This is a genomic window from Ruegeria sp. BA2 (genome assembly GCF_056539605.1).
Map to the genome: position 1 here is coordinate 1 of NZ_JBQFVE010000007.1, position 113,690 is coordinate 113,690.

At 57.1% G+C, this 113,690-nt stretch carries 110 protein-coding genes, 1 other RNA gene, 1 pseudogene and 1 riboswitch (1 of these 113 running past the window's edge); of the genes and pseudogenes, 39 read left to right on the forward strand and 73 right to left on the reverse strand.

Going from position 1 to position 113,690, the window contains the following annotated elements; translation table 11 throughout:
- The 5 genes from ACR0NN_RS15345 to rpsL form a co-directional block, all read right to left on the reverse strand.
- Positions 1-91: GTP-binding protein (locus tag ACR0NN_RS15345; RefSeq protein WP_215675807.1), on the reverse strand; the 91-nt coding region annotated here is incomplete at its 3' end.
- 33 nt (positions 92-124) lie between these two features.
- On the reverse strand, positions 125-790 hold the full coding sequence (locus ACR0NN_RS15350; protein ID WP_170725107.1) for a sulfotransferase family 2 domain-containing protein: 666 nt from the start codon (positions 788-790) through the stop codon (positions 125-127).
- Positions 791-879: 89 nt separating this feature from the next.
- The gene (gene fusA, locus ACR0NN_RS15355; protein WP_170687059.1) at positions 880-2,997 is read right to left on the reverse strand and encodes an elongation factor G; all 2,118 of its coding nucleotides are present in this window, start codon (positions 2,995-2,997) and stop codon (positions 880-882) included.
- 18 nt (positions 2,998-3,015) lie between these two features.
- Complete coding sequence (rpsG, locus tag ACR0NN_RS15360) at positions 3,016-3,486, reverse strand: 30S ribosomal protein S7 (protein ID WP_010441203.1); 471 nt, start codon at positions 3,484-3,486, stop codon at positions 3,016-3,018.
- Between the two features lie 15 nt (positions 3,487-3,501).
- Positions 3,502-3,873, reverse strand: a complete 372-nt coding sequence (gene rpsL, locus ACR0NN_RS15365) for a 30S ribosomal protein S12 (RefSeq protein ID WP_005621086.1) — start codon at positions 3,871-3,873, stop codon at positions 3,502-3,504.
- Positions 3,874-4,270: 397 nt separating this feature from the next.
- On the opposite strand from rpsL, the gene ACR0NN_RS15370 reads away from it, so the two are divergent.
- Positions 4,271-5,086, forward strand: a complete 816-nt coding sequence (locus ACR0NN_RS15370) for a putative rhamnosyl transferase (RefSeq protein WP_170725106.1) — start codon at positions 4,271-4,273, stop codon at positions 5,084-5,086.
- On the opposite strand, the gene ACR0NN_RS15375 is transcribed toward ACR0NN_RS15370, so the two are convergent.
- The 6 genes from ACR0NN_RS15375 to rplJ all read right to left on the reverse strand — a co-directional run bounded on the left by ACR0NN_RS15375 (position 5,065) and on the right by rplJ (position 16,848).
- On the reverse strand, positions 5,065-5,940 hold the full coding sequence (locus ACR0NN_RS15375) for a DMT family transporter (protein WP_170725105.1): 876 nt from the start codon (positions 5,938-5,940) through the stop codon (positions 5,065-5,067). The two genes, ACR0NN_RS15370 and ACR0NN_RS15375, sit on opposite strands and share 22 nt — an antisense overlap.
- Positions 5,941-6,171: 231 nt before the next feature.
- Positions 6,172-6,909: a hypothetical protein gene (locus tag ACR0NN_RS15380; RefSeq protein ID WP_170725104.1), complete on the reverse strand. Its 738-nt coding sequence runs from the start codon at positions 6,907-6,909 to the stop codon at positions 6,172-6,174.
- A gap of 255 nt (positions 6,910-7,164) precedes the next feature.
- A complete protein-coding gene (rpoC, locus tag ACR0NN_RS15385; protein WP_170725103.1) occupies positions 7,165-11,406 on the reverse strand; it encodes a DNA-directed RNA polymerase subunit beta' in 4,242 nt (1,413 codons plus the stop codon).
- Positions 11,407-11,487: 81 nt separating this feature from the next.
- On the reverse strand, positions 11,488-15,624 hold the full coding sequence (rpoB, locus tag ACR0NN_RS15390; protein ID WP_170725102.1) for a DNA-directed RNA polymerase subunit beta: 4,137 nt from the start codon (positions 15,622-15,624) through the stop codon (positions 11,488-11,490).
- Positions 15,625-15,874: 250 nt separating this feature from the next.
- Positions 15,875-16,249 carry a 50S ribosomal protein L7/L12 gene (rplL, locus tag ACR0NN_RS15395; RefSeq protein WP_170417028.1) on the reverse strand — a complete coding sequence of 125 codons (375 nt, stop codon included), beginning with the start codon at positions 16,247-16,249 and terminating at the stop codon, positions 15,875-15,877.
- An 80-nt stretch (positions 16,250-16,329) separates the two neighbouring features.
- Positions 16,330-16,848 carry a 50S ribosomal protein L10 gene (rplJ, locus tag ACR0NN_RS15400; protein WP_170725101.1) on the reverse strand — a complete coding sequence of 173 codons (519 nt, stop codon included), beginning with the start codon at positions 16,846-16,848 and terminating at the stop codon, positions 16,330-16,332.
- 692 nt (positions 16,849-17,540) lie between these two features.
- Here rplJ and ACR0NN_RS15405 point away from each other — a divergent pair.
- A pseudogene (locus ACR0NN_RS15405) lies at positions 17,541-18,488 on the forward strand (IS110 family RNA-guided transposase); the annotation flags it as partial.
- A gap of 4 nt (positions 18,489-18,492) precedes the next feature.
- Here the strand turns inward: ACR0NN_RS15405 and ACR0NN_RS15410 are convergent.
- From ACR0NN_RS15410 to rplK, 3 genes are all read right to left on the reverse strand, one after another.
- Positions 18,493-19,002: a hypothetical protein gene (locus ACR0NN_RS15410; RefSeq protein WP_480685014.1), complete on the reverse strand. Its 510-nt coding sequence runs from the start codon at positions 19,000-19,002 to the stop codon at positions 18,493-18,495.
- A gap of 742 nt (positions 19,003-19,744) precedes the next feature.
- On the reverse strand, positions 19,745-20,443 hold the full coding sequence (rplA, locus tag ACR0NN_RS15415; RefSeq protein WP_170687051.1) for a 50S ribosomal protein L1: 699 nt from the start codon (positions 20,441-20,443) through the stop codon (positions 19,745-19,747).
- Between the two features lies 1 nt (position 20,444).
- On the reverse strand, positions 20,445-20,894 hold the full coding sequence (gene rplK, locus ACR0NN_RS15420) for a 50S ribosomal protein L11 (RefSeq protein WP_010440985.1): 450 nt from the start codon (positions 20,892-20,894) through the stop codon (positions 20,445-20,447).
- 380 nt (positions 20,895-21,274) lie between these two features.
- Between rplK and ACR0NN_RS15425 the strand changes: the two genes are divergently transcribed.
- Together ACR0NN_RS15425 and ACR0NN_RS15430 are read left to right on the forward strand one after the other, a co-directional pair.
- Positions 21,275-22,537, forward strand: a complete 1,263-nt coding sequence (locus ACR0NN_RS15425) for a peptidoglycan-binding domain-containing protein (protein WP_170687050.1) — start codon at positions 21,275-21,277, stop codon at positions 22,535-22,537.
- Between the two features lie 96 nt (positions 22,538-22,633).
- Positions 22,634-23,821, forward strand: a complete 1,188-nt coding sequence (locus ACR0NN_RS15430) for an adenylate/guanylate cyclase domain-containing protein (RefSeq protein ID WP_170725100.1) — start codon at positions 22,634-22,636, stop codon at positions 23,819-23,821.
- Between the two features lie 46 nt (positions 23,822-23,867).
- Here ACR0NN_RS15430 and nusG read toward each other — a convergent pair whose 3' ends face one another.
- The 7 genes from nusG to ACR0NN_RS15465 all read right to left on the reverse strand — a co-directional run bounded on the left by nusG (position 23,868) and on the right by ACR0NN_RS15465 (position 30,084).
- Positions 23,868-24,401 (reverse strand): transcription termination/antitermination protein NusG, encoded by a 534-nt coding sequence (nusG, locus tag ACR0NN_RS15435; protein ID WP_170533167.1) that lies wholly within the window; start codon positions 24,399-24,401, stop codon positions 23,868-23,870.
- Between the two features lie 192 nt (positions 24,402-24,593).
- On the reverse strand, positions 24,594-24,791 hold the full coding sequence (gene secE, locus ACR0NN_RS15440; protein ID WP_170596845.1) for a preprotein translocase subunit SecE: 198 nt from the start codon (positions 24,789-24,791) through the stop codon (positions 24,594-24,596).
- An 80-nt stretch (positions 24,792-24,871) separates the two neighbouring features.
- A complete protein-coding gene (gene ccoS / locus ACR0NN_RS15445; RefSeq protein ID WP_170596844.1) occupies positions 24,872-25,030 on the reverse strand; it encodes a cbb3-type cytochrome oxidase assembly protein CcoS in 159 nt (52 codons plus the stop codon).
- Positions 25,031-25,035: 5 nt separating this feature from the next.
- Entirely contained in the window at positions 25,036-27,213 is a 2,178-nt protein-coding gene (locus tag ACR0NN_RS15450; RefSeq protein ID WP_170725099.1) for a heavy metal translocating P-type ATPase, read from the reverse strand.
- Positions 27,214-27,217: 4 nt separating this feature from the next.
- On the reverse strand, positions 27,218-27,676 hold the full coding sequence (locus tag ACR0NN_RS15455) for a FixH family protein (protein ID WP_170687047.1): 459 nt from the start codon (positions 27,674-27,676) through the stop codon (positions 27,218-27,220).
- A 2-nt stretch (positions 27,677-27,678) separates the two neighbouring features.
- Entirely contained in the window at positions 27,679-29,106 is a 1,428-nt protein-coding gene (gene ccoG / locus ACR0NN_RS15460; protein ID WP_170725098.1) for a cytochrome c oxidase accessory protein CcoG, read from the reverse strand.
- Positions 29,107-29,208: 102 nt separating this feature from the next.
- Positions 29,209-30,084, reverse strand: coding sequence for a LysR family transcriptional regulator (locus ACR0NN_RS15465; RefSeq protein WP_170725097.1), 876 nt, complete (start codon positions 30,082-30,084; stop codon positions 29,209-29,211).
- Between the two features lie 101 nt (positions 30,085-30,185).
- Here ACR0NN_RS15465 and ACR0NN_RS15470 point away from each other — a divergent pair, with 101 nt between their 5' ends.
- Entirely contained in the window at positions 30,186-30,344 is a 159-nt protein-coding gene (locus ACR0NN_RS15470) for a hypothetical protein (RefSeq protein ID WP_170725096.1), read from the forward strand.
- Between the two features lie 148 nt (positions 30,345-30,492).
- On the opposite strand, the gene ccoP is transcribed toward ACR0NN_RS15470, so the two are convergent.
- Genes ccoP through ccoN form a run of 4 tightly spaced genes read right to left on the reverse strand, consistent with a single transcriptional unit; the run spans position 30,493 to position 33,900 of the window.
- Positions 30,493-31,356 (reverse strand): cytochrome-c oxidase, cbb3-type subunit III, encoded by an 864-nt coding sequence (gene ccoP / locus ACR0NN_RS15475; RefSeq protein WP_170725095.1) that lies wholly within the window; start codon positions 31,354-31,356, stop codon positions 30,493-30,495.
- Complete coding sequence (locus tag ACR0NN_RS15480) at positions 31,353-31,538, reverse strand: cbb3-type cytochrome c oxidase subunit 3 (RefSeq protein WP_170687042.1); 186 nt, start codon at positions 31,536-31,538, stop codon at positions 31,353-31,355. The genes ccoP and ACR0NN_RS15480 overlap by 4 nt, the downstream gene beginning before the upstream one ends.
- Before the next feature lie 11 nt (positions 31,539-31,549).
- A complete protein-coding gene (gene ccoO, locus ACR0NN_RS15485) occupies positions 31,550-32,278 on the reverse strand; it encodes a cytochrome-c oxidase, cbb3-type subunit II (protein WP_170725094.1) in 729 nt (242 codons plus the stop codon).
- Positions 32,279-32,292: 14 nt separating this feature from the next.
- Positions 32,293-33,900 (reverse strand): cytochrome-c oxidase, cbb3-type subunit I, encoded by a 1,608-nt coding sequence (ccoN, locus tag ACR0NN_RS15490; RefSeq protein WP_170687040.1) that lies wholly within the window; start codon positions 33,898-33,900, stop codon positions 32,293-32,295.
- Positions 33,901-34,092: 192 nt separating this feature from the next.
- Here ccoN and ACR0NN_RS15495 point away from each other — a divergent pair, with 192 nt between their 5' ends.
- Positions 34,093-34,932, forward strand: a complete 840-nt coding sequence (locus tag ACR0NN_RS15495) for a universal stress protein (protein ID WP_170725093.1) — start codon at positions 34,093-34,095, stop codon at positions 34,930-34,932.
- 37 nt (positions 34,933-34,969) lie between these two features.
- On the opposite strand, the gene ACR0NN_RS15500 is transcribed toward ACR0NN_RS15495, so the two are convergent.
- Positions 34,970-35,224 (reverse strand): GlsB/YeaQ/YmgE family stress response membrane protein, encoded by a 255-nt coding sequence (locus ACR0NN_RS15500; RefSeq protein WP_170687038.1) that lies wholly within the window; start codon positions 35,222-35,224, stop codon positions 34,970-34,972.
- Positions 35,225-35,269: 45 nt separating this feature from the next.
- Complete coding sequence (gene fnrL, locus ACR0NN_RS15505; RefSeq protein WP_170725092.1) at positions 35,270-36,013, reverse strand: transcriptional regulator FnrL; 744 nt, start codon at positions 36,011-36,013, stop codon at positions 35,270-35,272.
- 62 nt (positions 36,014-36,075) lie between these two features.
- On the opposite strand from fnrL, the gene hemN reads away from it, so the two are divergent.
- On the forward strand, positions 36,076-37,431 hold the full coding sequence (gene hemN / locus ACR0NN_RS15510; RefSeq protein ID WP_170725091.1) for an oxygen-independent coproporphyrinogen III oxidase: 1,356 nt from the start codon (positions 36,076-36,078) through the stop codon (positions 37,429-37,431).
- Positions 37,432-37,643: 212 nt separating this feature from the next.
- Positions 37,644-39,569 carry an elongation factor G gene (locus ACR0NN_RS15515; RefSeq protein WP_170725090.1) on the forward strand — a complete coding sequence of 642 codons (1,926 nt, stop codon included), beginning with the start codon at positions 37,644-37,646 and terminating at the stop codon, positions 39,567-39,569.
- A 22-nt stretch (positions 39,570-39,591) separates the two neighbouring features.
- On the opposite strand, the gene ACR0NN_RS15520 is transcribed toward ACR0NN_RS15515, so the two are convergent.
- The 5 genes from ACR0NN_RS15520 to ACR0NN_RS15540 form a co-directional block, all read right to left on the reverse strand.
- A complete protein-coding gene (locus ACR0NN_RS15520; protein ID WP_170725089.1) occupies positions 39,592-41,169 on the reverse strand; it encodes an ABC transporter ATP-binding protein in 1,578 nt (525 codons plus the stop codon).
- Positions 41,166-42,272, reverse strand: coding sequence for an ABC transporter permease (locus ACR0NN_RS15525; RefSeq protein WP_170725088.1), 1,107 nt, complete (start codon positions 42,270-42,272; stop codon positions 41,166-41,168). Before ACR0NN_RS15525 ends, ACR0NN_RS15520 begins: the two co-directional genes overlap by 4 nt.
- Positions 42,273-43,358, reverse strand: coding sequence for a microcin C ABC transporter permease YejB (locus ACR0NN_RS15530; protein WP_170725087.1), 1,086 nt, complete (start codon positions 43,356-43,358; stop codon positions 42,273-42,275).
- Positions 43,359-43,364: 6 nt separating this feature from the next.
- Positions 43,365-45,308, reverse strand: a complete 1,944-nt coding sequence (locus ACR0NN_RS15535; protein WP_170725086.1) for an extracellular solute-binding protein — start codon at positions 45,306-45,308, stop codon at positions 43,365-43,367.
- A 176-nt stretch (positions 45,309-45,484) separates the two neighbouring features.
- Entirely contained in the window at positions 45,485-45,994 is a 510-nt protein-coding gene (locus ACR0NN_RS15540) for a c-type cytochrome (protein ID WP_170687030.1), read from the reverse strand.
- A 121-nt stretch (positions 45,995-46,115) separates the two neighbouring features.
- On the opposite strand from ACR0NN_RS15540, the gene ACR0NN_RS15545 reads away from it, so the two are divergent.
- Entirely contained in the window at positions 46,116-46,949 is an 834-nt protein-coding gene (locus ACR0NN_RS15545; protein ID WP_170725085.1) for a prephenate dehydratase, read from the forward strand.
- Positions 46,950-47,076: 127 nt separating this feature from the next.
- On the opposite strand, the gene ACR0NN_RS15550 is transcribed toward ACR0NN_RS15545, so the two are convergent.
- Genes ACR0NN_RS15550 through nudC form a run of 3 tightly spaced genes read right to left on the reverse strand, consistent with a single transcriptional unit; the run spans position 47,077 to position 49,067 of the window.
- On the reverse strand, positions 47,077-47,562 hold the full coding sequence (locus tag ACR0NN_RS15550) for a GNAT family N-acetyltransferase (protein WP_170725084.1): 486 nt from the start codon (positions 47,560-47,562) through the stop codon (positions 47,077-47,079).
- Between the two features lie 14 nt (positions 47,563-47,576).
- Complete coding sequence (locus tag ACR0NN_RS15555; protein ID WP_170725083.1) at positions 47,577-48,044, reverse strand: SRPBCC family protein; 468 nt, start codon at positions 48,042-48,044, stop codon at positions 47,577-47,579.
- 39 nt (positions 48,045-48,083) lie between these two features.
- Entirely contained in the window at positions 48,084-49,067 is a 984-nt protein-coding gene (gene nudC, locus ACR0NN_RS15560) for an NAD(+) diphosphatase (RefSeq protein WP_480685025.1), read from the reverse strand.
- A 196-nt stretch (positions 49,068-49,263) separates the two neighbouring features.
- Between nudC and ACR0NN_RS15565 the strand changes: the two genes are divergently transcribed.
- From ACR0NN_RS15565 to rsgA, 3 genes are all read left to right on the forward strand, one after another.
- Complete coding sequence (locus tag ACR0NN_RS15565) at positions 49,264-51,126, forward strand: bifunctional 2',3'-cyclic-nucleotide 2'-phosphodiesterase/3'-nucleotidase (RefSeq protein ID WP_480685027.1); 1,863 nt, start codon at positions 49,264-49,266, stop codon at positions 51,124-51,126.
- Positions 51,127-51,164: 38 nt separating this feature from the next.
- Positions 51,165-51,263: signal recognition particle sRNA small type (gene ffs, locus ACR0NN_RS15570), an RNA gene on the forward strand.
- Between the two features lie 159 nt (positions 51,264-51,422).
- On the forward strand, positions 51,423-52,451 hold the full coding sequence (rsgA, locus tag ACR0NN_RS15575; protein ID WP_170725080.1) for a ribosome small subunit-dependent GTPase A: 1,029 nt from the start codon (positions 51,423-51,425) through the stop codon (positions 52,449-52,451).
- Between the two features lie 34 nt (positions 52,452-52,485).
- Here rsgA and ACR0NN_RS15580 read toward each other — a convergent pair whose 3' ends face one another.
- A complete protein-coding gene (locus ACR0NN_RS15580) occupies positions 52,486-53,343 on the reverse strand; it encodes a serine aminopeptidase domain-containing protein (protein WP_170725079.1) in 858 nt (285 codons plus the stop codon).
- A gap of 121 nt (positions 53,344-53,464) precedes the next feature.
- Positions 53,465-53,684: riboswitch (cobalamin riboswitch) on the forward strand.
- Here ACR0NN_RS15580 and ACR0NN_RS15585 point away from each other — a divergent pair.
- A complete protein-coding gene (locus tag ACR0NN_RS15585; RefSeq protein ID WP_480685029.1) occupies positions 53,673-54,176 on the forward strand; it encodes a hypothetical protein in 504 nt (167 codons plus the stop codon). (Overlaps the previous riboswitch by 12 nt.)
- Positions 54,177-54,179: 3 nt before the next feature.
- Here ACR0NN_RS15585 and ACR0NN_RS15590 read toward each other — a convergent pair whose 3' ends face one another.
- Positions 54,180-54,683, reverse strand: coding sequence for a phosphatase domain-containing protein (locus tag ACR0NN_RS15590; RefSeq protein ID WP_170687022.1), 504 nt, complete (start codon positions 54,681-54,683; stop codon positions 54,180-54,182).
- Between the two features lie 170 nt (positions 54,684-54,853).
- Between ACR0NN_RS15590 and ACR0NN_RS15595 the strand changes: the two genes are divergently transcribed.
- The 4 genes from ACR0NN_RS15595 to recR all read left to right on the forward strand — a co-directional run bounded on the left by ACR0NN_RS15595 (position 54,854) and on the right by recR (position 57,998).
- Positions 54,854-56,611 carry a DNA polymerase III subunit gamma/tau gene (locus tag ACR0NN_RS15595; RefSeq protein ID WP_170725077.1) on the forward strand — a complete coding sequence of 586 codons (1,758 nt, stop codon included), beginning with the start codon at positions 54,854-54,856 and terminating at the stop codon, positions 56,609-56,611.
- Positions 56,612-56,697: 86 nt separating this feature from the next.
- Complete coding sequence (locus ACR0NN_RS15600; RefSeq protein ID WP_480685031.1) at positions 56,698-56,985, forward strand: hypothetical protein; 288 nt, start codon at positions 56,698-56,700, stop codon at positions 56,983-56,985.
- 10 nt (positions 56,986-56,995) lie between these two features.
- Positions 56,996-57,340, forward strand: coding sequence for a YbaB/EbfC family nucleoid-associated protein (locus ACR0NN_RS15605; protein WP_170725076.1), 345 nt, complete (start codon positions 56,996-56,998; stop codon positions 57,338-57,340).
- A gap of 64 nt (positions 57,341-57,404) precedes the next feature.
- Positions 57,405-57,998, forward strand: a complete 594-nt coding sequence (gene recR, locus ACR0NN_RS15610) for a recombination mediator RecR (protein WP_170725075.1) — start codon at positions 57,405-57,407, stop codon at positions 57,996-57,998.
- Positions 57,999-58,020: 22 nt separating this feature from the next.
- Here the strand turns inward: recR and ACR0NN_RS15615 are convergent, their stop codons facing one another.
- Both ACR0NN_RS15615 and ACR0NN_RS15620 read right to left on the reverse strand, forming a co-directional pair.
- A complete protein-coding gene (locus ACR0NN_RS15615) occupies positions 58,021-58,503 on the reverse strand; it encodes an SRPBCC family protein (protein WP_170725074.1) in 483 nt (160 codons plus the stop codon).
- Positions 58,496-58,834, reverse strand: a complete 339-nt coding sequence (locus ACR0NN_RS15620) for a metalloregulator ArsR/SmtB family transcription factor (protein ID WP_170725073.1) — start codon at positions 58,832-58,834, stop codon at positions 58,496-58,498. The genes ACR0NN_RS15615 and ACR0NN_RS15620 overlap by 8 nt, the downstream gene beginning before the upstream one ends.
- A gap of 149 nt (positions 58,835-58,983) precedes the next feature.
- Here ACR0NN_RS15620 and ACR0NN_RS15625 point away from each other — a divergent pair, with 149 nt between their 5' ends.
- The gene (locus ACR0NN_RS15625) at positions 58,984-59,472 is read left to right on the forward strand and encodes a hypothetical protein (RefSeq protein ID WP_170725072.1); all 489 of its coding nucleotides are present in this window, start codon (positions 58,984-58,986) and stop codon (positions 59,470-59,472) included.
- Here ACR0NN_RS15625 and ACR0NN_RS15630 read toward each other — a convergent pair.
- Positions 59,469-60,098, reverse strand: a complete 630-nt coding sequence (locus ACR0NN_RS15630; RefSeq protein WP_170725071.1) for a ribonuclease T2 — start codon at positions 60,096-60,098, stop codon at positions 59,469-59,471. The two genes, ACR0NN_RS15625 and ACR0NN_RS15630, sit on opposite strands and share 4 nt — an antisense overlap.
- A gap of 130 nt (positions 60,099-60,228) precedes the next feature.
- Here ACR0NN_RS15630 and ACR0NN_RS15635 point away from each other — a divergent pair, with 130 nt between their 5' ends.
- Positions 60,229-60,990 carry a DUF1013 domain-containing protein gene (locus ACR0NN_RS15635; RefSeq protein ID WP_170687016.1) on the forward strand — a complete coding sequence of 254 codons (762 nt, stop codon included), beginning with the start codon at positions 60,229-60,231 and terminating at the stop codon, positions 60,988-60,990.
- 53 nt (positions 60,991-61,043) lie between these two features.
- Positions 61,044-61,433, forward strand: a complete 390-nt coding sequence (locus ACR0NN_RS15640) for a hypothetical protein (RefSeq protein WP_170725070.1) — start codon at positions 61,044-61,046, stop codon at positions 61,431-61,433.
- 42 nt (positions 61,434-61,475) lie between these two features.
- Here ACR0NN_RS15640 and ACR0NN_RS15645 read toward each other — a convergent pair whose 3' ends face one another.
- Both ACR0NN_RS15645 and ACR0NN_RS15650 read right to left on the reverse strand, forming a co-directional pair.
- Complete coding sequence (locus tag ACR0NN_RS15645; protein ID WP_480685035.1) at positions 61,476-62,507, reverse strand: permease; 1,032 nt, start codon at positions 62,505-62,507, stop codon at positions 61,476-61,478.
- Positions 62,500-62,808 carry an ArsR/SmtB family transcription factor gene (locus ACR0NN_RS15650; RefSeq protein ID WP_170725068.1) on the reverse strand — a complete coding sequence of 103 codons (309 nt, stop codon included), beginning with the start codon at positions 62,806-62,808 and terminating at the stop codon, positions 62,500-62,502. The genes ACR0NN_RS15645 and ACR0NN_RS15650 overlap by 8 nt, the downstream gene beginning before the upstream one ends.
- Positions 62,809-62,955: 147 nt before the next feature.
- Here ACR0NN_RS15650 and pdxR point away from each other — a divergent pair, with 147 nt between their 5' ends.
- The 5 genes from pdxR to ACR0NN_RS15675 all read left to right on the forward strand — a co-directional run bounded on the left by pdxR (position 62,956) and on the right by ACR0NN_RS15675 (position 71,034).
- A complete protein-coding gene (pdxR, locus tag ACR0NN_RS15655) occupies positions 62,956-64,416 on the forward strand; it encodes a MocR-like pyridoxine biosynthesis transcription factor PdxR (protein WP_170725067.1) in 1,461 nt (486 codons plus the stop codon).
- 125 nt (positions 64,417-64,541) lie between these two features.
- Positions 64,542-66,317, forward strand: a complete 1,776-nt coding sequence (xsc, locus tag ACR0NN_RS15660; RefSeq protein ID WP_170725066.1) for a sulfoacetaldehyde acetyltransferase — start codon at positions 64,542-64,544, stop codon at positions 66,315-66,317.
- 172 nt (positions 66,318-66,489) lie between these two features.
- Positions 66,490-69,306 carry a molybdopterin oxidoreductase family protein gene (locus ACR0NN_RS15665; protein WP_170725065.1) on the forward strand — a complete coding sequence of 939 codons (2,817 nt, stop codon included), beginning with the start codon at positions 66,490-66,492 and terminating at the stop codon, positions 69,304-69,306.
- A 91-nt stretch (positions 69,307-69,397) separates the two neighbouring features.
- A complete protein-coding gene (locus ACR0NN_RS15670) occupies positions 69,398-70,147 on the forward strand; it encodes a 4Fe-4S dicluster domain-containing protein (protein ID WP_170687009.1) in 750 nt (249 codons plus the stop codon).
- Entirely contained in the window at positions 70,147-71,034 is an 888-nt protein-coding gene (locus tag ACR0NN_RS15675; RefSeq protein ID WP_170725064.1) for a DmsC/YnfH family molybdoenzyme membrane anchor subunit, read from the forward strand. Before ACR0NN_RS15670 ends, ACR0NN_RS15675 begins: the two co-directional genes overlap by 1 nt.
- Before the next feature lie 129 nt (positions 71,035-71,163).
- Here ACR0NN_RS15675 and dapA read toward each other — a convergent pair whose 3' ends face one another.
- Positions 71,164-72,036 carry a 4-hydroxy-tetrahydrodipicolinate synthase gene (dapA, locus tag ACR0NN_RS15680; RefSeq protein WP_170725063.1) on the reverse strand — a complete coding sequence of 291 codons (873 nt, stop codon included), beginning with the start codon at positions 72,034-72,036 and terminating at the stop codon, positions 71,164-71,166.
- A 123-nt stretch (positions 72,037-72,159) separates the two neighbouring features.
- On the opposite strand from dapA, the gene ACR0NN_RS15685 reads away from it, so the two are divergent.
- A complete protein-coding gene (locus ACR0NN_RS15685; protein WP_170725062.1) occupies positions 72,160-74,133 on the forward strand; it encodes a lytic transglycosylase domain-containing protein in 1,974 nt (657 codons plus the stop codon).
- Here the strand turns inward: ACR0NN_RS15685 and ACR0NN_RS15690 are convergent.
- A complete protein-coding gene (locus ACR0NN_RS15690; RefSeq protein ID WP_170725061.1) occupies positions 74,098-74,976 on the reverse strand; it encodes a DMT family transporter in 879 nt (292 codons plus the stop codon). The two genes, ACR0NN_RS15685 and ACR0NN_RS15690, sit on opposite strands and share 36 nt — an antisense overlap.
- Complete coding sequence (gene mnmC2 / locus ACR0NN_RS15695; protein ID WP_170725060.1) at positions 74,973-75,638, reverse strand: tRNA (5-methylaminomethyl-2-thiouridine)(34)-methyltransferase MnmC2; 666 nt, start codon at positions 75,636-75,638, stop codon at positions 74,973-74,975. Before mnmC2 ends, ACR0NN_RS15690 begins: the two co-directional genes overlap by 4 nt.
- Before the next feature lie 55 nt (positions 75,639-75,693).
- Between mnmC2 and ACR0NN_RS15700 the strand changes: the two genes are divergently transcribed.
- Positions 75,694-76,728: an NAD(P)/FAD-dependent oxidoreductase gene (locus tag ACR0NN_RS15700; RefSeq protein ID WP_170725059.1), complete on the forward strand. Its 1,035-nt coding sequence runs from the start codon at positions 75,694-75,696 to the stop codon at positions 76,726-76,728.
- Here the strand turns inward: ACR0NN_RS15700 and ACR0NN_RS15705 are convergent.
- From ACR0NN_RS15705 to ACR0NN_RS15720, 4 genes are all read right to left on the reverse strand, one after another.
- Positions 76,720-77,532, reverse strand: a complete 813-nt coding sequence (locus tag ACR0NN_RS15705) for an HTD2 family dehydratase (protein WP_170725058.1) — start codon at positions 77,530-77,532, stop codon at positions 76,720-76,722. The two genes, ACR0NN_RS15700 and ACR0NN_RS15705, sit on opposite strands and share 9 nt — an antisense overlap.
- Positions 77,533-77,577: 45 nt before the next feature.
- Entirely contained in the window at positions 77,578-78,120 is a 543-nt protein-coding gene (locus tag ACR0NN_RS15710; protein WP_170725057.1) for an NAD(P)H-dependent oxidoreductase, read from the reverse strand.
- A gap of 96 nt (positions 78,121-78,216) precedes the next feature.
- On the reverse strand, positions 78,217-78,888 hold the full coding sequence (locus tag ACR0NN_RS15715) for a YiaD family glycine zipper/OmpA-like lipoprotein (RefSeq protein ID WP_170725056.1): 672 nt from the start codon (positions 78,886-78,888) through the stop codon (positions 78,217-78,219).
- A gap of 118 nt (positions 78,889-79,006) precedes the next feature.
- Complete coding sequence (locus ACR0NN_RS15720) at positions 79,007-79,699, reverse strand: helix-turn-helix transcriptional regulator (RefSeq protein WP_170725055.1); 693 nt, start codon at positions 79,697-79,699, stop codon at positions 79,007-79,009.
- A 104-nt stretch (positions 79,700-79,803) separates the two neighbouring features.
- On the opposite strand from ACR0NN_RS15720, the gene ACR0NN_RS15725 reads away from it, so the two are divergent.
- Complete coding sequence (locus ACR0NN_RS15725) at positions 79,804-79,995, forward strand: hypothetical protein (protein ID WP_170725054.1); 192 nt, start codon at positions 79,804-79,806, stop codon at positions 79,993-79,995.
- 2 nt (positions 79,996-79,997) lie between these two features.
- On the opposite strand, the gene ACR0NN_RS15730 is transcribed toward ACR0NN_RS15725, so the two are convergent.
- Complete coding sequence (locus ACR0NN_RS15730) at positions 79,998-80,645, reverse strand: RluA family pseudouridine synthase (protein WP_170725053.1); 648 nt, start codon at positions 80,643-80,645, stop codon at positions 79,998-80,000.
- Positions 80,646-80,742: 97 nt separating this feature from the next.
- On the opposite strand from ACR0NN_RS15730, the gene ACR0NN_RS15735 reads away from it, so the two are divergent.
- Positions 80,743-81,153 (forward strand): nuclear transport factor 2 family protein, encoded by a 411-nt coding sequence (locus tag ACR0NN_RS15735; protein ID WP_170725116.1) that lies wholly within the window; start codon positions 80,743-80,745, stop codon positions 81,151-81,153.
- A 2-nt stretch (positions 81,154-81,155) separates the two neighbouring features.
- Positions 81,156-81,860: an SGNH/GDSL hydrolase family protein gene (locus tag ACR0NN_RS15740; protein ID WP_170725052.1), complete on the forward strand. Its 705-nt coding sequence runs from the start codon at positions 81,156-81,158 to the stop codon at positions 81,858-81,860.
- Here the strand turns inward: ACR0NN_RS15740 and rarD are convergent.
- From rarD to ACR0NN_RS15785, 9 genes are all read right to left on the reverse strand, one after another.
- Positions 81,857-82,732, reverse strand: coding sequence for an EamA family transporter RarD (gene rarD / locus ACR0NN_RS15745; protein ID WP_170725115.1), 876 nt, complete (start codon positions 82,730-82,732; stop codon positions 81,857-81,859). The genes ACR0NN_RS15740 and rarD overlap by 4 nt on opposite strands.
- Positions 82,733-82,922: 190 nt before the next feature.
- Complete coding sequence (locus tag ACR0NN_RS15750) at positions 82,923-85,376, reverse strand: GcvT family protein (RefSeq protein WP_170725051.1); 2,454 nt, start codon at positions 85,374-85,376, stop codon at positions 82,923-82,925.
- Between the two features lie 89 nt (positions 85,377-85,465).
- Positions 85,466-86,446: a helix-turn-helix domain-containing protein gene (locus ACR0NN_RS15755; RefSeq protein WP_170686994.1), complete on the reverse strand. Its 981-nt coding sequence runs from the start codon at positions 86,444-86,446 to the stop codon at positions 85,466-85,468.
- Between the two features lie 11 nt (positions 86,447-86,457).
- A complete protein-coding gene (locus ACR0NN_RS15760) occupies positions 86,458-87,351 on the reverse strand; it encodes a homocysteine S-methyltransferase family protein (RefSeq protein ID WP_170725050.1) in 894 nt (297 codons plus the stop codon).
- Positions 87,352-87,365: 14 nt separating this feature from the next.
- Positions 87,366-88,418, reverse strand: coding sequence for an alcohol dehydrogenase family protein (locus ACR0NN_RS15765; RefSeq protein ID WP_480685043.1), 1,053 nt, complete (start codon positions 88,416-88,418; stop codon positions 87,366-87,368).
- 3 nt (positions 88,419-88,421) lie between these two features.
- On the reverse strand, positions 88,422-90,869 hold the full coding sequence (locus tag ACR0NN_RS15770) for a GcvT family protein (protein WP_170725049.1): 2,448 nt from the start codon (positions 90,867-90,869) through the stop codon (positions 88,422-88,424).
- A gap of 15 nt (positions 90,870-90,884) precedes the next feature.
- Positions 90,885-91,316 carry a GFA family protein gene (locus tag ACR0NN_RS15775; RefSeq protein ID WP_480685115.1) on the reverse strand — a complete coding sequence of 144 codons (432 nt, stop codon included), beginning with the start codon at positions 91,314-91,316 and terminating at the stop codon, positions 90,885-90,887.
- Complete coding sequence (locus ACR0NN_RS15780) at positions 91,270-91,893, reverse strand: LysE family transporter (RefSeq protein ID WP_170725047.1); 624 nt, start codon at positions 91,891-91,893, stop codon at positions 91,270-91,272. Before ACR0NN_RS15780 ends, ACR0NN_RS15775 begins: the two co-directional genes overlap by 47 nt.
- Positions 91,893-92,462, reverse strand: coding sequence for an XRE family transcriptional regulator (locus ACR0NN_RS15785; protein ID WP_170725046.1), 570 nt, complete (start codon positions 92,460-92,462; stop codon positions 91,893-91,895). Before ACR0NN_RS15785 ends, ACR0NN_RS15780 begins: the two co-directional genes overlap by 1 nt.
- Before the next feature lie 117 nt (positions 92,463-92,579).
- On the opposite strand from ACR0NN_RS15785, the gene ACR0NN_RS15790 reads away from it, so the two are divergent.
- A complete protein-coding gene (locus ACR0NN_RS15790; RefSeq protein WP_170725045.1) occupies positions 92,580-92,864 on the forward strand; it encodes a DUF1294 domain-containing protein in 285 nt (94 codons plus the stop codon).
- 12 nt (positions 92,865-92,876) lie between these two features.
- Here the strand turns inward: ACR0NN_RS15790 and ACR0NN_RS15795 are convergent, their stop codons facing one another.
- Both ACR0NN_RS15795 and ACR0NN_RS15800 read right to left on the reverse strand, forming a co-directional pair.
- The gene (locus ACR0NN_RS15795; RefSeq protein ID WP_170725044.1) at positions 92,877-93,329 is read right to left on the reverse strand and encodes a GAF domain-containing protein; all 453 of its coding nucleotides are present in this window, start codon (positions 93,327-93,329) and stop codon (positions 92,877-92,879) included.
- Between the two features lie 75 nt (positions 93,330-93,404).
- Entirely contained in the window at positions 93,405-94,577 is a 1,173-nt protein-coding gene (locus tag ACR0NN_RS15800; protein ID WP_170725043.1) for an acetyl-CoA C-acyltransferase, read from the reverse strand.
- A gap of 101 nt (positions 94,578-94,678) precedes the next feature.
- Between ACR0NN_RS15800 and ACR0NN_RS15805 the strand changes: the two genes are divergently transcribed.
- The 3 genes from ACR0NN_RS15805 to ggt all read left to right on the forward strand — a co-directional run bounded on the left by ACR0NN_RS15805 (position 94,679) and on the right by ggt (position 97,279).
- Positions 94,679-95,017, forward strand: a complete 339-nt coding sequence (locus ACR0NN_RS15805) for an STAS domain-containing protein (protein ID WP_170686985.1) — start codon at positions 94,679-94,681, stop codon at positions 95,015-95,017.
- Positions 95,018-95,072: 55 nt separating this feature from the next.
- Positions 95,073-95,489, forward strand: coding sequence for an ATP-binding protein (locus ACR0NN_RS15810; protein ID WP_480685047.1), 417 nt, complete (start codon positions 95,073-95,075; stop codon positions 95,487-95,489).
- A 212-nt stretch (positions 95,490-95,701) separates the two neighbouring features.
- Complete coding sequence (ggt, locus tag ACR0NN_RS15815) at positions 95,702-97,279, forward strand: gamma-glutamyltransferase (RefSeq protein WP_170725042.1); 1,578 nt, start codon at positions 95,702-95,704, stop codon at positions 97,277-97,279.
- 25 nt (positions 97,280-97,304) lie between these two features.
- Here the strand turns inward: ggt and hspQ are convergent, their stop codons facing one another.
- Positions 97,305-97,631 (reverse strand): heat shock protein HspQ, encoded by a 327-nt coding sequence (gene hspQ / locus ACR0NN_RS15820; protein WP_170398818.1) that lies wholly within the window; start codon positions 97,629-97,631, stop codon positions 97,305-97,307.
- An 80-nt stretch (positions 97,632-97,711) separates the two neighbouring features.
- On the opposite strand from hspQ, the gene ACR0NN_RS15825 reads away from it, so the two are divergent.
- Complete coding sequence (locus tag ACR0NN_RS15825; protein ID WP_170725041.1) at positions 97,712-98,593, forward strand: AEC family transporter; 882 nt, start codon at positions 97,712-97,714, stop codon at positions 98,591-98,593.
- Positions 98,594-98,653: 60 nt separating this feature from the next.
- Positions 98,654-99,235, forward strand: coding sequence for a transglycosylase SLT domain-containing protein (locus ACR0NN_RS15830; protein WP_170725040.1), 582 nt, complete (start codon positions 98,654-98,656; stop codon positions 99,233-99,235).
- Between the two features lie 12 nt (positions 99,236-99,247).
- Here ACR0NN_RS15830 and ACR0NN_RS15835 read toward each other — a convergent pair whose 3' ends face one another.
- From ACR0NN_RS15835 to ACR0NN_RS15850, 4 genes are all read right to left on the reverse strand, one after another.
- Positions 99,248-99,844: an outer membrane lipoprotein carrier protein LolA gene (locus ACR0NN_RS15835; protein WP_170686980.1), complete on the reverse strand. Its 597-nt coding sequence runs from the start codon at positions 99,842-99,844 to the stop codon at positions 99,248-99,250.
- Between the two features lie 39 nt (positions 99,845-99,883).
- On the reverse strand, positions 99,884-102,766 hold the full coding sequence (locus tag ACR0NN_RS15840; RefSeq protein ID WP_170725039.1) for a DNA translocase FtsK: 2,883 nt from the start codon (positions 102,764-102,766) through the stop codon (positions 99,884-99,886).
- A gap of 14 nt (positions 102,767-102,780) precedes the next feature.
- The gene (locus ACR0NN_RS15845; protein WP_170725038.1) at positions 102,781-103,962 is read right to left on the reverse strand and encodes an aminotransferase class I/II-fold pyridoxal phosphate-dependent enzyme; all 1,182 of its coding nucleotides are present in this window, start codon (positions 103,960-103,962) and stop codon (positions 102,781-102,783) included.
- Positions 103,963-104,070: 108 nt separating this feature from the next.
- The gene (locus ACR0NN_RS15850) at positions 104,071-105,399 is read right to left on the reverse strand and encodes an amidase family protein (RefSeq protein WP_170725037.1); all 1,329 of its coding nucleotides are present in this window, start codon (positions 105,397-105,399) and stop codon (positions 104,071-104,073) included.
- Positions 105,400-105,487: 88 nt separating this feature from the next.
- Between ACR0NN_RS15850 and ACR0NN_RS15855 the strand changes: the two genes are divergently transcribed.
- A complete protein-coding gene (locus tag ACR0NN_RS15855) occupies positions 105,488-106,714 on the forward strand; it encodes an FAD-dependent monooxygenase (RefSeq protein WP_170725036.1) in 1,227 nt (408 codons plus the stop codon).
- On the opposite strand, the gene ACR0NN_RS15860 is transcribed toward ACR0NN_RS15855, so the two are convergent.
- The 5 genes from ACR0NN_RS15860 to ACR0NN_RS15880 all read right to left on the reverse strand — a co-directional run bounded on the left by ACR0NN_RS15860 (position 106,711) and on the right by ACR0NN_RS15880 (position 110,336).
- A complete protein-coding gene (locus ACR0NN_RS15860) occupies positions 106,711-106,896 on the reverse strand; it encodes a Trm112 family protein (protein WP_170686975.1) in 186 nt (61 codons plus the stop codon). The two genes, ACR0NN_RS15855 and ACR0NN_RS15860, sit on opposite strands and share 4 nt — an antisense overlap.
- On the reverse strand, positions 106,893-107,534 hold the full coding sequence (locus ACR0NN_RS15865) for an LON peptidase substrate-binding domain-containing protein (protein ID WP_170725035.1): 642 nt from the start codon (positions 107,532-107,534) through the stop codon (positions 106,893-106,895). Before ACR0NN_RS15865 ends, ACR0NN_RS15860 begins: the two co-directional genes overlap by 4 nt.
- Before the next feature lie 27 nt (positions 107,535-107,561).
- Positions 107,562-108,479 (reverse strand): thioredoxin family protein, encoded by a 918-nt coding sequence (locus tag ACR0NN_RS15870; protein WP_170725034.1) that lies wholly within the window; start codon positions 108,477-108,479, stop codon positions 107,562-107,564.
- An 87-nt stretch (positions 108,480-108,566) separates the two neighbouring features.
- Positions 108,567-109,355 (reverse strand): exodeoxyribonuclease III, encoded by a 789-nt coding sequence (locus ACR0NN_RS15875; protein ID WP_170725033.1) that lies wholly within the window; start codon positions 109,353-109,355, stop codon positions 108,567-108,569.
- A 294-nt stretch (positions 109,356-109,649) separates the two neighbouring features.
- Positions 109,650-110,336, reverse strand: coding sequence for a response regulator transcription factor (locus ACR0NN_RS15880; protein ID WP_170398869.1), 687 nt, complete (start codon positions 110,334-110,336; stop codon positions 109,650-109,652).
- Between the two features lie 161 nt (positions 110,337-110,497).
- On the opposite strand from ACR0NN_RS15880, the gene ribA reads away from it, so the two are divergent.
- Together ribA and ACR0NN_RS15890 are read left to right on the forward strand one after the other, a co-directional pair.
- Positions 110,498-111,592: a GTP cyclohydrolase II gene (gene ribA / locus ACR0NN_RS15885; protein WP_170725032.1), complete on the forward strand. Its 1,095-nt coding sequence runs from the start codon at positions 110,498-110,500 to the stop codon at positions 111,590-111,592.
- Positions 111,589-112,089 carry a L,D-transpeptidase family protein gene (locus tag ACR0NN_RS15890; RefSeq protein ID WP_170725031.1) on the forward strand — a complete coding sequence of 167 codons (501 nt, stop codon included), beginning with the start codon at positions 111,589-111,591 and terminating at the stop codon, positions 112,087-112,089. Before ribA ends, ACR0NN_RS15890 begins: the two co-directional genes overlap by 4 nt.
- Here the strand turns inward: ACR0NN_RS15890 and ACR0NN_RS15895 are convergent.
- Together ACR0NN_RS15895 and ACR0NN_RS15900 are read right to left on the reverse strand one after the other, a co-directional pair.
- Positions 112,073-112,732: a YggS family pyridoxal phosphate-dependent enzyme gene (locus ACR0NN_RS15895; RefSeq protein WP_170725030.1), complete on the reverse strand. Its 660-nt coding sequence runs from the start codon at positions 112,730-112,732 to the stop codon at positions 112,073-112,075. The genes ACR0NN_RS15890 and ACR0NN_RS15895 overlap by 17 nt on opposite strands.
- 102 nt (positions 112,733-112,834) lie before the next feature.
- A protein-coding gene (locus ACR0NN_RS15900; protein WP_170725029.1) for a porin crosses the window boundary here: on the reverse strand, positions 112,835-113,690 show its 3' portion. Its footprint extends 152 nt past the window's final position; 856 of the gene's 1,008 nt are visible here — the last part of the coding sequence; the start codon falls outside the window, past its right edge — the gene reads right to left on this strand; it ends in the stop codon at positions 112,835-112,837.

Sequence of the window (113,690 nt, forward strand, 5' to 3'; positions counted from 1 at the left end):
CTGCGGTCAGCGTGGTCTTGCCGTGGTCAACGTGGCCAATCGTGCCAATGTTGACGTGCGGTTTTGTACGCTCAAACTTTTCCTTTGCCATGATGGCCTCCTTTTCAGTTCAAACAGGACGTCTTTAGGACGCGCCAGTCGTTTCTTTCTGCACGAAGTAGTCTCCGTACAGTTCGTAGTCTTGCGCAAAAAAATTCTGGATTTTGTTGCGTTGCTTCTCGTTCAGTTTCGAAGCCGGAATTTTGGGACCTCCGGTTTGGAGATGTCTCAACTCCGGTGCTCCGCCCGTAAGCTGACGAAAGTCGTCCGCCAGTTGCTTCAATTCCGAGATATCGTAGATCCGATGGAAATAGGACGGATCCCCCCCCAGAAAATAGGCCAACGGGCGGCTGTGATGCGCGATGGACGGAGCCAAAACGCGATACCGACTAAAGTTGCGGATGAAATTTCCCAACGGAGGGTTTCGTGTCAATCCGCGCTCTTTATCCTCATCGGTCAATTCGATTTGATCCAAACCTTTGTGATGCACCACCCGGTTCGAATAGCAGGACAAGACCCGCGCGATGGGATCGCGTACTACCGCGACGCGATGCATCTCGCGCGTGGCGTTCCGCAAGGACTTTGTCAGTTTTACGCTCTCATACCCCAAATCATGAAGGTAGTTTGCCTTGCCATTCGTATGAAATGACTTGAACCGAAACCCGTTCTCGATCTCAAAAAAGAAATGCTTGAGCGAAGTGCACGCGCATTTCGGCACCGAGAAATAGGCATACTTTTCTTTGTGCAGCATAACTACCATCAGTCAGGCCTTCATCCGATCACTACTCAGGACTTCCTCAAAACCGAAACTGGATGCGGGCGTGAACGCCCGCATCCTGATTACGCGTATTTCGCCTGGATCTCGTCCGAGATGTTTTGCGGAACCGGATCGTAGTGGTCGAACTGCATGGTGAACTGGGCACGGCCCGACGACATCGAACGCAGAGTGTTGATGTAGCCGAACATGTTCGCCAGCGGAACGAACGCGTCAATCGCAATGGCATTGCCTCGCGGTTCCTGACCAGACACCTGGCCACGACGCGAGGTCAGGTCGCCGATGATACCGCCGGTATATTCTTCCGGGGTGATCACTTCGACCTTCATGATCGGTTCCAGCAGCTTCGCGCCAGCTTTGCGCATGCCTTCACGCATACACATACGGGCTGCGATTTCGAACGCCAGAACGCTCGAGTCAACGTCGTGGAACTTACCGTCCAGCAGGGCAACCTTGAAGTCGATCACGGGAAAGCCAGCCAGAGGGCCGCTGTCCATGACGGACTGGATGCCCTTTTCAACACCCGGGATGTATTCTTTCGGAACGGCACCACCAACGATGCGGCTTTCGAACGAGTAACCTTCGCCCGGCTCAGTCGGAGTGATCTCAAGCTTGACCTCACCGAACTGACCCGAACCACCCGACTGTTTCTTGTGGGTGTAGGTGTGCTCGACCGGCATCGAGATGGTTTCGCGATAGGCCACCTGCGGCGCACCAATGTTCGCTTCAACCTTGAACTCGCGCTTCAGACGGTCAACCAGGATGTCCAGGTGAAGTTCGCCCATGCCCTTCATGATGGTCTGACCGGATTCCAGGTCAGTTTCCACACGGAAGGACGGGTCTTCGGCGGCCAGACGGGCCAAGCCTTGCGACATCTTTTCCTGGTCGCCCTTGGTTTTGGGCTCAACCGCGATCTCGATCACCGGATCAGGGAAGGTCATGGTTTCCAGAACCACCGGATCCTTCGCGTCACACAGGGTGTCACCTGTGGTGGTGTCTTTCAGACCCGCCAGCGCGATGATGTCACCTGCAAACGCTTCTTCGATCTCTTCCCGGTTGTTCGAGTGCATCATCATCATACGACCGATGCGCTCTTTCTTGCCTTTGGTCGAGTTCAGGATCGAGTCACCCTTGTTCATGGTGCCCGAGTAGATGCGGGTGAAGGTCAGCGAGCCAACGAAGGGGTCGTTCATGATTTTGAACGCCAGACCCGAGAAGGCCATGTCGTCGTCTGCACGACGCGCGATGTCACGAACTTCTTCCTCGTCGCCGGGTTTGAAGCCCATGTAATCAACAACGTCCAGCGGGCTGGGCAGATAGTCGATAACAGCGTTGAGCAGAGGCTGAACGCCTTTGTTCTTGAACGCCGAACCACCCAGAACCGGAACGAACGCGATTTCCAGGGTGCCTTTGCGCAGCAGGGCGCGAAGGGTTGGAACGTCGGGCTCATTGCCTTCCAGGTATTCCATCATCGCGTCGTCGTCCATTTCGACGGCCGCTTCGATCATCTTGCCGCGCCATTCGTCAGCCATGTCTTTCAGGCTGTCGCGGATAGGCGCTTTGATCCAGCTTGCGCCCAGATCTTCACCCTGCCACAGCCACTCTTCCATGGTGACTAGGTCGATCAGGCCTTCAAGCTCGGTCTCTGCACCGATCGGAATACCAACCGGAACGGCGCGTGCGCCGGTGCGGTCTTCGATCATGTTGACGCAGTTGAAAAAGTCAGCGCCGATCTTGTCCATCTTGTTGACGAAAACCATACGCGGAACCTTGTAGCGGTCAGCCTGACGCCACACGGTTTCGGTCTGGGGCTCAACACCGGCGTTTGCGTCCAGAACACAGACGGCACCGTCGAGAACCGCCAGCGAGCGTTCAACTTCGATGGTGAAGTCAACGTGGCCGGGGGTGTCGATGATGTTCAGGCGATGCTTGGGGGTATCGGCGGTCTGACCGTCCTCGGTGCGTTCCCAGAAAGTGGTGGTCGCAGCCGAAGTGATGGTGATGCCGCGTTCCTGCTCCTGCTCCATCCAGTCCATGGTGGCTGCACCATCGTGCACCTCACCGATGTTGTGGGATTTGCCAGTGTAATACAGGATACGCTCCGAGCAGGTGGTTTTACCTGCATCGATGTGCGCCATGATACCGAAGTTACGGTATAGTTCGAGCGGATATTCGCGTGCCATTTTTGATAAGCCTCTGGATTACCAACGGTAGTGGCTGAAGGCTTTGTTCGCCTCGGCCATCTTGTGGGTGTCTTCGCGCTTCTTCACGGCAGTACCGCGGGACTGTACAGCGTCCAGCAGTTCGCCGGCGAGGCGTTCTTCCATGGTGTTTTCGTTGCGGCCACGCGCAGCAGTGATCAGCCAGCGGATGGCCAGTGCTTCGCGGCGCTCGGGGCGCACTTCGACCGGAACCTGATAGGTTGCACCACCAACCCGGCGCGAGCGAACCTCGACCGACGGTTTGATGTTGTCGAGCGCTTCGTGGAACACTTCGACAGGAGCGCGCTTTACCTTGTTTTCAACGCGATCAAATGCGTTGTAAACGATGCGCTCTGCGACCGACTTCTTGCCGTCGATCATCAGGTTGTTCATGAATTTGGTCAGAACCTTGTCGCCAAATTTGGCGTCAGGCAGGACTTCGCGTTTTTCGGCGGCGTGACGACGTGACATATCAGCCTCTCCTTCTTACTTGGGACGCTTCGCGCCGTATTTCGAACGGCGTTGCTTACGGTCTTTGACGCCCTGAGTATCCAGAACACCGCGCAGGATGTGGTAACGCACACCGGGAAGGTCTTTCACACGGCCGCCACGGATCAGAACAACCGAGTGTTCCTGCAGGTTGTGGCTTTCACCGGGGATGTACGAGATGACCTCAAACCCGTTGGTCAGGCGCACCTTGGCAACCTTACGCATCGCCGAGTTCGGCTTTTTAGGTGTGGTGGTGTACACGCGGGTACAGACGCCGCGTTTCTGCGGGCACTGCTCCAGGTGCATGGACTTCGAGCGTTTTACTTTGGGCTGCCGCGGTTTGCGGATCAGCTGTTGAATAGTTGGCATTCCGGTTTCTTCCCCGTTTTGCAACACACATGACATGCACGCGGTTGCGTGCGGTTAAATTCGCTGCACTCATGCGTCCACAAGCGCAAAACCCGCGAGCGTTCCCATTCCGAGGTGAACGTCGCGGTTTGTTATCAGAGGGCGCGAACGATAAAAGTGTCCGGGCCTTGACCAGTTCATTACTGAAATCGGTTATGGGGCGGCCCCCGGTACCGAGATGTCGCGCGTATTAAGGGGAGTCGGGCCAAGTGTCAACAGCCCAGCGGGAAAGGCGTGTTGCGCATCAGAATGTCAGGTGTTTATCGGGATTGGTCGGCGGATTCCACCACTCAGTTGCATTGCGACATGTTCAAACCCGGTGCATAGTGCCTTAGCCCCGCAATTCAGTGGATGAGACATGCAAGTCATTGGCCTGTGCCGATTTTCATTCCCCGCCCTTGGTGATTTCCAGATCGAACACGGCACGGTCGCCGAGCGCCGACACCATCTGTATAACCCGACCCGTCTTGAAGAGCGGTTTCGCTTGTTCGAATCCGTGACGCTGCCTAGCTTTCGCGCTCAGACTGATGGAGATTTTCAGTTCCTGATTGTCATCGGTGACTGCCTGCCTAAAGAGGCGCATGACCGGCTCAGGGACGTGACCGCAGATATACCTCAAGTGCAGATTGTCGAACGTTCTGTCGATCCCAATCGAAAGCACAGGCAAGTCATGAAACACATCTTGCAGGAAACACGGCTGTACCCAGACCGGCCTTGTCTTCAGTTTCGCCATGACGACGACGATAGTGTTTCCATTGATTTCATAGAATGCTTACGAGAGGCTGCAGGTGATGGGGCTGGGTTGATCAAAAAAAATCAGGCGATCGGCATTGATTTCAACAACGGATATCAGGCCAGTTTTGGACCCGGAGGTACTCAGGCAGCGCAGGTCTACAAGTCTTTGCTTGGGGTGGGTCTGGGCATGCTGGTCTCGGGCGGCTGCGCCCATACGATCATCAGCTTTACCCACAATAGGATCGGGCGCTTTATGCCGGTGATCAGCTATCCAGATCACCCGATGTGGATCAGGTCATTGAACAGTTCAAACGACTCGCCGCGTGCTAAAAAGCAAAAAGCGCAGCTTGCGCCGATTACATCCGAGATCAGAGAAGAGTTTGAGACACGTTTCGCGATCGCCCCAGAATTCCTGCATCAGGGTTCATCTTCTGCGTGACGCGACCGCTCTCGAAACAGAGTGAACATCCCTGCCCCTACAACCAACGCCGCGCCCAACATGGTGATTGCGTCCGGCCAGTCGCCGAATACCACCCATCCCAGTCCCAATGCCCAAAGCAAACTGGAATAGCGAAATGGCGCGACAAAGCCGACCTCGCCCACGCGCATCACCATGACACTGAACAGATAGCCCATCAGCACAAACACCGCAGCGCTTGCGACCAGCGCGCCAGATACGGTCGACATCGGCACCCATCCCTCAAATGTAGAAGCAATCGCCGCTGCCGAAGTGATGGAGAGGGATGTCGCCAAAGTCACCACCATCGAAGGCACCTCTGCTGACATGCGACGGGTGATCAGATCGCGAACCGTGACTGAGACGACCGCTATCAATGCGTAGATGGCGTAAATGCTGAACCCGTCAGGGCCAGGTCGAACGATCAGCAACATACCAACGAACCCGAGAGCGATTGCTGCGATCCGCCTCCATCCGATCACCTCACCAAAGAACAACGCTGCGCCCAGGGTCACGGTCAGGGGCAGCGCCTGCAAAACAGCCGTGACGTTGGCAAGCGGCATGTGCATCAAGGCCGTCAAAAAGAAGAAAGTCGCCGACAACTCTGCCAGGCAACGGAACGCGATCAGCCACTTGTCATGGCGGGGGAAATTCAGATGGAGCGCGCCTAGATGACGGGCCAGAATGAATACCAGAACGGTCGCCAACGCCCCGCGTGTGGCAACAAGCTGAAACAGAGGCAGATCTTGCCCCACCACCTTCACCAACGCATCATTAAAGGTAAAGGCCGCCATGCTGCCCATCATCAGCAGGGCACCTTTCAGGTTTGAGGTCATGGCGTAAACAGTTCTTCTAGTGTCCGTTTGAAACAGGCCGCATATCTTCTTTCAAAAATGAAACGATCCACTTAGGTTAACGCGTCATCAAAGTTGCCAGGTGTCCAATTGAGAGTATGTTTCTAAAACGTAATTCCAATCTCCCAAACCTAGCCTCATTAAATCGATTAAGTCCCAGGTTCTCATCAAATCTGCAACGGATCACTGTGGGGAACATAGGTTTAGCAAACATTAGCAGACTTTGGCCCTCACATGCTCTGGCAATGGTCTTTTTGCCATACCTCGATCCTTGAGACGTCGAAACCGGCGTTTCCGATTTTCAGAAAGAGTTCCGCGATCGATCGGGAACCCTAGATAAAGATCGCCCTCCCGCTCCATAGGAATTACATGAGGGTCTTCCCCCTCATAATAAAAAAATTCACTGTTTACATGCACGCTCCCGAAAACTGTAGGATACACCCAGCGCGCCAAGAACTGCTGATCCCATCTACGACCATTAAACCCGCGTCTTCGACCGTATCTGCGCATCCAATCACCAATTTTTGGCAGAGCGCCTCCGCGTGCGCCCCAGAGTCCGGCGAGAATCAGTGCCGAGTGTTGCGGATGGTCGCGGATGATATGAAATTGTTTTTCAGAATTTAGCCACTGTTCAACAGCCGCTCTTTCACGAAGAGTCAGCTGCGCATCAATATCGCGGGAGATAAAAGCGTCAACATTCTCATCAGCCGCAGGTAGAAAACGCCAACCCAGACCATCATAGGGAGCCGTTTGCGTCATTACCTGAATTTCTGCGTCCGTCATCTCCAATCTGGCGTGCCAATTGTCGCCAATCTGGTCAGACGCATAGATGCGCATCTTCCAATCGGGATAAACAGATTGCCATGCGTCGATATTCCGTAATGCACCATCAAAATATAGTGCTGAATCCCCGAACAGAGAAAATGAAATCAGTTTGTACTTGGAGCCCATAGTACTTCTTTAAAATGCTAGCTGTATTCCGGCAATAGATAAGCTCTGATTGCATTTGCCCTCAGATTTCAGCCACCCCAGTACAGTTCTTTATCTTTGGTCACGCTCGAATAGATGGCGTGGTTGACTCGCTTAGATCAGATTCAATGCAACTTTTCTCGAAGTGATCAGGCAGTTCAATAGGATGAAGTACGTATCCAAGAAAAAGAAAAGGCTCCACGATACCGCGGAGCCTTAAAGTCTCATAAAGGTCGCTTACTCGCGGCTTTCCGGTGTTTCCACCAGGACGTCCAGCTCATCACCAACCATGTCGTCGTCGAATGTCGGAGCAGCCAGAGCAGCGGCCGCTTCGGCCTCTTCCCGACGGGCTTCGATAACCACGTTGTCACGCGACTGCGCGATATGACGGACGGCCTGAGTCGCTCCACCGGTACCGGCAGGGATCAGGCGACCAACGATGACGTTCTCTTTCAGGCCAACCAGTTTGTCCTTCTTGCCCTGAACCGAAGCCTCGGTCAGAACACGGGTGGTTTCCTGGAACGATGCCGCCGAGATGAACGAACGCGTCTGCAGCGAGGCTTTGGTGATCCCCAAGAGGATCGGCTCGCCCTGAGCCGGACGACCGCCGCGCGAGATGGTCTTCTCGTTGGCCGCGTCGAACTCCTGCTTGTCGACATGCTCGCCTTTCAGCAGGGTGGTGTCGCCTGAATCCAGGATCTCCCACTTCTGCAGCATCTGGCGCACGATGACTTCGATGTGCTTGTCGTTGATCTTCACGCCCTGCAGACGATAGACATCCTGCACCTCGTCGATCATGTAATCCGCCAGCGCTTCGACACCCATGATGGACAGGATGTCATGCGGAGCGGGGTTACCGTCCATCAAGTATTCACCCTTCTGGATGAAGTCCCCTTCGGCGACCGGGATGTGCTTGCCCTTGGGTACCATGTACTCGATGGTCTCCATGGACTCGTCAGCCGGTTCGATGCTGATGCGACGCTTGTTCTTGTAGTCACGGCCAAAGCGCACATAACCATCAGCTTCTGCGATGATCGCGTGATCTTTCGGACGACGCGCTTCGAACAGTTCGGCCACACGCGGCAGACCACCGGTGATATCCTTGGTCTTGGCACCTTCACGCGGGATACGCGCAACAACGTCACCGGCTTCGATGGTCTGACCATCTTCGACCGACAGGATCGCATCCACCGACATCGGATAGTGAACCGGGTTGCCCGCATCGTTGCGGACCGGCTCGCCATCTTCACCGACCAGAATGATCTCGGGCTTGAGGTCGCTGCCTTTGGGGGCCGCGCGCCAGTCGATCACGATCTTCTGGGTCATGCCAGTTGCATCGTCGGTCTCGTCACGGACAGCGAGGCCCGAAACAAGGTCGACATATTTCGCGGTACCGGCTTTCTCGGCAATGATCGGCAGGGTGTAGGGATCCCACTCGAACAACTTGTCGCCACGGGCCACTTTAGTGCCGTCCTTGACGAACAGCTTCGAGCCATAGCCCAGCTTGTGGCTGGCCCGCTCTTCGCCGTGTTCATCCTTGATCACCAGCTTCATGTTCCGGCCCATGACCAGGCTTTCACCTGCGGCATTTACCAAAATCTGCGGGTTCTCGAAGGAAACGACACCTTCCTGGCTGGCTTCCTGGAACGACTGCTGACCACCTTGGGCAACACCACCGATGTGGAAGGTCCGCATCGTCAGCTGCGTACCCGGTTCACCGATGGACTGCGCGGCGATGATGCCGACAGCCTCACCCGTGTTCACCATTGTACCCCGCGCAAGGTCACGACCGTAGCAGGTGGCACAAACGCCTTCCTCGGATTCACAGGTCAGAGGCGAGCGGATGCGCATCGATGCGATACCGGCCTCATCGATTGTGTCGGCCATACGCTCGTCAATCAGCTGACCAGCGGCGACGATCACCTCATCCGTGCCCGGACGCAGAACATCGTCAGCAGCGACACGACCCAGCACACGTTCAGCCAGCGAGGCGACAACCTCACCGTCGTTCACGGCGGCTTCGGCGGTGATCGCACGCTCAGTACCACAGTCGATCTCACGAACGATGCAGTCCTGTGCCACGTCCACCAGACGACGGGTCAGGTAACCCGAGTTCGCCGTCTTCAGAGCGGTATCCGACAGACCCTTACGGGCACCGTGGGTCGAGTTGAAGTACTCGAGAACGGTCAGACCTTCTTTGAAGTTCGAGATAATCGGCGTCTCGATGATGTCACCGTTCGGCTTGGCCATCAGGCCACGCATACCGCCCAGCTGTTTCATCTGAGTGACCGAGCCACGCGCACCGGAGTGGGCCATCATGTAGACCGAGTTCGGCTCTTGATCTGACCCGTCTTCGGCCTTGGCAACGTCCGAGATGGTGCTCATCATCGCTTCGGTGACGCGGTCGTTACACTTCGACCAGGCATCAACAACTTTGTTGTACTTTTCGCCCTGAGTGATCAGGCCGTCCATGTACTGCTGTTCAAAGTCCTTCACCTGACCGCGGGTGTCATCAACGATGCCCCACTTGTCATCCGGGATGACCATGTCGTCCTTACCGAACGAGATGCCCGCCTTGAACGCTTCTTTGAAGCCCATCGACATGATCTGGTCACAGAAGATAACCGACTCTTTCTGACCGCAGTAACGGTAGACGGTGTCGATCACCTGCTGCACTTCTTTCTTCCGCAGCAGGCGGTTGACCAGCTCGAACGGGGCTTTGTTGTTCATCGGCAGCAATGCACCCAGACGCAGACGGCCCGGAGTGGTTTCATAGCGCTTCTGAACTTCGTTGCCTTCGTCGTCGATCTGCGTGATCCGCGCGGTGATTTTCGAGTGCAGATGCACCTCACCGGCGTCCAGCGCGTGCTGAACTTCTTCGATCGAACCGAAGACCTTGCCTTCGCCCGGCATGCCTTCGCGTTCGAGGGTCACATAGTACAGACCCAGGATCATATCCTGCGACGGAACGATGATCGGTGCACCGTTTGCAGGCGACAGAACGTTGTTCGTCGACATCATCAGAACACGCGCTTCCAGCTGCGCCTCAAGGCTTAGCGGGACGTGAACGGCCATCTGGTCCCCGTCGAAGTCGGCGTTAAAGGCCGAGCAGACCAGCGGGTGCAGCTGGATGGCTTTACCTTCGATCAGAACCGGCTCGAACGCCTGAATGCCAAGACGGTGCAGCGTCGGCGCACGGTTCAGCATGACAGGATGTTCGCGGATCACCTCGTCGAGGATATCCCACACTTCGGGACGTTCTTTCTCGACCAGTTTCTTCGCTTGCTTAACAGTCGAAGACAGACCCTTGGCTTCAAGGCGCGAGTAGATGAACGGCTTGAACAGCTCCAACGCCATCTTCTTGGGCAGACCACACTGGTGCAGCTTCAGCTCCGGACCGGTCACGATGACCGAACGGCCCGAGAAGTCGACGCGCTTACCCAGAAGGTTCTGACGGAAGCGGCCCTGCTTGCCTTTCAGCATGTCCGACAGCGATTTCAGCGGACGCTTGTTGGCGCCGGTGATCACGCGGCCACGACGGCCGTTGTCGAACAGAGCGTCCACGGATTCCTGCAGCATCCGCTTTTCGTTGCGGACGATGATGTCAGGCGCGCGCAGCTCGATCAGACGCTTCAGACGGTTGTTCCGGTTGATGACGCGGCGATACAGATCGTTCAGATCCGAGGTCGCGAACCGGCCACCATCCAGCGGTACCAGCGGACGCAGTTCCGGCGGAATGACCGGGATCACGGTCATGACCATCCACTCAGGCCGGTTGCCCGACTCGAGGAAGGATTCGACAACCTTCAGACGCTTGATGATCTTTTTGGGCTTCAACTCGCCGGTTGCTTCGGCCAGATCAGCGCGCAGCTGCTCGGCTTCGGCTTCCAGATCGATCTGGGCCAGCATCTCACGGATGGCTTCGGCACCGATATTCGCGGTGAACGCATCCATGCCATAGGCATCCTGCGCATCCATGTACTCTTCTTCGGTCAGCATCTGGCCGTAGGTCAGGTCGGTCAGACCGGGCTCGATGACGACGTAGTTTTCAAAGTACAGAACGCGTTCCAGATCGCGCAGCGTCATGTCCAGCATCAGACCGATCCGGGACGGCAGCGATTTCAGGAACCAGATGTGCGCAACGGGTGCGGCCAGTTCGATGTGGCCCATACGCTCGCGGCGGACTTTCTGCAGGGTGACTTCCACACCGCATTTCTCGCAGACAACGCCGCGATATTTCATCCGCTTATATTTGCCGCACAGGCATTCGTAATCTTTGATCGGGCCAAAGATACGCGCGCAGAACAGGCCGTCACGTTCGGGCTTGAACGTCCGGTAGTTGATGGTTTCGGGTTTCTTGATCTCGCCATAGGACCAAGACAGGATCCGCTCGGGCGACGCCAACGAGACCTTGATCTCGTCGAAAACCTTCGGGGGCGTCAGTGGGTTGAACGGGTTGTTGGTGATTTCCTGGTTCATTTGTTACCTCAAATCTTGCGGAAGGGGGGAGAGGGGAGCGGAAACTTCAAAAGTTTCCGCCCAAGAATTTTTTCAAAATTCTTATTCCTCAACCTCCGCATCCAGGAGTTCCATATTCAGGCCGAGGCCACGGACTTCTTTCACCAGAACGTTGAACGATTCCGGTACGCCCGCTTCAAAGTTATCCTCGCCCTTGACGATCGACTCATAGACCTTGGTCCGACCGGCGACGTCATCCGATTTCACCGTCAGCATCTCCTGCAGGGTGTAGGCGGCGCCATAAGCTTCCAGAGCCCAGACCTCCATCTCACCAAAGCGCTGACCACCGAACTGCGCCTTACCACCCAGCGGCTGCTGGGTCACCAGGCTGTACGGCCCGGTCGAACGCGCGTGGATCTTGTCATCCACCAGGTGGTGCAGTTTCAGCAGGTACTTGATGCCTACGGTGACCGGACGTGCAAATTGCTCACCGGTACGACCGTCGAACAGAACCGACTGGCCGCTTTCCGAGAAGCCCGCACGCACCAGCGCGTCGTTGACGTCAGCCTCTTTGGCGCCGTCGAAGACCGGGGTTGCGATCGGAACACCGCGGGTCACGTTGCCCGCAGCCTCGATTAGGCCATCCTCGTCCAGACCGGTGATGCCTTCTTCGTAGACATTCTCGCCATAAGCCAGCTTCATCGCTTCGCGCACCGGGGTCAGATCGCCGGAGCGGCGGTACTCACCCAGAGCGTCGTCGATGTTCAGACCCAGACCACGTGCGGCCCAACCCATGTGGGTTTCAAGGATCTGACCAACGTTCATACGCGAAGGCACACCCAGCGGGTTCAGACAGAAGTCAACCGGCGTACCATCGGCCAGGAACGGCATGTCTTCCATCGGAACAACCTTGGAGATCACACCTTTGTTCCCGTGACGGCCGGCCATCTTGTCGCCCGGCTGCAGCTTACGCTTCACGGCGATGAAGACTTTGACCATCTTCATCACACCCGGCGGCAGGTCGTCGCCACGGCGGACCTTCTCGACCTTGTCTTCGAAACGGGCGTCCAGAGCACGCTTTTGCACTTCGTACTGCTCATTCAGAGCCTCAACGATCTGTGCGTCCTGCTCACCTTCCAGTGCCAGCTGCCACCACTGACCACGGGTCAGGGTTTCCAGCAGCTCCTCGGTGATCACCGACCCTGCCTTGACGCCTTTCGGGCCTTTGACAGCGGTTTTACCCAGGATCAGACCTTGCAGACGCGCATAGATGTTGCGGTCGAGGATCGCCAGTTCGTCGTCCCGGTCACGGGCCAGACGTTCGACTTCCTCACGCTCGATCTGCAGCGCACGCTCGTCTTTCTCGACGCCGTGACGGTTGAAGACGCGGACCTCAACGACCGTACCGTAATCGCCCGGCTTCACGCGCAGCGAGGTGTCGCGCACGTCAGATGCTTTTTCACCAAAGATGGCGCGCAGCAGCTTTTCTTCCGGGGTCATCGGGCTTTCGCCCTTCGGAGTGATCTTGCCGACCAGAATATCGCCCGGCTCAACATCCGCACCGATGTAAACGATGCCCGCCTCGTCGAGGTTGCGCAGCGCTTCTTCACCGACGTTCGGAATGTCGCGGGTGATCTCTTCCGGGCCCAGCTTGGTGTCACGGGCGGCGACTTCGAATTCCTCGATGTGAACCGAAGTAAAGACGTCATCACGCGCGATACGCTCCGAGATCAGGATCGAGTCTTCGTAGTTGTAACCGTTCCACGGCATGAACGCGACGACCACGTTCTTACCAAGGGCCAGTTCACCCATGTCAGTCGACGGACCATCCGCAATGACCTCGCCCTTCTGGACGGTGTCACCCACCTTGATCAGCGGACGCTGGTTGATGCAGGTGTTCTGGTTCGAACGCTGGAACTTGCGCAGACGGTAGATGTCAACGCCAGCGTCGCCCAGCTCCAGATCCTCGGTGGCGCGGATAACGATACGCTGGGCATCGACCTGGTCGATGATACCGGCGCGTTTCGCCTGAATCGCAGCGCCCGAGTCGATCGCAACCTTTTCCTCGATCCCGGTGCCGACCAGCGGCGCCTCGGCCCGCAGCAGCGGAACCGCCTGACGTTGCATGTTCGAGCCCATCAGAGCGCGGTTGGCGTCGTCGTTTTCAAGGAACGGGATCAGCGATGCAGCTACTGAGACCAGCTGTTTCGGCGAAACGTCGATCAGATCCACATTCTCGCGCGGGGCAAGAGTGTAGTCACCGGCCTGACGGGTCGAAACCAGATCGTTGATGAACTTGCCATCCGCATCCAGCGTCGCGTTCGCCTGCGCTACGGTGTGACGCATTTCCTCGGTCGCGGACATGTAGTGAACCTCATCGGTCACCTCGGCGTCTTTGACGACGCGATACGGTGTTTCAATGAATCCATACTTGTTCACGCGGGCAAAGGTGGCCAGCGAGTTGATCAGACCGATATTCGGACCTTCGGGCGTTTCAATCGGGCACATCCGGCCATAGTGGGTCGGGTGCACGTCACGCACCTCAAAGCCCGCGCGTTCACGTGTCAGACCACCAGGGCCAAGCGCCGAGAGGCGGCGTTTGTGGGTAACTTCCGACAGCGGGTTGGTCTGGTCCATGAACTGCGACAGCTGCGAGCTGCCGAAAAATTCGCGGACAGCAGCCGCAGCCGGTTTCGCGTTGATCAGGTCTTGCGGCATGACGGTGTCGATCTCGACCGACGACATACGCTCTTTGATCGCGCGCTCCATACGCAGCAGGCCAACGCGGTACTGGTTTTCCATCAGTTCGCCGACCGAACGCACACGACGGTTGCCGAGGTGGTCGATATCGTCCACGTCACCTTTGCCGTCACGCAGTTCAACCAGCGCCTTGATGCAGGCCACGATGTCTTCGCGGCGCAGGGTGCGCAGGGTATCCGGCGCGTCCAGAGCCAGACGCATGTTCATCTTCACGCGGCCAACGGCGGACAGGTCATAACGCTCGCTGTCGAAGAACAGGGTGTCGAACAGAGCCGATGCAGCTTCGACGGTGGGCGGCTCGCCCGGACGCATGACGCGGTAGATGTCCATCAGTGCGCTTTCACGGTTCAGGTTCTTGTCCTGAGCCATGGTGTTGCGCATGTAGGGGCCGACATTGACGTTGTCGATGTCCAGAACCGGAATGTCGGTGATGCCCGCATCGATCAGCTCTTTTGCGGTGCCGCCGATCAGGTCGCCGTCCTTGTCGTATTCCAGCGTCAGTTCATCGCCAGCTTCGACATAGATCGCACCGGTTTCTTCGTTGATGATGTCCTTGGCGACGAATTTGCCGACGATGTGATCGAACGGAACCAACAGGTCGGTGACGGTGCCTTCGTCGATCAGTTTCTTGACCGCGCGCGGGGTGACTTTCTTGCCCGCTTCGGCAATCACTTCACCAGATTTTGCATCTACCAGATCATAGGTCGGGCGGGTGCCGCGCACACGCTCGGGGAAGAAGGGCGTGACCCAGCCTTTCTTCTTGTCTAGCTTGTAAGACACGGTGTTGTAATACGCGTCCATGATCGCTTCCTGATCCAGACCCAGCGCATAAAGCAGGGTTGTCACAGGCAGTTTACGGCGACGGTCGATACGGGCGAATACGATGTCTTTGGCGTCGAACTCAAAGTCCAGCCAGCTGCCGCGATACGGGATGATGCGGCAGGCAAACAACAGCTTGCCCGAGGAATGGGTCTTGCCCTTGTCGTGATCAAAGAACACACCGGGCGAGCGGTGCATCTGGGACACGATCACACGCTCGGTGCCGTTCACGATGAACGTCCCGTTCGGTGTCATCAGGGGCATGTCGCCCATGAACACGTCCTGTTCTTTGATATCTTTGACCGATTTCGCGCCGGTGTCCTCATCGACATCAAATACGATCAGACGCAGCGTGACCTTCAGCGGCGCGCTGTAGGTCATGTCGCGCTGCATACACTCTTCGACGTCGTATTTGGGTTTCTCCAGATCGTATTTCACGAACTCCAGAACGGAGGTTTCGTTGAAATCCTTGATCGGGAAAACCGACTGGAACACACCTTTGATGCCTTCGCCGTCAGTGGGCTGCTCTGCATCGCCGGAGCGCAGGAAAAGATCATAAGAAGATTTCTGCACCTCAATGAGGTTGGGCATTTCCAAAACTTCGCGGATTTTGCCGTAATATTTACGAAGACGTTTCTGGCCAAGGAACGTTTGAGCCATGTCAGATGTCACCTTTCGATGTTCTCAGCGGGCAAAGACACCGTCGGGCCCCGGCATCTTGCACATTCGAGACGACACGTCCGGATCAATTCGTGGCCACCGTCCCGAAGGTGGCCTCCCGATCCGAAAACCGTGTCTTAGAAAACGCCTCGATCGATGAGGCCCTTTCTAAGACAGGTTCGGCTGGACCCGGATTTCTCCGGACCCAGCCAAATTTTTTGGTGCATCAGCGATGCACCAGACAACGGGCTTAGGCCAGCTCGACCTCGGCGCCAGCTGCTTCCAGCTTGCCTTTGATCTCTTCGGCTTCGGCTTTGTCGATGCCTTCTTTGATCTTGCCGCCAGCTTCGACCAGCTCTTTGGCTTCTTTCAGGCCCAGACCGGTGATGCCGCGAACTTCTTTGATCACGTTGATTTTCGAAGCGCCGGCGTTCTTCAGAACGACGTCGAATTCGGTTTTCTCTTCCTCAGCTGCGCCACCGGCGTCGCCACCAGCTGCAACCATTACGGCGCCGCCAGCTGCGGGCTCGATGCCGTATTCGTCTTTGAGGATGGTTTTCAGTTCTTGTGCTTCCAGCAGGGTCAGACCCACGATGCTTTCTGCGAGTGCTTTCAGATCAGCCATTGTATTAGCTCTTTCCGTTTTACAGTGTGTGTTCCAACGTCAGGGTAGATACCCTACGCAGATCATTCAGTGCCAACCGCTTACGCAGCTTCCGCCTTCTCTTCGATGGTGGAAAGGATGCTTGCGATATTGCTTGCAGGTGCGCCAATCGCGCCGGCGATGTTCGAAGCAGGTGAGCCAATGCAGCCAACGATCGAAGCAATAAGCTCCTCGCGAGACGGCATTTTCGAAACTGTTTCGACGCCTTTGCGGTCCAGAGCGTTCTCACCCATTGCACCGCCAAGAATTTCGAACTTTTGGTTCTCTTTGGCGTAGTCCTCGGCCACTTTGGCGGCTGCCACAGGGTCCTCGGAATAGGTTAGAACGGTCATCCCTGTCAGCAGGTCGGCCATGCTTTCACACGGCTTACCCTCAAGGGCGATTTTGGCGAGCCTGTTCTTGGCAACACGCACAGACCCACCCGCTTCGCGTGCACGCGCGCGCAGGTCTTGCATTTCGGCAACTGTCAGACCGGCGTAATGGGCAACCACTACGACGCCAGAGCTTTCGAAGATTTGGCCGAGTTCCTCGACCACTTTCTCTTTCTGGGCTCTATCCACAGTTCTCTCCAAGTTTGGGGCGATACCTCACCCCGGCTCATATTTGCCGCAGCTTGCGCTCCGGCGTTCAGGTCCGTTGTTACGGGATGGGCCAAAATTCGCCCGAGGGTGGGACCCCTCAGAATTCTTTGGTCTTACCCGTCTCAGGCAGGGAATTAAGGGGCCAGATGGCACCACCCACCGTCTTGGACGAAACAAAATAAAGCGCACGACGAATCGCACGCTTTATTCCGTGGGTTTACTTAGGACAGATGAGCAGGGTTTCCAAGGGGTAAATTGGTAGATTTGCGCGCGTGGCCAAGACTTTCCGTCGGTACGACCACAGTTGAAGCCACTCAATAACTTCTGCAACATAATGAGTTCTCCCTACATGTTCCTCATTCCCAACTCGTAAGAATTGCGAATCTTGTCCGTGGGTGGAGCTCGGCTCAAGGACCGTAAGTCAGAACGTAAGAAAAGGATTTATCGTCACTTCCAATTAACGACTTACTTGGGCACTATTCGTTCGCTTTCAATTTGCTCGAAAGAGCGTGCCGCACTGGTTGCGGTGCCGTGCACACCACGTTTCTAAGCCGGTGTCGGCCATAGTTTTTCTCACCGCTGTCTAGCCGCTCCAGAATTGAAGGTGTAGACGCTCCCGCTGGCCTTGATGTGCCCTTGCTGGATTGCAAACAACCTGAATGGAGACGTCTATGGAAGAGATTGGCCTGGATTTGACGAAGAATGTGTTCCGGGTGCGCGTAGTGGATATGACTGGTCATCCCGTTCTTCGGAAGAAACTGCGCGGAGGCCAGGTCTTCGAGTATTTTGCCACGCTGCCGAGATGCGTGGTTGCAAAGGAGGCCTGTGCCAGTGCACATTATTGGGGCCGAGAGATTGGCCGATTGGGTCACCAAGTCAGGCTTATTCCTCCAGCGTATGTGAAGCGTTTTGTTAGGCGACAGAAGAACGATGTCGCTGATGCAGAGGCGATCTGTGAGGCGGCGACCCGTCCAACGATGCGCTTTGTTTCTGTGACGAGCGAGACGTCGCAAGCGGCAGCTATGGTGTTTCGGGTCCGCGAGCTGCTGGTTCGGCAGCGCACGCAATTGATCAATGCCATGCGAGGTCACCTTGGAGAGCTTGGTCAGGTGGCCCCGCAAGGAACGGTCAATATTCGTAAGTTGGTTGGGTTGGTGGATTCTGGCGATAGCGCGATCCCGGATGTGACCCGGGAGTGCTTAGAAAGGCTGATCAGCATGTTGGACCAGCTGGAGGGTCAGATCAAAGAACTGGATGCCGAGATTGCCCGCCGCGCGCGCTCAAACGCAACGGCACGCCGCCTTATGACGGTGGCAGGTATTGGCCCACTCATTGCCACTGCGCTGGCTGCCCTTGCGACACCGCCTGAAACGTTCCGTCGTGATCGGGATTTCGCCGCCTGGCTCGGGCTGGCTCCAAGACAGCATTCAACAGGGGGCAAGCAGCGCCTCGGTGCAACGACAAAGATGGGAGACCGTTCGCTCAGGCGGTTACTGATCATCGGCACTAACAGCGTTGTCATGTGGCGTGCTCGAACCAGCATGAGAACAGATCTCTGGCTTGATCGCCTGATCGAGCGCAAGCCGCCACTGCGGATGCGCGTGGCTCTGGCCAACCGCCCTCTCACACATGCAAGTATATGTTGACGGGAAATGAATGGCGAGGCGCGTCTGGGCCATGATGAGCAAAGGGGAAGTCTACCGGGCTCAGGCTGCCAACGCTTAAAGCGTCGGCGACAGCGCGGCTGCTGAACCGGAAGAGGACAATGGACGGTATGGCAGAAGGATCGTGAGACAGGGCCGGGAAAACCAGCTTGCTATAGAGTGCTACGAGCACGTGGTTTTGAATTGGACCGGATCCGCTAACACCATAGGGGCCTGCGGCATGTCCAAAGGCCGCGCAACAGGCCGAATACATGTCAGCACCTGATCCGATGCAAATACGGTCAAAATTACATCTTGCGTTTTTGGCGTCTACAAATGGCGCAAAGGGCACAACCAGATGAAACAATCGATGCTCATCCAAACGCGCGCGCAGCGCTTCGAACAAATGCGGAGGATTGGTGTTAAAGCTGCTAACATCCAAAAGCCTAGGGATCACGTCCTCAAGTACCGCGTATGTACTACCATGCATGACAACTGCGCTGGCAAATACCGCCTCGTCATTCAATTCTACGTTTGAGACATCAGCAACTGCTCATTCCGGATTTCTTTCATTGCCGCAATCAGCTGCGAACTCGCGACAGTCAGAGGAAAGATATATCCCAATCCAGGATCATCTACGAAACGATGCAATGCTGCAGAATACTTGCGCCGCTCATCACTCTTCCCAAGCTGAGCAGCAATTGCCGCCTAAGGACGCTCACGCCGCACCTGAAACAACTCTTCAACACCTGCTGGCGGAACGTAGACATCCGATTCTATCAATGCATAGCGCGAGAAACTCGGCACTGACTAGGTTGAAAAATAGTGACACATATCACCACACAAACAACGCCACTTCTTTGGTAAGTTAGATAAACCAAGAAGCTTCAACGTATCCTGACGCAACTGAACTTCTCGAAACGACCCACAATCGACCGGGCCATCCCGCTCGTCTACCACTATTGCAAATTAAACGCCCGAAGACGCAAGTGTTTTTGCCGTAGAAGCGCCGTTTCTGGGAACCCTTTAGTTCTTACGAGAAACAATGTTTAGTCTGGGATACTCAATGCAATGCCCTACCCTAGAACACGCCACGGATGCAAATGTGGCATCATTTTGCAGGCAATCATGTAGCTCAACTGCTATCGTTTTCCATCTGGAAACCTACTCTGTCAAACAAAAAACCCAGGCGTATACCGCCTGGGTTCAAATACTTGAAAAATCGCCTTGGCTTATTCGCCCGCAGCAGCTGCCACGTCCAGCGTCACACCCGGGCCCATGGTCGAGCTCAGCGCGATTTTCTTCATGTAGGTGCCTTTCGCGCCTGTCGGCTTGGCTTTCGCAACAGCCGAGATAAAGGCACGGACGTTTTCAACCAGCTTGGCTTCGTCGAACGACGCTTTGCCAACACCAGCGTGCACAACACCGCCTTTTTCCGCCTTGAACTGAACTTCACCGCCCTTGGCTGCTTCCACGGCTGCTTTCACGTCCATGGTCACGGTGCCAACTTTGGGGTTCGGCATCAGGTTGCGGGGACCCAGAACCTTACCCAGACGGCCAACGATCGGCATCATGTCCGGGGTGGCAATGCAGCGATCGAATTCGATGGTGCCACCCTGAATGGTTTCCATCAGGTCTTCTGCGCCAACGATATCTGCGCCAGCTTCTTTTGCTTCGTCAGCCTTGGGGCCGCGCGCGAACACAGCAACACGCATCGCTTTACCGGTGCCGTTCGGCAGGCCAACAACGCCACGAACCATCTGGTCCGCGTGGCGGGTGTCAACGCCCAGGTTCAGAGCAATCTCGATGGTCTCATCGAATTTCGAGGTCGCGTTGCCTTTGACCAGAGCAACAGCTTCTTCGACTGACAGGTTTTCCTTGCCAGCGACAGCTTCGCGCGCAGCGCGGGTACGTTTACCGAGTTTTGCCATCTTACTTCACCTCGATGCCCATAGAGCGGGCCGAGCCCAGGATGATCTGCATTGCGCCTTCGACGTCGTTGGCGTTCAGATCTTTCATTTTGGCTTCGGCGATTTCGCGAACCTGCTTCGAGGTCACGGTTGCCACGGTCTCGCGACCTGGGTTTTCCGCGCCGCGAGGACGGTTACGCTTGCCAACCGGCTTCAGACCAGCTGCTTTTTTCAGGTAATAAGACGCGGGCGGCGTCTTGATGTCCATGGTAAAGGACTTGTCCTGATAGTAGGTGATCACGGTCGGGCACGGAGCGCCGGGCTCCATGTCTGCGGTCTTGGCGTTGAACGCCTTGCAGAATTCCATGATGTTGATGCCGCGCTGACCCAGCGCCGGACCAACTGGCGGCGACGGGTTCGCCTGACCTGCAGGAACCTGCAGCTTCATTGTACCAGCAAGCTTCTTGGCCATTTGGTTTTCCTTTCAACTCAGTCAGGGCGCGCCCTGACTAGATTATGTTGCGTGGTCCGATCCGGGATCGCGATCCCTGCAACCTCCCACGAGAGACTCTCGCCCGAAGACGATAGAGGCGGCATGTACAGGGGAACGGTGGTGTTGGCAAGTGGCCTGATCCTCAGACGTTCATCGAATCAATGCCGAATGGGTCTCTCGTCGGATCAATGCGCACAGATCACCATGGTTGGGGTTAGCTGTAAGCCTCTAAGGGACTAATAAAAATGATTATTCTTTTCAGCTTCTTCGTGATGCTCATGTTTCCGCCATCCGTCCCACCACAATGTTCGCAGCTATGCTATACTTCGCGAGATTAGTTGTATTGGTGGAGGTTGATTATGATCATTCGTTTAATTCTTACACTTGGAATCGCGCTGTCTCTTGCCGCGACTTCGCCCCAGACCGCGCGGGCCGACGCGGGTGAGATTTTGGGCGGCGCAGTCGTTGGCGGCGTGATCGGATACGCGATCGGTCGAGATCAGGAGAGGAAACAGCAGGCCCGGACAAGATCGACAACGACACGCACGTATCGTCCCGGCATCCCGTCAACTACAGAAGGTGCCCAGACCCAAACCGCGCTAAACTATTTCGGCTACAATGCCGGACGGGTTGATGGACAGGTTGGTCGCGGCACGCGTTCAGCGATCGAGCGCTATCAGGTCTCGATGGGCTATCCGGTGAATGGCCGTGATTTTCAGCCTTATCAGCGCGACTTCCTGATGCAGGCCTATTATTGGGCAACCAGTGGTGGTCAAAACGCAACGCGTCTTTCGGGCCAACCGCTTTTGATGGAATACCGGCGGCAGATTCAAACCGGTTCAACTTTTGCTGCCGCACCTCAGGCACCTTTGGTCGCTACACCGCAGGCTCCAGCACAAGCGCAAGCGCCGACCATTCCAGTTGTGGTTCCTCAAGCTGCGGAACCAGCGCCTGAGGCCACCACAAAAACAGCCTCGGCCAGCCTGCCAAGCCTGTTCTCCGGCGGGACCGGAGGTCCTTCGCTGGCCAATCGCTGTAGTGGGGTGATGCTGCAAACCTCGACCAATGGGGGCTACACGACGTTGTCGAATATGACGGACGCCGATTTCGCCCTTAGCGAACAGTTCTGCCTTGCGCGCAGCTATGCCATGGCGCGCGGTGAGGATCTGATGCAGGACATCCAAGGGCTGACCCCGGATCAGGTGAGCGCCCAGTGCGCCGCGTTTGGCGAAATGCTGGCACCACAGGTTGATGCGCTGTCAATCAGTTCAAAAACCGAGGCTGAAACCCAGGTGCGCAAGCTGGCGTTGGATTCAGGGCTGAGCCCCGCAGATCTCGCGGCGACAAGCAAGGTTTGTCTGGCGATGGGCTACCGTCAGGACGATATGGACACCGCAGTTGGCTCTGCCTTGATGCTGGTCGCAATGGGCGAGCCTGCTTATGGAGAACTGGTTGGCCACCACCTTCGCGAAGGCTTCGGTGTGCAAGAACGCCGTGACCTTGCGATGCAATGGTATGATGCCAGTCTTTCGGCATTGGATGCCGGCTCGCAAGCTGTCTTCCTGCCGTCGCAAACCGACCGGCCACAACTGTTGCGCGCAGCCATGGTGCAAGCGCAATAGGTCGGAACACACAACAATCTCAGTCCCTACGAGGCTGCTCCAAACAACGCCGCGGTGCCCGTTTGCATCGCGGCGTTCTACTGCGAGGGTGCTAATATGCCGACCCCATCGGAACCGTTCTCGGAACAAGATAAGGTCGATGCTCTGATCGAGTGGATGGTTGACGGCGCTCGCCCGGCGGCAAATGCGGTCGACATCATCGAGGGTATATGTACCCGCCTGCTGGACGCAGGTGTGGCCATTGATCGGTTTGGATTGTTCATCTGGACCTTGCACCCCAACCTAACGGGCCGGCGTTTCATTTGGAAAGCAGGCGCAGGTGTTGATCGGTTCGATGCGCCGTCACAACTGTTTTCTACAGCAATCTACACCGATAATCCCCTGCCCCATGTTATTGAGCGTCAGCAATCCATCCGCCGTCATCTGGAAGACCCAAACTGCCCCGAGGACTATATCATCGTGGGCGAGTTGCGCGAGCAGGGGTTCACCGACTATCTGGCGCAGCCACTGATCTATATCAACGGCGATACCCATGTCTGTACTTGGTCATGTGCCACGGCCGGCGGATTTTCGGATCGCGATCTGGAAATCCTGAACCGGGTTCGCGGACCGCTGGCGCGCCTGACCGAGACCTACATGTTGCGACTTGATGCGACATACCTTCTGTCAACCTATGTTGGCCGCAACAGCGGCGCGCAAATACTCGACGGCAAGGTTCATCGCGGCGACGGCAGCAAGATCGAGGCCGTCATCCTGTTTGCAGACCTAAAGGGATTTACCCGCCTCTCGAACTCGGTTTCCGGAGACACGCTGGTCAGACTTTTGAATGATACGCTTGATTGCCTTGCCCCTTCGGTCATGGACCAAGGCGGAGAGATCCTGAAATTCATGGGCGACGGCTTTTTAGCCATCTTCCCTACCAGTAAAGACCGTCCGCCACAGGAACAAATCAAAGCCGCCATCGCGGCAGTGAGCGAGGGATTGGCATCGCTAGCGGAAGCCGATTTCCAGCACAAGCTGGGCGTACGGACTGCGATCCATCACGGTCGCTTCCACTATGGCAATATAGGCGGCGGAGACCGGTTGGATTTCACCGCCATAGGTCCGGACGTGAACTTAACGGCCAGACTGGTATCGGCAGCTACGGAGTTGGATTGCGACCATGTCCTGTCCGAAACCGCAGCGGCGTTTTTGCCAAAACTCTGCGAACCGGTCGGAACTGTGTCGCTCAAGGGGTTTGGCGAAGATCAAACCGTTTGGCAGCTGAGCACCCCCCCAACGTAAAAAGGGTGCCCATAGGCACCCAATCAGATCGTTCGATGGAAACCGTTTAGCTCTGTTTGGTGACTTGCGTAAAGTCCAACTCGACCGGGGTCTCGCGGCCGAAGATCGAAACCGAAACTTTCAGCTTCTGGGCCTCGTCGTCCACACCTTCGACCATTCCGTCGAAATCCTCGAACGGGCCGTCGTTGACCTTGACCTTCTCGCCAACCTCGAAGGTGATCATCAGCTTGGGCGCTTCTTCACCTTCCTGAACACGGTTGAGGATCTGGTTCACCTCGGCATCGCGCATCGGCATCGGGCGCCCCTGAGGGCCCAGAAAGCCGGTAACACGGTTGATCGAGTTGATCAGGTGATAACCCTGATCCGACATCTCCATATGCACCAGCACGTAGCCGGGCATGAAGCGACGCTCGGTTGTAACCTTCTTGCCCCGGCGCACTTCGATCACCTCTTCGGTGGGCACCAGAACTTCGTCGATATCGTCTTCAAGGCCCTGCTCAGCCACCGACGTGCGGATCTGCTCTGCGATCTTCTTTTCGAAATTCGAAAGAACGCTGACCGAGTACCACCGTTTCGCCATGAACCTGTCGTCCTTGTTTACCTTTGGGCCGCGACGCATCGCGCCCTTCGTTGAAATCCAATTGCGTCACCCGGAATAAAAAGCGGCGCGCAGCCCGATTCGCCGCACGCCTATTCCGAATAGTCATGTCACCTACTCTGACACGCCGTGCTGTGCAAGGGGGCAGTCGCGTTTCCGCTGGCCCAAACCGGACTAGCTGAATGCGCCAAGCACCAGTTGCAGACCCCCGCGAATGCCCAGATCGACCAGCGCAAAGAAGACAGCTGTCAGTGCCGCCATGATAAACACCATGACCGTGGTCAACAGAACCTCACGGCGGGTCGGCCAGACAACCTTTGCGACTTCGGCGCGGACCTGCTGAATGAACTGGATCGGATTTATGGTGGCCATGAGGCTTCAATCTCTCTGCTAGCGGATGGGCCGGACATAGCCGGGCATTGCGGCAATTTCAAGGGCTGTTGACGCCCCTGTCAGGGCTTGGGCTTGTCATCCCATTCGTCGCTGAGGATACGGCGCGCATCGCCTTCGGGATCCTCATACTGGTTTGAGCGAACCGTGTAGACAAACGCAACCAGGCCAACCCCGCCCAAAAGCAGGGAAATCGGGATCAGATAGGCAAGCACTTCCATCAGAGTTACCTCAGCCGCAAGGCGTTCAGGGATACCGTAATCGAGGAGGTCGACATCGCCAAGGCCGCGATCAGCGGGGTCGCCAACCCGGCCACAGCAAGTGGGACCGCGATGATGTTATAGACGGTGGCGATGCGGAAATTCTCGCGAATCCGGCGTGTCGCCTTGACAGCTGTATCGCAGGCCTCAGCGATCGGGGACAGGTCATTGCCCAGCAGCACGATATCTGATGCCACACGCGCGGCATCCAAGGCGCTGGCCGGAGAAATCGATACATGCGCCGCCGCCAAGGCCGCTGTGTCGTTCAGACCGTCGCCAACCATCAAGACCTTTCGACCTTGATCGCTCAGTTCCTGCACCTTGACAGCTTTTTCTTGCGGCAAGGCTTGTGCAACCCAGCTTTCAATGCCCAGCTTAGCCGCCAAGGCCTGAACCGCACCTTGCGTATCACCGGATATCAGGATCACGTCTTTGCCCGCATCACGGAACGCCGCAACGGCTTCGGAGGCACCGGCACGCAGGCTGTCCGTAAAGGTAAAGCGCTCAGCTGGTCGCGATCCTATCGCAAGCCAGGCTGCAGTCTGGTCGCCATCCTCGCCGCCGACCCACGCAGCGCGGCCCAAACGGACGCGCTGATCACGATAATACCCCTCAGTGCCGTATCCCGGCACTTCGGCAATATCACTGAGGGTGGCGGGCTTGATCCCAGCCTCGCGCACCGCCTTTGCAAGCGCAACCGACAGTGGGTGCGACGAGGCCTCGGCTAAAGTTAATGCAATGGCTAGATCAGCGCGTGCATGATCGCCAAGATTGGTCAATTCAGGCGCACCGGATGTGAGCGTGCCTGTTTTGTCGAACACCACCGTATCCACTTCGGCCAGCCGCTCCAGCGCGGTCGCGTGTTTGATCAGCATCCCGCTGCGGAACAACCGGCCCGAGGCTGCTGTGGTCACAGCCGGAACAGCCAAACCCAACGCGCAGGGGCAAGTGATGATCAGCACAGCCGCAGCAATGTTCAATGCCGTTCGTATATCGCCGGAATAGATATACCAGCCAAGAAAGCTGAGCGCCGACAAGATATGAACCCCCGGCGCGTAGAGCTTGGCTGCTTTGTCTGCAAGCGAGGTATAGCGCGACCGGCCCGATTCAGCGATCGCCACCAGATCCGCCATACGGTGCAGCGAGGTATCCTCACCCACTGCCGTGGCGCGGATGGTCAACGGGCCGGTCAGGTTGACCTCACCGGCACTGACGCCCAGCCCAACCTCGGCAAAGACAGGGAGCGTTTCACCGGTTAGCAGCGAGCGGTCCAGCTCGGACTGGCCCGAGACAATTTCACCGTCCACAGGCATGCGCCCACCGGGGCGCACCAAGACCAGATCGCCGACGCTCAGGCTTGCGACTGCCACTTCTTCCTCGATGCCGTTAACAAGTCGAATAGCCCGGGGAACTTCCAGCGCGGTCAGTTCTTCGGCGGCAGATCGAGCAGCGGCGCGTGTGCGATAATCAAGGTAGCGGCCCGCCAAGAGAAAGAATGTCAGCGTCAGCGCAGCATCAAAATAGGCGTGTTCACCGCTAAGGGCGGTTTCCCAAAGCGATGTGATCAGCGCCAGCAGGATCGCCAGAACAATCGGCACATCCATGTTCAGGCGGCGCACGCGCAGGGCGCTCCAGGCATTGGTGAAGAAAGGCTGGGCCGAGAATGCAATCGCAGGCAGCGCAATGGCCGCAGAGATCCAGTGGAACATGTCCCGCGTTGCATCAGTGGCCCCGGACCAGACCGACACCGACAGCAGCATCACATTCATTGACGCAAACCCTGCAACGGCCAACCGCATCAACAGATCGCGCCCGGCCTTATCCGTTTGCGTGGCCGACAACGAACCCGGGTCCAGCTCATGCGCTTCAAAGCCAGCGCTTTCCAACACCAGGATCAAATCAGCGGCACGCGTCTCAGGCGCTGCTTTGATCATCGCGCGCTTGAGCGTCAGGTTGACCCGAGCATCCTCAACACCAGGATGGGCGTTCAACTCACGCTCGACCGTGGCGATACAGGCGGAACAGTGAATTCCTGGTAGGGATAGCGCGATCTGCACATCCTCGGGAATTGGCCGGGCCGGTTCGGTCGGGGCGGCGATGCATCCGGGACAAGCCGCTCTGGCCGAGGTCGCTTGCGCGGTCATGGCATCAGCCCTTCACATACAGCGGCACACGCTGCGCAAATTCTGCACCATCCTTGGCCTTAGCCACCAGCCGGATGTTCCAATTGCCCTTACCCAGCGCAGCCGGGGCAGCATAGGCGATACCGTCAAAGGTGAAGTCAGGCGAAAAGTCTTCTTTCACATGGGTGGCACGTCCGACAATCGCCTGTAACTCGGCCACTTCAACAGGTGAGCCGGTCTGATCGGTGATGCGCAACACCAGCAGCCCTCCGGTTAGTTCTGCCGCGATTTCCCAGCCCAACGCCTGCTGTTCCTTCAAACGCTCGTTGAATTCCTGACTGGCGACATAGGAGTTTTTTACCTCCAACCCCGGGAAGGTCTTAACGGCGTTATAGGCCAGAACAAGGTTCACCGTGATGATCACACCAAAGGCCGCAACGAATACCGCAAGCGCATGTTTGCCTGTGAATTGACGCTCTGCCATTCTCAGTTTCCTCGTCCGTTGAACGTGGTGTCCTTATAGGCCCGCTCACCGCTTTCCAGATCTTCGACCCAGATGCGGACGGATGTGCTGTCCACAGCAGCAGGCCCGGTGTCTTTCGCAGCAGTGATGTACACCCGCGTTAATTGTGCCGTATCTGCGGTGACATTAACAGTGTCGCCTTCGACGCCCTCGATTTCGACCTGAAGCGACGGGTCACCTGTGAGCGTCAGCTTGAAGGGCCGCTCTTCGCCATGCTTGTTGCGCAGGCGCACGTCGTAAGTGTTCCGGATGGTGCCATCGGAAAGCGTCACAAATGTCGGGTTGCGGACCGGAGCAACGGTCAGGTCGATATCCGAACGAATGAACAAGGCAAACAGAAGCGCAAAACCGACCAGCGACCAAAGCGCAGTATATAGGATCGTGCGCGGGCGCAGGATGTGTTTCCAAACACTTTTGGGTGGCTGACCTTCACGCTCACGCGTTTCATCACTCAGCGCCATATAGTCGATCAAACCACGAGGTTTGCCGATCTTGGCCATCATGTCATCACAGGCATCAATGCATAGCGCGCAGGTGATGCATTCCAGTTGCTGACCGTCACGGATGTCGATGCCAACCGGGCACACATTCACGCAGGCCATACAATCGATGCAATCCCCCAACTCGCTATCCGCTGTGCGTTTACCCTTTCCGCGCGGCTCACCCCGCCATTCGCGATAGCCCACGACCAGAGTATCTTCGTCCATCATCGCGGCCTGAATGCGCGGCCAGGGACAGGCATAGATACATATCTGCTCGCGCGCGAAACCGCCGAAAAAGAAGGTTGTCGCAGTCAGGATCAGCATTGTGGTGTAGGCCACGGGATGGGCGTTGCCGGTAACCAGATCGCGCGCCAGCGTCGGGGCATCCGCAAAATAGAACACCCAGGCACCGCCGGTTGCCAGCCCGATAAAGAACCAGACCACCCATTTGGTCAGTCGCAGACGTATCTTGCGAAAATCCAGCTTCTTCTGATGATGCAGGCGCAGACGCGCGTTGCGGTCGCCTTCGATCCAGCGCTCAACAAGGATATATAGGTCGGTCCATACGGTCTGCGGGCAGGCATATCCGCACCAAACCCGGCCCAACGCCGAGGTGAACAGGAACAGACCGAGCCCGGCCATGATCAGCAGCCCGGCAACGAAATAGAACTCGTGCGGCCATATCTCGATCCAAAAGAAGTAAAAACGCCGGTTCGCCAGATCCAGCAGCACCGCCTGATCCGGCAGGCTTGGGCCCCGATCCCATCTGATCCAAGGCGTCACGTAGTAGATGCCCAACGTTACCGCCATGATGATCCACTTCAGATTCCGGAATGGGCCGGAAACCCTTCTAGGAAAAATCGGTTCTCTGGCGGCATAGAGGCTGGGGGTCGGGTTGGAATCGCTCACAGGCTGGCTCCGGTACTGGCTCTTCTGAGTGTGTCTTTTTCCAGATCACACGCATAGGAACTTTGACATGGGTCAAAACGCGCATCACACAGACACCTTTTATCAGATTTCGCGCGCCTGTTGCTTAAGCCATTTGATAAACGTCTTCGCGGCAGGTCTAAGTGCCGAATTTCCCGTCACAATATGGTATCCGCGCGTATCGGGTTCGACAAAAAGCTCGACAATGCGGCCAGCCGCGATGTCCGCTTCGACGAATTGTCGCACGGTGACAGTGACCCCTTGCCCCGACCGCAAACCATCCAGCATCAGATTGCCCGGCAGTTGGGTGCTCCCGGCACCGCGTTCCGGTCCAACCCCACGTTCGGTCAACCATGTGGTGGCCTCGGTCGTGCCAATTTCTTCTAGCCAAGGCAGTTGAGCCAGCTCGGACGGCGACCAATCCGTCTTATCGCCCAGCAGTGCCGGAGAGGCGACGATCACCATTGGCGTTTGCAACAGCATCTCGGACTGCACACCGGGCCACCCACCCGCGCCGTATCGAATGGCGAGGTCCACGCCGCCGGGACGCAGCTCGACAACCTCAAAGGTCGGATCAAGGATCAGATTTATCTGGGGATGCGTCGCGCGAAACGTGGGAAGGCGTGGCATCAGCCACGAGGCCGCAAAGGATGATGTCAGCGATACGTGCACCGGGCGATCCCGGCCGGACTTGGCCAAATCGCTGACAGCGACTTCGATCGCGCCAAACCCAAGCAGCAATGCGCGCGCCAGATGCTCTCCTTCAGCGGTCAATGTCAGCGCTTTGCCTGAACGATCCAACAGGGCTGCACCCAGATGGTTCTCAAGCAAACGCAGTTGCTGACTGATCGCAGCGTGACTGACATTCAGGGCTGCTCCGGCTTCGACAACATTCCGCTTTTCGGCGAAAGCAGCAAAGGCCCTGAGCGACGCCATAGGAGGCAGGGAAAGCCAATCCATATGTAACCCCAACTTACACAATTGAATGGTAATTGAGTCGCATTCAGCGCGTCAAAGGTCAATCTTTATCAGTAGAAGCAACGCTGCACAGGAGCACACCCATGCTGACCATATTTGCCAAATCCTTCATGACCGCAACTCGCATCAATGAGCCACATGTCTACGATGCGAGAAAGCCTAAGCATCGCAAGCGCCGCTGGTTACCTGAGAGTCATTGGTGGAGAGAAAGCCCCCGCGACGTGGATCTGAACAATCTTTGATACAGCTTGATGGCCGTATCTGGACCGCCACCAAACGTGGCCCTATTGTTAAAAATCGGCACCGGCTGTTCTGGAAACGCGCGAACAGATGGAACAGCCGGTGCCTCAGCCTTCGGGCGGGAGACCGCCCGGAGGTGTTCTTTGACCGCTATTGACCGCCACCCAACTGGTGAACATAAGCCGTGACGGCGCGGATTTGCGCATCGGTCAGGCGGTTCTCCCACGGGGGCATAACACCAAAGCGGCTGTTGGTGACTGTCTCGGTCAATGCTTCTTCGCTGCCGCCATAAAGCCAGATCGCATCAGTCAGGTTAGGCGCGCCTTGTGTGACATCACCCTGACCTTTATCGCCATGGCACACGGCACAGTTATCTTCGAACACAACCTTGCCCGCTTGCGCGGCCGCATCGTCGGTCTGCGCATTGGTCAAAGACATGACGTATTGAACCACCTGAGTGATCTCGTCCTGCTCAAGGATGTCGCCAAAGGCTGGCATCTCGGAATAGCGCGCATCGTCGCTTTCCTCGTTGCGGATGCCATAGGCGACCGAATACTCGATATCCTCAAGTGTACCGCCCCACAGCCATGCGTCGTCGAGCAGGTTCGGGAAACCCGGTGCACCTTGCGCACCTGAACCGTGGCATTGCGCGCACCAGGTCCGGAACACCGCACCACCCGAATTCACAGCATATTGCTGCAGCTCGGCATCTGCTGAAATCTGTTCCAGCGGAGTTTCCACCAGCTTGGCATTCCACGGCGCATTCGCCTCTTCAAACGCAACCATTTCCTGCTGCACCAGCTCGCGCGAGGACCAGCCCAGCACACCAGCGGTTGCCGATTGAACCAGCGGCCATGCTGGATACATGATCGTATAGATCACGCCCCAGAAGATCGTGGCATAGAAGGTCCACAGCCACCAGCGCGGCATCGGATTATCGAACTCTTCGATACCGTCCCAGCTGTGACCCGTGGTGTTTGGATCGCCCGGCTGTTTGTCAGGTGTCTTGCTCATTGCCGCGCCTCCTTGGATGTGGCGGGTTTGTCTTCATGACGGAACGGGATGTTGGCTGTGTCCTTGTATTCCTTGCTGGCACCGGGTCGGAAAACCCAGATGACGATGCCGACAAAGAAGGTGAACAACAGCAGTAGCATCCAGCTATCCGCAAACTGTCTGAGGAGAGTGTATTCTTCCATCTTGTCCCTCCTTAGCGGCTTGCATCAGGCGTGAAGGTCGAAAAGTCGACCAGCGTGCCCAGCATCTGCAGATAGGCGATCATTGCGTCGGCTTCGGTCAGTTCGGGCTGACCATCGAAGTTCCGCACATTGACCTTCTCGCCATAGCGTTCCAGCAGACCGTCATAGTCGCTATCCGGATCGGCCTGCGCGCGGAAGTCCACGGCAGCGTTCTCCAGCATCTCATCGGTGTACGGCGTGCCAACCAGAGCATTCGCAGCCATGATATCGCCGATATACTCACCATCGATCTTACGGTTTTCGAGGAAGCCATATTTCGGCATCACCGATTCCGGCACAACCGATTGCGGATCGCGCATGTGATCCACGTGCCACTGGTCCGAATAGCGGCCACCGACGCGCGCCAAATCAGGCCCGGTACGTTTCGATCCCCACTGGAACGGGTGGTCATACATGGACTCTGCCGCCAGCGAGTAATGGCCATAGCGTTCGACCTCGTCCCGCATCGGGCGGATCATCTGGCTGTGGCAGACATAGCAGCCTTCGCGCAGATAGATCTCGCGCCCTGCCATCTCAAGGGGGGTGTACGGCCTCATCCCTTCCACCTTTTCGATGGTGTTCTCAAGGTAGAACAGCGGGGTGATCTGAACGATGCCACCGATGGTTACGACCAAAAAGCTGAAGATCAGCAGGAGGGTCGCGTTGGTCTCGAGGATCTTGTGTTTGTCGAGAATTGCCATTGCTCCGGCCCTCCTTATTCAGCCGGGACCGCAACGGTCAGGCTGGCCTCTTTGGCCGGTGCTTTCCGCACAGTCATCCACAGGTTGTAGCACATGATCACCGAGCCAGCGAGGAACAGAACCCCACCCAGACCTCGTACGACGTACATCGGGAACTTGGCGGCGACGGTGTCAGCGAACGAGTTCACCAGGAAGCCGTTGGCATCCACTTCGCGCCACATCAGGCCCTCCATGATGCCGGTGACCCACATCGACGCGGCGTAGAGCACGATGCCGATGGTCGCGAGCCAGAAGTGCCAGCTGACCATTTGCAGCGAGTATAGACGCTCACGCTTCCACAGGACGGGGACCAGGAAGTATAGCGCACCAAAGGTGATCATACCGTTCCAGCCCAATGCGCCCGAGTGCACGTGGCCAATGGTCCAGTCGGTATAGTGGCTGAGCGAGTTCACAGCGCGGATCGACATCATCGGACCTTCGAATGTGGACATGCCGTAGAAGCCGACCGAGATAACCATCATGCGGATGATCGGATCGGTGCGCAGCTTGTCCCAAGCGCCTGACAGGGTCATCAGACCGTTGATCATACCACCCCAGGACGGCATCCACAGTACAACCGAGAACACCATACCCAGCGTCGAAGCCCAGTCAGGCAGCGCGGTATAGTGCAGGTGGTGCGGACCGGCCCAGATATACAGGAAGATCAACGCCCAGAAGTGGATAATCGACAGCTTATAGCTAAACACCGGACGTTCGGCCTGTTTCGGGATGAAATAGTACATCATGCCCAGGAAGCCCGCAGTCAGGAAGAAGCCCACAGCGTTGTGGCCATACCACCACTGGATCATGGCATCTTGGACGCCCGACCAGACGATGACCGATTTCGAGCCCCAGATGCTGACCGGGATGGTCATGTTGTTGACCAGGTGCAGCATGGCGACGGTCACGATGAAGGCCAGATAAAACCAGTTGGCCACATAGATATGAGGCTCTTTCCGTTTGATAATCGTACCGAGGTAAACGGCCAGATAGGCCACCCACACAACGGTCAGCCATAGGTCGACATACCACTCGGGCTCAGCGTATTCTTTCGATTGGGTCCCGCCCAGCACATAACCGGTGGCGGCCAATACGATGAACAGCTGGTAGCCCCAGAACACGAACCAGGCCAGATTACCTCCCCACAGACGCGCGGCGCTGGTGCGTTGCACGACATAGAATGAGGTTGCAATCAGGGCGTTGCCGCCAAAGGCAAAGATAACAGCCGATGTGTGCAACGGCCGAAGACGCCCGAAATTCAAATAGCCCTGCGCCCACTCGAAATTCAGCGAAGGAAAGGCCAACTGGAACGCAATAAAGGTTCCCGCAAGGAACCCGACCACGCCCCAAAAGGCGGTCGCAATCACGCCATAGCGGATCACGTCATCCATGTATTCCGCCGAGCGATCTACGAGTATATCTGGCTCTTCGGTGTTTCTTAGCGTCCAGATGAACAATCCGGCGGCGATGATCATCACCAGTATTGCGTGCACCTGATACGCCAAATCCCGTGCATAGTTGGACCCGATGGCTGCGAATATCACAACCAGCCCAAGCACGATCAGCTTGATGTAATTTGACATATTGCGTCCCTTTGCCATGCCCCGCGCGATTCTTCATGCCACGCGAAACCCTTTTGACTGCTTGTCGTAATGCAGCGATGCCAATTCTACTGCTTTGATCTGCATCAAGACAGACCTGTGTTTTCTGTGACAGATTTTTTGAAGACTGAGGTGTGCGTTGAGCGCGATGCAGGCCAGAAACATGAGGGCGATATGGCATATAAATCCCTACTCACCGTAATGACGGAAACCAACTTGGCGCAGAGCGCACTCGAACAGATGGTTGCATTGGCAGAGGGTCAGGATGCACATGCCGAAGCCTTGTGCCTTGGTGTTGATCGCAGCCAGACCGGTTACTACTACGCCGGTGCCAATGCATTGATTCTGCAAGAAACACTGAGCCGCGCCAATGCCGAGGCTGATGAAATTCTCACCTACGCTAAGGACTATCTGGGCAAGTCCGGTGTGCGCTGGTCGGCCGAGAACGGTGTGGCCCAGATCGCCGACATAGGGCGGCATGTCGCGCGTCGCGCACGGTTTTCAGATCTTGTGATATTGCCTAGACCTTATGGCAAGGATCGTGACGCCGAGGCCGAGCCAATTGTCGAAGCCGCCATGTTTGAAGGCCACGCCCCAGTATTGCTGGTGCCAGATGAGAATAAACCCATGTCTGCCCCCAATACAGTCATGGTTGGCTGGAACGAAAGTGTCGAAGCAATGCGCGCAATCCGCCGTGCGCTACCATTTCTGAAGCAGGCCGAGCTCACGCGGATTGTGGTGATAGACCCGCCCCGTCATGGGCCAGATCGCTCAGACCCGGGCGGGCTGTTGTCTCAGATGCTGGCACGGCATGGTGTGAAATGCGAAATCGACGTGCTGAGCAAGACCATGACCCGTGTATCAGATATTTTGAACCGGCATGCAGCCGACACCGAAGCCGATATGATCGTGATGGGTGCCTACGGTCACTCGCGTTTTCGCGAAGCGATTTTGGGCGGTGCGACACGAAACATGCTGGAGCAATCAGAGGTGCCGGTTTTTCTGGCCCACTGACATAAACAAAAAGCCGCCTCAGCAGGCGGCTTTTTTTCTAGGCTTTGCGGATCAAGCCGATCAGGAACAGCAAAATCACCGCGCCAATCGTCGCAAAGAAAATCGAGGAAATCAGCCCTCCGCCTATGGCAAAACCCAATGCCGGGAAGATCGTGCCCGCAAGAAACGCACCAACGATTCCAACAATGATGTTTCCGATCAGGCCAAACCCTCGGCCTTCCATGATCTTTCCTGAAAGCCATCCCGCGATTGCGCCGATGAACAACATGGCAAGTACACCGCTGAACCCCATTGTGAACTCCTGATAGTTAGAGGTCGACGCCGCAGAAATCAGGCGTCAAACCAGAAATCCGCCATCCGTATCATCACCCGCCTCTTCCATGAGGCGCCCCATATCGGGGATTGTTACGTGACGTTTGCCTTCCAGCGTAATGACTTGATCTTTCTTAAGGGCAGAGATTTGTCGGCTGACTGTTTCCAACGTCAAGCCAAGATAGTCGGCCATTGCTTCACGCGTGAGCGGAAGATCAAAGACGATCGGCCCTGCCGTACCGGATTGGTGGATCGACGCATCCCTGCGTGCGATGATCGACAACAGGCTTGCAATCTTTTCCCGCGCCGTCTTGCGCCCAAGCACCAACATCCATTCACGGGCTGCATCCAGCTCATCCAGCGTCATTTCCAACAAGCGCTGTGCGATATGCGGCGTCGTCACCATCATCTCTTCAAAAGGCTTCTTGCGGAAACAACACATCACCAGATCAGTGGTCGCCACCACGTCGTAGGGTGCGTTTTCTCTCCCGGGTCGGCCCACAAAATCGCTGGGCAGCAACAGGCCCACCATCTGGGTACGCCCGTCTTCCATCGTCTGGGTCAAAGACGCGATTCCCGATACGACCGAACCGACAAAATTCATCGGATCGCCAGACCAGATGATCGTCTGCCCGGCCTCGAAGCTGCGATAGTACTTGATGCTCTCAAGCTCTTCCAGCTCGTCCTTTTCACAATGCGCGCACACAGCGCGATGCCGGATGGGGCATTCAGCGCAGTTGGTGTGATCGAATTGGACCCTGATTGTCATTCGCGTTCCCAATTTGATTTCGGTCAAAGTAACCTGAGACGTCTGATCATAGTCATATCGTTATGACACTGAAACCACAATTGGCACGGCTCGGGCTTTTTGACGCGAAGGTACCGCGTTACACAAGCTATCCAACCGCCCCTCACTTCAGCAATGACGTCGGGGCCGATCTGTTTGGCGACTGGATATCCGGCATTGCTCCGGGCAGTTCCATCTCACTTTATATCCATGTTCCGTTCTGTCGCAGGCTATGCTGGTTCTGCGCATGTCGAACCCAAGGCACCCAGACGGACAACCCGGTTATCGCCTACGTCGACGTTTTGAAGGCCGAGTTGGACTTACTAGCGGCACGCCTGCCTGAGGGTGTTACTTTGTCGCGGCTTCATTGGGGTGGCGGCACGCCTACTCTGCTGAATGCAGAGCTGATGCGAGATCTGGCCAGACGAATCCTTGAAATTGTACCGTTAGGGCCAAATGCCGAGTTTTCGGTTGAGATTGACCCCAATGAGATCGACGAAGCGCGGCTAGATGCGCTGGCCGAGGCCGGGATGAACCGAGCCTCAATCGGTGTTCAGGATTTCGACGATGAAATTCAAAAAACCATCGGTCGCATTCAAAGCTATGACACCACCAGAGAAGTCGCTGAGATGATCCGCGCGCGCGGCATCTCAAGCCTAAATGCCGATATTCTGTACGGCCTGCCCCATCAGACCAAAGCGCGTATGACCGAAAGCGTGCAGAAGTTGCTATCGCTGAACCCTGATCGCGTTGCCCTGTACGGATATGCCCATGTGCCCTGGATGGCCAAGCGGCAGCAGTTAATCCCATCAGATGCCCTACCCACGCCCGAACAGAGGCTGGCCCTGTTCGAAACGGCGCGGCGGCTGTTTTTGTGGGACAACTACGCCGAGATCGGCATCGACCACTTTGCGACCCAAGACGACGGGCTAACCCACGCGCTGCGTGCGGGCCGGTTGAAGCGCAACTTTCAGGGTTATACGGACGATCAGGCTCCGATCCTGATTGGACTGGGCGCAAGCTCTATTTCGCGCTTTCCTCAGGGCTATGCGCAGAATGCCCCGGCGACGTCGGCCCACACCAAGGCTATTCGCGAAGGGCGATTCTCGACCTCGCGAGGGCATCTCTTCAAGGGGCAGGACGTTCTTCGATCTCGTTTGATTGAGGCACTGATGTGCGATTTCCAAATCAATTCGAACGAAATCCTGCGCGACCACGACATCTCTGCAGCTGAGCTTCAACAGATGTACGCAACGGCGAACGCGGCGTTCGACGGATTGCTGCGCGTCGATGAAAATGGCCTGTTCATACCACCTGAAGCGCGCGCATTGACCCGCATGATCGCACGCAGCTTTGACGCCTATGACCTGAGCAAAGCCGGGCACAGCTCTGCGATCTGAATTCTCTTGGGTCGGTCGATTTCCGCGACCTGCCCTGCCAAACCGGCACGGGGGCTTGACGCATGCCTTCGGTTTTCTCCACACTCAAGGGGTGGAGAGGCCCGCCTCTTCGCAGCCTGAGGCAGGCAAACGCAGACAGTTCTTGCCGACGCGCATGCGTTCGACAGCCCTTTTCGTGCAGCCATGTTGCAACTGAAAGAGGGACAGCATCCATGCGCGTTTTCACCGTCCTCGGCCCCAGCCAATCGGGCAAATCTACCCTGGTCGAGGCCATTAGCCGCCTCGACGGGCGGCCAACCACATTCGATATTGCCGGAACCGTGCACATGCACGGTTTTTCTTACTTAGACGAACCCTGGTGCGCGGTGGACGTGGATGGGGGCGGTGATGCCCTGGCCTATGTCGGCCCCGCCATGGCGATCTCGGATGCAGCGGTTGTTGTCGTGCCACCTGATCCGGATGCTGCCGTCCTGTGTGCCCCATATCTAAGGTTGGTCGAAGAGGCGGGTATTCCTTGTTTCCTCTTCATCAACCGCATGGACAGCCCGAATGGCCGCATCCGCGACATCGTTGCAGCGTTACAAACTTACTGCACCCATCACATCGCTCTGCGGCAAGTTCCGATCCGTGACGGTGACACCATCATCGGCGCGGTCGATCTAATTTCGGAACGCGCGTGGAAATATCAGGAAGGCCAACCCTCGGCTCTGATCGAACTGCCGCAGTCGGTTGAGGATCGCGAGCAAGAAGCGCGCACCGAGTTGTTGGAGACGCTCTCGGATTTCGATGACAAGCTGCTAGAGCAGCTGATCGAAGACAAACAGCCACCCAGCGAAGAGGTCTATGAACTGGCCGCGCAGGTTCTGCAGAACCATCAGCTTATCCCGGCCTGCCTGGGCGCGGCGAGCCATGGCAACGGCCTGACCCGGTTGATGAAAGCGTTGCGACATGAAGCACCTGAATTCAACATTGCGGCAGACCGTGACGAGGCCGAAGAAAACGCGCGCGCCATTGCGGGCTTTGCAGATGTGAAAAAGCATATCGGCAAGATCACCGTGCTGCGCGGCTTGGGCGACGGGGTCAAAGCGCACGAACCATTGGGCGGAGAGACAGTTGGAAATCTGACCGGTTTAGATGCCAAGACTCAGATCGGAGCGCTGGAGGCCGGACAGATTGGCTTGGCCGTCAAATCCGATCACCTCAATCCCGGTTTCATCTATGACAGTGCGTCGGCCACACCGCTGCCGGAATGGGCCTCATCACACCCTGCCGCGCATCGTCAGGTCGTTTCCCCAGCGCACGAGCGTGACGACGTGCGCCTATCGAACGCTCTGACCCGGTTGGTAGAAATCGACCCCGGCCTGCATCTGGAACAGGACGATCTGAGTGGCCATTCGATCCTGGGTTCGCAAGGCCCTCAGCACATGCGTCGTGTGTCCGCCAAACTGGCCGAAGATTTCGGAATTGAGATTGAAGCCGAGGCTGCCGGAACCGCCTATCGCGAAACCATCCGTTCAAAGGTCGAACACCGCCATCGTCACCGCAAGCAATCCGGTGGTGCAGGTCAATTTGCTGATGTGGTGATCTCGATCGCGCCTCTGCCGCGCGGATCCGGGTTCCAATTCGAAGAAATCGTCAAAGGCGGTGCCGTGCCTCGGAATTACATCCCTTCTGTCGAGCATGGGGCCAAAGACGCGCTGGTCGAAGGCCCCGAGGGGTTCCCTGTTGTTGACGTCAAGGTGACGCTAAGCGACGGGAAGCACCACAATGTCGATAGTTCCGATTATGCCTTCCGAACCGCTGGCAAAAACGCGGTGCGCGAAGCGCTACCCGAAGCGAAACCGGTCGTCCTGCAACCGATCCTGAATGCCGAAATCCACCTACCGTCGACCTTTGTCGGCGACCTCGTCCCCACGATCAGTTCGCTACAAGGGCAGGTTCTGGGCTTTGAGGGCAACCCAAATGCATCGGGATGGGAAATCTTCAACGCCCAACTTCCGGCCGTCGCCGAGGATGAACTGCATCGGACACTTGCCAGCGCAACACGCGGCACCGGATGGGTCAAACTGCAATTCGATCACTATGAAGAGTTGCGCGGCCCAGTGCCCGCTTCAGCCAAGAACAAAGAAATGGCCTGAGGCCGCAGCTGCGGGCTGACCCTCAGCCCGCGGCCGCAATCAGTTCGCGGGTATAGTCGGTCTGCGCGTGTTCGAACAGGTCCTCAGCCGCGCCCATCTCGATCACGTCCCCGTTGCGCATGACGATGACGTTATGGGACATCGCGCGCACGACCTTCAGGTCGTGGCTGATGAACAGATAGGCTAGCCCGTATTTCCGTTGCAGGTCGCGCAGCAGGTCCACGATCTGCACCTGCACCGTCATGTCCAGCGCGCTGGTCGGTTCGTCCAGCACCAGCAGCTTAGGCCGCAACACCATGGCCCGCGCGATGGCGATCCGTTGGCGCTGACCGCCTGAGAACTCATGCGGATACCGATCCATGGCCGCGGGATCCAACCCGACTTCTACCATCACTTCGGCCACCAATTCGCGCGGGGCACGATGGGGGTCGACCTTGTGGATGGCCAGACCCTCGGCAATGATCTGCATACAGGTCATCCGAGGGCTAAGGCTGCCAAATGGGTCCTGAAACACGATCTGCATGTCCTTGCGCAGCCGCCTGAGTTCTCGGGTGGACCAGCGACGCACATCTTGATCGCGGAAAGTGATCCCGCCCTCGGATGCGATCAGACGCATAATCGCCAACGCAAGCGTCGTCTTGCCCGAGCCGCTTTCGCCTACGATCCCAAGTGTTTCACCGGCCCGGACACTAAGCGTGGCGTCATTGACAGCCTTAACATAGCCCACGGTCCGCTTTAGAAATCCGCGCTGGATCGGGAACCAGACCTTCAGGTGATCGGTGCGCGCCACCTCTTCTGCATCGGATGCCACCGGGTCGGGGTGCCCCGACGGCTCAGCCGCCAAAAGCTTGCGCGTATAGGGGTGCTGCGGATTGTCAAAAATCTCGGTTGTCACACCGGTCTCGACAATCTCGCCATCTTTCATCACGCAAACCCGATCGGCGATGCGGCGCACGATGCCCAGATCATGGGTGATGAACAGCATTCCCATATTCTCAGACTTCTGCAATTCAGCCAGCAGCTCCAGAATCTGCGCCTGAATGGTCACGTCCAGCGCGGTCGTCGGTTCATCCGCGATCAGAATGTCTGGCTTGTTGGCCAAGGCCATCGCGATCATCACGCGCTGACGCTGTCCTCCGGACAATTGATGCGGATAACTGTCCAACCGCTCTTCGGGGTCGCGGATGCCGACCTTGTTCAAAAGTTCCACAATCCGCGTGCGCGCCGCATCGCCCGTAACGCCCTGATGCAGCGCCAGAGACTCCGCCATCTGTTTCTGGATTGTATGCAGCGGGTTGAGCGAGGTCATCGGTTCTTGAAAGATAAAACTGATGTCATTGCCGCGCACATCCATCAGCTTGTCTTCGGGCGCGCCGATCATCTCTTGCCCGTCATAGGTGACCGAGCCTTCGACAATTGCACTGTCACCCAGAAGCGACACGGTGCTGAGTGCGGTTACGGATTTACCCGAGCCAGACTCGCCCACCAACGCTACGGTTTCGCCCCGGTCGACCGTAAAGGACACACCTTTGACCGCCGCGCTCACCTGCCCGTCCTGCCGGAACGAGACCTTGAGGTTGTTCACATCCAGCAGGCTCATGAGAAGGTCTTTCTGGGATCAAACGCATCGCGCACGCCTTCAAAAATGAAGACCAGTAGAGACAGCATGATGGCAAAGGTGAAAAAGGCGGTGAAGGCTAGCCACGGGGCCTGCAGGTTTTGCTTTGCCTGCAAAGTCAGTTCCCCCAGAGACGGAGCCGAGGATGGCAGGCCGAAGCCAAGGAAGTCCAGCGAGGCCAGCCCGCCAATGGTTCCGGTTACGATGAACGGCATAAAGGTCAATGTGGCGACCATCGCATTAGGCAACATGTGGCGGAACATGATCGTCATGTTACCCACGCCCAACGCGCGGGCGGCACGGACATATTCCAGATTGCGCGCCCGCAGGAATTCGGCGCGCACAACGCCAACCAAGCCGGTCCAACCAAACAAAATCATCAAAGCGACAAGCAGCCAGAAACTTCGCCCGAGAATGGCGAACATGATGATAATCACATAGAGCGATGGAGTGGACGACCAGATCTCAATAATCCGTTGGAAGATCAGATCGAGCCAGCCGCCGAAAAAGCCCTGAATAGCCCCGGCGAAAATGCCGATCAGGCTGGCAGCGCCAGTAACGATCAACGTAAACAGGATCGACAAGCGGAAGCCATAGATCACACGCGCCAACACGTCGCGTTTGGTGTCATCCGTGCCCAGCAGGTTCTGGCTATTTGGCGGCAAAGGTGCGGCGCCCGGACGGTCTACGCTCGTGTTGAAGGAATAAGGGATCAGCGGCCAGATGGCCCAGCCGCGTTCAAAGCCTTCGGCCTCAAACGTGCCGGCCTTGATCTCGTCAATGATCCCTTCGGGGTCGTCAAAGCATTGATCCAGCCCACCGCTGTCGATCAAACACATAACCTCGGGGTCGCGATAGATCGCTTCGGTCTGGAAATCACCGCCGAATTCGGTTTCGGCATAGAAGTTGAAGACGGGCGTGTAGAACTCGCCCCGGTATTTCACGAGGATCGGTTTGTCATTTGCGATAAATTCGGCGAACAGCGACAGCCCGAACAGCACTGAGAAGATAATCAGCGACCAGAACGCCCGGCCATTACGCCGAAAGTTGCGCCACCGGCGCTGGTTAAGGGGGGAAAGCGCCATTTACCCCTCCCGCTTTTCGAAATCGATGCGCGGGTCGACCAGCACATACATCAGGTCACTGATGATGCCGACGACCAGACCCATCAGACCAAAGATGAAAAGCGTTCCAAAAATCACTGGATAGTCGCGCGCCACGGCGGCTTCAAATCCCAAGCGGCCCAGACCATCCAGCGAGAAGATGGTCTCGATAATGATCGAGCCACCAAAGAACACACCGATGAACACGGCAGGGAAGCCCGCAATCACGATCAGCATCGCGTTGCGGAAGACATGGCCATAAAGCACTTTGCGTTCGCTCAGCCCCTTGGCGCGGGCGGTCATGACGTATTGCTTTTTGATCTCATCCAGAAACGAGTTCTTGGTCAGCAACGTCAGCGTCGCAAAGGCCGAGATGGTCAGCGCAATGATCGGCAATGTGATGTGCCAGAAATAGTCGGTGATCTTGCCAAACAGACTGAGGCTTTCCCAGTTGTCCGAAGTCAGCCCCCGCAGCGGGAAAATCTGCCAGTAGGAGCCACCGGCAAAGAGTACCAGCAGCAGAATCGCGAACAGGAAGCCGGGGATTGCATAAGCCACGATGATTGCACCGCTGGTCCATGTATCGAAACTCGACCCGTCCTTGATCGCCTTGCGGATACCCAGCGGAATCGACACCAGATAAGCAATCAGAGTCGACCACAAGCCCAGTGAGATCGACACCGGCATCTTTTCCAGCACCAGATCGATCACGCTGATCGAACGGAAATAGCTCTCGCCAAAATCGAGGGTCAGGTAGTTGCCCATCATCGTCAGAAAACGCTCAACGGGAGGCTTATCGAAGCCAAACTCTTTTTCGAGCTCTTCAATGAACTCTTTCGGAAGCCCGCGCGCACCGATGTAGTCACTATCCGATCCGAATGTCTCTTCGGCTGGGGCGCCATCGCCTCCGGCAAACCCGGCAAATACGTCGCCTTCGCCTTGCATCTGGGCGAGAATTTGTTCGATAGGACCACCCGGCACGAATTGAACAAGGGTGAAGTTCACCACCATGATGCCAAGCAATGTAGGGATCACCAGCAAAAGCCGGCGAAGAATATATGCGCCCAAAGTTTGTTACCTCACCGCGCCCGCTGCTTTCAGTTTCTGGTACTTCTCATCGTTAAACCACCAGAAGTCAAACTGCCCGACAGCCAGCGGGGGCAATTCTTCGGGGTGTTCGAACATATCGTAATAAGCGACCCATGTATCCGATACATAACCAGTTGGAACCTGGATACGCAGATACCGCAGCACGCGGTCTAGAGACTTTAACGCGGCGACTTCTTCTTCGCGTGATTTCGTTTCCAAAGACGCATCGATAATCGCATCGACCAGCGGGCTCTGCAAAGATTGCGGGTTGTAGGACGACACAACCGCCGTCTCTGCACCATAGGCCTGTTTGAGACCGGTCCCTGCCTCAAGGAAAGGCTGGTTGCGGAAAAAGATCATGTCGAAATCTTTGTCATAATAGCGCTGAATCCATTGCGCACTGTCGATCTTTTCGACTGTCACAGCGATCCCAAAGCTTTCCAGATTTGAGGCGTAGGTCGTCACAATGGCTTCTGCGGTGTCAGACGACGACGCATTGAGCATGATCGTGATTGCAAGCGGTTTACCCTCGGCATCTTCTAGCTTGCCGTTGCTTGAAACTGTCCATCCGGCCTCTTCGAACAATTTCAGCGCGGTGCGTTTGTTTCTGCGGTCAACCGTCCTGCTCGGGTTAGAGGTATGGGCGCGCACCGCCTCCTGAGTGAAAACCTCTTCGGGCACCAAATCTCCAAGTGACCGCAAAAAGGCTGTTTCCATCTCATCGGGTAGCCCATCGGCTGCCACCTCTGAGTTCTCAGAGAAGGAATGTCGCTGCTCGGTCAAGTCAAACTGCAGCGATTCAGAGGTCCATTCAAAGTTGAATGCCAGACCCAATGCCTCGCGAACCTTGATGTCGTCAAAGGGCGCGCGCTGCATGTTGAAGATGAAACCGGAAGGCGATGGCGGGGTCATCACGGGAATGCTCTCACGCTTCACATACCCGTTCTGAACAGCGGGAAAATCATAACCCGTCGCCCATTTTTTGGTGCTTCCTTCTGCACGGAACGTGTAAATCCCCGCCTTGAACGCTTCGAACTCGGCCGCATCATCGGCAAAATACTCGACCCGGACCGTTTCAAAATTGTGGCGGCCAACATTGATCGGTAAATGCCAGCCCCAATAATCCGGGTTGCGGCGGTAGACGATGTAGCGGTTTATCTCATAGTCATCCAAGACATACGGGCCACTCCCCATCGGGGTAACAAGGCTTTGCTTGTCCAAGCGTTCGCCGGTCTTTTCATACCAGGCTTTGGAGAATACGGGCGTCCCGCCGACCTGCGAGATGAGTGACCTGCGCGAGATACCATCAACGAAATTGTACTTGATCGTATGATCATCGATGATCTCATAGCCTTCGATGCGCTGCTTGACGGCGCGGGCGTAGCTTCGGATTCCCTGCTCGAGAAACAGATCATGGGTGAAGGCGGCATCATGAGCTGTAAGAGGCGTTCCATCCGCAAACCGCGCCTCGGGGCGCATGTAGAAAATGCACCATTCCTTAGTGCTTGGGTATTCAACGGATTCCGCAAGCAAACCGTAGGATTCGGTGATTGAATCCGCCGGAGAAGCCGAGCCAAAGGGGCTATCGCCGAACATACTTTCCGCGATCAAGCCTGAGTATAACCCCGCTTTGCCCTGCCAGTTAAAGCGATTCATTCCATCAAAGGTTCCGCGCGACGATACCGATATCTCGCCGCCAACCGGTGCGTTTGGATTCACATAAGCAAAATGTTTGAAGTCGGGTGGATACTTGAGATCCCCAAAGAACGAGTAACCGTGCGCTTTGATGATTTTATCATTCGCGTCGCCCGCTGCCATCGCACCATTTAGGGGTGGAGCCACCGCGGCTAGCGCGCTTCCGCCTAACAACTGCAGAGCTGTTCTTCGCTTCATACTCGTCAGCGACGATTTGGTGCGGGTATTAGGCATGCCTACCTCTCCTTGAGACCTTCGGACGTCTTAATGTGCGCAAGCCTTGCTAAAAGACCAACACTTACTGTTGCAAGTTTAGAATGCGTGAACGCTTTGTGAAGTTCTTCTCAGACAAAAAATTAAAGCCGCTGCACGAGGCAACGGCTTTAAATCTTGCAAATCTGATCAACTGATCAGTTGCCGATGGTCTGCAGATACGCAATCAGATCGGCGCGTTCTTCTGGTTTTCTCAGACCGGCAAAGCTCATCGATGTGCCCGAAATATAGGCGTTGGGGCGTTCAAGGAAGGCATCCAATGCTTCCGGTGTCCAGTTGCCGCCATGCGCTTGCATGGCCGGTGAGTAGCCTGTGAATCCCTTAGCTGATGCAACGGGGCGGTCTACAATAGCGTATAGATAAGGGCCCGTGCCGTTCGCACCATCTTCCAGCTTGTGGCAAGCCGTGCATTTGCGGAATACGCGTGCGCCTTTTTCAGGGTCGGCTGCGGCCAGCATATCTTCAAAGACCACTTCTTCACCGTCAGCGCTTTCACCCGAGCTTTCGGTTTCGATAATGTAAGAAGCCTCGGCATGGTGGCTATCGCTGCTATACAGGATATCCGCCCCCCATTTTGCCAGAAGCAGCACAAGGAAGGTGCCAAACAGGCCGGCTGCGGCCTTGGTAACTGTCATCGTGTCGAACATTTTGATCGCGAGTCCACTTTAGCTGTCTTGGGGGTGTCTAAGGCTTCCCCTAAGAAGAGGCAAGGTATAGACACCGCGACGAAACGCCCAATTCAAGAACTTGTTGCACGGAAACGACCAAATGACCAATCGCATAGCCTTTCAGGGGGAACCCGGCGCTTATAGTCACGAGGCCTGCCGCAATGCGCGCCCGGATATGGATGCCCTGCCCTGCCGCACTTTCGAAGATGTGATCGAATCGGTGCGATCCGGCGACGCTGATCTGGCAATGCTTCCGGTGGAAAACACCACCTATGGCCGTGTCGCAGATATTCATCGCTTGCTGCCACACAGCGGGTTACATATTATTGATGAGGCCTTTGTGCGGGTGCATATCAACCTGCTGGGGGTACTTGGTGCCACGCTGGATGACATCACCGAGGCGCATTCTCACCTTGTCCTTTTGCCGCAATGCGCAGGTTTTTTGAAACAACACGGCATTCGGGGCCGCGTAAGCCCAGACAACGCCCGTGCGGCGCGCGAAGTGGCCGAAATCGGTGACAAACATTCTGCAGCTTTGGCGAGCGAACTGGCGGGAGAAATCTATGGCCTGAATGTACTGGCCCGCCACATTGAAGATCATGGTGATAACACAACGCGCTTTCTGGTGATGTCGCGCGATGCCGACCAAACGCGACGTGGCGAGCACGGCATGATCACCAGCTTTGTTTTTCAGGTGCGGAACATTCCGGCGGCTTTGTACAAGGCGATGGGTGGGTTTGCCACCAACGGCATCAACATGACTAAGCTGGAAAGTTACATGGTCGATGGTTCGTTCACTGCGACCCAGTTTTATGCCGACATCGTAGGCCATCCGGATGATCGAAACGTAAAGCTGGCGATGGACGAGCTTGAGCACTTTACCACAAATGTCGAAGTTCTTGGGGTTTATCCGGCTGCGCAGCCTCGAGGATAGAGTGTGCAATTGGTTAGCTGCCTCAAGATAGTGGCCCAGAAAGACTTTACCGCTGTGCTTTTTCGGTGGTGAGATGATCCGCGACCTTTAGAAGGCCTTTTCAGATCGCGTCGGGCTAGAGGCAGATCTAACTGTTCCCAATGCGAAAAACTTTGCAGACCGCGCCGTCCATCCGTCGGTATTCCCTGAAACCCATGGCCTCGTAGTAGCGAAGACCTTCTTCGTTTTCAGCCCCGATCGTCGCGTCAATGGCCGGCAATTCCGTTTGCCGAGCTGCCTGCAGAGAGGCGTCAAACAACGCGCGACCAACCCCGTGCCGTGCCGCGGTGGGTTTGATATGCGTTCCAATGATGCCCCAACCGGCGGTGACACCATAAGGATTGTTTTCAGTGGCAAGTTTCAGGGATTGAAATCCCAACACCTCTCCGTTCGGAGCAACAGCAACGCTGCATCGAATACGTTCGGGATTGCTGATGTAGTGTGCTAGGGCAAATGCAGCATCGCTGGGTTTGGAGCGTTTTCCGGCAGCAGCAAGAGTGCTTAGAACCTCGGATATGCCTTCGGCATCTGATTCGACAGCGTTTCGTATGTTAGGTTTCTCAAATCTGCTCATCTACTAGATCGCCGTCAGACACCGTGCAGGTGCCGCTCTTCCATATCCCGTGCGAATTCGCTGAGACGGGTTTGAAACTGACGCCGAAACCGGGATTGACCCAACTTCAAAGATTGAAGCAATAACCGTGCGGGCAGCGTCTTAGCACCCATTGACGTTTCAATGCGCAAGCGGGTCCGGCGCTGCGACAGGGCCAAAAGCTCGATCACTGTGTCTCCGTTCATTCCCTTGCTGCTTGACTGAAACCGCATCAGGGAAGGCCGGTCACATTCTGTCATTTCGATTGCGATCTGGCGGGGTTTCCCGCGAATTTTAAACTCGGTCTCCCAGGTATTTCCAACCTGCGGCAAAGCAGAGCCCACCACACGCCGCACATCGACCCCGCGCCGTAAAGCCATGCGTTCAAAGCGCTCAAAATCTGACACCATCGCGAAAACCGAGTCGATTGGAACTTCGATATCTTCCTGCGCTGAAAACTGCATGTCTGTATTTCTCTGCCCTAGGTGGGATTCAGTTTCTCGTCAGTCCAATGTGTCTGCAAGCCAGTGTTGCAATAAAAAATGTGCAATCGCACCTTTCCGAGCGGGCAACAGCTTTGGATGATCACCCGCAAAGGCCTGCATCATCTCGGTCCGGGTGACCCACATCGCATCCTCGATCTCTACGGGATCAATCTGAATATCCCGTGAAAGCGCCTGACCCGCACATCCGAACATTAGCGATGCGGGGAAAGGCCAAGGCTGGCTGGCGAGGTATCGCACCTGACCCACTGGCACCCCGGCCTCTTCCATCACCTCGCGGCGAACGGCGGCCTCAAGCGTTTCGCCGGGCTCCACAAACCCAGCCAACAGCGAATACATACCTTCGGGCCAACCCGGAGAGCGCCCCATCAGCACTGAATTACCATGTGTGATCAGCATAATGACCACAGGATCAGTACGTGGGAAATGCTGCCCACCGCACGCCGGACAACTTCGCTGCCACCCACCATGAGTCATCTCGCTGCGGGCACCGCACCGGGCGCAAAACTTGTGCGTTTCATGCCAGCCGATCACCGCCTTGGCGGTCGCGGCAAACTCCGCATCCCGCGGGCTCAGCCGCGTCATGATGCGACGCAACTCGGCAAACACATGGCCTTTGGGCAGATCGGGGTGTTGTTGTTCGGTTTGATCCAAGAAATTCCCGACGCCGGACAAATCCAACCCCTCAGCCGTCCAATCCGAGATATCCATCGCGAAAACCGGCGATCCATCCTCGGAATTTCCAAGCAGAATCGGTGTGCTGATCACGCCGGTTAAACGCTGATCAAAGATTCGGTGCTTGAAGGATAGCAACCCAAGCTTGTCCAACGCCTCGCCCTCAACCAACAGTTTGCCGCGCCATAGCAGCAGGCATGTGGCCGCAGGATCGCGACGGGCCTGTTCCAATTGGTCCGAATGGCCCCGCAGCAATCCCGCCCGATCCAGCCCCGAGCCACCAAATGTCACCTGTTCTGCGCGTATCATGCCTGTCGTTCCTGAGTGCTGGGCAAAGGGCTGCCACGTCATTCCCGAGGGCGCAACTGGTATTGCTTAAATATTTTTTCCCCTTGCCGCGGAATGACCGCAGCATTGCCTCGGAAAATGCACTAAATCCACCGCATGGTGAAACCGTTACCCCAAAGACTGCCAGAAGTTGAAAATATTGAATTCCAAGCAATTAGTGCATCAAAATCCTGATCCTGACGCTGTCACAAAGGTTCGGATTCTTGCGACTTCAGACCTGCACATGCATCTAACGTCATATGATTACTATTCAGATAGCCCTGCCCCGGCCATCGGTTTGGCGCGCACCGCCAGTCTGATCCACGAGGCACGCAATCAGGCCCAGCGAGAAGGCAAGCTGGTGCTGTTATTCGACAATGGCGACAGCCTTCAAGGCACACCATTCGGTGAGTGGGCAGCCGAGGCTGCATCTGATGCCCATCCATTGCCCCAGGCATTCAATACTTTGGGCTATGACGCGGTTGGATTGGGCAACCATGATTTCGGATTTGGGCTGGACCTCGTCAATAGCGTCGCAAGCCAGAGCATCTGCCCAGTGGTCTGCAGCAATTTGCGGACCCTAGGCCCAGCTCAGGGCTGGGAAGCATACACAATCTTGCAAAGAACCGTCTTGCTGAATGGCCGGAAAGTCCCGATCCGCATTGGGGTATTGTCTGTCTTGCCACCCCAGACCGCTCAATGGGAAGCACATATGCTGCAAGGTCTTGTCGAGGTGACCGACATTCTGACCGCGGCAAAACACACTGCGCAGGAGCTTCGCAAAACGGGTTGTGATCTGATCATCGCGCTTGCGCATACCGGGTTGGGTTCGGCAAAGGCTGAACCAGAAATGGAGAATGCGATCATCCCGCTTGCCGAGATGCAAGAGATCGATGCGATCGTTGCAGGCCACACCCATTTGACACTCCCCGGCAAGGCGCACGCGGGATATCCGTTTGTCGACAGCGAACAGGGACTTGTTCATGGGACGCCCGTTGTCATGCCCGGTTGGGCCGGATCCCATCTGGGAGTCATCGATCTGGCGCTTGCGCGGAATAATAAGGATTCATGGCACATCACTTCCAGCCATGTCGAAACGCGGGCGGTCAAACAATCAGAAGCGGCTGCGCCCGAATGCCCAAACATCGCGAGCCTTTTTAACAAAGGCCATATCGCGACGCTCAAAAGAGTTGCCGAACCTGTGGGATCAATCCCGCACGCGTTGCACAGCTATTTCTCGTACTGCGTTCCCGATCGGGGGTTGGCGCTGATCGCCGCGGCACTGGCGGCGGCTGTGCGCCCCCATTTGGTCGATACGGATTGGGCAAAGCTTCCCGTCCTGTCCGCAGCGGCCCCGGCGAAGTGCGGAGGTCGAGCCGGGAACAAGTATTACACCGACATCCCGGCGGGAGAGATCTCGGTTCGTCACATCGCTGATCTAAGCATCTTTCCCAATGAACTGCGTGCGGTGTTGGCAACGGGTGCTCAGATTCGCGACTGGCTTGAAATGTCAGCTGGAGTATTCAACCAGCTTTCCTCTGAGCGCCTGGTCAATCTCGCCGATGCACAACGTCCTGGCTTTAACTTCGATGTTTTGCATGGGGTGACGTACCAGATCGATCTTTCTCAACCTGCTCGTTTCGATGCGATTGGACGGTTGATGGATCCGGCGCATTTCCGGATTCGCAATCTGAATATTGATGGGCAACCGATCAAGTCAGACCAAAGATTTATTGTGGCCACCAACAACTATCGTGCCAACGGTGGTGGCCATTTCGCGATAGCTAAAGAGGCCCGAGTGATAGACTTGCCACCGCTGGGCATACAAGACATCCTGTGCCAATACGTGGCGGACACCGTACCACCTGATCCTTTGGCAAATGCGCCGCGCCCCTTTACCTTCGCGCCAAATCAAGGGCGGGGAGCGATTTTGACCACGGGACCGGGTGCGCGAAACTATCTTGATGAGCTTGCAGAGTATCAGCCTCGCATTCTGCCTGACGATTCAGATGGATTTATGCGTATCCAGTTGGCTTTCTGACGGGTTGCCATTTTCAAGCACTGCACCTATATGAACGTTGAGAGGTTGGCGCGGGCGAGCGCCTCGCCAACCTGGTCAGGTCCGGAAGGAAGCAGCCACAACGAGCCCCGCTTGGGTCGATGTCCAACCTCTCACTTGGAACCTATCAGCCGCAGGAGGGCGTTTATGAGTGTAGCAATGACCCTTCGGGCAGACCGGTCCTGATCCTTTCAGATCGACTGAATGCCTGAACACATCACCAGCGGATGCGCGACCGCCATCCGGTGGGATTGCTGTTTCTGATCACAGGCAGACCAATGTTACTTTCCTTATCGGACCTCGGATGGTCCTCTCACTTTGCGGCTCAGCACGCGGCTGATCCGTCACTCTTGCCGTATCGCGTTGCAAGCGTACATCGCGATCGGCTTGTCGGGCTGCGCCCAAAAGGCGAAACGCCGTTGTTATCGCCCGAACACTCAACCGGAGCCTATGCTGTCGGAGATTGGGTTTTAGCGGATGAAAGCGCGCGTATAGTCCGCACTCTGGACCGGCGCAGCCTTTTGCAGCGTCGAGCCGCAGGCACGGGTGCCTCTGCGCAGCTGATCGCGGCAAATGTCGATGTGCTATTCATCGTCAGTTCCTGCAATGCTGACTTCAGCCTGCCCCGGCTGGAACGATATCTTGCCTTGGCCCATCAGGCAGGCTGTTATCCGGTGATCGTGCTGACCAAGTCAGACATTTGCGACGATGCGCGTGTTTATGTTGATCAGGCCCAATCGCTTGGCCAATTCCTGACGGTTCTGGCGGTCAATGCCCTGAATCCCGACGATATCGAACAGGTTTTATCCTGGTGCCCGAATGGGCAAACCAGCGCGTTGGTCGGATCGTCCGGCGTTGGGAAAACGACGCTTGCCAACGGCATGACAGGCCGGGACGAAGCGACCGCGGGCATTCGTGAAGATGACGCGCGCGGCAGGCACACGACCACAGCACGCGCTTTGCACCAAATGTGCAACGGTGGCTGGTTGATCGATACACCCGGAATGCGCGCGCTACGATTGCTGGACGCGCAGGAGGGTTTGGACGAGGTGTTCTCGGACATCTCCGATCTTAGCCGGAACTGCCGTTTCTCGGATTGTCAGCACGATTCTGAACCCGGCTGCGCGGTACAATCTGCAATCGAAACCGGTGAACTCAATCCCGCGAGACTAGACCGCTGGCGCAAGCTGCGACGCGAGGACCAGCACAATTCAGCGACCGTCGCTCAGGCGCGCGCACGTGACAAGGCGTTCGGCAAGATGGTTCGCAGCGTGATGACCGAAAAGAAGTCTCGCAAAGGGCTTTGAAACTCTGGGCACCGGCCTCCGGTGCCCAGTACATTCAGGCGATTAGCCGGGGCCAGACCGCTGCATTGCGCCGTGCGAAAGCGCCGATATGACCAACCTGAGACAGTCCAAATTCACTTGGTGAGAGCAGATGCCGCTGCGCATCAGTCCCGTACAGGTCAGCAAGCCGCCAGACCGCTTTGGGCGGCACGACCTGATCATCCTCAAAGGCAAACAGATCAACCTGCTTTCCGTGTTCTGCCCAACGGTTTGCGGGCAGAGACGTTCCGATTTCTGGCACATAGCTCTGAGGCGCGGTGCACCACTTGCGCCATTGCCAGTAAACCTGTGCCGGCAGGTTCGGGCCAAAACCCACAGCCTTTCCCGGAAGATACCCAAGTGCCTTGACCGCCAAGGGTGCGTGCCCGTACCAGAACAGCGCCGCCAACGCGCTATATGGCCAGGGATGATCCTTGAACGTCACCAGACCAGAACATACACAGATCATCCTGTCGACCTGTTCGATATCGGATTGGAGCGGGCCAAACATTCCGCCCAATGAATGACCGATGCTCCAAAGCTTTGCCCGAGGAAACCTGCGCCGCATCTCAGCCCGGGCAGCGGGAATGTCTATCAACGCCCAATCGGCCATGGTAACATCCGATCGCTTCTGCGATCCCGATAGCGAGTTTCCGAAATCCCGATAATCATACGTCAGGCACGCCATGGCGCGCTCTTCCGCAAGCCATCGGGCGAAGTGTTGATAATACTCTCTGGGCACTCCGGTCGCGCTGTTGATGACAACAGCCGTTTCAGGCTCGGCCATCGGGCAGTAAAGCCGAGCCGATAGCATTGCCGGACCGGACTCAAACTCGATATCTTCGGTCGCAATTGCCCGCTGAGTGTCCAACATGATGCCCTCTGAAATCATCTGAACTGATCAGTTCAGCATGAGCCGCACTAGTCAAGGTTGACGTAGCTGGACCGTGCGTCATGTGCCGGATGCAATCTTCTTGACTCGGGCCTAGCACAGCCGCTAGCGATGACGTGATGGTTCTCGCGCCTATTTGGGCCGGGATGAAAAGGGAACACGGTGCGGTTCTGACCGGAATAACCGGAATGAACCAAGGCCGAGACTGCCCCCGCAACTGTAAGCGGTGAGCGATGTCGAAATGCCACTGGCCATGAAGGCTGGGAAGGTCGGCAAAGCAATGACCCGCAAGTCAGGAGACCTGCCATCAAATGAAACTGAAACTCGGGCGGGGTGTCCGGGCAGGGCCAGACTGCATAATTGCCGTCCCTCCTGACCGTCGCCCCGACCAGCGCGGAGGGCGCATAATGATCTGGAAGACCAACACGCACGAATTCTCGGCAACAATTTGCCAACGGACCGGTAAAAACTGCCCTGCCCTGGCACAAATGGCGCGGGCACTGGCGGCTTCAATGGCAAAAGTCGGTCCAACAACAACGGCAGGATTCGAAATCGAAGGAAGCTGTGATCTGGCACATTGCGCGGGCGGGTGCACGGCGCGTTTTCGCGCTTGTCCAGACGAAATTCGGGTATTCTGCGACGCGGATGCAGACACCTCAATCAAATGTCTTGATGACTATGCTGATTTGCTTTTTGGCAGTGACATCGGCTCTGTTCCTGCCAGCCTCATGTCGCACCCACCATGCGCAATGCTTGAGGCGATTGCCCTCACGAACGGGACCCGCGCGCCAGAGGAATTCCGCCCATCGGCCTGAGCGCTAATCGCCCGCCAATACGCTGGCTGGCGCAGTCGCCCAGCGCATCTGCGCGTCCGTTTCAACGGCACATGGACGCAACGCACGAAGCCTTTTCAGTGCTGTATCAGGGTGCTCTCCACACTCGACCATTATGCGCAGTACAGCCATACCCGACCGGCCGCATCCGCCCTTGCAATGAACCAATACACGCCCGCCGCCAGACAGTGCGTGGCGGGCCGATTTACTGGCCTGTTCCCATCGTTCACTTACGTCCTGAGTGGGAATACCGTAATCCTCGACCGGCAAGTGAACCCAGCGACAAGCGCGATCACGAACATCCGAGCCAAAATCCCGAGCGCCATCAAGGATCATCTCGACCTCAGTCGCCATTGACAGGATCAGACCCGGTTTCCATCCGGCCACAGCATCCAAATCGCCGATATAATCTCCGCCCCGTCCGGGCATTGAGGTTAGCGCAAGTGATCCGCCACCAACCTGGAGTGCATGGATAACCAATTCAGACATTCTACGCTCCCCCCGAAACGTGGATCAGAAAATCTTTTTTGCTGGTCTTAGACCGCACGATATTAACCGGGTCCGCCGACAATCCAAAATGAAAATCGCCTCGGCTTGCTGTGGACGCGGGCGGCGGGGGCCTCTACGCTGCGTCGGAACACGAATCCGACAGAGCAGACATGACCGAAACGCCCAGCCCCGCCTACCAGGTTCTTGCCCGCAAATATCGCCCTGAAACCTTCGCCGATCTGGTCGGTCAGGACGCCATGGTGCGCACCCTCAAAAACGCGTTCGAGGCGGACCGGATCGCGCAAGCCTTCATCATGACCGGTATTCGAGGCACCGGTAAGACCACCACTGCCCGGATCATCGCCAAGGGTATGAATTGCATCGGTCCGGACGGAAATGGCAACCCGACAACCGAGCCTTGCGGCCAATGCGAACACTGCGTGGCCATCATGGAAGGCCGCCATGTCGATGTTATGGAGATGGACGCTGCCAGCCGGACCGGCGTGAATGATATTCGCGAGATCATCGACAGCGTCCGCTACCGCGCCGCCTCGGCCCGCTACAAGATCTACATCATCGACGAGGTTCACATGCTCTCGACCAGCGCTTTCAACGCGCTGCTCAAGACGCTTGAGGAACCGCCTGAGCATGTGAAGTTCATCTTCGCGACCACCGAGATCCGCAAGGTGCCGGTGACGGTCCTGTCACGCTGTCAGCGCTTCGACCTGCGCCGGATCGAGCCCGAAGATATGATCGGCCTGTTGCGCAAGATCGCGGAGTCGGAAAAAGCTCAGATCGCCGACGACGCGCTGGCTCTAATCACCCGCGCGGCCGAAGGGTCTGCGCGGGATGCAACGTCACTGCTGGATCAAGCGATCAGTCACGGGGCGGGTGAAACCAGCGCCGATCAGGTACGCGCCATGTTGGGTCTGGCCGACCGGGGCCGGGTTCTGGACTTGATGGATATGATCCTGCGTGGTGATGCTGCAGGGGCGTTGACCGAGCTTAGCGGGCAATATGCAGAAGGGGCAGACCCATTGGCGGTCCTGCGCGATCTGGCTGAGATCACCCATTGGGTCTCGGTCGTCAAAATCACCCCGGATGCCGCTGAGGACCCTACCGTATCCCCGGACGAACGCGCCCGGGGTCAGCAAATGGCCGAAGCCCTGCCAATGCGCGTTCTGACCCGCATGTGGCAGATGCTGTTAAAGGCTCTGGAAGAGGTCTCAGCCGCGCCAAACGCGATGATGGCTGCAGAAATGGCCGTGATCCGACTGACCCATGTCGCTGATCTGCCCAGCCCGGAAGAGCTGATCAAACGCTTGCAGGATGCACCGCCGCCTCCCGGTGTTGGTCCGGGCAATGGGATCAGCGCGCCCGGTCCGGCAGGCGCGGCCCCTCAGGCGTCGTCCCGACCAACCTATGCATCAGCTGCAAGCGGGACGGCAGGCGGGCCAACCGCTGCTCTGGCTCAGGACGTGCAGGCGGCGCTGGCGAGATACCCGACATTTGAACATGTGGTTGAGCTAATCCGCGCAAACCGGGACGTGAAACTCTTGGTTGAGGTGGAAAACAGTGTGCGTTTGGTCTCGTACCAGCCGGGCAGGATTGAATTTACGCCCACAGACAATGCCCCAACCGATCTGTCTCAACGGCTGGGCGCGTCACTGCAGCGCTGGACGGGCAACCGCTGGGCCGTTTCGATTGTTTCCGACGGCGACGCACCAACGATTGCCGAGCTTCGCGAAGCGGCCGCGCTTGAGCTTAAGGCCGAGGCCGAAATGCACCCGCTGGTGCAAGCCGTTCTAAGCCATTTTCCGAAAGCCCGGATCAAGAACATCGAAACCCCCGAACAACGCGCAGCCAAAGTCGAGACCGAGGCCCTGCCTGAGGTTGAAGACGAATGGGACCCGTTCGAGGAGGATTGATCCTCACATTCATAGCTTCAAGTGCGATGGCTGAGGTTTGCGATAAGGAAAGGCCATTCTGGGATCGCACCTCCGGGCCAGCGTCGATGTTCGACGAACTTATTGCCTTGTCGCTTAATCCCCCATCAATGGTTTTGCTAGGGCTCAGCATCATTACATTTGCGTTGAAGCTGCGTGCCCTTCAGTGGGCGCTTGCTCCGCTTTGGCTACTCGCCGCTGTTGTTGCTGTAGCAAATTATTATGGACCTATTCTTGACGATGTTCGATGGGAAGCCATCGGCGAAGGCTGTATTGGATCTCCCCTCTTGTTCGTCGGGCTCGCAATTGCAATATGTGCCACACTCATTCACGGCGCGCGGCGCCTCCGCAACTAGGAGAACAACAATGCTCAAAGGACTCGGCGGTCTGGGCGATATGGCCAAGATGATGAAATCCGCGCAGGATTTGCAGACCAAGATGACCGACATGCAGGAAGAACTGAACACCATCATGGTTGTCGGCGAATCCGGCGCCGGGCTGGTCAAGGCAACAGCGACTGCAAAGGGTGAGTTGAAAGGTCTGGATATCGACCCCTCGATCTTCAACGGCGACGATAAAGAAGTTGTCGAAGACCTCATCCTCGCAGCCATCAAGGACGCGCAGACCAAAGCGGCCGAGCGGTCTCAGGCCGAGATAGCAAAGCTGACCGAAAGCATCGGCCTGCCCGCAGACATCAAGCTGCCGTTCTGATAAACACTCCTGACGACATAAAGGCCGGGCATCCCAGCCCGGCCCATTTGCAGGAGCAAACGCCGTGAGTTCGAACAGCGATATCGACAACCTGATCGATCTGATGGCCAAACTGCCCGGCCTTGGCCCTCGTTCGGCCCGCCGCGCGGTGCTACACCTGATCCGCAAACGCGCATTGCTGCTGACACCCTTGTCGGATGTTATGCAGCAAGTCGCCGCCACTGCCCGCGAATGTCTGAATTGCGGCAATGTGGGCACCACCGATATTTGCGACATCTGCAATAACGAGGCCCGCGCGACCGGAGAGCTTTGCGTGGTCGAAGACGTCGCTGACCTCTGGGCGATGGAGCGCGCAGGCGTGTTCAAAGGCCGCTATCACGTGCTGGGCGGGACGTTGTCTGCATTGGACGGGATCGGCCCGGATGAGCTGCGCATCCCCCGACTGAAAGATCGGGTTGTTGCCGAAGGCGTCAACGAGATCATCCTCGCCCTGAACGCTACAGTCGATGGCCAGACCACCGCACATTACATCGCCGACCAGTTGGAAGGGCAGGTAAGACTGACCTCGTTGGCGCAGGGTGTGCCGATTGGGGGGGAGTTGGATTACCTGGATGACGGAACCATTACTGCAGCGCTGCGCGCACGGAAAGAGATTTGAGCTAAACGCTAAGGCCGAGCCATCATTCTTTATCGAGAATGTCGTCCAGCTTCTCGAACGCTTGCTTCCATCCACCTTCGCCAGCACTTCCGGCAGGTACACCCCTATGGACCATTGTCATCCGAGTCCTGCCGTCCTGTTCGACTAGATCAATAATCACCTCGGTGATATCCGGACTTCCCTCAGGCATCCCCATATCTTTCGGCGACAGAATATTCCCATCCTCGTCGCACATACTCTCTGTGTAGACCAGCCGGGACGGCTCAAAGATTTCTTTGTATACGCCAGTGAACCACATTCTCATGCTGTTATCCGGCGTTTTCATTTCCATGCAGATCTTTCGTACACCGCCAACACGCAAATCGATTTCTGCTGTTGGCACCGAGAAACCCTTGGGACCATACCATCTCTGAAAAAGCACCGGATCGGTCCACATGCGCCAAACCCTTGTTGCCGGAGCCTGGAAATCATGGACAATGCGCACCCAGTTTTCTGCATCATTCATCTTTCAAATCCTTTATCTCGCTCAGTATTTTTTCCATCGTTTCAAAACGAACCTCCCAAATGTGACGATATTGGTCGGTCCAGCTTGCAATCGCTTCCAGAGGCTCAGGGATTAGTCGGCAGGGTCGGAACTGCGCATTTCGAGAACGCTCGATCAGCCCGGCTCCTTCCAAAACACGAAGATGTTTAGAGATTGCCGGCATGCTGACATCAAACGGTTCAGCCAGTTCTTTAACTGTTGCTTCACCTTGCGCCAATCGCGCCAGCATTGCACGGCGTGCAGGGTGGGCAAGGGCCGCAAAGGCAAAGTCTAGTCTTTCATCTTCGGTCATACGTCCATTAATAAACCACTAGGTTAATTAATCAACTGGTAAAATATAAGTGGCAATTGTCAAGCTAGTTGGAATCCTCGAATTCCCTTTGGAAGCGAATGGTTTGCGGTTACTAAGGGTCTGTACCACCCACGATTTGGAATGATCTGATGCACCGCCTGCTCGCCCTCACCTTCGCCGCCTTCACAGCGACCGCCGCCCCGTCGCAGGAACTCATCGACAAAGGTTTTGTCGAAGGCTGGAACATCATGATGGATCCCGCGCTCGGTGACGGGTGCCTGATCCAGACGATTTATCAGGACCTTTCGGTCGTGCGCATCGGCTATGACGCGCTGGATAATCGTGGGTATTTCACCGTTTACAACAAGGCCTGGGGCGACATCAAACCGGGGCAGAGCTATCCGATCCGGTTTGAGCTGGACGGCAAGAGCTTTGATGCCACCGCCATCGGGTTCAAACAGGATCGAGTGCCGGGTGCGACGGTGTTTTTCACTGACCGGAACTTTGTCACTTCGATTGCACAGAACAAGACGATGACGGTATATAATCCCGAGGGTCAGACCGTTATGGCGATCGACCTGAAAGGCACCGCCAAGGCGCTCGACTATGCGCGGGATTGTCAGAACAAAAAACTCTAACGAATCGGATCGAACACGGCGTCTTTGGCTGTGCAGTCTCGGATCACGTCGCGGCCACAGGGCACGGGTGCAAAATCACGGGACAAGCACAGGCGGACCTCTTCGATATAGCCCTGCTTGCAAGTGATGGTGATCATATCGGGTTCAAGCAAGGGGTTGGCCCTGAGGAATGCCTCTTCGACCACCGAGGCAGACAGTTTGACGGTCGCGTCCAGCTTGCGGAATACCTCGGGTCGGGTGACGCCCTCATAGACCTGCCGCGACAGCGCAAAGTAGTCGGCCGCGCTGAGGCCCGAGCAGGTTCCGTGTTTTTTCCATTGGTGCCACGCCAATCCGGACGAGCCTTGAATATCCTCCATTTCCCGGGTCATGCGACGCGTGGGCGGAGCCTCAGACGTGCGGCAATAGGAAGGCCAGCCCTGATGGAATTGCGGCCAGAGCCCGTGCAATATCCACCCGTGATCATGCCGGGCGTCGCATTGATCCGAGCCACGCGCATCGCCTTCGCGGGCGCACCAGTTGGGCGACCAGCTGAGCGACAGGACGTAGTAGTCAAACTCACCCGCCTTTTCGCCCTCGGCCATCGCAGCCACGGCGCTCAGCATCCACAAAACCACCCAGCGCATTCGCCTCTTCCCTTCTTTAGCTGTCGCGACTATATAGGCCCCAAGTTCCCCGACAACGGAAACCTGCCCCAAGACCACGGGGCCGCCGAATTCCGGCGACGGGACAGGTGTATTTATAGGAGACGGGCTGATGGCAAAACCACTTATGGCCAAAGCAACAGCCGTATGGCTGGTGGACAATACCACGATCAGCTTCAAGCAGATCGCGGATTTCGTAGGCATGCACGAGCTTGAAGTGCAGGGCATTGCAGATGGCGATGTGGCGGCTGGTGTGAAAGGCTTTGACCCGATTGCCAACAACCAGCTGACGCAAGACGAAATCGATACGGCGCAGAACAATCCGCTGCACAAACTGAAGCTCAAGTTCAACGCCGCTGCGGCGGGCGAGGAAAAGCGTCGGGGTCCGCGTTATACCCCACTGTCCAAACGTCAGGACCGCCCAAACTCGATCCTGTGGCTGGTCAAGTTCCACCCCGAACTCAGCGATGGTCAGATCGCAAAACTGGTAGGCACGACCAAGCCAACCATCCAATCGATCCGCGAACGCACCCATTGGAATATCACCAACATGCAGCCGATCGACCCGGTTGCTCTGGGCCTGTGCAAACAGTCTGAACTGGATGCCATCGTGCAGAAGGCCGCGGCCAAGAAAGCCGCTGAAGGTGGCGTTATGAGCGATGACGAGCGCCGCAAGCTTGTGTCGACCGAACAGTCGCTCGAGATGGATTCGGCGCCCAAGATCCCGACCGCGATCGAGGGTCTGGAAACCTTCTCGCTGTCTGATGAGCCTGAAGCCAAGGAAGACGATGAGCCCATCATCGATGCGGATAGCTTCTTTAATCTGCCCAAAGGCGGCGGTGACGAAGAAGACGAAGACGATCTGCGTCCCTGATAGGCTGACAGCCTCGGCGCTCTAACGCCGGGGCTTTATCTTGGGAAAGCTGCATGCTTAGCATTCTGTCCACAATATTCGGACCGCATCGTGCCGTTTCGATCTATGTGTTCCTGAAGTCCTGGTGGCTGGCCATCACAGGTGCCGTTGTGATGATTGCGATCGTGGCTGGTTTGCTGTTGCTGAATGACGACGGCAAACATGAGCACGAGGCGTTTCTAACCGTCGCGGTTTTGTCTGCCACACCAATTAACGGCGATCTCAAGAACGGGGTCATCGCTTCGGTGCGCTTGCCAGATGGGTCTGCGGCGTCAATCAGCTCGACCGAAGGCCCCATTGCTCAAACAGTTGGCACCCAAGCCTGCATCGAGAAACGGGTTTTTGTGGAAAGCGGAGAGCCAAGATATCGGTTCAAACTGCCGCGATACTGCGAAGCAAGTTAAACGACCAAAACCGCCCGGCCATATCACCGGGCGGTTTTTCACTCAGATCATTTGGAACACGATGCCTGCGATGATGGCCCCGCTAATGCCCAGCCCAAGATAGGTGGCAAAGACGCGAGGTTTGACCAGCGACCATACCGCCGCCATCGCGGGGACTGAACTGACGGCACCGGCCACCATGAAGGACATCGCAGCGCCCGCGCTCATCCCCTGCTCCATCAGACCTGCCAAAAGTGGCGGCGCGACGTAAGAGTTCAGATAGGCGGGCATTCCGACCAAAGCGGCGATGACGATTGGCACAACACCTTCTCCGCCGACAACTTGTGCGATCAGATCCGCCGGGACATAGCTGACCAACAGAGCTTCGAGAACATACGCAAAGGCGAGCCATTTGAGCAGGAACAAACCGTTGTGCACGAATTCGGAACGGAAGCGTGTTCGGCGGTCAGGGTCGTTCCAGAATTGCCAGACGGGTTTGTCCTCCTTCTTTGGCCCACACCCACAGCATCCAGCGGGTTTGTATTCGCGTAAGGGCTGCACGAAAGCACCCCCGTGCATTAGGGCACGTACGGCGAACCCGCCGAAAAGACCCAATGCAACAGCGGCCACGGCTTTCCCAATCGCAAACGGCCAGCCCAGGGCGCCTGCGGTAATCAGCAGTGTCGGCGGATCGATCAGCGGTGAGCTGAGCCAGAATGCCATTACTGCCGATAGTGGAGCGCCGAGCGCCAAGAGGCCTGCGATGAACGGAATGACTTCGCAGGAACAGAACGGTGCCAGACCGCCAAAGAGCGCAGCGAGAAAGATCATCCGTGTCTCGCGCCCCTCAAATGCACGGGCGACCATCACTTCGGCCCCAGTCGCTTTGAGGTAGGACAGCAGTAATACCGCAAACAAGATGTACTGGCCCGTATGTGCGAGCGCCTTTGCGGCAAAGCTCACAATTTCGGTCCAGTTGCCTGGGTCAAGAATGCCAACAAGCGCCAGAATGACCAGGATCAGAGCCCAAGGCGTCTTGATGAGGCCGATCAGGTTTCTGGTCAGCGGCTTGGGGTTTTGTGTTAGCTCAGCCATCGTTTGCGGCCTTTCCAACTTCGTCTGCGCAGCATTCACTGAGGATGAACTGCGCCAAATTCCTTAACTCGTCAAAGCACGCCCGATTGATCGTGCTGCGCCCGATCTTCTCTTGTTCGACCACGCCGCCCGCGGCCAGAAACCGCAAGTGATGCGCAAGCGTTGAGGGCGCAATGCCTGTCCGTGACTGGATTTCCCCGACGGTCAGTCCTGTCTGCCCAGCGCGGACGAGGGTCTTGAGGACCTTCAGCCGAGCCTCAGAACCCATGGCAGAGAAACCTGCGGCAGCTTCTTCCCACATCCTTTATCTCCATTAAACTAGATTTCTAGCTATTTAGTTCAATCCACTTCCCGCGTCAACCACCCAGTTGACCAAAGTTCACCCCATGGAGCTACGCAGCGATAAGTCCAGATTGCCACCACCTTAAGTCCAACCTATAACCTTGCCATGGGTATTTCAGTCGACACCTTCTTTCTCGAACGGAATGGACAAGGCACTTTGCAGGCGCAGCTTCAACAGCTGATCGCCGAAGGCATCCTGTCAGGACGATTTCACGTCGGAGAAAAGCTGCCTTCCTCCCGCAAGCTTGCCGCCCATCTGGGTGTCAGCCGAATTACGGTTACGCTTGCCTATACCGAGCTGCTTGCCAACGACTATCTCACGGCAAAAGGTCGGTCGGGATATTACGTTTCGGAAAACGCTCCGGTACCGCCAACCTATACACCGGTGCGACGCGACACCGAAGTCGTAGACTGGGATCGCGCCCTCGCACGTCAATTTTCGGACGGCGATATGTTGGCAAAACCCAGCAACTGGCGCGAGTATCGATATCCCTTTATCTACGGCCAGGTCGACCGGAAGCTGTTCGATCACGCGAATTGGCGACTTTGCGCAGTTCGGGCGCTTGGGCATAAGGACTTTGATTCTCTGACCGGGGATTATGTTGATCAGGACGACCCGCTGCTGATCGAATTCATCGCTCGGCACACCCTTCCGCGCCGGGGCATCGTGGCCCGACCCGAAGAGATTCTGATCACCCTTGGTGCACAAAACGCCCTTTGGCTGGCCTCGCGCATCATGCTGAACCGGGATCGAAGGGCCGCCCTCGAAGACCCCTGCTATTACGCCCTGCGTGATCTCTTGATTCATTCCGAGTGCAAACTATCCTATTTGCCGGTCGACAGGGACGGATTGCCCCCGGACACGATCCCCGACGACACCGATGTGATTTTCACAACGCCCAGCCATCAATCACCGACCACCGCGACCATGCCAGTTGATCGCCGTCATGCCCTTTTGCGCCGGGCGCGTGAGCTGGACGCGATGATCGTCGAGGATGACTATGAATTCGAGATGTCATTTCTCGGGGCCCCATCACCTGCGCTCAGATCAATGGACCGGGACGGGCGCGTGATCTATGTAGGCAGCTTCTCAAAGTCACTGTTTCCGGGGCTTCGCCTTGGCTACATGGTCGGGTCCGAGCCTTTCATCCGCGAAGCACGAGCACTGCGATCGCTGGTCTTGCGCCATCCTCCAGGTCACATGCAGCGCACGGCAGCCTATTTTCTGTCGCTGGGCCATTACGATGCCCAGATCAGGCGCATGTCCAAAACACTGCAGCGCCGCCGCGAAGTAATCGAAGAAGCGATCGGGCAGCATGGCCTGACGGTTGCGGGTCGTGGCATGCTGGGCGGGTCTTCGATCTGGATGCAGGCGCCGCCGCATGTCGATACCGCGAAGCTGACCCGGGACCTACAACGGCAGAGCGTGCATATCGAACCGGGCGAGGCGTTCTTTTCAAGCGAGGCCCGGTCGCGGAACTATTACCGGCTTGGATACTCCTCGATTACAAAAGATCGCATTGAACCGGGAATTCAACTGATTGCAGACGCAATCCGCCGGTTCTGAAATGGACTGGACTTAAACCGCCAGTGGTTCTGGCCCTAACGTCGCAGTCACCTGTGAGCCAAAACCGACCAGAAAACTGGGTGCAAAACCCCCGTTCCATCCTTCTATGATTGGAGATTACGCAGATGAAGATGACCACCGAAGAAGCCTTTGTAAAAACACTGCAGATGCATGGTATCGAACATGCGTTCGGAATCATCGGCTCTGCGATGATGCCTATTTCTGACATTTTTGAGAAAGCTGGTATCACTTTTTGGGATTGTGCGCACGAAGGTTCCGGCGGAATGATGGCTGATGGCTACACCCGAGCGACCGGCAAAATGTCGATGATGATCGCCCAGAACGGCCCTGGAATTACCAACTTTGTCACTGCCGTTAAGACTGCCTACTGGAACCACACCCCGCTGCTGCTAGTCACCCCGCAAGCGGCCAACAAGACCATGGGTCAGGGTGGTTTCCAGGAGATGGAGCAGATGCGCATGTTCGCGGACTGCGTCTGCTATCAGGAAGAAGTGCGTGACCCCAGCCGCATGGCAGAGGTTCTCAGCCGCGTGATCATGAACGCCAAGCGCGCCTCGGCGCCAGCGCAGATCAACGTTCCGCGTGACTTCTTCACTCAGGTTGTCGATATCGAACTGCCTGCGGTTGTTGATTTCGAACTGCCTTCGGGTGGTGCAACTGCCGTCGCCGATGCGGCGGCCCTGCTGTCCGACGCAAAAAACCCCGTCATCCTGAACGGTGCGGGTACCGTTCTGTCCAAGGGCGGTATCGAGGCGTCGAAAGCTCTGGCCGAGCGTCTGGATGCCCCAGTCTGCGTTGGCTACCAGCACAACGACGCCTTCCCGGGCTCGCACCCGCTGTTCGCTGGGCCGCTGGGCTATAATGGCTCGAAAGCCGGTATGCAGCTGATCAAAGAAGCAGACGTTGTTCTGTGCCTCGGCACACGCCTGAACCCGTTCTCGACCTTGCCGGGTTACGGCATGGAGTACTGGCCGACAGATGCAAAGATCATTCAGGTCGACATCAATCCTGACCGTATCGGCCTGACCAAGAAGGTCTCGGTTGGTATCGTGGGCGATGCGGCGACCGTTGCCACCAGCATCCTGAACAAACTATCTGACACGGCCGGTGACGAAGGTCGTGATGCGCGCAAAGCGAAGATTGCAGAAACCAAATCGCGTTGGGCGCAAGAGCTGACCTCGATGGACCACGAGCAGGACGATCCGGGCACCACCTGGAACGAACGTGCACGCGCTGCCAAGCCGGATTGGCTGAGCCCGCGCAAAGCATGGCGCGCAATCCAGTCCGCTCTGCCGAAAGAAGCGATCATCTCGTCCGACATCGGCAACAACTGCGCCATCGGCAACGCTTATCCGTCGTTCGAAGAAGGCCGCAAGTATCTGGCCCCTGGCCTGTTCGGCCCCTGTGGCTATGGTTTGCCTTCGGTCATCGGCGCCAAGATCGGCTGCCCGGATGTTCCGGTTGTCGGCTTCTCGGGTGATGGTGCCTTCGGCATTGCCGTCACCGAGCTGACCGCGATTGGCCGCGAGGAGTGGCCTGCCATCACTCAAGTTGTGTTCCGCAACTATCAGTGGGGTGCGGAAAAGCGTAACTCGACCCTGTGGTTCGAAGACAACTTCGTCGGCACCGAGCTTGACACCAAAGTGTCCTATGCCGGAATCGCCAACGCGTGTGGCTTGAAAGGCGTCATCGCGCGCACACAAGAGGAACTGACCGCCGCGTTGGCTCAGGCGATCGAAGACCAAAAGAATGGTATCACCACCTTGATTGAGGCGATGATCAACCAGGAACTGGGTGAACCATTCCGCCGCGACGCGATGAAGAAACCGGTTGAAGTCGCCGGTATCAACGCCGCCGACATGCGTCCTCAGCAGGTTTGATCACTGCTCAAAACATAAACCGGACCGGGCTCAACCGGTCCGCCTAATCAAAAGCAGGGGAAGGGGAATAATGTGTTCTCTTCCTCTGAGCAGTTGAGCCCGGCGTTCATACGCTCCAATGTGTTCAACATGTTAAAATACCAAGGCGATCCGCCGCAGGGAGAGAGACAACGTGAACCAGCAACCGAACCTCGACCTATCCCCACCCGTGTCTGATGAGATTCGCCGGACCACATGCTACATGTGTGCGTGCCGGTGCGGCATCAACGTGCACATGAAGGATGGCAAAGTCGCCTATATCGAGGGCAACAGGGACCACCCGGTGAACAAAGGCGTTCTTTGCGCCAAAGGCAGCGCTGGGATCATGCAGGTGAACGCGCCGTCGCGGCTGCGCAAACCGCTGCGCCGCGTCGGCCCGCGCGGGTCCGGTGAATTTCGCGAAATCGAATGGGACGAAGCGCTTAGCACCGCCGTCGGCTGGTTGCACGAATTGCACGAAACCGCCCCGCACAAGCTAGCCTTTTTCACCGGCCGAGATCAAAGCCAGAGCTTCACGTCATTCTGGGCGCAGAATTTCGGCACGCCCAACTATGCGGCCCATGGCGGGTTCTGCTCGGTAAATATGGCAGCGGGCGGCATCTATACGATGGGCGGTGCGTTCTGGGAATTCGGGCAGCCCGACTGGGACCACACCAAACTGTTCATGCTCTTTGGCGTCGCCGAGGACCACGACAGTAACCCGATCAAGATGGGCATCAGTAAGATCAAGGCGCGAGGTGCACGGGTGATCGGGGTGAATCCGATCCGCTCGGGTTATAACGCGGTAGCCGATGACTGGGTCGGCATCACACCCGGCACCGATGGGTTGTTCATTCTGTCGCTGATCCACGTGCTGATGAAAGCAGGCAAGATCGATCTGGATTATCTGAGCCGCTACACCAACGCACCGGTTCTGGTGAACGCAGCCGAGGGGCCGGAAAAAGGCCTGTTCCTGCGCGACGCAGACGGCAAGCCCTTGGTCATTGACCGCACTACCGGTGAGCCCACAGCCTTTGACAAGCCGGGCGTGCGCCCGGACTTATCGGCAACCTACGAAAAAGACGGCGTCACCCATCGCCCGGTCTTCCATCTGATGGCCGAAAAATACCTGACCGATGAGAACACGCCCGAGGCTGTCGCCGAACGCTGCGGCATCCCAGCCAAACGCATCCGCGCCATTGCAGCCGAAATCGCCCGCGTCGCCTTTGATGAGGCAATCGAGCTTGATCATGAATGGACCGACTTCCGCGGCGAAACACATTCCAAGATGATCGGTCGCCCAGTCAGCTTCCACTCAATGCGCGGGGTATCAGCCCATGCAAACGGATTCCAGACATGCCGCGCTCTGCACGTTCTGCAGATATTGTTGGGAACGGTCGAGGTGCCTGGCGGCTTTCGGTTCAAACCACCCTACCCCAAACCCGTCGAGGCACATCCAACCCCGCACGGCGATCGCCGTCCCGGTCGTCCGCTGCAAGGCCCTCATCTGGGCTTTCCGCGCGGTCCAGACGATTTGCTGCTGAGTGAGGATGGAAGCGCCCAGCGCATCGATAAGGCTTTTACTTGGGAAAACCCTATGTCAGCCCACGGGCTGATGCACATGGTGATCTCGAACGCGGCAGCCGGTGATCCTTACAAGATCGATACCTTGTTCATGTATATGGCGAATATGTCTTGGAATTCGTCCATGAACACCAAGGGCGTGATGGAAATGCTGACCGCCCGCGACGATGATGGCAATTATATAATTCCCAACATCATCTACTCCGATGCCTATTCCTCGGAAATGGTGGCCTATGCCGATCTCATTCTGCCCGACACCACCTATCTGGAACGGCATGATTGTATTTCGCTGCTTGATCGCCCGATCTGCGAGGCAGACGCCGCCGCAGATGCGATCCGCTGGCCTGTGGTTGAGCCGGACCGCGATGTGCGCGGGTTTCAATCCGTCCTGATCCAGTTGGCCAGCCGGATGAGCCTGCCGGGCTTTACCAACGAAGATGGAAGCCCGAAATGGTCAGATTATGCCGACTACATCGTAAATCACGAGCGTAGACCGGGTATCGGGCCACTGGCCGGGTTCCGCGGCGAAAAAGGGGACAAAGAAGGGCGTGGCGAGGTTAATCCCGATCAGTTAAACTGCTACATCGAGAATGGCGGTTTCTACGTCGCGCATATTCCCGAAGGCGCGGATTATTACAAACCATGGAACACTGCCTATCAGGACTGGGCTGTGGGCATGGGTATCTATGACAGCCCGCAACCCTATCTGTTCCAGCTTTATTCCGAACCGATGCGGAAGTTCCAACTGGCCGCCGAAGGTCATGGCGACCGCCAACCGCCCGAACACCTGCGCCAGCGCATCAAGGACACGATGGACCCGCTGCCAATTTGGTATGAAACCGACCAAGCCGGGAATGAAGGCTTCACCATCAACGCTCTGACCCAACGCCCGATGGCCATGTACCACAGCTGGGGCACGCAGAACGCGTGGCTGCGCCAGCTGCACGGACGCAACCCGCTCTATGTGCCGACCAAACTGATGCGCGAACACGGGCTGGAAGATGGCGATTGGGCCAAGGTCAGCTCTCCTCACGGTGAGATCACGGTACCAGTCATGGAAATGGCCGCTCTGAACGACAATACAGTTTGGACCTGGAACGCCATCGGCAAACGCAAAGGCGCTTGGGCGTTGCAGGAAGATGCGCCCGAGGCAACCAAAGGCTTCCTGCTGAACCATCTGATTCACGAGCTGCTACCGCCAAAGGGCGACGGCCAACGGTGGGCAAACTCTGACCCGATCACAGGCCAGGCCGCATGGTTCGACCTAAAGGTTAAGATTGAAAAGGCCGCCCCCCCGAGTGATACGGAGAGCCAGCCCGAGTTCAATCCAATCAAGTCGCCGGTCGGGCAAGGCCCAAAAGATTTGGCATGGAAGGTGGGCAAATGAACCGATCCGTTCTTCATCTGGCCAAAAATATCCCGGGGTCTGGGGCAGAGCCCCAGTCCTTACTCATCAAAGTAGCGGAGGCAAGGCACTTATGACCCAGCTCCCCACATCCACCGACCGAAAGATGGGTTTGGTCATCGATCTGGATACCTGCGTCGGATGCCACGCTTGCGTGATCTCCTGCAAAGGCTGGAATACTGAAAACTATGGCGCGCCGCTTTCAGATCAGGACGCCTATGGCGCAAACCCTTCCGGTACTTTTCTGAACCGTGTGCATTCCTACGAGGTGCAGCCCACCGATGGCCATGCGCAGCTGATCCACTTCCCCAAATCCTGCCTGCATTGCGAGGACGCACCTTGCGTCACGGTTTGCCCCACCGGCGCCAGCTACAAGCGCGTCGAAGATGGCATTGTTCTGGTCAACGAAAGCGACTGTATCGGCTGTGGCTTATGCGCCTGGTCTTGTCCCTATGGCGCGCGCGAGTTGGATCAAGCCGAGGGCGTGATGAAGAAATGCACGCTCTGCGTCGATCGGATTTACAACGAAAATCTTCCAGAAGTAGATCGCGTCCCGTCTTGCGTCCGCACCTGTCCCGCGGGGGCGCGTCACTTTGGTGATCTGGGTGATCCTGACAGTGATGTCAGCAAACTGGTCGCCGAGCGCGACGGAATGGATCTGATGCCCGAGATGGGCACCAAACCCGTCAACAAATACCTACCACCCCGGCCCAAGGACAACATCGAGGACCAGATCGACATTCTGGCCCCTCTGCTGGCCCCGGTCGCCGAAGAGCCCAAGGGCTTTCTCGGCTGGCTCGACAAGACACTGGAGAAGCTCTGATGCACCCGGCCCCATCCGTTATCATCTTCACCACCCTGTCCGGCCTTGGCTTTGGGCTTTTGTTTTTTCTGGGCATCGGCATAACTGACGTCACAGGCTGGGTCGCATTTATTTTCTTCGCGATTGCGTATGGTCTGGCTGTTGGCGGGCTATTGGCTTCAACCTTCCACCTCGGCCACCCCGAACGTGCGTGGAAGGCCTTCACCCAATGGCGCTCAAGCTGGCTCAGTCGCGAGGGCTGGTGCGCGGTCATCGCGCTGCTCGTCATGGGGCTCTATGCCATCGGCGCGGTCTTTCTGGGCCAACGCTGGGGTCTGCTGGGCTGGATCGGCGCGATATTCTCGCTGGCGACGGTTTTCACCACGTCCATGATCTACACCCAGCTCAAGACCATTCCGCGTTGGAACATGAATCTGACACCAGCCATGTTCTTGTCATTCAGCCTTGCCGGTGGCGCGCTGCTGGCCGGAGCGGAAGCGCTGGCCCCTTGGTTGCTGGTCATTGCCGGTGCCGTGCAGCTGGCCTACTGGGCCAAGGGCGACGGTGCGCTGGCCGGTTCCGGAACCACTTTGGCAACCGCGACGGGGCTAGGGGATCGTGGCGCGGTCCGCGCATTCGAACCACCTCATACCGGAACAAACTATCTGCTGCGTGAGTTTGTGCATGTGGTCGGTCGGAAGCACGCTCAGAAATTACGAGTGATATCCTTCGGTCTGGCTTTTGTGCTGCCTCTGTTGCTGATCCTGATCCCCGTCGGCGGTGTTTTGATCAAGCATGTCTTTGCACTTCTGGCTGTGCTGTCACATCTGACCGGGGTTGCGGTTTCGCGCTGGTTGTTTTTTGCACAAGCCGAGCATGTGGTCGGGTTTTATTACGGAAAGCGATAGGGTCTCTGCCCGCGTCGCGGCGTGCCGCGACTCCCCCGGGATATTTTTGGCCAGATGAAGTTTGGATCCCGAAAGAAAAAGGGCGGCGCTCGATCTCCAAGGCCGCCCTTGTGAGTCGTTGTTTTGACTTCAGATCAGCCCAGCGTGCACCATTGCCGCTTCGATGGCAGCTTTGGTACTGTCTTCCAATTCGGTCAGCGGCGAGCGCACTTCGGTGCTGCACAGGCCAAGTCTGCTGAGCGCGTATTTGGCACCAACCAGACCGGGTTCGATAAAGATCGCTTCGTGCAAGGGCATCAGGCGGTCCTGATACTCCAGAGCTTTTACGTAATCGCCAGCAAGCGTTGCCTGCTGAAATTCTGCGCAGAGCTTCGGGGCCACGTTTGCGGTGACCGAAATGCAGCCCACTCCGCCATGAGCGTTAAAGCCCAGCGCTGTCGCGTCCTCTCCGGACAATTGGCAGAAATCAGCACCACAGCTTGCGCGTTGCTGGCTGACGCGGGCCAGATCGCCGGTCGCGTCTTTAACGCCAACGATGCGCGGCAATTTGGCCAACTCACCCATCGTTTCCGGGGTCATGTCGACGATCGAACGGCCCGGGATGTTGTAGATGATGATAGGGATATCGGCGCAGTCATGCAGCGTCTGGAAATGCGCCAACAGGCCCCGCTGCGTGGGCTTGTTGTAATAGGGCGTAACGACCAGTGCCGCATCTGCGCCGATTTTTTGCGCGAATTGGACGAACCGCACAGCCTCGACCGTGTTGTTGGAACCGGCACCGGCGATGACGGGCACTCGACCTGCGGCGGCATTCACGACCTCGGCAATAACCGTTTCATGTTCTTCATGGCTGAGCGTTGGGCTCTCCCCGGTTGTACCTACAGGAACAAGACCGGTCGAGCCTTGCTGAATCTGCCATTCTACCAAGTGTTTGAGCGTATCCAGGTCCAACGCGCCGTTGCTGAACGGGGTGACCAGGGCTGGCATTGAGCCTTTAAACATGGAACGCTCCTTAGGTGTTTTTTGCGCACCGGTCCGTCACGATTAAGGGTTTGTGAGTTGATCCCGGCGGCGCAAGGTTTATCCTGCATGGCTGTATCCTTGGTTTGTTGGAGAATGCAAGGGATGAGACGAATTCTGTCGCTGGGAATCTCAATGATTCTGGCACTGGCGCTGCAGCCGCAGGTTACTCGGGCGGATGCAACGCAGGATTTGCGCGCTGGGCTCTATGAAATGCGCAAGGGCGACTGGAATGCGGCGCTGCGCGTGACCGGCCAGCGCGGTTCGGTGGCGCGCGATATTATCGTCTGGCACTGGCTGCGTGAAGGCTTTGGCAGCTCGGGCGATGTGTTGGTATTTCTGGACCGTCGTCCCGATTGGCCCGGGCTTGCCTGGCTGCGTCGGAAAAGCGAGCCATCATTTACCGGAGCCGATTCGAACCGGGTTCTGAAATTCTATGAGGGGATGCCCCCGCAAACTGCTGAGGGTGCGTTGAACTATGCCGTGGCGCTAAAGAGCCAAGGCCGCAACGGAGAGGCCGAGGCCGATATTGTAGCCGCATGGCGGACGATGCCAATGGGGTCGGGTCTGCAAAAAAACTATCTGGAGAACTTTAGTAAACTGCTGAAACCCCATCACGAGGCACGGTTGGATCGGATGCTGTGGGACGGGCATCTGGTCAGCGCGGGGCAGATGTTGCCCCTGGTCGGTGCAGATTATCGCAAATTGGGTGAGGCGCGCATTGCTTTGCAAAAACGCGAGAATGGCGTGGATGGGAAGGTCGCCTCGGTACCGAGTGCGTTGGCCAAAGATCCCGGTCTGGCCTTTGACCGGTTCGTCTGGCGGGACCGCAAGGAACTGGATGACAGCGCCATTGATCTCATGTTGTCGCGCTCGACCGGACCGAAATCACTAGGCGAGCCGGACAAATGGGCGGAAGGACGACGCAGGTTGGCGCGTCTCGAGATGCGCACGGGCGATGCTGAACGCGCCTATGCGATTGCTGCCAATCACCATATGACCCCTGAAATGGGCTATGGTTATGCCGATCTGGAATGGCTCTCAGGCTTTCTCGCGCTGCGCAGGTTGAATGATCCGGCCACAGCTGTCAGGCATTTCCAGAATTTCTCGGAGGCGGTGCAATCGCCGATTTCGAAAGGGCGCGGCGGATATTGGCTGGGCCGTGCTTACGCGGCTCAAGGCGACGCAGACAAGGCGCACGAGGCTTATGCAGAGGGTGCGAACTATCAGACCTCATTCTATGGGCTTCTGGCGGCGGAACAGATCGGCCGCCCATTTGACAGCGAGCTGGCTAACCCGCGCCGTGCCCCGCATTGGAAACAGGCTGCATTTGCAGATTCGAGCGTGCTAGAGGCTGGGTTGCTGTTGCAGCGCGCGGGAGAGGGAAATCTTTCAGAACGGTTCCTGACCCATCTGGTAGAAGGTCTCGATCAAACGCAGGCCGCTCAGCTGGGGGATCTGGTGATTGAGCTGAATGAGCCGCATCTGGCTGTCATGATCGCCAAACGTGCGGCAACAACCGGTGTTGTTTTGCCTGCCGCCTATTATCCGGTGCATCCGGTCGCGGATATGGGGCTGCCGATGGCGAAAGAGATGACGCTTGCGATCGCCCGACGTGAAAGTGAGTTCGATCCGGTTGTCGTCAGCGGTGCAGGCGCTCGCGGCCTGATGCAGGTCATGCCCGCCACGGCCAAGCTTGTGGCGCAAGATATGGGCATTCTGGGCGGCCACAAAACCGCGCGTTTAACTTCGGACTGGCAGTACAACGCCAAACTGGGTGCGAATTATCTTGCGACACTGGCCGAAGACTTCAACGGCAATGTCGTGATGATGGCAGCAGGATATAATGCCGGACCACGACGGCCGATCTCTTGGATGGAGCGTTATGGTGACCCACGCAAAGGTCAGGTTGATGTCGTCGACTGGATCGAGACAATCCCGTTCAAGGAAACCCGGAACTATGTGATGCGTGTCGCCGAAAGCCTGCCGGTCTATCGTGCGCGGTTAGGGCAGCCAGCTTTGCCGGTACCGTTTTCGCAGGAACTAACCGGTTCGACCCTTGCGTCGTTCGCGCCATAGGGTGAACAGACCAGCCGCAATCACCAAGGCCGCACCTACAACGACCTCAGAACGCAGCGTTTCGTTGAAGATCGTGATGCCCAGAATTGCGCTCCACATCAGGTGGAAATAGGCGAATGGTTGCACTGCACTGGCCTCGGCCATCTCATAACACTTGATGAGCAGCCAATGCCCCAGCGCACCTGTAATGCAGAGCAACCCCATCCACAGCCAATCGCTGCGCGCCATAGGCTCCCAGAACCAGACACCGACGACAGTCATCGCGACCGCGCCAGCCACGCCGGTCCAGAAAAAACTGGTCGCGGTGCTGTCGCGCCGCGCAGCGTACCGGGTCAGCAGGCCATAGATCGCGAACATAAATGCCGAGATCAGCGGAATCACTGCCCATGGATTAAACACGCCCGCACCGGGCTGGAGAATAATGAGCACCCCGATACAGCCGACCCCAATCGCGGCCCAGCGGCGCCAGCCGACTTTCTCACCCAGAACCGGACCGCTGAGGGCGGCTATCAGCAGCGGGTAGCAGATGAACACCGCCTGACTTTCGATCAAGCCCAGAATAGTAAAGCTGAAGACGGCCACGCATATTTCTCCGGCCAGCAGCACTCCCCGAAAAATCTGCAGTCCCAGCTGGCTGGTTTGCGCTGCAGCGCACAGACCTCCGGTTGATCTTGCCGCCAGAGCGATCACGAACGCGGCAAAGAACCAGTACCGGATCATCACGACCATATAGGTGTTGTAGGTTCCGGCCAGATGCCGCGAAATCCCATCCTGCAAGGCGAATACGATCGTCGCGCCGATCATCAGCGCAATACCTGCGTTGACGTTGTTCTTCTGGCTCATGGCTTCACCGCTCGGGTCATATGCCGTTTGCGGCCAAAGCCGGGGCTGCGGGTTACGTCAAAGCCCGCATCGGACAGGCCCCGACGCACGAACCCTGCAGCAGTATACGTCGCCACAGTGCCACCTTGGACCGTGTGTTCTGCCGCTTGCTGCAGCAAATCAGCCCCCCACAGTTCGGGGTTTTTTGCAGGCGAGAAGCCATCCAGAAACCAAGCATCTGCTTCGCCAGTCCACTCGGGCAATGTCTGGCGCGCATCGCCGGCGATGACCTCAAGTTGCAGCGTGTCTAACACGCAATTCTGCCCATTCCACGCCCTCAGAAAACGTTCTGCCCACGGTGCCACCTCGGGGAAGGCAGCCAAGGCACGGGCCATGTCTTCTGCCGCCATCGGATAAGCCTCAAAGCTGGTGAAGAACAGCTGTGTGGTCTGCCCCGCAGCTTCCCACGCCGACCACGCAGTCAACAAGTTCAGGCCCGTGCCAAATCCCAGCTCTGCAATATGAAACCCCGGAGCAAAGCGTCCGGGCAGATCATTGCCCGCCAGAAATACGTGCCGCGTTTCCTCCAACCCGTTCTGCAACGAATAATAGGGGTCATCGAACCGATCCGAGACCGGTATCTGATCCTCTGTCCAAGTGAGTTCGGCACGCTGGTCTGCCATCGGGGAATCCTGTAGCTAAGCGGCGCGACACTGAACAAGGAAAAGGGGATTGGCAATGGTCGATGTGACGGTGCGGGGCGCAGGGATCTTTGGCCTCTCCATCGCCTGGACCTGTGCCCGACGCGGCGCGAAGGTTCAGATCGTCGACCCGTTTGGCCCCGGTGCGGGGTCCAGCGGCGGGTTGGTTGGCGCACTGGCGCCACATGTGCCGGAAAACTGGAACGCGAAAAAGGCATTTCAGTTCGAAAGTCTGATCATGGCCGAACCGTTCTGGAAACAGGTTGAGACTACAGGCGGGGTGTCACCGGGATACGCCCGGCTGGGACGCCTGCAACCCATACCGGACGCGCGCAGTTTGGAGCTGGCCCGCACACGCGAACACACGGCGACGACGCTGTGGCAAGGTCAGGCTGAGTGGAGCGTGAAAGCCGTGGATCAGGTCGGGGCTTGGTGTCCTCCCAGCCCCGTAGGTTTTGTCATTCACGACACGCTGAGCGCGCGCATGCACCCCAGGCGGGCCTGCGCCGCGCTGGTTGCCGCACTTGGCGTGATGGGCGTTGAAGTTGTCCGAGAAGCGCCCGACAGGGGGCAGGTCGTTCACGCGACGGGGCTTGCGGGCTTGCAAGAACTCAGCGCCGCGTATGGCAAGACAATTGGAAACGGCGTGAAGGGACAGGCGGCATTGCTGCGGTTCGATGCAGGCACCGTACCGCAACTATTCGCAGATGCCGTTCACATCGTGCCACATGCCGATGGCACATTGGCGATCGGCTCGACCTCTGAACGCGAGTATGTTGACCCGACCAGCACCGATAACGCGTTGGACGATGTGCTGGATCGGGCCATGCGGGCTGTGCCGGTTCTTCACGGAGCGGAAGTGATCGAACGTTGGGCTGGCGTTCGCCCGCGCAGCAAAAGCCGCGCGCCGATGCTGGGCGCGCATCCATTGCACCAAGGGCAGTTCATCGCCAATGGCGGCTTCAAGATTGGCTTTGGCATGGCACCGAAGATTGCCGAGGTTATAACTGACCTGATGCTGGAAGGGCGCGATGCGATCCCGCAAGAGTTTCTTCCCGAAGCATCACTTTGATTGCGGCACCGCAGTCGCTGTCATGCATAGACGGCCTCCCGGGCCGCGCACCCAGAGCTCCTGCCCGTTTCTGCACAGAGTCGCTGTTTCGAAGTGCATCAACGGTGACGACGCGCGAAACGAGAACTCCGCCAATGGTCCCATCGATTCAGTTGCAAACAACATGAGCAACTGAGCCAACAAAGGTCCGTGGACGACCAGCCCGGTATAACCTTCCACCCCGCGCGCGTAATCAACATCGTAATGTATCCGGTGCCCGTTGAACGTGAGCGCCGAATAGCGGAACAGCAAGGTTGTATCGAATTCCACCTCACGCCGGTCCAACTCATCCGTTCTGGCTATCGGAGCCTCTGGCGATTGAACCTCGGTTGAGGGATCTTCGCGGTAAACCAGATCCTGCCATTCAGTGATGCAGAGCGTATCTTTCTGCCACATCTCGTGGCGCAGCGTTACAAAGGCGAGTGGCCCTGTGCGCCCTGTCTTTGCGGCCACGCTTTCCCGAACTGATCGACGTTCTGCAAAGACTCCCGCAACAAAGGGACGATGAAACTGCAGACGCCCACCTGCCCACATACGCCGCGGCAAACCCATGTCGGGAATAAGCCCTTGACCCACTTGCGGATGTCCATCGCGCCCCAGCGCATCCGGCAAATGTGGGGACCAGAAATAGAGTTGATGGAAGAAAGGCGGCAGCGGCGATCCGGCCTTTATCGTCGGTGCCTGCCCCAACGCCGATTGCAAAGCGGTGGCCCGGGCCGGGTCCAAGACATCGGCTATGATCTCTGTTGGGTTTTCGTCTTTCATCTGCGCAACCTAAGACTTGCAACAGAGCGCCACAAGCGAGGTGGGTTAGAAGCCGGCCTCGGCCCGCAGCTTCTGCATCAAAGTATGCAAAGTGCGCTCGTACCGCTCATTCGATAAACGACCTTCGGCATCGAACTCGTTCGAACTGTCAGCCAGATGGATTTCCGGCCCCTGCAGGATACGGGGCTGGAAAGGCACCATAAACGATCGCAGGATCATCTGGGCCCGCTCGCCCCCAGCGCGTCCTGCAGCAGCGGACATCACGGCGACCGGCTTGTCCATCCAGGGCTTACCGCTGGTCCGGCTGACCCAGTCCAACGCATTCTTCAGCACGCCCGAGGGGCCTTTGTTGTATTCCGGTGTCGAAATGATCACTGCATCAGCCTGCGCAATCTGATCTGCCAGCAGCTGTACGGCTTCGGGAATACCTTCGCCAACTTCGACATCACCGTCATAGAGGGGCAGGTTCAGGTCTGCCTCGATGAATGTGCCTGGCTCGAACAGACGTGCGGCTTCGCGCAGCAGCTTACGGTTGGTCGCATCCCGGCGCAGCGAACCGGATAGGCCGACAAGGATCGGATCAGACATGGGGAAACTCCGCTATGGTGTTTCCCCTTACCTAGCCCGGGAATGCCCCGAGCCAAAGCCCCAGCGACGCGCAGTCACTGTGCGCCAAGCGCGCGATCAGGCGTTGCCGCTGGGAACAACCACAATCTCGACGCGACGGTTCTGGGCTTTGCCCTCGGGCGTCAGGTTCGACGCAATCGGGTTGTTCTCACCCTGCCCCACCGTGGTAATACGGGAATAGCTGACACCATTGGCCTGCAGAATATCAGCGACCGCATTTGCGCGCCGCTCGGACAGGCCGAGGTTATACGACGCCTCTCCGTCACTGTCAGTATGGCCGATGATCTGGACGTTTGAGTTCGGGTAGTTGACCAGGTTCTGCCCCACTTTCACCAAATCGGCCCGCAAGGCTGGGCGCACGGTTGAGCTGTCGGTATCGAAGGTGATGTCATTTGGGACCGTGACGATCAGACGGTCACCTGCATTGACGATGGTAATGCCGTCGTTGGCCAGCTGTTGCCGCAATTCGGCCGCTTGGCGATCAAGCTGATTGCCGATCACACCACCGCCTGCGGCCCCGATCGCACCACCAGCCAACGCGCCCAGCAACGGGTCGGAATCATTTGCAATCGCGCCCACGCCCGCGCCGATCAAACCACCCAGCAACGCGCCTTGTTTGGCATTCTGGTTGGGATCGTTTTGCACCGAAAGGGTGCCCGGATCAGTACACGCCCCCAGAAACAGCGCCGAACACAACCCGACTGTCAGTACACATTTGGAAATCGCCATGGAATCACCTTCTGCTCACGCACCCGTTTGCCGGGTTTGCTTCGTTCTGCGCAGTATAACACGGTGAGAACAATGAGCCTCAAGCAACAATTGAGTGAAATAGGCAAATACCCGCCATTCAAGCTGCCCCTACAGAGCTATCCCAAGTGTTCTGCTCTTGCCAGATCGTTCGCAGGGGTTCCCCTTGCCCGCAGAAGTGATCCTCGGTCATTTCACAGGCCCAAATCCTATCTGTACGGAAGTGACGAAACCCGTTTCTTAGCTCGCACCACGCGGCGAGCATAGTACATTCAATGTGGTAGATAAGGGCGACGGGCCGCACCGTACGCTCGGTACGCTCATCCTTCGAATTTACGTAGGTGATGCGAATCTTACGTTCATCCCGGATTGCTTCGCGATAGTTCACGACAGGTATGCAGCCCTTTTCCGGATCATCCATCGGTGCGCCCCAAGGCGCGACCTGAAGCCAGTCCGCTGGCACACGCAGGGCCTCGATCTTGCGACATACGCGGTCAGCCGCCTGTTGCAGGGTACTGTCACCGGTACGGGCCAGCATTGATAAGCCAACCCAGAGCGCCTCAACCTCTTCAGCGTCGAAATTGAGCGGCGGCAGGTCATAACCGCGTCGCATCAGATAGCCGACACCCGCTTCGCCCTCGATTGGCGTGCGCTGCGCCTGCAACGCGGCAATATCGCGATAGACAGTGCGCACCGAAACCTCGAGCTTGGCGGCCAAAGCCTCAGCTGTGACGGGCGCTTCAGCAGCACGCAAAATCTGAATGATTTCAAAAAGACGGGTCGAACGGCGCATCCGGGTCTCCTTACGATCTGCTGACAACTTAGCACACCCCCCTGACAGGGTGGTGTCAGGAGTGTTGGGCGAAGATTGCTCAATTGCAAATCAGGAGAGCAACCATGCCTTACCTTGACAATCACGTAATGATGACCCTGAAACTGGACCGCTGGTCCCAGGACCACGTTTTGCGCGGATTTGAGATTGAGCGTGAACTCGCTGCGACACGCCAACGCCAGATCGGGCGTCCAGTCAAACGGACCAGGCGGTTTTCGTTGGGAAATCTGAAGATACTCTGGACCAGCAGCGCCTGAAATCAAAACTCGGCGGGGGCCCGGAACTTCATCGAGACCCCGCCCTCGGGATTCTTGAGCCTCAGTTCTTCCGAATGCAGCATCAACCGCGGGAAATCACGTGCTGCACCTTCTGCGTAAAACGGATCGCCCAGGATCGGATGGCCCAGCGCCTGCATGTGCACGCGCAATTGATGTGAACGGCCAGTTTTGGGAAATAGACGCACCCGCGTCGCCTCGCCCTCGTACTTGATCACCCGCCAATCGGTGACCGCAGGTTTACCTGTTTCATGGCAAACCATCTGACGCGGACGGTTGGGCCAATCCACGATCAGCGGCAGATCGACGGTGCCGGTTTTAGGCTTAACCGCACCCCATACACGCGCGACATAGGTCTTGCGGGTCTGCCGGTTCTCGAATTGCAGGCCAAGATGTCGTTGTGCATGTGGCGTCTGAGCAAACACCATCACGCCAGATGTGTCGCGATCCAATCGATGCACCAAAAGTGCCTGTGGAAACGCCGCCTGCACGCGGGCAAGCAAACAGTCCGCCAGATGCGTGCCCCGCCCCGGTACCGACAGCAGCCCAGAAGGCTTGTTCACCACGATCAATTGCGTGTCTTCAAACAGAACATCCAGAGGGGTTTGCGGGGGATCATAGGTCTCACTCATGCCGGCCTGCCTAACTCAGCCCTCTGCTTCCCGCAACGTCGTCCTTGCTGGAATGAAACGATTGAGCAAATCTTGGACCAACAAGAAGGAACGCGGCATGCACCCGACAATCGAACGAATGCAGGAAGTCGTTGCGAAAGGCGATGAAAACCTGATCCATGAATTGCTGGCCGAGGACGTGCGATTTTCGCCACCCACCTATTACAGCACATGGACGGGGCGCGAACCCGTCGCGGCGGTTTTGGGCCATGTGGGGCAGGTCTTTTCGGATTTTCAGTATCGCCGGGTCATGGGTGTTGGCAATGATTGGGCATTGGAGTTTCAATGCAAGGTCGGTGAGTTGAACGCCGTGGGCGCGGACCTGATCACGCTGAACGCTGAGGGGCTGATTCAGGAGTTCGAGGTTGTCATGCGCCCGTACAAAACCATCGGTGCACTACGTGAAGCCATGATGGCACGGGTCACGACGGATCCGCGTTTTCTGAAGTTCAAAGAGGCGCTGAACTGAAGGTGCCATTCCCTGTCGCCGCAGATCAAATCCTGAGAATTCCGCTTTTGCCGCTGCTGGCCGTTCAAGGCCAATCGGTAAAGCGCCGCGCGCGTTTTCTGCCCGAGCCATTAGGTCCACGCAACGGGCGCGCCGGACGTGGGCCGAGGCTGCGCCTTCTGATCGCTGGCGACAGCTCTGCGGCTGGAGTAGGCGCTGGAACCCAAAGTCAGGCGCTTTCGGGGCAGTTGGTCACCCAGTTGACCAAGCGTTATTCTGTTGAGTGGAGGCTCGAGGCGACCACAGGGTACACCACACGAGACGCGATCCAGCGGCTGCAAAGTGTCTCAGAGAACTTTGACGTCGTCGTAACTGCGCTGGGCGTAAACGATGTGACCCGTGCAGTAACGCGCCGAGCTTTTGAGCGCCACCAAGCGCAGTTGTTGGAGCTGTTGACCGGCCCTATCGGGGCAAGGCAAGTTGTTGTAACCGCTGTCCCCCAAATGGCACGCTTTCCTGCATTGCCCCAACCTCTGGCTTGGTTCCTGGGCCAGCAGGCAGCAAGGCTGGATCACGGGTTGCAAAAGGTGGTCGCTGGATTTCCGCAAGCCTCGCACCTGGCGCTGGACTTACCCAATGACCCGGCGCTCGCCGCACCAGATGGATATCATCCCAGCCCCAAGACCTATGCGATTTGGGCCGAAGAAATTGCTCGGCTCATCCGCTAGGTCTGAGAGCGAATTTGCCTGATCATCGGGATCGAATACACCACCAACGCAGCCCAGATCAGGGGGAATGCAATCATTCTTGCCCGATCAATATGTTCGCCGAACAAGGTAATTGCGGTGATGAAAATCATCGTGGGCGCGATGTATTGCAAGATACCCATCGTTGACAGCCGCACCAATTTGGCCCCATTGGCGTACAGCAACAGTGGAATTGCGGTGACCAGCCCCGCCCCCGCCAGAAGCGCGGTGTCGGACGTGGCTGCACCAAAATGAGCGGTCCCAGTGAACCCCAGCCAAGTAATGTAAACCAGGGCTGGGATCAGCAGGATGAGCACTTCAAGCAAAAAGCCCTGATTGGGTCCGATCGGAAGTGAGCGTTTGAAGAACGCATAGAACCCCCAACTAACCATCAAGCCAAGGGCGGCCCAGGGTAGGCTTCCTGCCTGAAACACCAAAACCAGCACCCCCAAAGCGGCCAGCCCGACCGCAATCAATTGCGTCCGGGTCAAGGGTTCGCGCAGCAATATCGCACCCAGAGCGATACTGAACAAAGGATTGATATAGTACCCCAACGCGGCATCCAGCGCGTGACCTGAGGAAATCGCCCAGACATAGATCGCCCAATTCACAGAAACCAGAGCAGCCGTAATCGCCGCCATTCCCAGCATCTTGGGGTTTCTCAACGCAGCCTTCAGGTCACCGGTCCGCCCAAGTGCAATCAGTAACAGCCCAGCCACCGGGATCGACCAAACGACCCGATGAGCGACAATTTCGATCGGACCAATATGCTCCATCGCTTTCATGTAAAGCGGAAGAAACCCCCAAAGAAGATACGCAGACACGGCCAGAACCAGCCCTTTGGGCGTGTCCATGTTGTTTTGTTGGATGGGGGTGTCTGCCACAGTGAGCCTCCGACTGATACCGTGTTTCTTTACGGCAAGTCAGACAGGCTTGGGAACCTTCAAAACAGTGAAGCGCATCATCAGGAATTTTGATACGTCACGCCCAGGTCGAGGGGCCTTAAGAATAGAGCCGGGGCGCCGAAGCGCCCCGTCAATTTGATTACACTTTGACGCGTTCGGATTTCGGGTCGTACATCGGTTTCAGCGAAGCCTCGGCTTTCACCTTTACGCCACACACATCAATCTCGTAGGTCGAGGCAAGGACATCTGCCGCCTTTTCACCTTCGGACGGCACATAACCCAACCCAATGGCACCACCCAAGGTGTGACCATAGTTGCCCGACGTCAGGTAGCCCACATATTCGCCGTCGCGAATGATCGGTTCGTTGTGGAACAGCAGCGGTTCAGCATCTGTCAGCTTGAACTGAACCAGACGGCTCTGGGGGCCGCTTTCCTTGCGGGCAATCACCGCTTCGCGCCCGATGAAATCGCTGCCCTTGTCGACTTTGACAGCAAAGCCCAGGCCGGCATCGACGACATGATCTTCACAGGTGATGTCGTGTCCGAAATGGCGGAATCCCTTTTCGATCCGCGCGCTGTCCATCATATGCATACCGCAGAGTTTCAGGCCCATGTCCTGCCCGGCCTCATACAGGGTTTCAAATACATGGCCTGCCATGTCCGAAGATACATAGATCTCCCAGCCAAGCTCGCCCACATAGGTCACGCGGTGGGCCCGGGCGAGGCCCATGCCGATCTCAATGTCCTGCGCTGTGCCGAACGGATTGGTCGCGTTTGTGAAATCAGCCGGTGAAACCTTTTCCAGCAACGCGCGGGCATTCGGACCCATGACCGCCAGAACACCTTCCCCTGCGGTGACATCTGTGATGACCACATTGAAATTGCCTGCATGGCGCATCATCCAGGTCTGATCGGCCTGACGGGTCGCGGCCGGGGTGACGACCAGATAGGCGGTCTCGGTCAGGCGCGTAACCGTGACATCAGCTTCGATCCCGCCTGCGCGGTTCAGGAATTGGGTATAAACGATCTTGCCGTTCGGCACCGAGTAATCGCCGCCGCCGATATAGTTCATGAACTTCTCGGCATCCGGCCCTTCAACGCGGATCTTGCCGAAGGATGACATGTCATACATGCCCACATTCTCGCGCACGGCGCAGTGTTCTGCGGCCGAGTTCTCAAACCAGTTCTGGCGTTTCCAGCTATACTGATATTCGCGCGCTTGCCCGTCATTGGCAAACCAGTTGGCGCGTTCCCAACCCGCCAGTTCGCCCATTACCGCACCCTGTTCCAGCAGGTGGTGATGGAACGGTGTCCGGCGTACACCACGCGCGGTCGCCTTTTGGCGATACGGGAAGTGATCGGCATAGAGCAGGCCCAGCGTCTCTTTCGAGCGCTCAAACAAGTACTGCTTGTTGCCCTGAAATGGCTGCATGCGGCCGATATCCACATCACCCAGATCGAATGGTTTCTCGCCGGAATCCATCCATTCTGCCAGCGCCATTCCAGCACCGCCTGCGGATTGAATACCAATCGAGTTGAACCCTGCCGCAACCCAGACATTGTCCATCTCGGGCGCAAGACCCAGATGATAGGCGTCATCGGGCGTAAAGGATTCAGGACCATTAAAGAAGGTATGAATACCAGCTTCGGCCAACAGCGGAACGCGCTCAACGGCTTTTTCCAGAATCGGCTCGAAGTGGTCGAAATCTTCCTGAAGCTGGTCGAATTCAAAGGTATCCGGGATACCGTTCATCGCCCATGGTTTCGATTCCGGCTCGAACGCGCCCAAAAGGATTTTACCCGCGTCTTCCTTGTAATATGCGTATTCATCCGGCACGCGCAGCACTGGCAGCTGGGTCATGCCGTCAATGTTTTCGGTTACGATATAGAAGTGTTCGCAGGCGTGAAGCGGCACATTAACACCGGCCATACGGCCAACCTCATGACCCCACATACCGGCACAGTTCACCACTATATCGCATTCGATGTGACCCGAGGCGCTGCCATCATCTGCAACCCAATCGACGCCAGTGACCGTGCGTCCCTGCTTGACGATGTCAGTTACCTTTACGCGTTCTTTGACGATTCCACCGCGCTGCCGTGCACCTTTGGCCAATGCAAGCGCGATGTTTGCAGGATCGCCCTGTCCATCCAGCGGCAGGTAGACCGCGCCCTTTATCCCATCAAGATTGATGTGCGGGTAAAGCTCTTGCACACGCTCATTCGAAATCTCTTCAACCTCAACCCCGAAGGCGCGGGCCATTGCGGCCTGGCGATAGATTTCTTCCTTCCGCTCTTCGGTCAAAGCAACCGTGATCGACCCGCAACGCTTGAAGCCCGTCGCAACACCGGTTTCTTCTTCAAGCGAGCCATAAAGCTCCTGGCTATACTTAGCCAGCTTGGTCATGTTTTTGGTTGCACGAAGCTGCGCGATCAGGCCCGCTGCATGCCACGTCGTGCCGCTGGTCAGTTGCTTGCGTTCCAGCAAAACAACATCGGTCCAACCTTTCTTGGTTAGATGGTACGCGACCGAGCATCCAATGACGCCGCCGCCGATGATGACCACACGGGCCTTGGTGGGAAGATCAACCATGTTGATGACTCCGATGTCTCAGGTTTGGCGCAAATTGCCATGATGGAGCGACAAAGAAAGCGTCAAAAGCGTCAACTCGATTGCAAAAATCACCGATATTCAGAGCCCCGTTTTTTGCGTCTCAGGACAAAAGGTGTGACGCCAAAAAAGCTTTTGTACACAGATGAAAATCCGTTTGGAAAACCGCAAACCAGTCCGATCTCCCGGACGCTCATAGTGGTGTTCAAAAGCAGGTTGTTGGCCTTAGCCAGTCGCATCTCGCGATAAAATCCGTTCGGAGTTGTACCGAAAACGGCCTTGAATTTTCGTTCAAGCGATCGGTTCGATACGTGCAACATGTCGACGATCTGATTGATCGGTAAAGGCTCTTCGATATTGGCCTGCATCAACTTGATGCACTGATCCAGCTTTTCGTCGCCCGTGGCCGTCTTTCGGGCCCCTGAAAATGGCTGCATGGACGAAAAATCCCGAATGCTCTCATGCAGCATGATGTCGGCGACGGTCATCTTGGCTGCGCCCGAGATATGCCGCCCAATCACCGCCAGTGCGACATCTGTCGTTGCCTCCATTCCCGCGCAGGTCACAACAGCGCCCTGCTCGGTCGCGATTGAAAGTTTGGCTTCGAACCGTGCCCCGCGTTCACGCAGAAAAGATGCGTTCTCCCAATGGGTTGCCATGTGATCTGCGCCGTTTTCATCGATGTACCGGCTTGCTGCTTCGGCCAGCAGAAAGACCTGAGCACCGCGATATGTGTAGTCCGACACGACGCGCCCCAAGGAAAGCTCTGGCTGATCCGGATCAGAGTTTCCAATGACGAATAGGTAATCTGCCTTGGGCTGTGCTGGTATGGATTCGGTGGAAACGGTCGCACCGCTGCTGCTTTCAACCGGCCCGCCCTTGCGGGATCGATAGGTGAACGTGAACGGGGGATGCGTGCATACCCGGTTCGCTATGCGCAACACGTCGACCAGCGAGGCCAGTTCCAGCAACACATAACCCGGCGCAACCAGAATATCAAAGTGACGCTGGCTATGGCTTTGCAATTGTCCGGAATTTGCTCGGACAGACATCTGAGGTCCCCTTAGACAATCTTGTGCCCGGCCGCGCGCAAACGATCGGCAAGTGTTTTGATGTGATCAGGTCCGACTTCGCAGCAACCGCCAACGATTGTAGCACCCTGCGCCACCCAGTCCATTGCATGTTGCGCATAGGCTTCAGGGCCCAGATCCGTGCGGCTTTCCAGCGCGTCAACCGTTGGCGCATCCTTCAGGAAGCCATCCTTTATACCCGTAAATCCGTTGGCATAAGCGCCATATGGGCAACCCAGTTCTGCGATAATCCCCAATGCCGCAGGAATAGCCTCGGGCCGGGCGCAATTGATCAGAACCGCTTCGGGGGCAAATTGCTCGACCAGTGGGGCAATATCCCCCAAAGCTTCACCCGACCGCAAACGAGTGCCGTCCTCATCCATCACCGACAAGGCCAACCAGACGGGTTTGCCGCACTTCTCTGTGCCGCGTAGCGCACCTTCGGCTTCCAACACCGAAGATACTGTTTCGATCAGGAACAGATCGACCCGGTTTGCCATCATTCCAGCCAACTCGGCGAATTTTTCTGCCGCGTCTTGCGGATCCGGATTCAGGTCGGGCCGGTAGCTAGCCAAAAGCGGACCAAGCGCACCCGCAATGCGCCCGCCAGTGTCATGGCGGGCCTGTTCGACGCGGGTTAGGGCCGTTTCAATCAGCAAAGGCATCTGATCTTCGATCCCCTCGCGCACCAGACGCGAACGGTGAACGGCGTAGGTGTTCGTTGTGGCAATCGTTGCACCACTTTGGAAATAGGCAGCATGGACTTCGGTTAACAAGTCAGGCTTGTCGATCATCACCCGTGTCGACCATAGCGGCGTGGGCCTGTCGCCACTGCGTTTCACCAGTTCCTGACCGATTGAGCCGTCCAACAGCGTTATGTCAGCCATTCGCTCCCCCTTTTTTAAGGAACCAATACCAGCTTTCCAGGCAAGGTCTTGGACAAAAAGTCCTCTTGTGCCTGTATGATGTCACGCAATGGGTAGGTCTTGGAGACCAAAGGCTTGATCCGCCCCGCATTCATAAGCGCGACGAGCCGACCAAATACCTCGGGCGACTGCTGCGTGCAGCCATGAATTGTGATGTCGCGCAGATAGATATCGCGTAAGTCGGCAGTGACCATTGGGCCTGCAATCGCGCCGGATACAGCATAGTGCCCACCGGGTTTCAAAGCCAAAATAAGGTCTGGCCATGCCGCTCCGCCAACGACATCAATGACGACATCAAACATATCTTTTGGGACCGGGGCGTTGCGGTCATACGTATCTGTTGCACCCTGCGACTTGACCACATCCGCCTTGGTCTCGCTAGTTACCCCCCAAACCTGAGCCCCGCGAAGCGCTGCGAGTTGGACTGCAGCAAGGCCCACTCCGCCTGAGGCCCCTGTGATCAGCACATTCTGACCCGCCGTAACGCCAGCACGGGTCAACAGGTTATCAGCCGTTCCAAAGGCACAAGGGATGGCGGCAATTTCGACATCACTCAAGGGCGAGTCTGTCACGTCATAGAGATCAGTGCTGTCGACCAAACAATACTGCGCAAAGGCCCCATCAATTTCCGAGCCAAGCGCGATGAACCCTGCCGGATTATTTGGTCCGGGGCGTGGTAGGTTGATCGGGCAGGTCACGCGCTGGCCGGGCTGAAATCCAGTTGCTGGATCAGCCAGTTCGACGATCCCACACAAATCACCGCCCTGTATACGCGGGAACTGTAACGCCCCGCCCCAACCTCCGGCTTGCACATCCTGATCAACGGCATCTGTTGCCCCGGTCACCTCCGAGGAATACCAGCCGACACGCGTATTGATATCCGTGTTGTTCACCCCAGCCGCTGCGACCCGGACCAGCACCTGACCGGGGCCGGGTTTTGGCACGGGTATGTCTTCGCGCCACTCCAGCGCGTCTGACCCGCCGTGGCGGGTCAGATAAACACCATGCATCAAGCTGGGCACGCCCATGGATCAGGCCCGCAGCCTTTCGTTGGAAGGATCCCAAAGGGGTTGATCTTCCTGCACGACCGCCGGGAACTTCTGACCGTAAATCTCGACCTCCAAAGCGGTTCCGGGGTTGGCGAGTTCAGCTTTGACCATGCCCAATGCGATGGATTTGCCAACGCGGTAACCCCAAGCACCCGAGGTTGTCTCCCCGACGATCTCGCCATTCTGCCAGATGCAAGACATATAAGGCGCATCGCAGTCACCCGCATCAACGGTCAGAGTAACGAAGGCTTTCTTCACACCTTGCTGCTTTTCATTCAGAATCGCGGCCTTGCCCGGGAAGTCCTGCGGCTTGTCCAGTTTGACGAAACGTCCCAGCCCGCCTTCCAACAGCGAGTAATCGGTCGACAGGTCGCCTTTCCACGCGCGGTATCCTTTTTCGATTCGCAGCGAGTTTAGCGCATACATGCCAAATGGCTTGGCACCAGCGTCGAGAATTGCGTCGTAGATTGCGGGCATATGCTCGTTCAGCGCGTGAACCTCCCAACCCAGCTCACCAGCAAAGGAAACTCGGATCAGATAGGCCGGTTGTCCAGCTACGGTGGCCGCCTGATGGGTCAGCCAGCCCAGCGATAAGTCTGCATCCGTCAAGTTAGAAAGGATTTCGCGAGATTTCGGGCCAGTGACAATCAGCGTGTCGCGGGTCGTGGTGACATCCTCAACAGACACGCCTTCGGGCATTACGGCCATCAGGAGGTCACGGTCATGCCACTGAGCGGTAGCTGCAGTGATCATCACGAACTCATCTTCGCCCAACCGCAGACAGGACATCTCGGTCAGGATACGGCCCCGATCATCCGAGATGTAGACCAGATTGATGCGTCCGACTTTGGGTAGACCCCCAGTGACCAACCCGCGCAGAGCCTCGGCCGTGCCATCGCCCTTGACCATGAAACGCGAAAAGCCAGGCAGGTCGAGCACACCACAATGATCGCGTACGGCTTCACATTCTTCTTTGACCCGTTGCTCCCATGGGCCGGACCGGCCCCAGGTGTGGGTGGCTTCCAGCGATGTGTCGTCGCCCGGTTGCGCGAACCAATTGGCACGTTCCCAACCATTGTATACCCCCATGACGCCGCCGAGTTCCTTGACCTTGGCGTGCACTGGCGAGACCTTTTTGTCGCGCGCGGCGGGCCATTCGTGATGGGGGAAGTGCATGGCATATTCGTTGCCATAGACTTCCATGCCCTTCTGATTGCAATAGTCCTGATCGGTGTAGTCAGTATAGCGACGCGGATCGACGGCCCACATGTCCCACTCGGTATGTCCATCGACGATCCATTCGGCCAGCACCTTGCCGGCACCACCACCTTGCGCGATGCCGAAGGTAAAGGAGTGGGCCTCAAACGCGTTTCTGACGCCGGGCATCGGGCCGATAAGCGGAAGACCATCGGGTGCATAAGGGATCGGGCCATTGATCACGCGGCCAACACCTGAGGTTGCCATCAAAGGCACACGCTCCATCGCGTCGGTGACGATGTCCTCGATACGGTCCAGATCGTCATTCCAAAGCTGGAAGCTGAAATCCTCAGGCATCGGGTCGTCATCGGTCATCCAGTGGCCTTTGCAGGTGGGCTCGTAAGGACCAAGGTTAAAGCCGTTCTTCTCCTGCCGCAGATAGTAAGAGATATCGACATCGCGCAGCAAAGGCAGCTTGCCGCCGTGTTCCTTTGACCATGCTTCAACTTCGGGCACTTCATCGGTCAGTAGATACTGATGGCTCATAACCATGGCCGGGACGGTACGGCCACCGAAGGGCTTGAACATCTCACCAACGCGCTGCGCGTAATATCCGGCGGCATTGACGACATAGTCACAGGCGATATCACCTTTTTCAGTATGCACGGTCCAAGTGCCATCATCATGCTGGGTCACATTGGTCGCCGGGCAGAAGCGGATGATTTTTTGCCCCATATCCCGCGCACCCTTGGCAAACGCCTGCGTCAGCTGCGCCGGGTCGATGTCACCGTCCGTTGGATCATAGAGCACGCCTTCAAGGTCGTGGATTTCCAGGAAAGGATAGTGTTCTTTAGCCTGCTCGGGGGTCCACATCTCCATTGGGATGCCCTGATAGCGGCCCATCGACATGGCGTGTTCGAATTCCTGCATCCGCTCTTTGCTGTGCGCCAGACGGATCGAACCCGAGACATGGTAGTTCATGGGATAGTCGACCTCTTCCGCGAGGCGCGAATACAGCTCGGTCGAATAGCGCTGCATGTTCATGATTGCCCAGGAATTCGAGAATGTCGGAACGTTGCCCGCGGCATGCCAGGTCGAGCCTGCAGTCAGCTCGTTCTTTTCCAGCAGGACACAATCGGTCCAGCCCTTCTTTGCCAAATGATAAAGCGACGAACAGCCGATGACACCGCCACCGATGATGACCACACGGGCCTTGGTTGGAAAATCACTCATGTGTTTGGTTCCCTATTAATGTGCCCGCTGGGGCAGGTCGTCTTTGATGTCATAGTAATCGCCCTTGTCCGCCACAAAGATGTGCTGGGCGAGTTTCAACCCGGTGGGTTCGTCTAACGAACCCACGGAAATTGCGATCGTGTCCTCTTCATTGTGCTGCCAAAAGAGAAACGAACCACAGGCGCGGCAAAATCCGCGCTTGGCAATGTCAGAAGCGCGATACCAGCCTAACGTTTCGCTGCTGATAAAGCTCAGATTGTCTTGATGTGTCACAGTTGACGCCCACAGATGCCCCGACTGTTTGCGGCACTGGCCGCAATGGCAGGCATTGGGCGGGGTGAGCTCACCATCGATGGCAAAAGCGACAGAACCGCAGAGACAGGACCCCTTATGCATAGCTTTACACTCTCGCTGTGGGCGTTGAGCTGGCTCCCAGCAAAACGCCATAAACAATGAAACAAGTCGCCATCACGCGGCGCACCCAGATATTGAACACTGCACCCAATGCGGCCTTGCCCATCAACGCACCCAGCAGGGTGAAACCGGTATAGCTGAGCGTGGTGATGACCAGAGCGGTGGGCATGATCACGACCATCTGCTGCCAAATCGGAACATCCGGCTGCACGAACTGCGAAAATGCAGCGAGGTATCCGGCAACGCTTTTTGGATTGATCGTCGCAACAGCCAACGCGTGCAGATAGACATGTCGCGCCGCGCGCTCTGACGCTGGAGCGGGCTTTGTTGCGTTCATCCAACCGCGAATGCCCATCCAGATCAAAAACCCTGCCCCGACCAACTTGGCCAGAAAGAACCCCGTTGGCGAGGCCGCAATCAACGCTGTGATCCCAACGGCCGACAGGATCAGGAACGCACCTGCCTGCGTCAGAATAGCCAGCACACCCAACATCGCTTTGGGAAACGGCAGGCTCATCCCGTTAGAGATGCAGTTGACCGCATTCGGCCCTGGGGTGGTTACGAAAACCACCCAGAACAGCGCAAATATGGTCCACGCCTCAAAACTCATCAGTACACCGGAGGTGCGATAACCCAAACAGCAACCGCGGGTTCATCAAATGGGTTGGACCATGTGTAGGGTTCGTGCTTGATCCGGAAGCTGTCGCCGGGACCAACGCGAAAACTACGCGTGCCGATCGTCAGGTCCAGACAACCCGAAACCATATAGCCCACTTCTTGCGTTGGCCGGTTCGCCGGTGTTTGCATCTGCGAGCGCGGCTCGAATGTGGAATGAACCATCTCAAAATCGTCGGTCAGATCGGGCGAAAGCAGTTCTTCGATCAGCCCTTCTTCGCCTGATCCCATGGGGCGGCGCGTTCCGGCCCGAACCACATACCCCTGCTCTTCTGCTGGTGCGGCGGAATGGGCAAACAGCATCGACATCGGTACGCCCAAACACTCGGCGATCTGGCGCAAGTCCGAAATCGAAGGCTCGGACATGTCTCTTTCGACTTGGCTAAGCCAGCCGACGGAGCGATCCAATCGATTGGCGATTTCAGTCAGAGTCAGCCCACGCGCCTTGCGCAATGCGCGCAGGTCAGCACCCAGTGATGCGCGGTGGGGGGCTTGCGAGTTCAATCTAAGCTCCGAGTCGGCGTGAAAATTTTCCTTACTTTTTCACGGTGCCCTGAATCGGTGAAATTTCCAAGTATTTTTTCACTTGGGCCCGGAAATTTTGTTCGCTATTCACAACCCATGTGGATTGCTGTGATCTACCTTTGGACCATCAACGCCCTGACGTTACTGGCCTTTGGCTGGGACAAGTTGCGTGCACGCCGCAGAAAACGGCGCATCCCTGAACGTCGCTTGTTGTGGATGGCGGCGCTGGGGGGCAGTCTGGCCGCGCTACTGGGGCGTTGGATCTTCGGGCACAAGACACGCAAACGCAGTTTCTCGGCGTGGCTCTATGCCATCACAGCGACTCATGCAGGGCTTTGCTATTTGATGGTTTCCCACGATCTTGGAACACTGCTGCGATAGGAACAAATCCCCTTAGCGCGCGAATACATCCGCCAGGATCGCCCCCAATGCACTCGCATCAGCCTGGGTAAAGGCATCGGGCTGATCGCTGTCGATATCGAAGACCGCGATCACGTTTCCGTCCGCATCCCAAACCGGCAATACCAGTTCAGACTTTGTGGAAGTAGCACATGCGATATGGCCGGGGAACGCGTCCACGTCCGGGACCAATTGCGTTTGTCCCGTGCGGGCAGCCGCGCCACAAACTCCACGCTCGAAAGGGATCACAAGGCAGCCGTGCCCCCCTTGATACGGTCCGATTTTCAGCACTTCGGGTTCTGTCACACGGTAAAACCCTGTCCAGTCGAAACGGTCATCGGAATGATGCACTTCGCATGCAATCGTGGCCATCAGCGCAATCTCATCGGTTTCGCCTTCGGTCAGAGCTGCAATGGTTTTGGCAAGTGAGTCGTAGTCGGCTGTCATCTAGGTAGACCTTGCATCCGGAGAGTTGAGGGCGCAGCCCACAAATCCCCGAAGTATTGGCAAAACGAAGGGGCGTCAAACCCGTTCTATCGCGATGGCAGTGCCCTCTCCGCCGCCGATGCAGATTGCCGCCACGCCGCGCTTGAGGTTCCGTTTCTCCAGTGCATTGAGCAGAGTGACCATGATCCGCGCCCCGGAGGCGCCGATCGGATGCCCAAGCGCACATGCCCCCCCATTCACGTTTACGATGTCACGCGACAGGCCCATTTCATGCATGAAAGCCATTGGCACAACGGCAAAGGCTTCGTTAACCTCCCACAGATCGACATCCTCTTTCTTCCAGCCGATACGATCCAGCAATTTCTGCGCCGCAGGGACCGGGGCAGTCGTGAATAGACCAGGCGCTTGCGCATGGCTGGCATGACCAAGAATTCGTGCACGCACAGTCAAGTTCTGCTGCTTCGCCGCCTCTGCCGAGGCAAGCACAAGCGCCGCTGCGCCATCCGAGATCGAAGAAGAATTGGCCGCCGTGACCGTTCCGTCTTTGCGAAATGCTGGTTTCAGCGTGGGTATTTTCTCGGGCCGTGCTGATTTCGGTTGCTCATCTGCCTCCAGTACAACCTCGCCCTTACGGGTCTGGATCTTGACCGGTGTAATCTCGCGATCAAAGGCGCTGGCGTCCTGCGCGGACAGCGCGTTGGAGAGCGATCGCAGCGCGTATTCGTCCTGTGCCTCGCGCGTGAACTGATAGGATTCGGCGCAATCTTCAGCAAAAGTGCCCATCAGTCGGCCCTTGTCGTAGGCATCCTCGAGCCCGTCGAGAAACATGTGGTCGACCACTTGGCCATGACCGATCCGGGCACCACCACGCATCTTGGGCAACAGATAGGGTGCATTGGTCATACTCTCCATCCCACCTGCAACCATGGTTTTGGCAAGACCCAACGCGATCTGGTCAAACGCGATCATTGCGGCCTTCATGCCCGAGCCACACATTTTGTTGAGGGTTGTGGCGGGCACGTCTTCTCCCAAACCGGCGGCGAACCCGGCTTGGCGCGCCGGTGCCTGCCCTTGACCGGCAGGTAGGACGCAGCCCATCAGTACCTCATCAACGGTCTGAGTCCCTGCACCTTCCAGCGCTGCGCGGATAGCAGCACCGCCCAAATCCGCGGCGGCGACGCCGTCGAACATGCCCTGAAAACCGCCCATCGGCGTACGCGCGGCCCCTGCTATCACAACCTCGTTCATCCGAAATCTCCTTGTACTTCACAGACCATGGATACCGAATGGTAAGAATTACCGTCTAGCGTATTTCTACCATCAAATTGCTATGCGAAGGGCGGTTGACCATGGGGCTCAGCAGCGACATGTCCGGCGAGACACAAGTAATATCCGTCAATTGCGAACGGATCGATGCCGCAATGGCGATTCAATTCAAAGAAGACATGCGTGCAGCGACTCAAACCGACGCAAAACGGGTGGTGCTGGATTTATCAGCGGTAGAATTCATCGATTCCAGCGGATTGGGGGCGATTGTCGCCTCGATGAAGCAGTTAGGCGAAGGGCGTCGATTGGATCTGGCCGGTCTGCGCCCGATCGTTGAAAAAGTGTTCCGCCTGACCCGTATGGATACTGTGTTCAAGCTGTTTGCATCGCTGGATGAAGCAATGCGCGCAGACGCAGACTGACGACCAGCAGGGGTAGATCGCTGTGGGCTCCGATTGCAAACAAGACTGCCTGGAGGTGAGCTTTCCCGCAACGCAGGCGCACGCCAGCGCTGGTATTGCGTCGTTAAGCGCGAGACTGGCGGCCCATGGCCTGCCTGAAGGCAAAGCGGATGATGTAAAAATCGCGCTCGCCGAAGCCATCAACAATGTGGTTGAACACGCTTATGTCGGGATAGCGCCCGCCAACATTCAAATTGATTGCTCACTTTGCGAAAAAACCTTGGTAATTCGGATCTGTGACACCGGCGACCCAATGCCCCACCTGCGGATTCCAGGTGGCACCCCGCCGCCTGTCGATACAACTTTATCCGATCTGCCCGAAGGTGGTTTCGGCTGGCACCTTATTCATCAGCTTACCAGCGACATTCTGTATGAGCGCAAAGATGGTGGAAACTTGCTTAGCCTGCGGTTCGATTTTGATCAGATGCCATAATACGCATTAAATGGCCACAATAACGCCCAGATCGAACCATTGTCGCGCCGCAAACAAAAGCCAAAAACAAGGGGTAGCTCAGATAGCTTCCCTCGGCGCCTAGCGTCACAGCCCCCACCCAGTGAACGGCGCCGAGGACCTCCTCCCACTGAAAGCAATGGACAATTCCCGACTGCGGCTTAGTGTCTGCGTGTTTGCAGAAGGAAGACTCCATGCGCGATTTTCACAAGGCTGGCCGCTCGGCAGTTTTGGCCACCGAAGGGATGTGCGCAACATCTCATCCCCTGGCCGCCAAAGTTGCGTTGGATATTCTGCAACGCGGAGGCAATGCGATGGATGCAGCCATTGCGGGCGCGTTGCTTTTGGGAATTTGCGAACCGCAGATGACCGGCCTGGGCGGAGATTGCTTTGTTCTCTTCAATCGCGCCGGTGAGCAGACCGTTCGCGCGCTGAACGGTTCAGGACGAGCCGCCGCTGCAGCCGATGCGCAGACATTACGGGATCGCGGCCTTAGTTCTGTTCCCCTGACCACCCCGGATGCAGTGACAATACCGGGCGCGGTCGAGGCGTTTTGTCGACTATCTGAATCTGAAGGTCGCCTGGGCCTGGACGCCATCTTGCAGCCTGCCATCCATTACGCCGAACTTGGCGTTCCGGTTGCCCCACGCGTTGCCTTTGATTGGGAAAACAGTGCGGCGACCCTGCAGGGCGCGGCCCGCAAACACTACCTGATGGATGGCAAACCTCTGAGAACCGGCCAGATCTTTCGTGCGCCGGGCCAAGCAGAGGTTCTACGACGCGTCGTCCAACATGGGCATGAGGCTTTCTATTCGGGAGAGATTGCCGAAGACATGCTTGCGTCCCTAACCGAATTGGGGGGCGTACAGACCAAACAAGATTTCGAGGCTGTAGCAAGTGACGCGACCGAACCCGTCAGCGGAGACTACGGTGGCATAGAACTGGTTGAGCACCCGCCAAACGGCCAAGGTGCGACGGCAATCCTGTTGTTGAACATCCTGAGACACTTCGATCTCGCCGCGATGGAGCCCTGGGGCGCGGAGCGTGTGCATATCGAAGCCGAAGCCAGCAAACTGGCCTATGACGCCCGTAACCGCTTTATCGCTGACCCGGATCACAGCGCCCGAATGGCTCAGTTTCTTGCGCCCGAAACTGCAGCCAATCTGGCGGCACTCATCGATCCGAAACGTGCGATGGAAGCTGCGGCACCGCTCACCGAGTCTGTTCACAAAGACACCGTCTACATCACCGTAGTCGACCGGGATCGCATGGCAGTTTCTTTGATCTATTCGATCTACCATGGGTTTGGGTCAGGCATTGCATCGGAAAAATTCGGTATCTTGCTGCAGAACCGTGGGGCTGGATTCACCCTTGAGCCCAGCCATCCAAATGAACTGGCGGGTGGAAAGCGGCCGATGCACACAATCATACCGGGAATGCTGCGCGAGCAGGGCCAAGTGACAATGCCCTTTGGCGTCATGGGGGGCGCTTATCAACCAACCGGACACGCGCGGCTTCTGTCAAATCTGGTGGACTTTGACGTCGAGTTGCAACAGGCCGTAGATGCGCCCCGCGCATTTGCCGATAGTGGGGTTCTCAAAATCGAACGTGGCTATCCAGATGCAGTTTTGCAACAATTGACCGACATGGGGCACACTATCCAAGTTCCGGAAACGCCTCTGGGTGGCGCTCAGGCTATTCGAATCTGTTCAACCGGAGTTTTGGAGGGCGCGAGCGATCCGCGTAAGGATGGATGCGCATTAGGTTACTGACTCGGGCCAGTGTACCTGCAAAAGATCAATTCAGCTGAAAATGCAAAGGATAGGATCCATCCTGAAAGGGGCCGAACATGTTGGGGATATCAGGGTGATCGACAGGCTCACCGGATTGGTCCTCAACCAGATTTTGTTCTGAAACATAAGCGACATAGAAGGATTGATCGTTCTCAGCAAGCAGATGATAGAACGGCTGATCCTTCAGTGGGCGGCTGTCTTCAGGGATGGCTTGATACCATTCCTCAGAGTTCGAAAATTCCGGGTCGACATCAAAAATAACCCCTCGAAAAGGGTGTCTACGGTGTCGAACCACCTGTCCCAGACGGTACTTGGCTTGTGTCTTTAGCATTGTTTCAGCCCCCAAAGCATTTACTACATCTTTTTGGGCAGAAAAGCCAATCATTGAGCTGAAAATCGGGGAAACAGTCTGTGAACCTACTACTTACAGTGTTCGAAATCGTGGCTCCGGTATTCCTATTGGCAGGGGTCGGCTTTACCTGGGTTAAGCTCGGGTTCGAGTATCGGATGCAATTTGTGACCCGCTTTGCAGTCAATCTGGCGGTTCCCAGCCTGATCTTTGTCGCCTTGATGCAAACCGAGATTCCGGGCGGCGAATTGACCGTTTTCACTCTCGCCGCGATTGCATCGCATCTGGCACTTGCGGTTGCATTCTGGGTCTTTGTGCGTGTCTCGGGCTTGGAACAGCGCACCTACCTTTCGCCTCTTATCTTCGGGAATACAGGAAATCTTGGCCTGCCCTTGTGTATCTTTGCCTTCGGTCAGGCCGGGTTGGGGTTTGCAGTGATCTTCCTTGCCGTCACTGCATTGTTTTCTTTCACCTACGGGATTTATCTGGTTGCGGGTCGGGGTGCCTTTGGCAAGGTCCTGCGCGAACCGATGGTCTGGGCGACGTTGCTTGGCTCATTGTTCTTGTGGCGCGGATGGGAGACGCCCCTGTTTCTGACCAACACTTTGGATTTGCTGGGCCAGATGGCCGTGCCGATGATGCTGATCACTCTCGGGGTCGCAATCGCGCGTCTGACAACACAAAAGCTGCAACAGGCAGTGTGGCTATCCCTTTTGAAACTCGTGGTTTGCTTTGGATTGGGCTGGGCCATAGCCGTTGGGTTTGGACTTGGGCCCATCGCATTCGGAGTTCTGGTTTTGCAGATGTGCACACCCGTTGCCGTCACTTCTTACTTGCTGGCCGAGCGGTTTGAGGCGGATTCCGACGCGGTTGCAGGCATGGTCATGGTCTCGACCGTGTTGTCTGTTGCAGCACTACCGATAATTCTCGCTATTATTCTGTAACGATTGTGATTTCCTAAAAGCTCAATCTGCGCTAGAATAAAGAAAAAAGGCACGAGGCACATGAGCAGATTTCTTATCGTACTCTTCGGGGTGCTGCTTTTGGCATCCTGTGGTGGTGGGTCCAAACAACCCCCAAGCAGACTGAATGACGCGTGCAGCATTGCGCGCGAAAAGCCCGACTATATCAAGGCCTTCGAAAGCACCGAGCGCAAATGGGGCGTTCCGGTTCATGTTCAGATGGCTACGATCTATCAGGAAAGCCGTTATCGGCACGACGCGCGGACGCCGCATAAATACGTACTCGGTGTCATTCCAATGGGTCGTCAAAGCAGCGCCTATGGCTATGGCCAGGCGCTTGATGGCACATGGGAGCAGTATCAGCGCGAAACTGGCAAACGCCGCGCCAAGCGCGATCGCATCCGCGATGCGTCGGACTTTATTGGCTGGTACATGAACAAAAGCTACGAGCGGAACGGCATCCACCCCAGCGACACGCGCAACCAGTATCTGGCCTACCACGAAGGCCATACCGGTTACGCACGCGGCAGCTATAACAGCAAGTCCTGGTTGCTGAACGTGGCGAGCGATGTGGACGCCCGCGCGCAACTGTACCAAGCACAGCTGGCGAACTGTCGCTACTAGGATCCTATCAGGTCAGCGATCGTCTGACCTGATACGCGTTTTGCTGGAAAATACGCTGGAGTCGAGATTCCCGCCTTCAGTCAGCGGCCCCAATAACACGGTCGTCTGACTGCCAGCGTTATCGTGGATCACCCATTTACGCAGCTCAACCGGATCTGATGTGAACATCAGTTCGATCCGCCCGCTTTCCGGGTTTTTGGGATCCTGTGCGGTGACAACCGTCGCAGTGCCGTCAAAATCGTGACCAACGACCATATTGGCCTGTCCCAAATTGACATTGCGCGCCAGTACCAATGACAACGGGGTGCGTTTCAGCGGGTACTGCTCGGGCGGCTGGTTGGACTTTGGATCAAATATCTGCACCGTCCCCGATCGCGCCAAGACAACGGCGCTGTTGGGCGGATCATATTCAAATCGCATTTTACCGGGCCGCTGAAGCCACAACTTACCGGTGCTGAGCGATCCGTCATCGTTCACCTGCGTGAACGTGGTCTGAACCGTTTTCATCTGGTTCAGATAGTTAGAGATTTGCGACAGTGGCAGTTTCTCAGCCGCCCACGCAGCGGGCGCAGCCAGTGTCAGAGCAAGGGCAAAAGCAATCTGTTTCATACGTCCCAGATAAGCGTTCCGCCCTTGTTATTAAATATCTTACTGCTCGGGGACGAGGATTTCCCGCTTACCGACGTGATTTGCCGAAGAAACAACGCCTTCGTCTTCCATCTGCTCAACCAGCCGCGCGGCTTTGTTGTAACCAATGGCAAGTTTCCGCTGGATATAGGAGGTTGAGCATTTGCGATCCTTGATCACAATCGCGACCGCCTGATCATATAGCGCATCTTCGCCATTGGTGTTGCCACCAGTGTTCAGGCCCAAAACGGCGTCGATATTGTCGGCCTTTTCCTCAGCCGGTCCATCAACCACACCGCTCATATAATCCGGTGGGCCGAACTGTTTCAGGTGGTTGACGATCTCTTCGACCTCTTCGTCCGAAACGAATGGACCATGGCAGCGGGTAATCTTGGCACCGCCCGCCATGTAGAGCATATCGCCCTGCCCCAGCAGTTGCTCGGCGCCCATTTCACCCAGAATGGTGCGGCTGTCGACTTTGGAGGTCACCTGGAACGATATCCGGGTTGGGAAGTTCGCCTTGATCGTACCTGTGATCACGTCAACCGATGGGCGCTGGGTGGCCATGATCAAGTGAATACCCGAAGCCCGCGCCATCTGTGCCAAGCGTTGAATGCAGGCTTCGATCTCTTTGCCCGCGACCATCATCAGGTCGGCCATCTCGTCGACGATAACAACGATATAGGGCATAGCTTCTGGCGCGAATTCCTCGGTCTCGAACATCGGTTCACCAGTTTCATCATCGAATCCGGTTTGAACCGTACGGCTGAACAGCTCGCCTTTGGCCAATGCATCTTTCACACGTCCGTTGTAGCCAGAGATGTTGCGCACGCCCATTTTGGACATCTTGCGATAGCGATCCTCCATCTCGCCCACGACCCATTTCAGGGCCACGACCGCCTTTTTCGGGTCGGTCACAACAGGGGACAGCAGATGCGGGATACCGTCATAGACGGACAATTCCAGCATCTTGGGGTCGATCATGATCAGGCGACACTCATCCGGCGTCAGTTTGTAAAGCAGCGACAGGATCATTGTGTTGATCGCCACCGATTTACCAGACCCCGTGGTCCCCGCGATCAGCAGGTGAGGCATCTTGGCCAGGTTCGCCACAACGGATTCACCGCCGATATCCTTACCCAGCGCCAGTGGCAGCGCATGGTTGCCATCGCCAAAATCACGGCTCGCAAGGATTTCGCGCAGCACCACCATCTCGCGGTTTTCGTTGGGCAGTTCGATACCGATCACAGAGCGGCCCGGCAGAGTTGAAACGCGTGCGGACAGCGCTGACATCGACCGGGCGATATCGTCGGCCAAACCAATTACGCGACTGGCTTTCAGGCCCGGTGCAGGCTCTAGCTCGTACATAGTGACGACCGGACCGGGGCGAACGCTTACGATCTCACCTTTCACGCCGTAATCGTCCAAAACGTTTTCCAGCATCCGGGCGTTTTCTTCCAGCGCCTCATCGCTCAGATGATGGCGTTGAATGCTGGCCGGGTTGGACAACAAGCCCAGCGGCGGCAGTTCAAAATCGGAATGCCGTTCTTCGAAGGAAAGCGTCGGTTGTGCTTCTGCCTGTGCCCGACGCGATGGCGGGGGCGAGCGGCGAACAGGTTGGGCAACTACCGGTTTGCGCGGCTCGGCAACCGGAATCTTAACAGCTTGCTGCGGTTGGGGTGCGGGTTCGTAGGCATCCTCGAACACGGCTGCATCATCATAATCCGGTTCAGCGATGTAGTCGTGCTGCATCTCAAACTCGGCCTCGGAACCAGCCGTCAGGGGTGGCTCGGGCGGCAAGCCAGCAGACGTCATCGGAGGTTCGGGCGGCAACGCATCAGCCGTACCAGAATTCAGGATAAGCGGGTCCGGCCCCCTGCCCCGTCCTTTGGTGAGCGGCAGGTTGGGATCAGGTTCGGGCGTCATTTCACCTGCGGCCACCCTGCGATTACGCACGGCAGCAGAAATCTTAGAGCGGATGCGATCTTCGCCCGGCATGTCATAATAGCCCTCGACCGCGACGTTTTCGATCAACTCAGGCTCGGGCATTGGATCAGGGCGACGGATCAATGATGGCATCCGGGCCAGAAGACCGGTCTTGACCGCTGGTTCGGGTTCAGGTTCTTCAAAGATCGGATCGGCGTAGGCGAGATCATCGTCAAACTCAGCTTGTACGGGAACTGCGCGTTCCGCCTTGCGCTCGGCCCATTGCGCCTTGCGGTCCCGCGCCGCTTGAGCAGTCGCACTGGCGCCGCGTCCCAGCACGTTCATCAACAGGTCGTAGGCCATGACCAGACCCAACAGAAACGCGCGGAAGCCCTTCCGTACATCCGCTTTGCTGAAGCCCAGCACAAAGATACCCAGCGCCAGCATTCCAACCGCCATCATGAGCGACATCAGCTTAACCAAGAAATGAGATGAGATCGGCAACAATGTCAGAAACGCGCCCATAACAGTATCGCCAAACAGGCCGCCTAGCCCGTAGCTATGGGTCGCCCGCCATTCGGCACCCGGAACCAGCGTGGCCGCATATACGGCGAGAACGGCGATCCAGATCGGCGCAAAAATCAGGCGGGCGATGGCACGATCTTCGCTCAGATGCCCTGTAAACCGCACACCCCAGGTGACCAGCACAAGCGCAACACCCAGACTTCCCCAGCCTACAATCATGAACAACGGCGCAGCGATCGAGGCACCCACGCGCCCCATCCAGTTCTGCACGGGCGCGTCGGTCGACACCATCCAATTCGGATCCTCAGGCGTATAGGACCAGATCATCGCGGCAGCTGCGAGCCCCAGCAGGATCAGGGCAATCCCGATCAGTTCTTTGCTGCGCCGCTCGAGGGCGGCCTGTGTGGTGCTATCCAACAGTGGATCGCGGTTGCGCGCGTTATATGATGCCATTTTACCCTCGTACCTCACGAATAGATGCAGTCGCGGAGCGTAATCAGCCCGCGCTTCATCTCTGTTTTTGGGGCCACCATGGCGACCCGGATAAATTGCTCACCCGGGTTTTGCCCCGGATCACCTTGAGAAAGATATGCACCCGGCAGAACCCGAACGCCGGTCTCTTGCCAAAGCTTCAATGCGGTTGCTTCGCCGCTCTCGACCGGCAGCCACAGGAAAAAGCCAGCTTCGGGCGGCATGTAGCCCTGCACACCTGCAAAGACCTCATCCGCGATGGTGTATTTTTCCTGATACAGCGCGCGGTTTTCCTGCACATGCATTTCGTCCGCCCAAACCTTAGCGGCGGCGGCTTGCAGCGGGACAGGCAAGGGGGCACCGGCATAGCTGCGCAACAGCTTGACACGGCTGATTGTCTCAGGCCCACCCGCGATCAGTCCCGACCTCAAACCGGCCAGATTTGAGCGTTTGGACAGAGAGTTAAACAGTGTGACCCGCTCGGGGTCCGCACCCAATTCCTGCGCGACCGTCAAAGCACCAACCGGAGCCTCGTTGCGGTAGATTTCCGAATAGCACTCATCCGCGAAAATGCGGAAATCATATTTCTCAGCCAATTGGATCAGTTCGGCCCAGTAATCGCGCGAGGCGACAGCACCCTGGGGGTTTGCCGGCGAACAAATGTATGCCACAGCGGTGCGGTTCAGCACCTCTTCGGGCAATCCGGCATAGTCCGGCAGATGGCCCGTTGCAGCTGTCGCAGGCACAAAATAGGGCTGCGCGCCGACCGAGATCGAGGCGACCATATAGACCTGATAGAACGGGTTCGGGCACAGAATGACCGGCTGCTGGCCGTTCTTCTGCTCGGGGCACAGCGCCATCGCAGCATTGTAAAGCCCCTCGCGTGTCCCGTTCAGGGCCATCACATTGGCATCGGCATCCATCGATACGCCGTAGCGTCGATTAACCCAGCCTGCGATAGCATTTCGCAAAGCGGGTGAGCCTTCGTTCGGGGGATAGCCCTGAAATCCGGCGGCGTTTTCCATGATGACATCGGTCACCCAGGATGGAAAATCGTGCTTGGGCTCGCCAATGGTCATGTGAACGATATCGCCACCCGGTTGATGATGATCCAACAGGGCGCGCAGACGCGGGAATGCATATTCCGGTAGGTTCGAAAACCGCTCGGGGAAATTCATAATACTGCCTCAATTTCGGGGTCATTTTGCGCCCCGTTTTTTGGCAGATTACAGATCGACCCGGATCTCGTCCAGACAAAGAGGTTCCGAATCAGGGGATTGTGGCATTCAGGTCAAAGCGCTTTCGGCGGCTGAGCCGAGCCTCAGCAAGGCCTCTTCCGACCCCGGATAGCCCAGCATCATCAACCCGCAACTGGGTGTTCCTGTGGGTAAAGTCAGCGCTGCAAGCCCCATCAGATTTCCGATCCGGGTGTTGCGCAGGGCCAATAGATTCTCGGTGACATAGTAATCATGATCACTCATCAGCCGGTCCAGATTGGGCGGAAGTATGGGCGCTGTCGGGGCTAGCACCGCGTCAAAACCGGCGGTCGCTGCGTCCCAGGCCTGACGACAGGCGGTCAGTTTCGACCATGCCGCCACGTAATCTGGGCCGGAATAAGCCTTGCCCATCCGAAACCTTTCAAGGATTTCAGGATACATCGCCTCAGGGTTCGCTTCGATCACATCGCGCCACAGGCCATAGGCTTCGGTCGTATACAGAACACCCGACAAGCTCATCGCGTCATTCAACTCGGGCACCTCAAGCGGGACAATCTCGGCCCCGGTCTCTTCCAGACGTACCAGCGCGTCATCATAGGCTTTGGATGGTACCTCGCGCAGGTCATCTTTGGCCACATTCTGTAAATCAGCAAAGCGGCGGCCCTTCAAAGAGGCTCCGCGCAGATCAGCCGGAGATGTGCCTTCAAGCGCGGCCAGCATATGTGCCGCGTCCTCGACCGACCGCGCCAAAGGCCCCACCGTGTCGAATTTCAGGCACAGTGGCACGGCACCCTCAAGACTTAGGCGACCAGCCGTGGTTTTCAGCCCAACCAGATCATTCCAGGCCGAAGGAATTCGCACAGAGCCACCTGTATCCGAGCCAATGCCGCCGGCAGCAAGCCCCCACGCAACCGACGCGCCTGCCCCTGAAGACGACCCTCCGGGCACGGCGTTTTCGTCATTCACACACGGAGGTGTCGCCGTCACTGGGTTCAGGCCAAGACCCGAAAACGCCAGTTCGCTCATATGCGTTTTGCCAAGACAGACCGTGCCCATGGCGCTTGCGTTCCGCAGCACCTGCGCATCGGCTTCGGGGACGCGGCCTTTCAACAGGGCTGAACCGGCCTCGGTTCCAACGCCCGCAGTATCAAACAAATCTTTCCAGCTGATCGGAACACCATCCAGCAAAGACCGACGCAGGCCAAGCTTGGCGCGCTCATGTGCGGCCAGGGCCTCGGCACGGGCGCGGTCATGGGTGACACGGGCATAGATCCGGTCCCGATACGGGTGAGAATCAATTGCGCTTAGATAGGTTTCCGTCAGCTCAACCGGATCGATCTGCCCCATTCCGATGCCACGGCCCAAATCACAGGCCGTCATGGTCAGCCAGTCTTGCATCCGATCCCCTCCCAGGTAATTCCGTGCTCGGACGGTAGCGACAGGACCGCACATGGACAATCCCGAAAGGGCGCGCATATTGCAGCATATGGAACACAGATCCGACATCCTGATCGTCGGCGGCGGCCTGAACGGTCCCGCACTTGCGCTGGCTCTGGCCCAAACGGGGCACTCGGTTACGGTAATCGATGCCCTGCCCGAAAAAGTGCGTAAGAATGCTGCATTTGACGGTCGTGCCTATGCACTTGCGCTGGCCTCACAACGCCTGCTGCACGCGATTGGCGTTTGGGAAAGGGTGGAAAAACACGCCCAGCCGATGCTGGAGATCAAGGTTACCGATGGCCATGCAGGTGCAGGCCCGTCGCCATTTTTTATGCATTTCGACCATGCCGAGATCGAAGAGGGTCCGATGGGGTATATGGTCGAAGACCGCCACCTGCGGCGGGCCTTTCTGGACGCAATGGCCGAACAGAATAAGATCACCGAAATCAGCGGGAAAACCGTTGTGTCGCAGGACATCACTGCACAAGGGGCAGAGCTTACGCTGGATGACGGATCGAGCTTGTCCGGCAGCCTGCTGGTCGGCTGCGACGGACGCCGCAGCAGCACCGCAGAGCGCGCCGGGATCAAGCGGACCGGCTGGGACTATGGCCAAACAGCTTTGGTTTGCGCCATTGAGCATGACTTGCCCCATAATGGTATCGCGCATCAATTCTTCATGCCTCCCGGACCGTTGGCAATTCTGCCACTGACCGGCAACCGCAGCTCAATCGTGTGGAGCGAGCGCACAGAGACGGCCAAACAAATCAATACCTTGCCCGAGGCGGACTATCTACAGGTTCTGCGCCCGCGCTTTGGTGATTTCCTAGGCGAAATCCGCCTGCAGGGCGATCGGTTCACCTATCCGCTGAACCTGACAATCGCAAATTCCTTCATCGCTGATCGTCTGGCATTGGTCGGAGACGCCGCCCACGGCATGCACCCAATCGCCGGACAGGGCCTGAATGCAGGTCTGCGGGATGTGGGCGCTTTGGCCGAGGTGCTGACGCTTGCTGGACGGCGTGGCGAGGATATCGGATCTACGCTGGTGCTTGAGCGCTATCAAGAATGGCGTCGGTTCGACACCGCCTCGCTTGCAATGGCGACAGATGTGTTCAACAAGCTGTTTTCAAACGACAATCCCCTACTACGTGTCGGTCGGGATATCGGAATGAGCATCGTCGGGTCGCTGCCCGGGCTGCGCCGTGGCTTTGTACGCGAGGCAGCAGGCCTGACCGGTGATCTGCCCAAACTGCTGCAAGGGCGCCCGATTTAGTCCAATTCGCGCGCTTCATCCACCAACATCACCGGGATGCCGTTGCGGATAGGAAAGGCGAGACCGGCAGCTTTGGAAACGAGCTCTTGCCGCTTAGCATCGTAGTGCAGGGTTGTATGGGATTGCGGGCAAATCAACGCTTCAAGCATGTGACGGTCAAAAGCGTGTTCAGGTGTGCTCATTGCAAGTGTTCCTCATTCGATCCGCCACGCATGGCGAATTCGATCAATGTCACCAAGGTCTCGCGCCGGGTGCGCAGACACGGCGCCTCAAGCAAGGCTTGCTTTTCCTCCGGATCAAACTCCAGCATCATCGACAGGGAATTCACCAAAAGCTCATCATCGGCATCTTTCATCGTATCCCAATCCGTCGACAATTGGCGCGATGAAAAGAACCGCTCCAACAGCTTCAGGAACTTGTTCCGGTCAAAGCCATCATCCACTTCGGCCTTGCCCAAATCACGGTCGAACCCGTCCCATGACGCGGAAACCCGGCGATAAGGGGTAAAGCTGTCGAGCTCAGATTTCACCCGAAACCGCGAAATGCCCGTCAAAGTGATCAGATACCTGCCATCTTCGGTTTCTGAAAACTGAGTGACCCGCCCAGCGCAGCCGATCTGGTGTAGTTTGGTTTCGTCCCCCTGACAGGTGTTCGGCTGGACCATCCCGATCAGACGTTCCGGCGTTTTCAATGCGTCATCCAACATCTGCAGATATCGCGGTTCGAAAATATGCAGCGGCAACCGAGACCGGGGCAGCAGAAGTGCTCCGGGCAAGGGAAACACACAAACGGTTTCCGGCAAATCAGCGGGGTGCATCATACAATCGAGTGTAGCCCTGATCAGACTTTAGGCAAATATCATCGAGCTGAGTTTGCGTCGGCCGTTCAAAACAATCGGATCGTTGGGCTTGAGCGCGTCAAAGATCGTGAACAGTTGTGTCTTGGCTGCCCCCTCATTCCACTCGCGATCGCGACGGAACAGTTCCAGCAGTTGATCGACAGCTTCCTCAACATCGCCATTGGCATGCAGGGCCTGCGCCAGATCGAACCGGGCCTGATGGTTATCGGGTTCCGCCTCAACCGTTGCCGTCAGTTCACCCACCGGGCCTGCATCCGCAGCCTGTTTGGCCAGTTCCAACTGCGCATGTGCCGCTTCTACTTCGGGCGAGTTGGAAATCTCAGCCGGGGCGCCGTTGAGGATCGCCTCGGCCTGATCCAGATCACCCAGCGCGATATGCGCGCGCACAAGACCACCATAGGCACCAGCGTGGTTGGCGTCTTCGCCCAGAATTGCAGCAAACGTTTGCGCCGCGTCCACAGCGGCACCTTCGGTCAACATCTCTTCGGCGGCCTGAACCGCATCATCCAGCTGGCCACCGGGGCTTTCGCCCCCAGCAGCTTCGATCACCCGGTCGATGAAAGCCTTGATCTCCGAGCCCGGCAAGGCGCCCTGGAACCCGTCAATCGGCTGCCCCTTATGAAATGCGTAAACGGTTGGAATCGACTGGATACGCAGTTGACCCGCGATCATCTGCGCCTCATCCACGTTGATCTTGACCATCTTGACCGCACCTTTGGCGGCGGTCACGGCCTCTTCCAACGCGGGGCCCAGCGTTTTACAGGGGCCACACCAAGGCGCCCAGAAATCGACGATGATCGGCATCTCTTGCGAGGCTTCGACCACATCGGCCATGAAACTGGCCTCGGTCCCGTCCTTGATCAGATCGGTGGTGTCAGCGCCAGTTGCGCCGTTCAGAAGGTCCATGGCTAATACTCTCTGGTTCGTCTTTGCGCCCTATATGCAGCCCCACGGTTCAGAAACCAAGGGCTGAGTCGGGCGTTTTTGCATCAATCAGACGTCGAACGCCGCAAAAACAGGCGCATGGTCGCTGGGTTTCTCCCATCCGCGCGCATCACGCAATACGCGACTTGAATGACCCGCGTTCGAGATATCGGGCGTGGCCCAGACATGATCCAACCTGCGCCCTTTATCCGCCGCATCCCAATCGCGCGCGCGGTAGGACCACCAGCTATAAAGCTGCCCTTCGGGGATGTCTTGGCGCGTGATATCGACCCAACCGCCCGCGTCCTGGGTCTCGGCCAGCGCTTCGACCTCGATGGGCGTGTGCGAGACAACTTTGAGCAATTGCTTGTGCGACCACACATCATCTTCACGCGGGGCAATATTCAGATCACCTACCAAAATCGACTTTTCGGGCTTTTCCGCACGGAACCAGTCACGCATGTCGGCGAGGTAATCCAGCTTCTGCCCGAACTTTTCGTTCACTTCGCGATCAGGCACATCTCCGCCGGCAGGAACATAAAAGTTGTGGATCGTTACGCCGTTTTCCAATCGCCCTGCGATGTGACGGGCGTGACCCAGACCCGCAAAATCCTTGTCGCCGACTTCTTCCATCGGAAGCCGAGACAGGATCGCAACACCGTTATAGCCCTTCTGCCCACGCGCAATCATGTGCGTATACCCAAGCTCGGCGAAGCCTTCGGTCGGGATCTTGTCCACTGGAGATTTACACTCTTGCAAGCACAGGACATCCGGGGCCTCTTCCTGCAACAATTTCAGCACGATAGGCTCGCGCAGACGAACCGAGTTAATGTTCCAAGTGGCAAGAGTAAAAGGCATTGCGGGAGATTCCTTTGTCGCGATTGGCGCAGGTTAGCGTGGCACCACCCGAGGTACCATCGAAAAAGGAAACTCAATATCTCAAGCCTCTCGATAACGGAAACTCTCAAAGTTTCCGTTCCGATTTCATTGCATGAAATCGTTGTCTTCTTATGGATAACACAAAAAAAGCCGGGCCATCAGGCCCGGCAGTCCAACAGGGAGGTGCATGTCATAACCCGGACATGCGCGGGTTGGGAGAAATCTTATGATACCTACAGGGTATCACTTTGATCCAAGTCAATCCACCTTTAGTCAAGCAACAAGGCGATATCCGCCCGATTCTGTGACCAAAAGGCGAGCATTTGATGGATCAGGCTCGATCTTTTGACGCAGGCGGTAGATGTGAGTTTCAAGCGTGTGCGTTGTGACACCCGCATTGTAACCCCAGACCTCGTGCAGCAAGACATCACGTGCGACGACACCATCGGTAGACCGATAGAGGAACTTGAGAATATTGGTCTCTTTCTCCGTCAGGCGTATCTTGCGATCATCTTCGGTCATCAGCATCTTCATCGCAGGTTTGAACGTGTAGGGCCCCAGGACAAAGACTGCATCCTCGGATTGCTCGTGCTGACGCAACTGTGCCCGGATGCGAGCCAGCAGGACAGGGAATTTGAACGGCTTGCTCACATAATCATTTGCGCCAGCATCCAGGCCAAGGATCGTATCAGCATCGCTATCGTGACCGGTCAGCATCAAAACCGGACTTTTGACACCCTGCTTGCGCATCAGGCGGCACAGCTCTCGCCCATCGGTATCTGGGAGGCCAACGTCGAGAATGACCAGATCGTAGATCGCCTCACGCGCCCGCTCCATCGCGGATGCTCCGTCAGACGCTTCGAACACGTCAAAATCTTCGGTCATCACAAGTTGCTCGCTGAGCGCCTCGCGCAGGTCTTCGTCGTCATCCACCAGCAGGATTTTCTTGAGCTGAGCCATGTGCGGTCCTCCTAAGCCTTTTCCATCACTTGCGTATGAAGAATGCAATCAGCAAGAATTACTGCAATGGTCTCACGCCCTCGTGTCTGATGCAGAGGAATTGTTTCACATTTCCCGGTGATCGGGGTAGGAGGAGGCCTGATCGCTTCTAGGTAACATGCATGAGTCTCACTCCCGACATCACGGAATTGCTGGCACGGGCGCGTGCTGACCTACGCATGGGCGTTCCCGTGGTTCTGACAGACGAATTGGGGTTTGGTGTACTGGGGTTCGCCGCCGAGACGCTGAGCCCTCAGAGGCTTGCCGATCTACGCGGCTTGGGTGGAAACCCCGTTGTCGCCATCACGGTTCGGCGTGCTGAAACTCTGAAGGCACGCGCTTATGATGGCGATCTGGCGCGGGTCATGATCCCGGAGGACGCTGGGCTGAGCTGGGTGCAGGCGGTGGCAGATCCCTCAGATGATCTGAACGCGCCGATGAAAGGCCCGTTGATGACCGAACGACAGGGAAGTGCAAATCTGCACCGGATCGCAATAGCGTTGGCCAAATCGGCACATTTGCTACCAGCCGCAGTGGTTGCCCCTATCAAGGACGGCAGGGCATTTGCTTCAACACACGGGTTGACCTGCATCGACCATGCAAGCGCCGCGCCCTATCTGACCGATCGCAGCCCCCTGCACCCGGTTGTTGCCGCGCGCCTGCCCATGGAGGTGTCCGAGGTTGGTCGGCTACATGTTTTCCGGCCTGAAGACGGCGGAGAAGAACACTACGCAGTGGAAATCGGCCGACCCGACCGCGACAAACCCGTCCTTGCCCGCCTGCATTCGGCCTGTTTCACCGGAGACCTTATGGGCAGCCTAAAATGTGACTGCGGCCCGCAATTGCGCGGAGCTCTTGCACAGATGGGGGAAGAAGGCACAGGCGTTCTGCTTTATCTAAACCAGGAAGGGCGTGGGATTGGGCTTGCCAACAAGATGCGCGCCTATTTTCTGCAAGATCAGGGATTTGATACGGTTGAGGCCAATCACCGGCTTGGATTTGAAGACGATGAGCGGGATTTCCGGCTTGGATCGGACATCCTGAAATCACTGGGGTTCAATTCGGTTCGCCTGCTGACCAACAATCCCGCAAAGATTGCGATGATGGAACGAACCGGTATCGCTGTGGCCGAACGTGTCCCATTGAAGGTCGGCGAAACCGACTTTAACCGCGCCTATCTCGCAACCAAAGCTGCAAAGTCAGGTCACCTGTTGTGACACCGGACGATCTGGTTCTGACCCCATGCGGTGTTCGATTTCTCGGACGCACATTCCCCTGCGCCATAGGCAAAGGGGGCTCAAGTCGAACCAAGCAGGAAGGAGATGGGGCGACCCCGGTCGGAGTGCATCGCATCTTGGCAATGCTCTATCGCGCAGATCGAATGCAACGCCCGGCTCATTGGGCACGACCTATCGGACCGCGTGATCTATGGTCTGACGATGTGGAGGACACCGCCTATAACCATCTGGTTCGCGCACCTCATAGCTTGAGCCACGAAAAGCTGCGCCGTGCAGACCCGCTGTATGACCTAGTATTGATTACCGATTGGAACTATCCCGATGCAATACCCGGCAAGGGATCCGCGATCTTCTTGCATCAATGGCGGCGACCAAGATATCCGACCGAGGGCTGCGTAGCCTTCCGACGTGACCATTTACGATGGATCGCGAGGGCAATAGAGCCGGGTACACGGCTGATTATCCCTGAGGTTTGACGCGCTCTCCAAATATGGCGGATCCAACACGAACATGAGTGGCCCCTAGGGCAATCGCCGATTCGAAATCACTGCTCATGCCCATGGACAGCCCTTCCAACCCGTTCCGCCCGGCTATTTTTGCAAGCAGAGCGAAATGCAAAGCGGGCTCTTCATCGACTGGGGGGATGCACATCAATCCTCTGACGGGCAGGTCTAAACCTCGGCATTCGGCAACGAACGCATCCGCATCTTGAGGGAGAACGCCTGCCTTCTGATCTTCTTCGCCAGTGTTAACTTGGATGAAAAGATCGGGGCACTTGCCCATCTCTTGTGCCAATCGCGCCAGTGTTTTGGCGAGTTTTGGACGATCGACTGAATGGATCGCATTGCAAAGCTCGATCGCCTGCCGGGTTTTGTTGGTTTGCAAAGGGCCTATTAGATGCAGATCGACATCCGGAAAATCCTCGCGGAATGCGGGCCATTTGCCTGCGGCCTCCTGTACTCGGTTTTCTCCGAAACACCGGTGGCCCTGCTTCAACACGGCTTCGACCCGGTCGTTTGGTTGCACCTTGGAAACCGCGATCAATTGCACTGAGCCTTCGGCGCGTCCAGCCGCCGATTCAGCTTTGGCGATACGGTCAGTGATATCTTGCAGCGACATGGGCCCTCTCGTTCTGCGTTTACCGCAGCAAAACACCATGTTGAAACAAAAGAAAAGGGCAGGTCCGAAGACCTGCCCTTGAACCGTGTGGTTCAGAACAACTTAGAAGTTGAACTGAGCACCGAAGTCGGCGCGAAGAGTGCTGTCGCCGTCACCGGCTTTCGAGTTGCCGATACCACCGCGCAGCGATGCACCGCCACCCAGGTCGTAGATGGCACCGATGCCGTACTGCTGGGTGTCACCGTCGCCCGAACCGTCGCCGTAAGCGAAGGTCAGAGTGGTTGCGGCGCCCAGGTTGTAAGCTGCCGACAGACCGTATGCGGTGCCGTTCAGAGCATCGTCCGAAACGTCATCGTCTGCAACAAACAGAGTACCCGAGAAGTCACCGAACTCTGCGCCCAAGGTCAGTACGGTCAGGCTTTCTTTTTCAGCATCAAATGCGCCGTTGGTCTGACCATAGGCCAGAGCGGCAGTGATGTTGCCGAAGGTGTAGGTTGCGCTGATGTCCCAGCGGTCGCCATCGTCCGTGTCGGCACCGGCAGTTGCTGTTTCAGCAAAAGTACGCTGGTCATACGACGCGCCAAACGCGAAGTCGCCTACTGCGTACTGGAAGAATACACCGTTCGAACCCGAACCGGTCGAAGAGTAACCCAGGAAGCTATAGTCAACGCCCGAGTACTGACCGATGAAGTTTTCCAGGCCAGGCTCGTTACCGTAGTAGTTGGCCAAGTTGTCGAAGGCACCAGCGACGTTGCCGGCGTCAACACGCAGACCACCGAAGATGACCGAGAAGCGCGCGCCGTTCAGGCCAGCAGCGTTTTGTTCGCCATTGCCGGCGTCTTCGTCAGCCTGCAGACGAACACGACCTTCAAAGCGAACGCCACCGTCGGTTTCAACGATGCCGTCGATGTTCAGGCGGAAACGCGATACCAGGATGGTGCTATCGGTATCTACGTCA

Coding starts and splice junctions, on each gene's coding strand:
- ACR0NN_RS15350 (WP_170725107.1), bottom strand. CDS start 790: ATGCTGCACAAAGAAAAGTATGCCTATTTCTCGGTGCCGAAATGCGCG.
- fusA (WP_170687059.1), bottom strand. CDS start 2,997: ATGGCACGCGAATATCCGCTCGAACTATACCGTAACTTCGGTATCATG.
- rpsG (WP_010441203.1), bottom strand. CDS start 3,486: ATGTCACGTCGTCACGCCGCCGAAAAACGCGAAGTCCTGCCTGACGCC.
- rpsL (WP_005621086.1), bottom strand. CDS start 3,873: ATGCCAACTATTCAACAGCTGATCCGCAAACCGCGGCAGCCCAAAGTA.
- ACR0NN_RS15370 (WP_170725106.1), top strand. CDS start 4,271: ATGCAAGTCATTGGCCTGTGCCGATTTTCATTCCCCGCCCTTGGTGAT.
- ACR0NN_RS15375 (WP_170725105.1), bottom strand. CDS start 5,940: ATGACCTCAAACCTGAAAGGTGCCCTGCTGATGATGGGCAGCATGGCG.
- ACR0NN_RS15380 (WP_170725104.1), bottom strand. CDS start 6,909: ATGGGCTCCAAGTACAAACTGATTTCATTTTCTCTGTTCGGGGATTCA.
- rpoC (WP_170725103.1), bottom strand. CDS start 11,406: ATGAACCAGGAAATCACCAACAACCCGTTCAACCCACTGACGCCCCCG.
- rpoB (WP_170725102.1), bottom strand. CDS start 15,624: ATGGCTCAAACGTTCCTTGGCCAGAAACGTCTTCGTAAATATTACGGC.
- rplL (WP_170417028.1), bottom strand. CDS start 16,249: ATGGCTGATCTGAAAGCACTCGCAGAAAGCATCGTGGGTCTGACCCTG.
- ACR0NN_RS15410 (WP_480685014.1), bottom strand. CDS start 19,002: ATGCATGGTAGTACATACGCGGTACTTGAGGACGTGATCCCTAGGCTT.
- rplA (WP_170687051.1), bottom strand. CDS start 20,443: ATGGCAAAACTCGGTAAACGTACCCGCGCTGCGCGCGAAGCTGTCGCT.
- rplK (WP_010440985.1), bottom strand. CDS start 20,894: ATGGCCAAGAAGCTTGCTGGTACAATGAAGCTGCAGGTTCCTGCAGGT.
- ACR0NN_RS15425 (WP_170687050.1), top strand. CDS start 21,275: ATGATCATTCGTTTAATTCTTACACTTGGAATCGCGCTGTCTCTTGCC.
- ACR0NN_RS15430 (WP_170725100.1), top strand. CDS start 22,634: ATGCCGACCCCATCGGAACCGTTCTCGGAACAAGATAAGGTCGATGCT.
- nusG (WP_170533167.1), bottom strand. CDS start 24,401: ATGGCGAAACGGTGGTACTCGGTCAGCGTTCTTTCGAATTTCGAAAAG.
- secE (WP_170596845.1), bottom strand. CDS start 24,791: ATGGCCACCATAAATCCGATCCAGTTCATTCAGCAGGTCCGCGCCGAA.
- ccoS (WP_170596844.1), bottom strand. CDS start 25,030: ATGGAAGTGCTTGCCTATCTGATCCCGATTTCCCTGCTTTTGGGCGGG.
- ACR0NN_RS15450 (WP_170725099.1), bottom strand. CDS start 27,213: ATGACCGCGCAAGCGACCTCGGCCAGAGCGGCTTGTCCCGGATGCATC.
- ACR0NN_RS15455 (WP_170687047.1), bottom strand. CDS start 27,676: ATGGCAGAGCGTCAATTCACAGGCAAACATGCGCTTGCGGTATTCGTT.
- ACR0NN_RS15465 (WP_170725097.1), bottom strand. CDS start 30,084: ATGGATTGGCTTTCCCTGCCTCCTATGGCGTCGCTCAGGGCCTTTGCT.
- ACR0NN_RS15470 (WP_170725096.1), top strand. CDS start 30,186: ATGCTGACCATATTTGCCAAATCCTTCATGACCGCAACTCGCATCAAT.
- ccoP (WP_170725095.1), bottom strand. CDS start 31,356: ATGAGCAAGACACCTGACAAACAGCCGGGCGATCCAAACACCACGGGT.
- ACR0NN_RS15480 (WP_170687042.1), bottom strand. CDS start 31,538: ATGGAAGAATACACTCTCCTCAGACAGTTTGCGGATAGCTGGATGCTA.
- ccoO (WP_170725094.1), bottom strand. CDS start 32,278: ATGGCAATTCTCGACAAACACAAGATCCTCGAGACCAACGCGACCCTC.
- ccoN (WP_170687040.1), bottom strand. CDS start 33,900: ATGTCAAATTACATCAAGCTGATCGTGCTTGGGCTGGTTGTGATATTC.
- ACR0NN_RS15495 (WP_170725093.1), top strand. CDS start 34,093: ATGGCATATAAATCCCTACTCACCGTAATGACGGAAACCAACTTGGCG.
- ACR0NN_RS15500 (WP_170687038.1), bottom strand. CDS start 35,224: ATGGGGTTCAGCGGTGTACTTGCCATGTTGTTCATCGGCGCAATCGCG.
- fnrL (WP_170725092.1), bottom strand. CDS start 36,013: ATGACAATCAGGGTCCAATTCGATCACACCAACTGCGCTGAATGCCCC.
- hemN (WP_170725091.1), top strand. CDS start 36,076: ATGACACTGAAACCACAATTGGCACGGCTCGGGCTTTTTGACGCGAAG.
- ACR0NN_RS15515 (WP_170725090.1), top strand. CDS start 37,644: ATGCGCGTTTTCACCGTCCTCGGCCCCAGCCAATCGGGCAAATCTACC.
- ACR0NN_RS15520 (WP_170725089.1), bottom strand. CDS start 41,169: ATGAGCCTGCTGGATGTGAACAACCTCAAGGTCTCGTTCCGGCAGGAC.
- ACR0NN_RS15525 (WP_170725088.1), bottom strand. CDS start 42,272: ATGGCGCTTTCCCCCCTTAACCAGCGCCGGTGGCGCAACTTTCGGCGT.
- ACR0NN_RS15535 (WP_170725086.1), bottom strand. CDS start 45,308: ATGCCTAATACCCGCACCAAATCGTCGCTGACGAGTATGAAGCGAAGA.
- ACR0NN_RS15540 (WP_170687030.1), bottom strand. CDS start 45,994: ATGTTCGACACGATGACAGTTACCAAGGCCGCAGCCGGCCTGTTTGGC.
- ACR0NN_RS15545 (WP_170725085.1), top strand. CDS start 46,116: ATGACCAATCGCATAGCCTTTCAGGGGGAACCCGGCGCTTATAGTCAC.
- ACR0NN_RS15550 (WP_170725084.1), bottom strand. CDS start 47,562: ATGAGCAGATTTGAGAAACCTAACATACGAAACGCTGTCGAATCAGAT.
- ACR0NN_RS15555 (WP_170725083.1), bottom strand. CDS start 48,044: ATGCAGTTTTCAGCGCAGGAAGATATCGAAGTTCCAATCGACTCGGTT.
- nudC (WP_480685025.1), bottom strand. CDS start 49,067: ATGATACGCGCAGAACAGGTGACATTTGGTGGCTCGGGGCTGGATCGG.
- rsgA (WP_170725080.1), top strand. CDS start 51,423: ATGTTACTTTCCTTATCGGACCTCGGATGGTCCTCTCACTTTGCGGCT.
- ACR0NN_RS15580 (WP_170725079.1), bottom strand. CDS start 53,343: ATGTTGGACACTCAGCGGGCAATTGCGACCGAAGATATCGAGTTTGAG.
- ACR0NN_RS15585 (WP_480685029.1), top strand. CDS start 53,673: ATGAAACTGAAACTCGGGCGGGGTGTCCGGGCAGGGCCAGACTGCATA.
- ACR0NN_RS15590 (WP_170687022.1), bottom strand. CDS start 54,683: ATGTCTGAATTGGTTATCCATGCACTCCAGGTTGGTGGCGGATCACTT.
- ACR0NN_RS15595 (WP_170725077.1), top strand. CDS start 54,854: ATGACCGAAACGCCCAGCCCCGCCTACCAGGTTCTTGCCCGCAAATAT.
- ACR0NN_RS15600 (WP_480685031.1), top strand. CDS start 56,698: ATGTTCGACGAACTTATTGCCTTGTCGCTTAATCCCCCATCAATGGTT.
- ACR0NN_RS15605 (WP_170725076.1), top strand. CDS start 56,996: ATGCTCAAAGGACTCGGCGGTCTGGGCGATATGGCCAAGATGATGAAA.
- ACR0NN_RS15615 (WP_170725074.1), bottom strand. CDS start 58,503: ATGAATGATGCAGAAAACTGGGTGCGCATTGTCCATGATTTCCAGGCT.
- ACR0NN_RS15620 (WP_170725073.1), bottom strand. CDS start 58,834: ATGACCGAAGATGAAAGACTAGACTTTGCCTTTGCGGCCCTTGCCCAC.
- ACR0NN_RS15625 (WP_170725072.1), top strand. CDS start 58,984: ATGCACCGCCTGCTCGCCCTCACCTTCGCCGCCTTCACAGCGACCGCC.
- ACR0NN_RS15630 (WP_170725071.1), bottom strand. CDS start 60,098: ATGCGCTGGGTGGTTTTGTGGATGCTGAGCGCCGTGGCTGCGATGGCC.
- ACR0NN_RS15635 (WP_170687016.1), top strand. CDS start 60,229: ATGGCAAAACCACTTATGGCCAAAGCAACAGCCGTATGGCTGGTGGAC.
- ACR0NN_RS15640 (WP_170725070.1), top strand. CDS start 61,044: ATGCTTAGCATTCTGTCCACAATATTCGGACCGCATCGTGCCGTTTCG.
- ACR0NN_RS15645 (WP_480685035.1), bottom strand. CDS start 62,507: ATGGCTGAGCTAACACAAAACCCCAAGCCGCTGACCAGAAACCTGATC.
- ACR0NN_RS15650 (WP_170725068.1), bottom strand. CDS start 62,808: ATGTGGGAAGAAGCTGCCGCAGGTTTCTCTGCCATGGGTTCTGAGGCT.
- pdxR (WP_170725067.1), top strand. CDS start 62,956: ATGGGTATTTCAGTCGACACCTTCTTTCTCGAACGGAATGGACAAGGC.
- xsc (WP_170725066.1), top strand. CDS start 64,542: ATGAAGATGACCACCGAAGAAGCCTTTGTAAAAACACTGCAGATGCAT.
- ACR0NN_RS15670 (WP_170687009.1), top strand. CDS start 69,398: ATGACCCAGCTCCCCACATCCACCGACCGAAAGATGGGTTTGGTCATC.
- ACR0NN_RS15675 (WP_170725064.1), top strand. CDS start 70,147: ATGCACCCGGCCCCATCCGTTATCATCTTCACCACCCTGTCCGGCCTT.
- dapA (WP_170725063.1), bottom strand. CDS start 72,036: ATGTTTAAAGGCTCAATGCCAGCCCTGGTCACCCCGTTCAGCAACGGC.
- ACR0NN_RS15685 (WP_170725062.1), top strand. CDS start 72,160: ATGAGACGAATTCTGTCGCTGGGAATCTCAATGATTCTGGCACTGGCG.
- ACR0NN_RS15690 (WP_170725061.1), bottom strand. CDS start 74,976: ATGAGCCAGAAGAACAACGTCAACGCAGGTATTGCGCTGATGATCGGC.
- mnmC2 (WP_170725060.1), bottom strand. CDS start 75,638: ATGGCAGACCAGCGTGCCGAACTCACTTGGACAGAGGATCAGATACCG.
- ACR0NN_RS15700 (WP_170725059.1), top strand. CDS start 75,694: ATGGTCGATGTGACGGTGCGGGGCGCAGGGATCTTTGGCCTCTCCATC.
- ACR0NN_RS15705 (WP_170725058.1), bottom strand. CDS start 77,532: ATGAAAGACGAAAACCCAACAGAGATCATAGCCGATGTCTTGGACCCG.
- ACR0NN_RS15710 (WP_170725057.1), bottom strand. CDS start 78,120: ATGTCTGATCCGATCCTTGTCGGCCTATCCGGTTCGCTGCGCCGGGAT.
- ACR0NN_RS15715 (WP_170725056.1), bottom strand. CDS start 78,888: ATGGCGATTTCCAAATGTGTACTGACAGTCGGGTTGTGTTCGGCGCTG.
- ACR0NN_RS15720 (WP_170725055.1), bottom strand. CDS start 79,699: ATGCGCCGTTCGACCCGTCTTTTTGAAATCATTCAGATTTTGCGTGCT.
- ACR0NN_RS15725 (WP_170725054.1), top strand. CDS start 79,804: ATGCCTTACCTTGACAATCACGTAATGATGACCCTGAAACTGGACCGC.
- ACR0NN_RS15730 (WP_170725053.1), bottom strand. CDS start 80,645: ATGAGTGAGACCTATGATCCCCCGCAAACCCCTCTGGATGTTCTGTTT.
- ACR0NN_RS15735 (WP_170725116.1), top strand. CDS start 80,743: ATGCACCCGACAATCGAACGAATGCAGGAAGTCGTTGCGAAAGGCGAT.
- rarD (WP_170725115.1), bottom strand. CDS start 82,732: ATGGACACGCCCAAAGGGCTGGTTCTGGCCGTGTCTGCGTATCTTCTT.
- ACR0NN_RS15750 (WP_170725051.1), bottom strand. CDS start 85,376: ATGGTTGATCTTCCCACCAAGGCCCGTGTGGTCATCATCGGCGGCGGC.
- ACR0NN_RS15755 (WP_170686994.1), bottom strand. CDS start 86,446: ATGTCTGTCCGAGCAAATTCCGGACAATTGCAAAGCCATAGCCAGCGT.
- ACR0NN_RS15760 (WP_170725050.1), bottom strand. CDS start 87,351: ATGGCTGACATAACGCTGTTGGACGGCTCAATCGGTCAGGAACTGGTG.
- ACR0NN_RS15765 (WP_480685043.1), bottom strand. CDS start 88,418: ATGGGCGTGCCCAGCTTGATGCATGGTGTTTATCTGACCCGCCACGGC.
- ACR0NN_RS15770 (WP_170725049.1), bottom strand. CDS start 90,869: ATGAGTGATTTTCCAACCAAGGCCCGTGTGGTCATCATCGGTGGCGGT.
- ACR0NN_RS15775 (WP_480685115.1), bottom strand. CDS start 91,316: ATGGCGTTTTGCTGGGAGCCAGCTCAACGCCCACAGCGAGAGTGTAAA.
- ACR0NN_RS15780 (WP_170725047.1), bottom strand. CDS start 91,893: ATGAGTTTTGAGGCGTGGACCATATTTGCGCTGTTCTGGGTGGTTTTC.
- ACR0NN_RS15790 (WP_170725045.1), top strand. CDS start 92,580: ATGTGGATTGCTGTGATCTACCTTTGGACCATCAACGCCCTGACGTTA.
- ACR0NN_RS15795 (WP_170725044.1), bottom strand. CDS start 93,329: ATGACAGCCGACTACGACTCACTTGCCAAAACCATTGCAGCTCTGACC.
- ACR0NN_RS15800 (WP_170725043.1), bottom strand. CDS start 94,577: ATGAACGAGGTTGTGATAGCAGGGGCCGCGCGTACGCCGATGGGCGGT.
- ACR0NN_RS15805 (WP_170686985.1), top strand. CDS start 94,679: ATGGGGCTCAGCAGCGACATGTCCGGCGAGACACAAGTAATATCCGTC.
- ggt (WP_170725042.1), top strand. CDS start 95,702: ATGCGCGATTTTCACAAGGCTGGCCGCTCGGCAGTTTTGGCCACCGAA.
- hspQ (WP_170398818.1), bottom strand. CDS start 97,631: ATGCTAAAGACACAAGCCAAGTACCGTCTGGGACAGGTGGTTCGACAC.
- ACR0NN_RS15830 (WP_170725040.1), top strand. CDS start 98,654: ATGAGCAGATTTCTTATCGTACTCTTCGGGGTGCTGCTTTTGGCATCC.
- ACR0NN_RS15835 (WP_170686980.1), bottom strand. CDS start 99,844: ATGAAACAGATTGCTTTTGCCCTTGCTCTGACACTGGCTGCGCCCGCT.
- ACR0NN_RS15840 (WP_170725039.1), bottom strand. CDS start 102,766: ATGGCATCATATAACGCGCGCAACCGCGATCCACTGTTGGATAGCACC.
- ACR0NN_RS15845 (WP_170725038.1), bottom strand. CDS start 103,962: ATGAATTTCCCCGAGCGGTTTTCGAACCTACCGGAATATGCATTCCCG.
- ACR0NN_RS15850 (WP_170725037.1), bottom strand. CDS start 105,399: ATGCAAGACTGGCTGACCATGACGGCCTGTGATTTGGGCCGTGGCATC.
- ACR0NN_RS15855 (WP_170725036.1), top strand. CDS start 105,488: ATGGAACACAGATCCGACATCCTGATCGTCGGCGGCGGCCTGAACGGT.
- ACR0NN_RS15860 (WP_170686975.1), bottom strand. CDS start 106,896: ATGAGCACACCTGAACACGCTTTTGACCGTCACATGCTTGAAGCGTTG.
- ACR0NN_RS15865 (WP_170725035.1), bottom strand. CDS start 107,534: ATGATGCACCCCGCTGATTTGCCGGAAACCGTTTGTGTGTTTCCCTTG.
- ACR0NN_RS15870 (WP_170725034.1), bottom strand. CDS start 108,479: ATGGACCTTCTGAACGGCGCAACTGGCGCTGACACCACCGATCTGATC.
- ACR0NN_RS15875 (WP_170725033.1), bottom strand. CDS start 109,355: ATGCCTTTTACTCTTGCCACTTGGAACATTAACTCGGTTCGTCTGCGC.
- ACR0NN_RS15880 (WP_170398869.1), bottom strand. CDS start 110,336: ATGGCTCAGCTCAAGAAAATCCTGCTGGTGGATGACGACGAAGACCTG.
- ribA (WP_170725032.1), top strand. CDS start 110,498: ATGAGTCTCACTCCCGACATCACGGAATTGCTGGCACGGGCGCGTGCT.
- ACR0NN_RS15895 (WP_170725030.1), bottom strand. CDS start 112,732: ATGTCGCTGCAAGATATCACTGACCGTATCGCCAAAGCTGAATCGGCG.